Origin of the sequence: Pantoea pleuroti, from assembly GCF_014156615.1 — a bacterium.
Lineage (GTDB): Bacteria > Pseudomonadota > Gammaproteobacteria > Enterobacterales > Enterobacteriaceae > Pantoea > Pantoea agglomerans.
In genome coordinates this window covers 170,227-285,569 of the sequence record NZ_SBFD01000006.1, presented here as the reverse complement: position 1 = coordinate 285,569, position 115,343 = coordinate 170,227, and the positions used below count along the sequence as shown (strand labels likewise).

Annotated in this window: 103 protein-coding genes, 2 tRNA genes and 1 riboswitch (1 of these 106 running past the window's edge); of the genes, 34 read left to right on the top strand and 71 right to left on the bottom strand. The window is 56.2% G+C overall.

The genetic code is table 11. From position 1 onward, the window contains the following. Window positions 1–302: 302 nt before the first annotated feature. Window positions 303–497: a hypothetical protein gene (locus EPG66_RS16005; protein ID WP_115759157.1), complete on the bottom strand. Its 195-nt coding sequence runs from the start codon at window positions 495–497 to the stop codon at window positions 303–305. 40 nt (window positions 498–537) lie between these two features. Here EPG66_RS16005 and EPG66_RS16000 point away from each other — a divergent pair, with 40 nt between their 5' ends. Continuing rightward, window positions 538–720 (top strand): hypothetical protein, encoded by a 183-nt coding sequence (locus EPG66_RS16000; protein WP_031594221.1) that lies wholly within the window; start codon window positions 538–540, stop codon window positions 718–720. Between the two features lie 333 nt (window positions 721–1,053). Here the strand turns inward: EPG66_RS16000 and EPG66_RS15995 are convergent, their stop codons facing one another. From EPG66_RS15995 to EPG66_RS15975, 5 genes are all read right to left on the bottom strand, one after another. Continuing rightward, window positions 1,054–1,923, bottom strand: coding sequence for a helix-turn-helix domain-containing protein (locus EPG66_RS15995; protein ID WP_083070064.1), 870 nt, complete (start codon window positions 1,921–1,923; stop codon window positions 1,054–1,056). Window positions 1,924–2,141: 218 nt separating this feature from the next. Further along, complete coding sequence (locus EPG66_RS15990; protein WP_064689978.1) at window positions 2,142–2,315, bottom strand: DUF2474 domain-containing protein; 174 nt, start codon at window positions 2,313–2,315, stop codon at window positions 2,142–2,144. 1 nt (window position 2,316) lies between these two features. Next, a complete protein-coding gene (cydB, locus tag EPG66_RS15985; protein WP_010248926.1) occupies window positions 2,317–3,321 on the bottom strand; it encodes a cytochrome d ubiquinol oxidase subunit II in 1,005 nt (334 codons plus the stop codon). 1 nt (window position 3,322) lies between these two features. Then, a complete protein-coding gene (locus EPG66_RS15980; RefSeq protein WP_031594219.1) occupies window positions 3,323–4,735 on the bottom strand; it encodes a cytochrome ubiquinol oxidase subunit I in 1,413 nt (470 codons plus the stop codon). A gap of 781 nt (window positions 4,736–5,516) precedes the next feature. Next, window positions 5,517–5,897 (bottom strand): winged helix-turn-helix transcriptional regulator, encoded by a 381-nt coding sequence (locus EPG66_RS15975; RefSeq protein ID WP_010248931.1) that lies wholly within the window; start codon window positions 5,895–5,897, stop codon window positions 5,517–5,519. A gap of 98 nt (window positions 5,898–5,995) precedes the next feature. Between EPG66_RS15975 and EPG66_RS15970 the strand changes: the two genes are divergently transcribed. Together EPG66_RS15970 and treF are read left to right on the top strand one after the other, a co-directional pair. Further along, window positions 5,996–6,853 (top strand): SDR family oxidoreductase, encoded by an 858-nt coding sequence (locus tag EPG66_RS15970; RefSeq protein WP_182687513.1) that lies wholly within the window; start codon window positions 5,996–5,998, stop codon window positions 6,851–6,853. A 351-nt stretch (window positions 6,854–7,204) separates the two neighbouring features. Further along, window positions 7,205–8,863 (top strand): alpha,alpha-trehalase TreF, encoded by a 1,659-nt coding sequence (gene treF / locus EPG66_RS15965; RefSeq protein ID WP_069025366.1) that lies wholly within the window; start codon window positions 7,205–7,207, stop codon window positions 8,861–8,863. 80 nt (window positions 8,864–8,943) lie between these two features. Here the strand turns inward: treF and EPG66_RS15960 are convergent, their stop codons facing one another. From EPG66_RS15960 to EPG66_RS15940, 5 genes are all read right to left on the bottom strand, one after another. Beyond that, window positions 8,944–9,450 carry a ferritin-like domain-containing protein gene (locus EPG66_RS15960; protein ID WP_031594042.1) on the bottom strand — a complete coding sequence of 169 codons (507 nt, stop codon included), beginning with the start codon at window positions 9,448–9,450 and terminating at the stop codon, window positions 8,944–8,946. A 10-nt stretch (window positions 9,451–9,460) separates the two neighbouring features. Beyond that, a complete protein-coding gene (locus tag EPG66_RS15955; RefSeq protein WP_182687511.1) occupies window positions 9,461–9,943 on the bottom strand; it encodes a YciE/YciF ferroxidase family protein in 483 nt (160 codons plus the stop codon). A 503-nt stretch (window positions 9,944–10,446) separates the two neighbouring features. Continuing rightward, window positions 10,447–10,611 carry a con-10 family general stress protein gene (locus EPG66_RS15950; protein WP_004571242.1) on the bottom strand — a complete coding sequence of 55 codons (165 nt, stop codon included), beginning with the start codon at window positions 10,609–10,611 and terminating at the stop codon, window positions 10,447–10,449. A 742-nt stretch (window positions 10,612–11,353) separates the two neighbouring features. Further along, a complete protein-coding gene (locus tag EPG66_RS15945) occupies window positions 11,354–12,319 on the bottom strand; it encodes a sensor domain-containing diguanylate cyclase (protein WP_182687509.1) in 966 nt (321 codons plus the stop codon). 459 nt (window positions 12,320–12,778) lie between these two features. Then, a tRNA-Phe gene (locus EPG66_RS15940) sits at window positions 12,779–12,854 on the bottom strand. Window positions 12,855–13,077: 223 nt separating this feature from the next. On the opposite strand from EPG66_RS15940, the gene EPG66_RS15935 reads away from it, so the two are divergent. Next, window positions 13,078–14,397, top strand: a complete 1,320-nt coding sequence (locus EPG66_RS15935; RefSeq protein WP_083070079.1) for a methyl-accepting chemotaxis protein — start codon at window positions 13,078–13,080, stop codon at window positions 14,395–14,397. A 26-nt stretch (window positions 14,398–14,423) separates the two neighbouring features. Here EPG66_RS15935 and mrdA read toward each other — a convergent pair whose 3' ends face one another. The 13 genes from mrdA to EPG66_RS15870 form a co-directional block, all read right to left on the bottom strand. Beyond that, complete coding sequence (gene mrdA / locus EPG66_RS15930; RefSeq protein ID WP_083070082.1) at window positions 14,424–16,295, bottom strand: penicillin-binding protein 2; 1,872 nt, start codon at window positions 16,293–16,295, stop codon at window positions 14,424–14,426. 219 nt (window positions 16,296–16,514) lie between these two features. Then, window positions 16,515–17,228 carry a purine-nucleoside phosphorylase gene (deoD, locus tag EPG66_RS15925; RefSeq protein WP_010248951.1) on the bottom strand — a complete coding sequence of 238 codons (714 nt, stop codon included), beginning with the start codon at window positions 17,226–17,228 and terminating at the stop codon, window positions 16,515–16,517. A gap of 26 nt (window positions 17,229–17,254) precedes the next feature. Continuing rightward, a complete protein-coding gene (gene deoB / locus EPG66_RS15920) occupies window positions 17,255–18,478 on the bottom strand; it encodes a phosphopentomutase (protein ID WP_010671093.1) in 1,224 nt (407 codons plus the stop codon). 95 nt (window positions 18,479–18,573) lie between these two features. Continuing rightward, entirely contained in the window at window positions 18,574–19,902 is a 1,329-nt protein-coding gene (gene deoA / locus EPG66_RS15915; protein WP_115759137.1) for a thymidine phosphorylase, read from the bottom strand. A gap of 62 nt (window positions 19,903–19,964) precedes the next feature. After that, a complete protein-coding gene (gene deoC / locus EPG66_RS15910; protein ID WP_182687507.1) occupies window positions 19,965–20,744 on the bottom strand; it encodes a deoxyribose-phosphate aldolase in 780 nt (259 codons plus the stop codon). Between the two features lie 248 nt (window positions 20,745–20,992). Continuing rightward, complete coding sequence (locus EPG66_RS15905) at window positions 20,993–21,790, bottom strand: TatD family hydrolase (RefSeq protein ID WP_069025370.1); 798 nt, start codon at window positions 21,788–21,790, stop codon at window positions 20,993–20,995. Then, window positions 21,787–22,839 carry a patatin-like phospholipase family protein gene (locus EPG66_RS15900; protein ID WP_033769872.1) on the bottom strand — a complete coding sequence of 351 codons (1,053 nt, stop codon included), beginning with the start codon at window positions 22,837–22,839 and terminating at the stop codon, window positions 21,787–21,789. The genes EPG66_RS15905 and EPG66_RS15900 overlap by 4 nt, the downstream gene beginning before the upstream one ends. A 220-nt stretch (window positions 22,840–23,059) precedes the next feature. Further along, window positions 23,060–23,221 (bottom strand): DUF1328 domain-containing protein, encoded by a 162-nt coding sequence (locus EPG66_RS15895; RefSeq protein WP_003848537.1) that lies wholly within the window; start codon window positions 23,219–23,221, stop codon window positions 23,060–23,062. A 112-nt stretch (window positions 23,222–23,333) separates the two neighbouring features. Further along, window positions 23,334–23,948: a molecular chaperone OsmY gene (osmY, locus tag EPG66_RS15890; RefSeq protein WP_069025371.1), complete on the bottom strand. Its 615-nt coding sequence runs from the start codon at window positions 23,946–23,948 to the stop codon at window positions 23,334–23,336. Window positions 23,949–24,206: 258 nt separating this feature from the next. Then, entirely contained in the window at window positions 24,207–25,793 is a 1,587-nt protein-coding gene (gene prfC / locus EPG66_RS15885; RefSeq protein WP_010671098.1) for a peptide chain release factor 3, read from the bottom strand. Between the two features lie 293 nt (window positions 25,794–26,086). Beyond that, window positions 26,087–27,190 carry an amidohydrolase gene (locus EPG66_RS15880; protein WP_182687505.1) on the bottom strand — a complete coding sequence of 368 codons (1,104 nt, stop codon included), beginning with the start codon at window positions 27,188–27,190 and terminating at the stop codon, window positions 26,087–26,089. A gap of 4 nt (window positions 27,191–27,194) precedes the next feature. Then, window positions 27,195–27,668 carry a YjiG family protein gene (locus tag EPG66_RS15875; protein ID WP_010248980.1) on the bottom strand — a complete coding sequence of 158 codons (474 nt, stop codon included), beginning with the start codon at window positions 27,666–27,668 and terminating at the stop codon, window positions 27,195–27,197. Then, on the bottom strand, window positions 27,658–28,326 hold the full coding sequence (locus EPG66_RS15870; protein WP_010248983.1) for a nucleoside recognition domain-containing protein: 669 nt from the start codon (window positions 28,324–28,326) through the stop codon (window positions 27,658–27,660). Before EPG66_RS15870 ends, EPG66_RS15875 begins: the two co-directional genes overlap by 11 nt. Before the next feature lie 488 nt (window positions 28,327–28,814). Here EPG66_RS15870 and ftnA point away from each other — a divergent pair, with 488 nt between their 5' ends. Next, the gene (ftnA, locus tag EPG66_RS15865) at window positions 28,815–29,321 is read left to right on the top strand and encodes a non-heme ferritin (protein WP_010248984.1); all 507 of its coding nucleotides are present in this window, start codon (window positions 28,815–28,817) and stop codon (window positions 29,319–29,321) included. Window positions 29,322–29,617: 296 nt separating this feature from the next. On the opposite strand, the gene EPG66_RS15860 is transcribed toward ftnA, so the two are convergent. Next, window positions 29,618–31,981, bottom strand: a complete 2,364-nt coding sequence (locus tag EPG66_RS15860) for a glycoside hydrolase family 31 protein (protein ID WP_182687502.1) — start codon at window positions 31,979–31,981, stop codon at window positions 29,618–29,620. Window positions 31,982–31,991: 10 nt separating this feature from the next. Continuing rightward, the gene (locus tag EPG66_RS15855) at window positions 31,992–33,302 is read right to left on the bottom strand and encodes an MFS transporter (RefSeq protein ID WP_031593879.1); all 1,311 of its coding nucleotides are present in this window, start codon (window positions 33,300–33,302) and stop codon (window positions 31,992–31,994) included. On the opposite strand from EPG66_RS15855, the gene EPG66_RS15850 reads away from it, so the two are divergent. Both EPG66_RS15850 and EPG66_RS15845 read left to right on the top strand, forming a co-directional pair. Continuing rightward, the gene (locus EPG66_RS15850; protein WP_010671102.1) at window positions 33,274–33,528 is read left to right on the top strand and encodes a hypothetical protein; all 255 of its coding nucleotides are present in this window, start codon (window positions 33,274–33,276) and stop codon (window positions 33,526–33,528) included. The two genes, EPG66_RS15855 and EPG66_RS15850, sit on opposite strands and share 29 nt — an antisense overlap. Next, window positions 33,525–34,589 (top strand): LacI family DNA-binding transcriptional regulator, encoded by a 1,065-nt coding sequence (locus EPG66_RS15845; RefSeq protein WP_010248992.1) that lies wholly within the window; start codon window positions 33,525–33,527, stop codon window positions 34,587–34,589. The genes EPG66_RS15850 and EPG66_RS15845 overlap by 4 nt, the downstream gene beginning before the upstream one ends. A 26-nt stretch (window positions 34,590–34,615) precedes the next feature. Here EPG66_RS15845 and EPG66_RS15840 read toward each other — a convergent pair whose 3' ends face one another. The 6 genes from EPG66_RS15840 to EPG66_RS15815 form a co-directional block, all read right to left on the bottom strand. Further along, window positions 34,616–37,465: a sensor domain-containing protein gene (locus EPG66_RS15840; RefSeq protein WP_182687500.1), complete on the bottom strand. Its 2,850-nt coding sequence runs from the start codon at window positions 37,463–37,465 to the stop codon at window positions 34,616–34,618. A 178-nt stretch (window positions 37,466–37,643) separates the two neighbouring features. After that, window positions 37,644–38,732 carry an MBL fold metallo-hydrolase gene (locus EPG66_RS15835; RefSeq protein WP_182687498.1) on the bottom strand — a complete coding sequence of 363 codons (1,089 nt, stop codon included), beginning with the start codon at window positions 38,730–38,732 and terminating at the stop codon, window positions 37,644–37,646. Continuing rightward, window positions 38,720–40,459, bottom strand: a complete 1,740-nt coding sequence (locus tag EPG66_RS15830) for an ABC transporter permease (RefSeq protein ID WP_182687496.1) — start codon at window positions 40,457–40,459, stop codon at window positions 38,720–38,722. The genes EPG66_RS15835 and EPG66_RS15830 overlap by 13 nt, the downstream gene beginning before the upstream one ends. Window positions 40,460–40,461: 2 nt before the next feature. Further along, window positions 40,462–41,463, bottom strand: a complete 1,002-nt coding sequence (locus EPG66_RS15825) for an ABC transporter substrate-binding protein (RefSeq protein ID WP_182687494.1) — start codon at window positions 41,461–41,463, stop codon at window positions 40,462–40,464. A 15-nt stretch (window positions 41,464–41,478) separates the two neighbouring features. Further along, window positions 41,479–42,546, bottom strand: coding sequence for an ABC transporter ATP-binding protein (locus tag EPG66_RS15820; RefSeq protein ID WP_069025379.1), 1,068 nt, complete (start codon window positions 42,544–42,546; stop codon window positions 41,479–41,481). Window positions 42,547–42,670: 124 nt separating this feature from the next. Then, on the bottom strand, window positions 42,671–43,270 hold the full coding sequence (locus EPG66_RS15815; protein WP_031593886.1) for a cupin domain-containing protein: 600 nt from the start codon (window positions 43,268–43,270) through the stop codon (window positions 42,671–42,673). Between the two features lie 330 nt (window positions 43,271–43,600). On the opposite strand from EPG66_RS15815, the gene EPG66_RS15810 reads away from it, so the two are divergent. Continuing rightward, the gene (locus tag EPG66_RS15810; protein ID WP_010249002.1) at window positions 43,601–44,083 is read left to right on the top strand and encodes a YlaC family protein; all 483 of its coding nucleotides are present in this window, start codon (window positions 43,601–43,603) and stop codon (window positions 44,081–44,083) included. Here EPG66_RS15810 and EPG66_RS15805 read toward each other — a convergent pair. The 3 genes from EPG66_RS15805 to EPG66_RS15795 all read right to left on the bottom strand — a co-directional run bounded on the left by EPG66_RS15805 (window position 44,080) and on the right by EPG66_RS15795 (window position 50,000). After that, window positions 44,080–45,483, bottom strand: coding sequence for an aminotransferase-like domain-containing protein (locus tag EPG66_RS15805; RefSeq protein ID WP_039388141.1), 1,404 nt, complete (start codon window positions 45,481–45,483; stop codon window positions 44,080–44,082). The genes EPG66_RS15810 and EPG66_RS15805 overlap by 4 nt on opposite strands. 125 nt (window positions 45,484–45,608) lie before the next feature. Continuing rightward, the gene (locus EPG66_RS15800) at window positions 45,609–47,765 is read right to left on the bottom strand and encodes a putative bifunctional diguanylate cyclase/phosphodiesterase (RefSeq protein ID WP_143789748.1); all 2,157 of its coding nucleotides are present in this window, start codon (window positions 47,763–47,765) and stop codon (window positions 45,609–45,611) included. Window positions 47,766–47,918: 153 nt separating this feature from the next. Next, window positions 47,919–50,000: a putative bifunctional diguanylate cyclase/phosphodiesterase gene (locus tag EPG66_RS15795; protein ID WP_069025382.1), complete on the bottom strand. Its 2,082-nt coding sequence runs from the start codon at window positions 49,998–50,000 to the stop codon at window positions 47,919–47,921. Window positions 50,001–50,543: 543 nt separating this feature from the next. On the opposite strand from EPG66_RS15795, the gene EPG66_RS15790 reads away from it, so the two are divergent. The 5 genes from EPG66_RS15790 to EPG66_RS15770 are packed head-to-tail and all read left to right on the top strand — an operon-like array spanning window position 50,544 to window position 55,804. Beyond that, complete coding sequence (locus EPG66_RS15790; RefSeq protein ID WP_010249006.1) at window positions 50,544–51,113, top strand: spore coat protein U domain-containing protein; 570 nt, start codon at window positions 50,544–50,546, stop codon at window positions 51,111–51,113. 22 nt (window positions 51,114–51,135) lie between these two features. Beyond that, entirely contained in the window at window positions 51,136–51,651 is a 516-nt protein-coding gene (locus tag EPG66_RS15785) for a Csu type fimbrial protein (RefSeq protein WP_069025383.1), read from the top strand. A gap of 25 nt (window positions 51,652–51,676) precedes the next feature. Next, on the top strand, window positions 51,677–52,375 hold the full coding sequence (locus EPG66_RS15780) for a fimbrial biogenesis chaperone (RefSeq protein ID WP_010249009.1): 699 nt from the start codon (window positions 51,677–51,679) through the stop codon (window positions 52,373–52,375). 7 nt (window positions 52,376–52,382) lie between these two features. Next, on the top strand, window positions 52,383–54,830 hold the full coding sequence (locus EPG66_RS15775; protein WP_182687492.1) for a fimbria/pilus outer membrane usher protein: 2,448 nt from the start codon (window positions 52,383–52,385) through the stop codon (window positions 54,828–54,830). Continuing rightward, window positions 54,827–55,804, top strand: coding sequence for a Csu type fimbrial protein (locus EPG66_RS15770; RefSeq protein WP_039388128.1), 978 nt, complete (start codon window positions 54,827–54,829; stop codon window positions 55,802–55,804). The genes EPG66_RS15775 and EPG66_RS15770 overlap by 4 nt, the downstream gene beginning before the upstream one ends. Here EPG66_RS15770 and tcuC read toward each other — a convergent pair. The 3 genes from tcuC to exbB form a co-directional block, all read right to left on the bottom strand. Beyond that, window positions 55,801–57,123, bottom strand: coding sequence for an MFS transporter (tcuC, locus tag EPG66_RS15765; protein WP_031594444.1), 1,323 nt, complete (start codon window positions 57,121–57,123; stop codon window positions 55,801–55,803). The genes EPG66_RS15770 and tcuC overlap by 4 nt on opposite strands. 235 nt (window positions 57,124–57,358) lie before the next feature. Next, entirely contained in the window at window positions 57,359–57,781 is a 423-nt protein-coding gene (gene exbD / locus EPG66_RS15760) for a TonB system transport protein ExbD (RefSeq protein WP_010249013.1), read from the bottom strand. Window positions 57,782–57,787: 6 nt separating this feature from the next. Further along, window positions 57,788–58,510, bottom strand: a complete 723-nt coding sequence (exbB, locus tag EPG66_RS15755; RefSeq protein ID WP_022623877.1) for a tol-pal system-associated acyl-CoA thioesterase — start codon at window positions 58,508–58,510, stop codon at window positions 57,788–57,790. Window positions 58,511–58,862: 352 nt separating this feature from the next. Between exbB and EPG66_RS15750 the strand changes: the two genes are divergently transcribed. The 5 genes from EPG66_RS15750 to EPG66_RS15730 all read left to right on the top strand — a co-directional run bounded on the left by EPG66_RS15750 (window position 58,863) and on the right by EPG66_RS15730 (window position 63,888). Beyond that, window positions 58,863–59,834 carry a TRAP transporter substrate-binding protein gene (locus EPG66_RS15750; RefSeq protein ID WP_031594445.1) on the top strand — a complete coding sequence of 324 codons (972 nt, stop codon included), beginning with the start codon at window positions 58,863–58,865 and terminating at the stop codon, window positions 59,832–59,834. A gap of 48 nt (window positions 59,835–59,882) precedes the next feature. Beyond that, complete coding sequence (locus EPG66_RS15745) at window positions 59,883–60,389, top strand: TRAP transporter small permease (protein WP_039388122.1); 507 nt, start codon at window positions 59,883–59,885, stop codon at window positions 60,387–60,389. A 13-nt stretch (window positions 60,390–60,402) separates the two neighbouring features. Then, complete coding sequence (locus EPG66_RS15740; RefSeq protein ID WP_039388120.1) at window positions 60,403–61,689, top strand: TRAP transporter large permease; 1,287 nt, start codon at window positions 60,403–60,405, stop codon at window positions 61,687–61,689. Window positions 61,690–61,824: 135 nt separating this feature from the next. Continuing rightward, window positions 61,825–63,015 carry a cystathionine beta-lyase gene (gene metC, locus EPG66_RS15735; protein ID WP_010671119.1) on the top strand — a complete coding sequence of 397 codons (1,191 nt, stop codon included), beginning with the start codon at window positions 61,825–61,827 and terminating at the stop codon, window positions 63,013–63,015. Window positions 63,016–63,225: 210 nt separating this feature from the next. After that, window positions 63,226–63,888 (top strand): DedA family protein, encoded by a 663-nt coding sequence (locus EPG66_RS15730; RefSeq protein ID WP_010249020.1) that lies wholly within the window; start codon window positions 63,226–63,228, stop codon window positions 63,886–63,888. 32 nt (window positions 63,889–63,920) lie between these two features. Here the strand turns inward: EPG66_RS15730 and EPG66_RS15725 are convergent, their stop codons facing one another. After that, on the bottom strand, window positions 63,921–64,829 hold the full coding sequence (locus tag EPG66_RS15725; RefSeq protein ID WP_039390680.1) for an AraC family transcriptional regulator: 909 nt from the start codon (window positions 64,827–64,829) through the stop codon (window positions 63,921–63,923). Window positions 64,830–65,033: 204 nt separating this feature from the next. Between EPG66_RS15725 and dkgA the strand changes: the two genes are divergently transcribed. Further along, the gene (gene dkgA / locus EPG66_RS15720) at window positions 65,034–65,858 is read left to right on the top strand and encodes a 2,5-didehydrogluconate reductase DkgA (RefSeq protein WP_010249022.1); all 825 of its coding nucleotides are present in this window, start codon (window positions 65,034–65,036) and stop codon (window positions 65,856–65,858) included. A 98-nt stretch (window positions 65,859–65,956) separates the two neighbouring features. Here the strand turns inward: dkgA and ftsP are convergent, their stop codons facing one another. From ftsP to EPG66_RS15700, 4 genes are all read right to left on the bottom strand, one after another. Further along, entirely contained in the window at window positions 65,957–67,387 is a 1,431-nt protein-coding gene (gene ftsP / locus EPG66_RS15715; protein WP_010249023.1) for a cell division protein FtsP, read from the bottom strand. A gap of 141 nt (window positions 67,388–67,528) precedes the next feature. Continuing rightward, complete coding sequence (locus EPG66_RS15710; RefSeq protein ID WP_010671121.1) at window positions 67,529–68,266, bottom strand: 1-acylglycerol-3-phosphate O-acyltransferase; 738 nt, start codon at window positions 68,264–68,266, stop codon at window positions 67,529–67,531. Window positions 68,267–68,311: 45 nt separating this feature from the next. Further along, on the bottom strand, window positions 68,312–70,585 hold the full coding sequence (gene parC / locus EPG66_RS15705; protein ID WP_010671122.1) for a DNA topoisomerase IV subunit A: 2,274 nt from the start codon (window positions 70,583–70,585) through the stop codon (window positions 68,312–68,314). 192 nt (window positions 70,586–70,777) lie between these two features. Continuing rightward, a complete protein-coding gene (locus tag EPG66_RS15700) occupies window positions 70,778–71,596 on the bottom strand; it encodes a transporter substrate-binding domain-containing protein (RefSeq protein WP_182687534.1) in 819 nt (272 codons plus the stop codon). A 114-nt stretch (window positions 71,597–71,710) separates the two neighbouring features. Here EPG66_RS15700 and EPG66_RS15695 point away from each other — a divergent pair, with 114 nt between their 5' ends. Continuing rightward, entirely contained in the window at window positions 71,711–72,292 is a 582-nt protein-coding gene (locus EPG66_RS15695) for an NAD(P)H-dependent oxidoreductase (RefSeq protein WP_182687489.1), read from the top strand. Between the two features lie 48 nt (window positions 72,293–72,340). After that, window positions 72,341–72,649 (top strand): putative quinol monooxygenase, encoded by a 309-nt coding sequence (locus tag EPG66_RS15690; protein WP_031590861.1) that lies wholly within the window; start codon window positions 72,341–72,343, stop codon window positions 72,647–72,649. Window positions 72,650–72,944: 295 nt separating this feature from the next. Here EPG66_RS15690 and EPG66_RS15685 read toward each other — a convergent pair whose 3' ends face one another. The 6 genes from EPG66_RS15685 to nudF form a co-directional block, all read right to left on the bottom strand. After that, window positions 72,945–73,844, bottom strand: coding sequence for a LysR substrate-binding domain-containing protein (locus EPG66_RS15685; protein WP_182687487.1), 900 nt, complete (start codon window positions 73,842–73,844; stop codon window positions 72,945–72,947). Window positions 73,845–73,938: 94 nt separating this feature from the next. After that, on the bottom strand, window positions 73,939–75,834 hold the full coding sequence (gene parE / locus EPG66_RS15680; protein WP_010249031.1) for a DNA topoisomerase IV subunit B: 1,896 nt from the start codon (window positions 75,832–75,834) through the stop codon (window positions 73,939–73,941). Window positions 75,835–75,883: 49 nt separating this feature from the next. Further along, window positions 75,884–76,465 carry an esterase YqiA gene (gene yqiA / locus EPG66_RS15675; RefSeq protein ID WP_010249032.1) on the bottom strand — a complete coding sequence of 194 codons (582 nt, stop codon included), beginning with the start codon at window positions 76,463–76,465 and terminating at the stop codon, window positions 75,884–75,886. Between the two features lie 3 nt (window positions 76,466–76,468). Next, the gene (gene cpdA, locus EPG66_RS15670) at window positions 76,469–77,296 is read right to left on the bottom strand and encodes a 3',5'-cyclic-AMP phosphodiesterase (RefSeq protein WP_022623882.1); all 828 of its coding nucleotides are present in this window, start codon (window positions 77,294–77,296) and stop codon (window positions 76,469–76,471) included. A gap of 42 nt (window positions 77,297–77,338) precedes the next feature. Continuing rightward, window positions 77,339–77,764: a DUF1249 family protein gene (locus tag EPG66_RS15665; protein WP_008925735.1), complete on the bottom strand. Its 426-nt coding sequence runs from the start codon at window positions 77,762–77,764 to the stop codon at window positions 77,339–77,341. After that, window positions 77,761–78,396, bottom strand: a complete 636-nt coding sequence (gene nudF, locus EPG66_RS15660) for an ADP-ribose diphosphatase (RefSeq protein ID WP_031590867.1) — start codon at window positions 78,394–78,396, stop codon at window positions 77,761–77,763. The genes EPG66_RS15665 and nudF overlap by 4 nt, the downstream gene beginning before the upstream one ends. A gap of 213 nt (window positions 78,397–78,609) precedes the next feature. Here nudF and tolC point away from each other — a divergent pair, with 213 nt between their 5' ends. From tolC to EPG66_RS15645, 3 genes are all read left to right on the top strand, one after another. Beyond that, complete coding sequence (gene tolC, locus EPG66_RS15655; RefSeq protein WP_039390667.1) at window positions 78,610–80,076, top strand: outer membrane channel protein TolC; 1,467 nt, start codon at window positions 78,610–78,612, stop codon at window positions 80,074–80,076. A gap of 142 nt (window positions 80,077–80,218) precedes the next feature. Beyond that, complete coding sequence (locus EPG66_RS15650; protein WP_010249037.1) at window positions 80,219–80,890, top strand: DUF1190 family protein; 672 nt, start codon at window positions 80,219–80,221, stop codon at window positions 80,888–80,890. A gap of 7 nt (window positions 80,891–80,897) precedes the next feature. After that, entirely contained in the window at window positions 80,898–82,058 is a 1,161-nt protein-coding gene (locus tag EPG66_RS15645; RefSeq protein ID WP_039390665.1) for a glutathionylspermidine synthase family protein, read from the top strand. A 189-nt stretch (window positions 82,059–82,247) separates the two neighbouring features. On the opposite strand, the gene ygiD is transcribed toward EPG66_RS15645, so the two are convergent. Next, a complete protein-coding gene (gene ygiD, locus EPG66_RS15640) occupies window positions 82,248–83,033 on the bottom strand; it encodes a 4,5-DOPA-extradiol-dioxygenase (protein WP_069025389.1) in 786 nt (261 codons plus the stop codon). A 235-nt stretch (window positions 83,034–83,268) separates the two neighbouring features. Next, complete coding sequence (gene ribB / locus EPG66_RS15635; RefSeq protein WP_083070120.1) at window positions 83,269–83,925, bottom strand: 3,4-dihydroxy-2-butanone-4-phosphate synthase; 657 nt, start codon at window positions 83,923–83,925, stop codon at window positions 83,269–83,271. 110 nt (window positions 83,926–84,035) lie between these two features. Next, window positions 84,036–84,193, bottom strand: a riboswitch (FMN riboswitch). Between the two features lie 171 nt (window positions 84,194–84,364). Between ribB and ubiK the strand changes: the two genes are divergently transcribed. Continuing rightward, window positions 84,365–84,754, top strand: a complete 390-nt coding sequence (ubiK, locus tag EPG66_RS15630) for a ubiquinone biosynthesis accessory factor UbiK (protein ID WP_031590881.1) — start codon at window positions 84,365–84,367, stop codon at window positions 84,752–84,754. 39 nt (window positions 84,755–84,793) lie between these two features. Here the strand turns inward: ubiK and hldE are convergent, their stop codons facing one another. The 3 genes from hldE to EPG66_RS15615 all read right to left on the bottom strand — a co-directional run bounded on the left by hldE (window position 84,794) and on the right by EPG66_RS15615 (window position 90,485). Continuing rightward, window positions 84,794–86,218 (bottom strand): bifunctional D-glycero-beta-D-manno-heptose-7-phosphate kinase/D-glycero-beta-D-manno-heptose 1-phosphate adenylyltransferase HldE, encoded by a 1,425-nt coding sequence (gene hldE, locus EPG66_RS15625; RefSeq protein WP_031590883.1) that lies wholly within the window; start codon window positions 86,216–86,218, stop codon window positions 84,794–84,796. A 70-nt stretch (window positions 86,219–86,288) separates the two neighbouring features. Then, window positions 86,289–89,141: a bifunctional [glutamate--ammonia ligase]-adenylyl-L-tyrosine phosphorylase/[glutamate--ammonia-ligase] adenylyltransferase gene (glnE, locus tag EPG66_RS15620; RefSeq protein ID WP_182687485.1), complete on the bottom strand. Its 2,853-nt coding sequence runs from the start codon at window positions 89,139–89,141 to the stop codon at window positions 86,289–86,291. 33 nt (window positions 89,142–89,174) lie between these two features. Beyond that, window positions 89,175–90,485, bottom strand: a complete 1,311-nt coding sequence (locus EPG66_RS15615) for a CYTH domain-containing protein (protein ID WP_182687483.1) — start codon at window positions 90,483–90,485, stop codon at window positions 89,175–89,177. A gap of 272 nt (window positions 90,486–90,757) precedes the next feature. Between EPG66_RS15615 and EPG66_RS15610 the strand changes: the two genes are divergently transcribed. Both EPG66_RS15610 and EPG66_RS15605 read left to right on the top strand, forming a co-directional pair. Next, window positions 90,758–91,378 carry a TIGR04211 family SH3 domain-containing protein gene (locus EPG66_RS15610; RefSeq protein WP_008925741.1) on the top strand — a complete coding sequence of 207 codons (621 nt, stop codon included), beginning with the start codon at window positions 90,758–90,760 and terminating at the stop codon, window positions 91,376–91,378. Between the two features lie 158 nt (window positions 91,379–91,536). Further along, window positions 91,537–92,769 (top strand): multifunctional CCA addition/repair protein, encoded by a 1,233-nt coding sequence (locus tag EPG66_RS15605; RefSeq protein WP_031590887.1) that lies wholly within the window; start codon window positions 91,537–91,539, stop codon window positions 92,767–92,769. 15 nt (window positions 92,770–92,784) lie between these two features. Here the strand turns inward: EPG66_RS15605 and bacA are convergent, their stop codons facing one another. Both bacA and folB read right to left on the bottom strand, forming a co-directional pair. Next, window positions 92,785–93,603: an undecaprenyl-diphosphate phosphatase gene (gene bacA, locus EPG66_RS15600; RefSeq protein WP_086906458.1), complete on the bottom strand. Its 819-nt coding sequence runs from the start codon at window positions 93,601–93,603 to the stop codon at window positions 92,785–92,787. A gap of 191 nt (window positions 93,604–93,794) precedes the next feature. Then, window positions 93,795–94,154 carry a bifunctional dihydroneopterin aldolase/7,8-dihydroneopterin epimerase gene (gene folB / locus EPG66_RS15595; protein ID WP_010249061.1) on the bottom strand — a complete coding sequence of 120 codons (360 nt, stop codon included), beginning with the start codon at window positions 94,152–94,154 and terminating at the stop codon, window positions 93,795–93,797. 108 nt (window positions 94,155–94,262) lie between these two features. Here folB and plsY point away from each other — a divergent pair, with 108 nt between their 5' ends. Further along, entirely contained in the window at window positions 94,263–94,868 is a 606-nt protein-coding gene (gene plsY, locus EPG66_RS15590) for a glycerol-3-phosphate 1-O-acyltransferase PlsY (RefSeq protein WP_182687481.1), read from the top strand. A gap of 29 nt (window positions 94,869–94,897) precedes the next feature. Here plsY and tsaD read toward each other — a convergent pair whose 3' ends face one another. Further along, on the bottom strand, window positions 94,898–95,911 hold the full coding sequence (tsaD, locus tag EPG66_RS15585; protein WP_010249066.1) for a tRNA (adenosine(37)-N6)-threonylcarbamoyltransferase complex transferase subunit TsaD: 1,014 nt from the start codon (window positions 95,909–95,911) through the stop codon (window positions 94,898–94,900). Window positions 95,912–96,189: 278 nt separating this feature from the next. Here tsaD and rpsU point away from each other — a divergent pair, with 278 nt between their 5' ends. The 3 genes from rpsU (at window position 96,190) to rpoD (ending at window position 100,647) form a co-directional block, all read left to right on the top strand. Then, the gene (gene rpsU, locus EPG66_RS15580; protein ID WP_001144069.1) at window positions 96,190–96,405 is read left to right on the top strand and encodes a 30S ribosomal protein S21; all 216 of its coding nucleotides are present in this window, start codon (window positions 96,190–96,192) and stop codon (window positions 96,403–96,405) included. Window positions 96,406–96,523: 118 nt separating this feature from the next. Then, the gene (dnaG, locus tag EPG66_RS15575; protein WP_010699748.1) at window positions 96,524–98,269 is read left to right on the top strand and encodes a DNA primase; all 1,746 of its coding nucleotides are present in this window, start codon (window positions 96,524–96,526) and stop codon (window positions 98,267–98,269) included. Between the two features lie 536 nt (window positions 98,270–98,805). Further along, the gene (rpoD, locus tag EPG66_RS15570; protein WP_182687479.1) at window positions 98,806–100,647 is read left to right on the top strand and encodes an RNA polymerase sigma factor RpoD; all 1,842 of its coding nucleotides are present in this window, start codon (window positions 98,806–98,808) and stop codon (window positions 100,645–100,647) included. A gap of 74 nt (window positions 100,648–100,721) precedes the next feature. Here the strand turns inward: rpoD and mug are convergent, their stop codons facing one another. Continuing rightward, entirely contained in the window at window positions 100,722–101,240 is a 519-nt protein-coding gene (gene mug, locus EPG66_RS15565) for a G/U mismatch-specific DNA glycosylase (protein WP_069025394.1), read from the bottom strand. Further along, on the bottom strand, window positions 101,237–101,821 hold the full coding sequence (locus tag EPG66_RS15560; protein WP_182687477.1) for a TetR/AcrR family transcriptional regulator: 585 nt from the start codon (window positions 101,819–101,821) through the stop codon (window positions 101,237–101,239). Before EPG66_RS15560 ends, mug begins: the two co-directional genes overlap by 4 nt. Window positions 101,822–101,959: 138 nt before the next feature. Between EPG66_RS15560 and EPG66_RS15555 the strand changes: the two genes are divergently transcribed. From EPG66_RS15555 to EPG66_RS15545, 3 genes are all read left to right on the top strand, one after another. Beyond that, window positions 101,960–102,751, top strand: coding sequence for an SDR family NAD(P)-dependent oxidoreductase (locus tag EPG66_RS15555; RefSeq protein WP_182687475.1), 792 nt, complete (start codon window positions 101,960–101,962; stop codon window positions 102,749–102,751). A gap of 202 nt (window positions 102,752–102,953) precedes the next feature. Continuing rightward, window positions 102,954–103,029: transfer RNA gene (locus EPG66_RS15550), tRNA-Ile, on the top strand. 435 nt (window positions 103,030–103,464) lie between these two features. After that, window positions 103,465–103,707, top strand: a complete 243-nt coding sequence (locus EPG66_RS15545; protein WP_182687473.1) for a hypothetical protein — start codon at window positions 103,465–103,467, stop codon at window positions 103,705–103,707. Between the two features lie 120 nt (window positions 103,708–103,827). On the opposite strand, the gene EPG66_RS15540 is transcribed toward EPG66_RS15545, so the two are convergent. The 12 genes from EPG66_RS15540 to EPG66_RS15490 form a co-directional block, all read right to left on the bottom strand. Then, window positions 103,828–104,946, bottom strand: a complete 1,119-nt coding sequence (locus EPG66_RS15540; protein WP_182687471.1) for a PIN domain-containing protein — start codon at window positions 104,944–104,946, stop codon at window positions 103,828–103,830. Window positions 104,947–105,628: 682 nt separating this feature from the next. Next, on the bottom strand, window positions 105,629–107,308 hold the full coding sequence (locus EPG66_RS15535; RefSeq protein WP_182687470.1) for a hypothetical protein: 1,680 nt from the start codon (window positions 107,306–107,308) through the stop codon (window positions 105,629–105,631). A 2-nt stretch (window positions 107,309–107,310) separates the two neighbouring features. Then, on the bottom strand, window positions 107,311–107,850 hold the full coding sequence (locus tag EPG66_RS15530; RefSeq protein ID WP_182687468.1) for a baseplate complex protein: 540 nt from the start codon (window positions 107,848–107,850) through the stop codon (window positions 107,311–107,313). Beyond that, entirely contained in the window at window positions 107,822–108,547 is a 726-nt protein-coding gene (locus tag EPG66_RS15525) for a hypothetical protein (protein WP_182687466.1), read from the bottom strand. Before EPG66_RS15525 ends, EPG66_RS15530 begins: the two co-directional genes overlap by 29 nt. Then, window positions 108,537–109,067, bottom strand: coding sequence for a tail fiber assembly protein (locus EPG66_RS15520; protein WP_182687464.1), 531 nt, complete (start codon window positions 109,065–109,067; stop codon window positions 108,537–108,539). Before EPG66_RS15520 ends, EPG66_RS15525 begins: the two co-directional genes overlap by 11 nt. After that, a complete protein-coding gene (locus EPG66_RS15515) occupies window positions 109,064–110,971 on the bottom strand; it encodes a phage tail-collar fiber domain-containing protein (RefSeq protein WP_182687462.1) in 1,908 nt (635 codons plus the stop codon). The genes EPG66_RS15520 and EPG66_RS15515 overlap by 4 nt, the downstream gene beginning before the upstream one ends. A 9-nt stretch (window positions 110,972–110,980) precedes the next feature. Beyond that, complete coding sequence (locus tag EPG66_RS15510; RefSeq protein WP_182687460.1) at window positions 110,981–111,568, bottom strand: phage tail protein; 588 nt, start codon at window positions 111,566–111,568, stop codon at window positions 110,981–110,983. After that, window positions 111,561–112,745: a baseplate J/gp47 family protein gene (locus EPG66_RS15505; protein WP_182687459.1), complete on the bottom strand. Its 1,185-nt coding sequence runs from the start codon at window positions 112,743–112,745 to the stop codon at window positions 111,561–111,563. Before EPG66_RS15505 ends, EPG66_RS15510 begins: the two co-directional genes overlap by 8 nt. Next, window positions 112,742–113,071, bottom strand: coding sequence for a DUF2590 family protein (locus EPG66_RS15500; protein WP_182687457.1), 330 nt, complete (start codon window positions 113,069–113,071; stop codon window positions 112,742–112,744). The genes EPG66_RS15505 and EPG66_RS15500 overlap by 4 nt, the downstream gene beginning before the upstream one ends. Then, a complete protein-coding gene (locus EPG66_RS15495) occupies window positions 113,068–115,041 on the bottom strand; it encodes a phage tail tape measure protein (protein ID WP_182687455.1) in 1,974 nt (657 codons plus the stop codon). Before EPG66_RS15495 ends, EPG66_RS15500 begins: the two co-directional genes overlap by 4 nt. Beyond that, a complete protein-coding gene (locus tag EPG66_RS23275) occupies window positions 115,038–115,181 on the bottom strand; it encodes a DUF6890 family protein (RefSeq protein ID WP_425010201.1) in 144 nt (47 codons plus the stop codon). The genes EPG66_RS15495 and EPG66_RS23275 overlap by 4 nt, the downstream gene beginning before the upstream one ends. 47 nt (window positions 115,182–115,228) lie before the next feature. Beyond that, window positions 115,229–115,343, bottom strand: the 3' end of a protein-coding gene (locus EPG66_RS15490) for a putative phage tail assembly chaperone (RefSeq protein WP_182687453.1). Its footprint extends 149 nt past the window's final position; only the last 115 of its 264 coding nucleotides appear in the window; its start codon lies off the right edge, out of view — the gene reads right to left on this strand; the stop codon is at window positions 115,229–115,231.

Below are 115,343 nucleotides of genomic sequence, written 5' to 3'. Positions count from 1 at the left end.
CCGTGACTCAAGGCATGCTGATAATCATGAAATAACAATCATTCTCATCTGAAGTACCAAGATTAGCTATGATATATCTTCACTACAAGAACGAAAAATGCGATCCAGCGGCTTAAGATATATTTTATGCCTGTACGGGTGTGCACAGTGCAGGCGAAGAGCGGCCCTGATAAGAGCGTTCAGAGAGAGGTAAGCAGCAGGTGCGGCGTGTTTACGGGGGCAGGCAGAGAAGGCGGAAACTGTCCGGCTCCTGACGAGCCGGGCATGATGTTGCGCCACACATTATGGCAGCGCATGACCACTTACAGTGTGTCGTTGAATCCGGAGAGGGAAGGATTGCTGCTGGTGTGTTCCGGCAGCTCACCATCACCCAGAATTTCATGCTGGGTGGCCTGAGAGTGCGGATGCAGTCCGGCAGGAGGTGAAAAAGGTTCAGCCTGTTGTGCCATCGCCATGAGAGGCAATGCCAGGATCAGTGAAATCATTAAGCGTCGCATAGTTGTCTTCGTTTGTTTTTTTGACCAGAAAAGGCCTGAAATGCAGGTAAATATTCCAGCCCTGGCACAGATGCTCGATGATTCAGGCATGGCAGGGTTTCGGGAGAGGATTTTACGCCAGAACGGCGAGTTATTTTATAAAATCGTGCGGTTTGTCACGGTTTACCGCACGAATTATGCATTAACAGGGTCGGGAGTCACTCGTCCTGCCCTGCTGGCGTAATGCTGATCAGTTAAGATTAGATTTATAAAAGCTGTCACGGTCAAACGTGGCAGCCTTTTTTTCCGGGCGAGCGAGCCGCAGTGCGGGCCAGAGCAGGCTGGTGCCGGGCAGGGGCAGGCAATCCGCAGCGCTGAACAGAATGAGTCTGCCAGGAGAGCCCGCAGGACGCGGGCGAAAGGCGGGGCGGCACAGGATGTGCCATCCCCGGCGGTCCGTCAGGCAGAGGAATGACGTGAAGGAACCGCATAGCGGCGCGAGGACCGCCAGCCCCTGCCCGGCACCAGACTGCGTTATCACCTGTCGCTTAACTGACTGGCATTATGCCCCTGCTGGCTACGCCTGCATCACCGGAATAGAAAAAACGCCGCTCAGCCAGTCGGGCTTACAGTGCGCAAAATCGAGACGCAGCAGATCTTTACCGGGACGACGTGACACACCCAGTGCCGGCAGATGCTGATAGTAGATATCCTCGATAAAGCGTGTCAGCTGCTCCGGGCTGCCGCTCCAGCGGATCGACGCATAGAGTCCACGAACCTCGCTCCAGCTGGCGGTGTCGTCACCCAGCAACCCGGCATGTTGCGGCTCCAGCGCCTGAAACAGGCTGATATTTTGCTGATCAGCAGAGCTATGGCCGGGGCCATACTGAAAGCCTAACCAGCCCTGCGACACGCGGCTGCCCGCCAGCGTCACCAGTTGACGCGCCTGTTCGGCCACCCGGTGATCGCGATCGGCAATGTAATCGCCAAACTTACACTCCCACTCCAGCGTTTCTCCGCACAGATGCAGCTCTTCCTCGCGCTCCACCAGCGTCGCACGCTCTGCCAGCGATCGCACCAGAATGCGGCCATGGAAGTTTTTAACCGGCAAATGGGGGATACGGCGAAACGCGCCAGGCGTCAGCGAAAAGTGACCTTTGAATACCCGGGTAAAATTTTGTTGGTTATCAAAACCAAAACGTACGGCGATATCGATCAGCGTCATGCGCGTCAGACGCAGCGCCATAGCAGCCATCGTCAGACGCCGTTTACGGGTGTAAGCCGCCAGGGTCTGTCCGGTCATCTCCTTAAACATACGCTGCATGTGCCATTTGGAATAACCTGACTTGAGGGTAATCTGATCGATATTTAGATCGTCGGTGAGATTGGCTTCAATCCACTCGACCAGATCGTTGATGTGCTGTTTTTTAATGGCCTGACTGAGCATGATGGCGATTTACGACGCGGGTTAGGACTAGGATTTCAGTTACAAAAGGATAACAAAAATCGCAAATCGGTGTAAGGAAAGGGTAAGCATTGCGCGCCCGTTCAGGGCGTTTCCGCATTAATTGCTTAGGTTACTAACTAAAAAAGGCTGACTGTCGTCAGCCTTCTGATTATTGATAAAAACTGCGCCGGATAGCTGTAAGACGGAGCTTGCGACAACTAATGACTGCGCATTCCGGCCGCTGTCATCATCATGCGGAACAGCGAGGCGACAACGCCCAGCGCCAGCACGCTGGCGGCATAGATAAACACCAGCCACATCACACGCTTCCACCATGGTGCTTTCGTTTCTTGATTGTGATTGTGGTCTTTCATGCTGCTGAGGCTTTTCATATCAATGATATCCTGCGTCTGCTTTGATTTTTCCACGGAACACGTAGTAGCTCCAGAAGGTGTAGCCCAGGATCATCGGGATAATCAACAGGCTACCCACCAGCATAAAGGCCTGGCTCTGCGGCGGTGAGGCGGCAGCCCAGATGGTCACTGATGGCGGAATAATGTTTGGCCAGATACTGATGCCCAGCCCGGAGAAGCCCAGGAAGATCAGCGCCAGCGTCAGCAGAAACGGTGAATAGTGCGCCTCGCGCTTAATGGCGCGCACAATGCCCCACGAACAGAGCAGCACCAATACCGGAACCGGCAGGAACAGGAACAGGTTGGGTTTGCTGAACCAGCGATGCGCGATATCGGCATGCGCAAACGGTGTCCACAGGCTGATGATGCCGATAATCACTAACAGCGCAATCACCAGCGGCGTAGCCAGCGCAGACATTTTACGGTGCAGCTCGTTCTCGGTCTTCATGATAAGCCATGTGCAGCCCAGCAACGCGTAGGCAACAACCAGACCCACGCCGCAGAACAGCGGGAACGGTGCCAGCCAGTCCATTGCGGAACCGGCAAAACGACGTCCCTCAACCGGAATACCATCCAGCAACGCACCCACGGCCACACCCTGACTGAAGGTGGCGATGACAGAACCGGCAATAAACGACTTGTCCCAGAACGCCCGATGGCCTTCTACCGCCTTGAAGCGGAACTCAAAGGCGACACCACGAAAAATCAGGCCAATCAGCATAGCGGTCAGCGGAATCGACAGCGCATCGGCAATCACTGCATAGGCCAGCGGGAACGCGCCAAACAGGCCAGCGCCACCCAGAACCAGCCAGGTTTCATTTCCGTCCCAGACCGGCGCGACGGTGTTAACCATCATGTCGCGCTCGCCAGCATCTTTATTGAACGGAAACAGCAGACCAATACCCAGGTCGAAGCCATCCATCACGATATACATCAGGGTTGCGAAAACGATAATCGCAAACCAGATAACGGAATAATCGATCATCTTAGTGGTCTCCATCCTTAAAGGTGGCAGCGGAAAGTGGACGCGCCGGGGTTTTCTTCTGGCCAGGACCACCCTCTTCGGTGATATGGCCTTCGCCGGTAACCGGTCCCTGCTTAATCAGACGCATCATGTAGTGATACCCCACGCCGAACACCGAGCTGTAGACCAGAATAAAGGCCAGCAGGCTGATGCTCATGTGCATGTCCCCATGTGCCGAGACCGCATCAATCGTGCGCTGCACGCCATAGACCACCCACGGCTGACGACCGATTTCAGTGGTAAACCAGCCTGCCAGAATCGCAATCAGACCCGACGGCCCCATCAATAGCGCAAACCACAGGAAAGGACGCGACTCATAGAGACGCCCTTTGAAACGCAGCCACAGGCTGACCACGCCCAGCGTAATCATCAGCAGGCCCAGCGCCACCATCACGCGGAAGGACCAGAAGATGACCGTTGAATTAGGCCGGTCCTCTTTCGGGAAGGACTTCAGCGCCGGAACCTGCTTGTCCAGGCTATGCGTCAGAATCAGGCTGCCAAGATAAGGCACCTCCAGCGCATACTTGGTACGTTCCTGCTCCATGTCGGGGATCCCGAACAGGATCAGCGGTGTGGCTTCCCCCGGTGGGTTTTCCCAGTGCCCTTCAATCGCCGCGATTTTGGCAGGCTGATGTTCCAGCGTATTCAGACCATGAGCATCACCAATCATCGCCTGAATCGGCGCGACAATCAGCGCCATCCACAACGCCATTGAGAACATCTTGCGGATAGCGGGATTGTTATTCCCCTTCAGCAGATGCCAGGCCGCCGACGATCCCACAAAGAAAGCACTCGCCAGGAACGCCGCTACGGACATATGGAACAGGCGATAAGGGAATGAGGGGTTAAAGACGATTTTGAACCAGTCCTGCGGAACCACGATGCCATTCTGAATGATGTAGCCCTGAGGCGTATGCATCCAGCTGTTAGAGGCCAGGATCCAGAAGGTGGAAATCAGCGTGCCGAGGGCGACCATGCAGGTGGCAAAGAAGTGCAGCCCGGGACCCACGCGATTCCAGCCAAACAGCATTACGCCCAGGAAGCCCGCTTCCAGGAAGAACGCTGTCAGTACTTCATAGGTCAGCAGCGGACCGGTGATACTGCCAGCAAACTCCGAGAAGCCGCTCCAGTTCGTCCCGAACTGATAAGCCATGACCAGTCCTGATACCACACCCATGCCGAAGTTAACGGCAAAGATTTTCGACCAGAAGTGGTAGAGATCGCGATAGGTTTGATCGCGGGTTTTGAGCCACATACCTTCGAGCACGGCCAGAAAACTGGCGAGACCGATGGTGATGGCGGGAAAGATAATATGGAAGGAAACAGTAAATGCGAACTGAATCCTGGCCAGATGAAAGGCATCTAATCCGAACATTGCTTACCTCTTTGCCACATAGAACACCATGTATTTACTTATAATTAACAACTTAAGCCTGATGCGCCTGGTTCTCTGCGCTTATTGAAATTCCCGCCGCAAATTTAAAACTATTCGCGGCGAGGAAATAGAAACAGTGGGGTTAATGAAAACTATAACAGTCTTTATTGATTCTGATCATTGTTTTTGACGGGAATTATTTATTTAAAAATAAGGCCTAAAGGTTAATCAGAGCGTGTTTATGTGTCGTTAATGTTACGGTAATTTGTACTTTAAAAATCGATCGCGCTAAAGCGAATCTTGGCTGGAAAATTCCTTCAACAGGCTGTTTTCAGGCACTATTTTGTTATAAACCCTGATTGAGAAAAGGTCAAACTTTAGAGACAACAAATTTAATCCCCTTATTTTTTAACAGGTTAAAAGAGTAAATGGTTACCTCTGCCGCTTTGTTTGCTTTTTTGGTTTTGCCTGGCTAATGCAGCTTTAACTTCTGACAGAAAAAACGCAGAACGGCGCTTTTAAGCGCCATAAGAGATGTTAATAAAATGAGTCAAAAAGAAGGTATGAATTAACAGCGCGCTACGGGCAGTTGATTATTCCGGGCCAGAGATTCCTGAAACGATTTAATAACCAGCAACCGTGCGAAAAGAGCGCGGGGATTATTTGCGCTGCCGTTACGTTATTACGGTTTCAGGAAGTCATATGACAGACAAAGGGAGTCAGAAATTTTGCAGCGAGTATCCCCACGCCGTCACGTTATGACGGCTGATACAGGGTGATTTTACTCTGCCGCAGATTTTTCGCGCTGTGCCAGAATCCGGCTCAGGTTCAGCTCCAGCCAGTCAGCCAGTCCCACAACCTGTTCACCGACTTCGCGTCCAAGCGGGGTTAAGCGATATTCCACGTGCGGTGGCACCACATCGTAGGCGATACGCTGCACGAAGCCATCTTCTTCCAGGTAGCGCAGATTCTGCGCCAGCATCCGCTCGCTGACGCCACCGACCGTCCGGCGCAACGCACTGAAGCGCAGCGTCTGGTCCTGCAGGGCCAGCAGAATTAATACGCTCCAGCGGCTGGTCACGCGTTTCAGCACGTCACGTGACGGGCAGTTAACGTTGAGCAATTCGCCGCGGATAAATTTTTCACTCATTTTTTCAGACATTTAACTTACCCATCTCAAACTAACAATTCTGTAAGTACTTACTAAAAATTAGTTTATACACTAGTCTGAATTTCACCAACAGCCACGGGAGTAATAACATGATTGCAGTAACAGGTGCCACCGGCCAGCTTGGCCGTATCGTTATCGATGCATTACTGAAAAAAGTCCCGGCGGGAGAAATTATTGCCGCCGTCCGTACGCCTGCCAAAGCGGCCGATCTTGCGGCGCTGGGCGTCATTGTCCGCCAGGCCGATTATGGCCAGCCAGAGACGCTGGAGGCCGCTTTTGCAGGCGTGGATAAGCTGCTACTGATCTCCGGTAGTGAAGTGGGCCAGCGTGAAGCGCAGCATAAAGCCGTCATCGAGGCTGCTCGTGCGGCGGGCGTGGGCTTTATCGCCTACACCAGCCTGTTGCATGCAGATACCTCGCCGCTGGGCCTGGGCGTTGAACACCGTGCAACAGAAGCGCTGCTGAAAGCCTCTGGTATCCCGTTCGCCCTGCTGCGTAACGGCTGGTACAGCGAGAACTACGCCGCGAGCATCCCACCGGCGCTGGCGCATCATGCGTTTATTGGCGCAGCAGGTGAAGGTCGTATCGCCTCGGCAGCGCGTCAGGATTATGCTGAAGCGACGGCAGAAGTGATGACCCGAGAGGATCAGGCGGGCAAAGTGTATGAACTGGCAGGCGACGACAGCTACACGCTGGCGCAGTTTGCTGCGGAGATTGCCGCACAGAGCGGTGAGAAGGTCGATTACGTCAATCTCTCTCAGAGTGAGTTTGCGGCGGCGCTGAAAAATGCAGGCCTGCCAGAAGGTCTGGCGGAAATGCTGGCAGATTCCGATGCCGGTGCAGAGAAAGGCGGTTTGTTCGATGACTCCCGTCAGCTGAGCCAGCTCATCGGTCGCCCCACCACCACCTGGCAGGCTGTCATTCGCGCGGCGCTGGCGAACCGTTAATTCTGTCGTTCATGAGCGGGCAATCGGGTCCGCTCACCTCACTCTCCTGGCCGAATTCCCGTTGGGTATGCCACTTTCTGCACTCTTTGCGGCTGCGGTTTCTTTTACAAAATGTGAATAAACGCCAGTTTTCTTCAGGTTAAATTTTTTTATTCAGGTCGCTAAGAGATTCATCTGAAATGCGTTTTTTGTGAACATCACTATATTTGGTTGAATTGTCTGGAATTTATCTAAAAACCTCGATTAATCGACAATATTTATTACGTTCATAGATATTCTGCATTGTTGTTCCGCGGGATGAGAGGTCTATAATTTGTCCTTTGTGCAACCACGACCGCTCAGGAGGCCGTTATTAATACCCATCGCCAGCAACAAAATGCACTTGAAGAGGTTCGTGCCGGGGCGGAAGTTGAGTATCAATACGATCCCCATGAACTGAAGCTGGATCGCATGCAGGATTCTGAACCGGAGCCGGAGCTGATTGAAGGCTTGCCGGCGCCGGATGCGCTGACCCCTGCCGATCGTTATCTGGAACTGTTTGAACATGTTCAGATGTCGCGGATTTTCGAGGACAGCAAAACCTTCCCCGACTGTTCGCCCAAGTACGATCCGCTGGATGTACTGATGCGCTATCGTCGACAGAAACGCAGCAGTGATTTTGACCTGTCGCGTTTTGTCGCCGATCACTTTTATCTGCCTGGCGTAAATGAAAGCTTTTATGTCTCCAACCCGGATAAAACGCTCAATGAGCATATCGACGACCTGTGGCCGGTTCTGACCAAAATGCCGCAGCAGCATATGCCGCACTCATCGCTGCTGCCGTTACCCAAACCCTATGTGGTGCCGGGCGGACGTTTTGGCGAAACCTACTACTGGGATTCTTACTTCACCATGCTCGGCCTGGCAGAATCGGGCCGCGACGATCTGCTGCGTCACATGGCGGATAACTTTGCCTGGCTGATCGATAACTACGGTCATGTGCCAAACGGCAACCGTACCTATTATCTCAGCCGCTCGCAGCCGCCGGTGTTTGCCCTGATGGTTGAGCTGTTCGAAGAAGATGGCGTGCGCGGTGCTAAGCGCTATCAGGAACAGCTGATGAAGGAGTATCAGTTCTGGATGGATGGTGCCGGTTCGCTGATGCCGAACCAGGCTTATCGCCACGTGGTGCGGATGCCAAACGGCTCACTGCTGAACCGCTACTGGGATGACCGTGATACGCCGCGTGATGAGTCGTGGATCGAAGATGTGGAAACTGCCCGCGAATCGAAACGTCCGGCCAGCGAAGTGTATCGTGACCTGCGTGCCGGAGCGGAATCGGGCTGGGATTACTCCTCGCGCTGGCTGCGTAACCCGAAACGGCTGTCGAGCATCCGTACCACGCAGTTTATTCCTATCGATCTGAACTCGTTCCTGTACAAGCTGGAGCTGATGATCGCTACTCTGTCGCACGCAAAAGGCGAAGAGCTGACCGCGCTGGCCTGGCAGAAAAAAGCCGAAGCGCGTAAGCGTGCGATTACCCGTTATCTCTGGGACAGCACCGCCGGTGTGTTCCGTGACTACGACTGGCGTCGGGAGCGTTTCGGTGCCTTTACCGTCGCCTCCGTGGTTCCGCTGTTTGTCGGTCTTGCAACGCCGCATCAGGCGCACCTGCAGGCGATCTCGTTGCGTCATCTGCTGCTGAGCAACGGCGGTCTGCTGACCTCCATGGTCGAAAGCGGTGAGCAGTGGGATCGACCTAACGGCTGGGCACCGATGCAGTGGATGGCTATTGTTGGCCTGAATAACTACGGTGAAGAGACGCTGGCAACGGAAGTGGCGGTGAACTGGCTCAATACGGTCAGTAACTTCTATCAGTTGCACCACAAGCTGGTAGAGAAGTATGACATCAGCGGCGAGCGCGCCCGTCCTGGTGGCGGTGGTGAGTATCCGTTACAGGATGGATTCGGCTGGACTAACGGCGTTACACGTAAGCTGATGACGATGTATGGGCATTTAATGGCTGACTGAGTATCGCAGCCTGTAAACCTTTAAAACGCAAAAAGCCGGGCTATCCCGGCTTTTTCATGTTTCATACAGGCTATTCAGCGCTACTTCTTCGCTTCAGTGCCTGGTTGTGACGCACGTTGCAGGAACTGCTGTGTCACTTCAGGCAGATGCTGCAGCAGCCACTCCGCCATCGCCACTTCCTGATCGCGGATCTCACTCAGTATGCGTACGCCCTGCGCATCACCGACCTGCTCAGCCGCGGCGATCAGGCTGGTGTAGCTGGCGATCTCGGCATTTTCGAATACATAGCCACTGATGGCACCCTTCACCACTTCATCTGAGTTAAACATGCCGCCCACGGCCTGGCCGGTGGCTGCCATTTTGCCCATCGCATCTTTCATTACAGAGTGATCGATACCGTGGCTGTCGAGCAGCTGTTCCAGCAGAGTCAGCTGATGTTTAGTTTCATCCAGATGTTGCGCCAGACGCTGTTCCAGCGCCGGATAGTGTTCAAGACGACCTGACATCTTGCTCAGCATGCTTTCTGCTTGTTTTTCCATCGCATGCGCATCGCGCAGCCAGTCGTGATAATGTTCAATCGCAGTCATGTGTTGCTCCTTAAGAGACGGTAATAGAGTCGGCTACCGAGGTGAGCTTCTCATCCGTTTGCTTCTCTTCATTCAGGGTTTCTTCCAGCAGCTGCGCGGCTTTGGTGTAACCCAGCTTCAGCGCCAGCGCATGCAGCGTACCGTAGGTGGCAATCTCATAATGCTCAACTTTCTGCGCTGCACCGATCAGCCCCTGATCGCGAACCTCGCCCTTTTCGACCGAGTCGATAATTTCCTGCGCTTCTTCAACCAGACCTTCCAGCGCATGGCATTTCATTCGTTTGATTTTGACTTCAGGTGTTACTTCCACCAGTTCGTCGAGTCGTTCAATCTGAACACGGGTCTCTTCCAGATGCTGATTAAACGCAGCGATAAGATTTTCGTCACTGGCTGCACGCGCCATTTTAGGCAATGCACGGGTTATCTGCTTCTCAGCGCTGTATACATCGGATAAGTCATGGATGAACAGATCGTTTAACGTTTTCACTGTCATAAGATAGCCTCATTGATTAAAAAGCTGCGTCTGTAATAACGCAGCGCCAGTCATATCGTTGACACCTGAAAAGTCTAGTGGAGATTCTTAATATCGCACGCAGCATCAGTATGAATTTAAGACAAAAGTGGCATATAAAATGCATTTTCCTTTTTACAGCAAAGATTTAGCTGAATAATGTTTTTATCGTTGCCGCTTCGTTAGCTGCGCTGGATTTTGTACAAAGTAATAAATCGTTGTATACATTTTTTAAGATTAACTGCATAAAAAAGTACCAGTCAAAAACTTACCTGTACAAAGTTGTATTTAACCGTATAGCTTTAATCGATCGGAAATAAAAAACCGGAAGGGTAAACCCTTCCGGTTCAATTAACAGCTCCCGCCACTGCCAATGATGGAGCAATGACATAATTCAGGGTGTAATTATCTTCACGAGGAACTAAACAGATTCAAAATGCCCGGCTAACAGAGTAACCCTGCCGTTACAGCAGTGTTAAAGACGTTCAGCTCCGGCGGCTAACCTTACCTCCCTTGCGCCCCGCTTCAATGGCACGTTCAGGATCGTTTTTGAAGTTACCGCCGCTTTTCTGGCCTCCTTTGCGCCCTGCTTCAGCAGCACGCTCTTTGTCGGCCGCAAAATTCCCGGCCCCACCGCGATATTGAGTCATATGCGTCCTCTTTGAATTTTAAAAATTGGAATTTGCACAGTTAACGCTTCATCAGGCCGATTCAGCAACATAAATGTAGACAGAAAATCGGACCGATCAAGTCAGAGAAATAAAAAACCCGTCACAGTTCTGTTTTATTGGCCGTCCTACCCTCAACCGGATTGATAACGGATTTCAACCATCGCTCTTTTCTATTCATAAAAGAGCCGCAGCATGAAAAATATTTATAACGAAAATCGCCGCGCCCTATTAATCGATCATTTTCAAAAAAAGTCCAATTGAAAAAATATAAGCGAAGCGGCAAAGAGATAATTTCATCAATATCAGGTAGTGAAGATGATCAACAAACGATCAAATTCCCCAAGCGAAGCGCTAATTAGAAATCTGAAACCCTGCTTTTACGTTAAAAATAAGCGAAGCGTGACGCATTGATAGCACCAGTTAAAAATAGCCTGAATCGATCAATAAACGATCAATTATGCTGGTTAGATGAAAATTTTTATTAAAAAGAGAGGTCAGATTTAGCACTGATATCTGAATATAACCGAAGCGGCAAGATTCAGGTATTTGGTGGCAAAAAGCGGGTTTTCGGAATAGTACTAAAAAGTCCTTTCTGCGGGCATACGCATAAATTTTGCATGCCTGCGAAAAGGGGAACTCAACATTATGAGTAAGATCGAGCAAAGCCATGAGGGAGATTGTGCGTTATTGACTTGCAAAACATATGCCCTGTTCAGCAGAGTCAGAGGGAGTCGGGAAAAGTGGAATCAAAAGCGACACCGCGCTTGCCATTTTTCTTGATACGGTACATCGCTTCATCAGCACGCTGCAGTGCAGTATCAAAGTCATCTTTGTCCTGCGCCTGAGACACACCGACAGACGCCCCAATGAGGGCATGCCCGTTTGCCATATCAAAAGGTGCCATTACCGCGTCAAGACAGGCGTGCGCCAGTGTCTTTACCCGCGGATGGTTCAGCGCCCAGGGTATTAACAACACAAACTCGTCGCCGCCCAGTCGGCCAATGATCACTTCTGCCGGAGAGAGTTCCGTAAACCGCTGACTTAACTGGATGAGGACTTCATCTCCGCTGCGGTGCCCCAGGGTGTCGTTGACGTGTTTGAAGTTATCCAGGTCAATAAAGACCACGCAGAGCGGTCCCTGAGCTTTCATTTCACCGAAATAATTCTGCAGAGCATGGCGATTGTTGAGCAGCGTAAGGGGATCGTGCAGCGCCAGCAGGGCAAGCTGCTCTTCATATTGCTTCTCTTTGGTCATATCGATGTGAGTGCCGATCACTTTAACCGGCTCTCCGTGCGCATTCCATTCGCTGACCCGGCCCCGATCCAGCACCCACGTAATGCTGCCATTTTTGGCGATCATGCGATGCAGAGCCTCGTAATAAGGCGCTTTCCCGGCGATGTGGTCGTTGAATGCCTGTAAAACGTCGGCGGCATCATCGGGATGCAGGCTCTCTTTCCAGGATTCAAAGTTGGCGTCGGTCTCTTTCGGCTGGAAGCCCAGCATCGCCCCCCAGCGCCGGTTGAAAATCACCAGTTTGCCGCTGGGAATATCCAGCTGCCACAGGAACAGCCCGGTACCATCCAGCGCCGCATTGAGTTTTGTGCGGGCGTCATGCGCTATACGCTTCAGACGCGCATTGTGCTTTTTGAGGTTCTGTATCTGCAGACGCAGCGCTTCTTCTGACATAACCGTGTGAGAGGAGGAAAAAGGGGTATTGTGCCTGTCAGGCTGATTCTGTAAAGGGTGGCTTATAAAACACGATTAGTCGCGGTCAATTGCAGGCTGGACAGGATATCAGGCGGTGCCAGTCTGGCAATGCAGCACAGAGGCAAACCTGCCAATTGGTTTCGCCATGAAATCTGTTTGTGTTGCTACAGGGTTAAGAAGTGGAATGGGCGCGGAAGAGGCGAAATTCGGAATGTTCGGGGAGGTGGCGAATCGGGTGGCCTTAAAAAAGCAAAAACCCGCCAGAGGCGGGTTCTTTAAAGATGGTGCCCGAACCCGAAAATGCCGGGAGCATTTTTGCATCGCGCGGCTTCGCGCGACCCAGAGGGCGAGCCACAGGGATGTGGCGAGTGAATCGAACCTTCGATAACGGGTTCGCTCCAGAACGCAAAAACCCGCCAGAGGCGGGTTCTTTAAAGATGGTGCCCGAACCCGGAATCGAACCAGGGACACGGGGATTTTCAATCCCCTGCTCTACCGACTGAGCTATTCGGGCAACGGGGCGCATTAAACCAAAGCGGCCCGGCAGCGTCAAACGCTTTTCACCAAAATCAAATCGACTGACCGCTTTTCCATCAACCCAAAGAGTGGGTCTGACCTGCCGCCATAAAGCTCTCTGTTGGCCGGATATATTTTAGTCAGAAAGCAGGCAGAGTCTGCATTGTGACGCGAAATTGCCGATATAGCATGCGAGACCAACACTAATAATAAGGATCGCCATGTTTTCCACCATTACATCAGGTATCGCTTCCCGTCACAGCTGGCAGAAGCGTTCACACTCAGCGGCAACGCTGAGCTCTCTCAACGGCTCCATCGCCATGATTGAATTCTCCCCCGATGGCACTATTCTCAGCGCGAATGCGCTGTTTCTGGCGCGCATGGGCTACACGCTGGCGGAGATCGAAGACCAGCACCACAGCCTGTTTTGTACCGCAGAGCAGCTTGAGTCGCGGGAGTACAAGGATTTCTGGCTGCGACTGAACCGGGGCGAAAGCTTCAGCGATAAGTTCCTGCGCGTGGCGAAAAACGGCCGACCGGTATGGCTCGAAGCCAACTATGTGCCGGTGCAGAACCGCCATGGCCGGGTGATTAAAATCGTCAAACTGGCAACCGACATCACCGATCATATCAACGATGCGCAGGAGCAGCGCGCCATCACCACCGCCATAGAACGGTCGATGGCGGTGATCGCTTTTAACCTCAAAGGTGAAGTGCTGAAAGCCAATGACAACTTCCTGAAAACCATGGGCTACCGTCGTGAGGAGGTAGAAGGTGTCCACCACCGTCGCTTCTGCTCGCAGGCGCTGCGCGACAGCCGCGAATATAGCGAGTTCTGGCAGCAGCTGAACCGCGGCGAATTTGTCTCAGGTCAGTTTCCCCGGGTCAATAAACGGGGCGAGACTATCTGGCTGCGCGCCACCTACAATCCGGTGTTTGACGAACAGGGCAGGCTCTACAAAATCGTGAAATTCGCCACCGATGTGACCGCGCAGGTGGAAAAGAATCAGCAGGAACATGATGCGGCACAGCGGGCTTATCACACCGCGCTGCAAACGGATGAAAGCACAAAGCTGGGTGCCGATGTTATCGCCAGCAGCGTGCAGACCATGAACGCCCTGGCGGGTGAACTGCAGGGGATCTCCGGTGATATTACCGGCCTGAGTGAATCCTCAGAGCGTATCGGTGCGATTGTGGAAGGCATACGCCAGATAGCCGATCAGACTAACCTGCTGGCGTTAAATGCCGCTATTGAAGCGGCGCGGGCCGGAACCCATGGCCGCAGCTTTGCGGTAGTGGCTAATGAAGTTCGCACGCTGGCAGCAAACATCAACCGCGCCACCACCGACATCGAAAATCGGATACAGCAAAACCATCTGCTGGCAAGCCGGGCACTGAAAGGGATTGAATCCAACCTGAAGCGCGCCGATCAGGGCGTACAGCTGGCCCAGGAGGCGGGCGGCGTGATTGCGGAAATCCGTGAAGGCGCAACCGATGTAGTACGCGCCATCGGTCAGGTGACCAAAACGCTTAAAGTCTGACGCGCTGCGGGGGCAACCGCCCCCTTTTAAGGTGTTGCCTGAACCGGCGCTTCTGGCGTCGGCGGAATAAAGATGTGATCCAGAACCGCCCGCATCACGGGTGCCGCAGTAATCCCTTCGTTGCCACCATTCTCCAGTATCAACGCCACCGCCACTTTCGGGTCATTAAAGGGCGCAAAGGCGGTGTAGAAGATATGGTCACGTAGCCGTACCGGTATCATCTTCGCGTTATAGGTCTGGTTCTGGCGCAGGCTGAATACCTGCGACGTCCCGCTCTTCGCGGCGATGCCATAAGGTGCCGTGTGGAAATATTTATAACCGGTGCCGTTGGGTGCATTAGCCATGCCAAACATCGCATGGCGTACCAGCGACCAGTAGGGTGAATGAGGATCGCCAATCTGCGCTTCATGCAGCCTGGGATGGTAGTTCTCCACCAGGGTGCCGCGCTGGGTTTTCTCCAGCAGATGGGGGGCAATAACCCGACCGTTATTAATCAGCGCCACCATCGCTTTCACCATCTGAATGGGTGTCGCAACCCAGTAGCCCTGTCCGATACCAACGGACACCGTATCGCCCTGATACCAGGTCTTTTTATGCACCTTCTGCTTCCACTCCCGGCTCGGCAGTAAGCCGCTGTACTCTTCATTCAGGTCAATGCCGGTCGATTTGCCATAGCCAAACTGGCTGAGCATAGTGTGAATGCGATCAATGCCCATCATGAACGCCACCTGGTAGAAGAAGGTGTCGGCGGACTCTTCGATTGCCCGGGTCACATCCAGCATGCCGTGCCCGCTCTTTTTCCAGTCGCGATAGCGCCGGTCCGTGCCTGGCAGCGTCCAGGTGGGTGCGCCAAAGAATTGCGACTGCGGCGTAATCACATGAGTCAGCAGCGCCGACATCGCCATGTAAGGCTTCACCGTGGAGGCGGGCGGATAGAGTCCCTGCGTGACGCGGTTAATCAGCGGCAGATCTTTGTCCTGTAGCAGCTTTTTGTAGGCCTGATAGCTGATGCCTTTTACAAACGGATTGGGATCGTAGCTTGGGCTGGATACCATCGCCAGCACGGAGCCGTCGTGCGGATCTTCAATCAGCAGCGCCGCACGCTGCCCCGCCAGCAGGCTTTCCACATACTGTTGCAGGTGCAGATCCAGCGTCAGCGTCAGGTTTTTACCCGCGACCGGCGGCACCTCCTTCAGCACCCGCACAATGCGGCCATGATTATCCACTTCCACTTCCTGATAACCCGGCTTGCCGTGCAGCAGCGCTTCATAATAGCCCTCAATCCCCTGCTTACCTATGTTATGGTCAGCCGCATAGTTTTCGGCGATGCCTTCAGCATTCAGCCGTTTATAGTCGTTATCGTTGATTTTCGACACATAGCCGATCACATGCGCCAGATCCGCGCCATAGGGATATTCACGATCCTGGTAGGTCTCAATGCTGGCGCCGGTGAAGTGAAACTGATTGACCGCAAAGCGGGCGACCTGCTCTTCGGTCAGCTCCTCTTTCAGCACCACCGGCTTGTAACGGCTGGTCTGCTTCAGCGCATGGCGGAAGGTGTCGATTTCGTCCGGCGTCAGATTAACGATCGGCGTGAGTGCCCGCAGCGTGGCGTCCATGTCGCTGATTTTGTAGGGCGTCAGCGTAATGGCGTACCAGCTGACGTTTCGCACCAGCGGAATGCCATTGCGGTCATAAATCAGCCCACGCGTTGGCGCAATGGGGATCATTTTGATGTCGTTCTGGTTAGAGCGCGTCTGGTAATAGCCATGGTCGCGCACCTGTAAGCGAAAAAGGTTTACGCCAAGAATGGTGAAACAGAGACAGACCAGAGCAAAGGCTATTGCAGCGCGGCGGGCAAACAGCTTCTCTTCAGCTTCGAAGTTACGAAAGTTCATCAGGGGGCATTATCAGGCGATTAATTATTATCTGTTATTGCGCACCATGATAAAGCGCGATCGCGGGCGTGCCAGCGCGAAGATGCACAAGCCTGAGCAAAAGTGTGTCATTTGATGTGAATGTTACCGGGACGGCGAGGCGGGAAAATGCAGATCCCCAGGTTAAGGGGGATCTGCACAGGGGAATCGGGCAGCAGGCATCAATGCCTGCCAAGCTGATTAATCACCCAGCAGAACAGACTCCAGCGCAATCTTGATCATGTCGTTGAAGGTGGTCTGACGCTCAGCAGCGGTGGTCTGCTCATGCGTACGGATGTGGTCTGATACGGTGCAGATGGTCAGCGCTTTAGCACCGAACTCTGCGGCCACACCGTAGATACCTGCAGCTTCCATCTCAACGCCGAGGATGCCATATTTCTCCATCACGTCGAACATCTGCGGATCCGGAGTGTAGAAGAGATCGGCAGAGAAGATGTTACCTACGCGCGCTTCAACACCCAGGTTTTTCGCCGCATCAACCGCGTTACGCACCATGTCGAAGTCAGCAATCGCAGCAAAATCGTGATCTTTGAAACGCATACGGTTCACTTTGGAATCGGTGCAGGCACCCATACCAATCACGATGTCACGCAGTTTTACATCGGCACGCACGGCACCACAGGAGCCCACACGGATGATCTTTTTCACGCCGAAGTCGGTGATCAGCTCTTTGGTGTAGATGGAGCAGGAAGGAATACCCATTCCATGGCCCATTACAGAGACTTTGCGGCCTTTATAGGTGCCGGTGTAGCCCAGCATCCCGCGCACGTTGTTCACTTCTACCGGATTTTCCAGGAAGGTTTCAGCAATGTGCTTTGCACGCAGCGGATCGCCAGGCATCAGCACGACGTCTGCGAAATCGCCCATTTCAGCATTAATATGAGGGGTTGCCATTGTTTAATCCTTATTAAATTGCTGATTTACAGCATGTTCTTGCCATAGTCCATCTCGGACAGGCCAAAATAGTGTGCAATTGTCTGACCAATATCGGCGAAAGTTTCGCGGTAACCGAGTGAACCCGGCTCGACTTTCGGTCCGTAGATAAGAATCGGAATGTGCTCACGCGTGTGTTCAGTGCCTTCCCACGTTGGGTCACAGCCGTGGTCAGCGGTCAGGATCAGAATGTCATCTTCTCCGACTAACTCCATCAGCTCAGGCAGACGACGGTCAAACAGCTCCAGCCCGCCCGCATAACCGGCAACATCACGACGATGTCCCCAGGTTGAGTCGAAATCAACGAAGTTAGTGAAAACAATCGCCTGATCCGGCGCAGTTTTCATCTCCTGAATCGTCGCGTCAAACAGCGCATCCAGACCGGTCGCTTTGACCTTTTTGGTAATGCCCTGCTCAGCATAGATATCGGCGATTTTACCCACGGAGATCACGTGACCGCCCTTCTCATCCACCAGCTTCTTCAGCATGGTGGCGGATGGTGGCTCGACTGCCAGGTCGTGACGATTGCCGGTGCGCTCGAACTGACCCGCTTTGTCGCCCACAAACGGACGGGCGATAACCCGGCCAATGTTGTAGCCACCTTCGGTTAGCTCTTCACGGGCGATTTCGCACAGCGCATAGAGACGATCCAGACCAAAGGTCTCTTCATGACAGGCGATCTGGAACACCGAGTCCGCAGAGGTATAGAAAATCGGCTTGCCGGTTTTCATGTGCTCTTCGCCCAGCTGGTCGAGGATCACCGTACCTGAAGAGTGGCAGTTCCCGAGATAGCCCGGCAGATCTGCACGCTCAACCAGTTTGTCCAGCAACTCCTGTGGGAAGCTGTTCTCTTTGTCGCTGAAGTAGCCCCAGTCAAACAGCACCGGCACACCGGCGATCTCCCAGTGGCCTGACGGCGTATCTTTACCTGACGAAAGCTCGCTGGCGTAAGCGTACGCGCCGGTGATTTTCGCCTCAGGATCCAGACCTGCCGGGAAGCGGCCGGTCGACAGCTCTGCGGCTTTGCCCAGACCCAGCGCGGTAAGATTAGGCAGATGCAATGGGCCTTTACGTCCCTTGTCTGCTTCACCCCTGAAACAGGCTTCGGCGATGTGACCTAAAGTATCCGAACCTGCGTCGCCGAATTTATCGGCATCTTTACTGGAGCCAATTCCAAAGGAATCGAGAACCATAATAAAAGCACGTTTCATGCAAGTCTCCTGCGCATTGGCGCGTGACAAGTCAAAAAAAAGCGATCAGATCAGTATACCCGAATGCATCGCAGCTGGCACCGGTTACCGGTCAGTTAGCTGATATCGCTCACACGGCGATAGACAACCGGCGTCTCAGCCGGGACGGAATTGCCGAGCACCAGCGCGGCTTTGACCGCGGCGGCGGCCTGCTGCCATTTGTCTTCGCTGCTGGCGTGAATAATCGCCAGTGGACGCTGCGCATCGGCGCGTTCGCCCAGGGTGATCATGTCGCTTAAGCCGACGCTGTAATCAATACTGTCGCTGGCACGCTGACGTCCACCGCCCATTGCCACCACCGCCAGACCCAGAGCACGGGTATCCATGCTGCTGACGATGCCTGGCTGGTCGGCATACACCGGCTTGCTCAGCATTGGCGCGGGCAGATAAGCGTCGTAGCGTTCCACGAAATCGGCAGGCCCCTGCTGGGCAGCCACCATGCGACCAAATACCTCGGCTGCTTTGCCGTTATCCAGCACCGTCATCAGTTTCTGACGCGCTTCGGTGTCGCTGGCGGCCAGTTTGCCGGAGACCAGCATTTCGCTGCAGAGCGCCAGCGTCACTTCCAGCAGGCGCGGATTCCGCTCTTCGCCGGTCAGGAAGCGAACCGCTTCACGCACTTCCAGCGCGTTACCGGCTGAGGAGGCGAGAACCTGGTTCATATCCGTCAGCAGTGCGGTGGTCTGGCAACCTGCGCCATTGGCGACGCCAACAATCGACTGCGCCAGACTTTCTGACGCCTCATAGGTTGGCATAAACGCGCCGGAACCCACTTTGACATCCATCACCAGTGCATCCAGCCCTTCTGCCAGCTTCTTCGCCAGAATCGAGGCGGTAATCAGCGGGATCGAATCGACGGTGGCGGTGATGTCACGCGTGGCGTAGAAACGCTTATCTGCCGGTGCCAGCGAGCTGGTCTGGCCGATAATCGCCACACCGACCTGCTTAATGATCTCGCGGAAGCGGTCATCGCTCGGAAAGATATCGAAGCCCGGAATCGCTTCCAGTTTATCCAGCGTGCCGCCGGTATGGCCAAGGCCACGACCCGAGATCATCGGAACATATCCGCCGCAGGCCGCGACCATCGGCCCTAACATCAGCGACGTCACATCGCCGACGCCGCCGGTCGAGTGCTTATCCACCACCGGGCCATTGAGATTAAGCGATTTCCAGTTCAGTACCGTACCGGAATCACGCATCGCCATAGTCAGCGCGACCCGCTCAGGCAGCGTCATGTCGTGGAAATAGATAGTCATCGCCAGCGCGGCAATCTGACCTTCCGAGACGGTGTTATCACGCACGCCATTGATGAAGAAGCGAATCTCCTCTTCAGTCAGCGCATGGCCGTCACGTTTTTTGCGAATTATTTCTTGTGGCAGGAACAAGGTAACCCCCTGGCTCAGGGAAATCAGGATGGGGAACAGGCGGTCAGCGACCGCCTGAAGGATCAGTAACCCGCTTTGCTGGTGTCGCTGTCATGACCCAGGGTGTTGAGCAGGCTCGCCAGCAGGCTTGATGCGCCAAAGCGGAAATGACGCGCATCGGCCCAGTCCGCACCCAGCGTCTCTTCCGCCATTTTCAGATAGATAGCGGCATCTTCAGCGGTGCGCACGCCACCAGCGGGCTTAAAGCCAACCTGCTGGCTGACGCCTTTATCGCGGATCACGTTGATCATGATCTGCGCCACTTCAGGCGTGGCGTTAACCGGTACTTTACCGGTCGAGGTTTTGATGAAATCGGCACCGGCATCAATTGCAATCTCAGAGGCCTGACGGATCAGCGCTTCCTGCTTCAGTTCACCGGTTTCGATGATCACTTTCAGCAGCACATCTGCTTCGGCACAGGCGGTTTTACAGGCTTTCACCAGATCGAAACCGACCTGACTGTTACCGGCGATCAGCGCACGATACGGGAACACCACATCCACTTCATCGGCACCGTAGGCGATAGCGGCGCGGGTTTCTGCCAGCGCAATATCAATGTCGTCATTGCCGTGCGGGAAGTTAGTCACCGTGGCGATGCGGATCTCCGGAGTTCCCTGCTCGCGCAGCGTTTTACGGGCAATCGGAATAAAACGCGGATAGATACAGATTGCGGCGGTGTTGCCTGCCGGGGATTTGGCCTGATGACACAGGGCGATCACTTTTGCGTCGGTGTCGTCGTCATTCAGGGTGGTTAAATCCATCAGTTTCAGGGCGCGCAGGGCAAGGTCTTTGATATCGGTCATGAGGCTCTCCAAAGGATCGGGGTGCAACCCACCGGCTCGCCGGCGGAATGTTATAATAATAACACTCTGATGCGGCCTGATATGTGCCAGGAGTCACATAGGAATAAGAAATTAATGCAACATTGCCACGTTTACTGTGACTAACATTACAGATAACGGGGTTTGATGGTTATTATACGCCAACGGGTGCAATGTTACTATTATCACATTTAAGCGCGAAAGCTGCAGGTCGGGCGAGACACGGGCGGTCAGTTGCGCAGCGCCGGGAAAGCGGGATCGAGCTGAAATAGCTGCTGACTGTTGTGCCACAGCGCATCGGCAATCTCCTCCGGTGACTCTTCTCGCAGGCTGCAGAGCACCTCCCACACCTGACGCGCCCGCTCCGGACGATTAGGCTGGCCCTGAAAGCCCTGCAGCGGCATATCGGGTGCATCGGTTTCCAGCAGCAGCGAAGAGAGCGGCAGCTGCGCCACAGTCTGGCGGGTTTTGCTGGCGCGTTCATAGGTAATGGTCCCGCCGATGCCAATCGCATAACCCAGCTTAATAAAGGCCTGCGCCTGCTGCAGACTGCCCGCAAAACCATGTACCACGCCACGGCGCGGCAGATCGTAACGACGCAGAATCTGCGCCAGCTTGTCATGAGTGCGGCGCGAATGCAGGATCACCGGCAGCTGATATGCTTTCGCCAGCTTAAGCTGCGCCTCAAGAAAGCGTTGCTGCTTATCAAACTGCGGATCGTCGCGATAGAGATCCAGCCCGATCTCGCCGATCGCCACCAGCTTACGCGGCCGCTGTTGCAGTAAGGTTTCCAGCTGGTCGAGATGGGTCTCCTGATGATTTTCGATGACGATCGGATGCAGGCCCAGCGCGGCATAGAGCGGCGGATGCGCCGCGGCTAACGCGCAGACCCGCTCAAAGCGGCTGGCATCGATCGCCGGAACGATAATCTTTTCCACGCCCGCTTCTGCAGCACGTGCCAGGCTGCCAGAGATATCCCCTTCAAACGGCGGGAAATCGAAGTGGCAGTGCGTATCAATAAACTTCATGCCAGCGATCCTTTGTCGTAATCAGCATCATTATCCGCCAGCGGCGGTGTGATGATGAGGCGGGTATCGGGTGCATTGGCTGCCGGAGCAGGCGGCGTTACGATACGCGCCGTGGTCATCGGTTCCGCATCGCTCAGCCACTGGCCCAGCGTGGCGAGGAAATAGCGACCGCAACGCCGTCCCAGATGATAATCCTGATTCAGTGAAGCGATGCGGCTGCCCAGCGCACTGCTGGCCAGCGCATGCGGCGGAAAGATTTCGATAATGCGCAAATCATCGGGCGGATTCTCAATGAACTGCTGAATTTCCCGATAGCTCTGCTCATGCTTATTCAGCACGTTGATCATCGGCTGCAGTGCGCCGGTGCTGAGCCAGCGTTCCATCCGCTTAAACCATTTCGGGGTGTAGAACATCTGCGAGGGCACGGTGCGGATCACCACAATGGTATCAGCGCCACGGCGGGCGGCTTCACGCACCGGAATCGCATCGCTGATGCCGCCATCGAGATAGCTGATCCCTTCCAGACTGACCCCCAGCCGGTAAAAACCGGGAATGGCACTGGAGGCTTTGATCAGATCCAGCCAGTTATCGGCGGTCGGGTTGAAGTAGCCAGGCGTGTAGTCGTCACTGCGGCAGGCGCACATATAAAACTCGCGGCCGCTGGAGAACAGCTGTTCCGCGCTGCTCATCGCCAGCGGAAATTCACTGCGGGTAATATCTATCAGCCAGTCGAGGTCGATCAGATTGCCACCACGCACAAAGCGCAGCGGATCAAAGAAGAGTTTACTGGTGGTATAGCGGGTAATCACACGCCGGGCATAGCCGGGCTGACCACAGACAAAGGCAGAAAGATTTTGTGCACCGGCAGAGGTGCCGAGCATCAGTTGAAAGGGGTTGAATCGGGCACGCTGAAATTCATCTAATACGCCTGCGGTGAAAATGCCGCGTTGACCGCCGCCTTCACAAACCAGCGCAATTTTCTGAGATTTAAACGGAGTCAGGGCCAGAGGTTCAATGGCGCCGAGCGTGACAGGAATGCGTATACCCACTGTACGAACCTCAAAAAGGGGTTCCGGGTCTGCTGGAGGATCGATCCGTTAATGACGGCAGCATTCCGGAGAACCAGTCATGTGTTCCTTTAACCGGCAGGCCAGCTGGGCTGGCTTACCTTGCAGCGATGTGAAGGTGTCCCTCTCTTCACGTCATTCGCTACAGATGACTGGTCTCCGCTCTATGCTTTGCGTTGCATTACACTGCAGGACTCATCGGCTAAAGCTTTTTACGGCCGGTAAACAGGCTGATGAGGAACAGGATAATACCAACGACGAAGACAACTTTAGCTGCCCATGCTGCTGTGCCCGCTAAACCGCCAAAACCTAACGCTGCAGCGATCAGTGCGATCACCAGAAAAATAATGCCCCAACGAAACATAAGCCTCTCCTTACCCTATTTAAAAATCGAATATTTTAAAATCGATCTGCTTATTTCATCCCCGGATGGGTATCTTTTATTCGTACGGCCACAGAAGTGGCCGTACGCAAGCTTAAGATTTAACCGTCAGGTCATTCTTAACGCTTTTCACGCCTTCAATGGCTTTAGCAATGCTTTCTGCACGCTCTGACTGTGCCTGATTAGCAACCTGCCCTGAAAGCTGAACAACGCCGTCGGTGGTCTCAACTTTTACGTTGCGCGACGGAACAATGTCATCCGCTAATAGCTTAGCTTTAATTTCGCTGGTCGTAGCGGCATCGCCCGCATAACCTTTCATTGATGATGCTTTGCTGTCTCTGACGTGTAGTTTGTCGCTGACGGATTTAACACCTTCGATTTTCTGCACCACAGCCACAGCTTTCTCAGCCTGATCCTGTGAGGTGACGAAACCGCTTAAGGTCACGACGCCGCTATGCGTTTTTACCGAGATATCCGTGCTTTTAATTGCGTCATCATCTACCAGTGCCGCTTTGGCTTTGGCGGTGATGCCGCTGTCATCCATATAACCATCGACTTTTTTCATAGAACTATCGATTTTTGAACCCGCGCTGTCGGCTGTCTGTGACGCTTTCTGCGACATTGATTCGTCAGCCAGTGCGCTGCCGCTGATCAGTGCTGAGCCAATCATGGCGGCCATCAGGGTTTTAGCAATCTTAGTCTTGTTCATCGATATCTTCCTTCTATCAGTTAACTCACCCAAAAACTGTGGGCGCAACAGAGGCACAGGTGCCGCTGCGTTACAGGACGTAAGGACAAGAGAAGTCTCTTCCGCCGTCCGATAGAGTAATCATAGACGGCATTTTGCAATTTGCCTGGCTAACTGGTTGATCACACGTCAAAACAGAAGAAAAACGGGGTTTTTAGGAGGAGTCTGGAAGGAGGAAAACAGGGCCACTCCCAGCTGGAATGGCCCGGAAACAGGCGATTAGTGCTCGCGCGTTTTGCGGAAACGGACGTCAGGGTAACGTTCCTGCGTAATATTAAGATTAACCATGGTTGGCGCGATATAAGTCAAATTATTACCACCATCGAGCGCCAGGTTAACTTCGTTTTTACGCTGGAAGTCCTCAAACTTTTTCGCGTCGCTGCATTCAACCCAGCGCGCCGTAGAGACGTTGATCGCTTCGTAGATCGCTTCGACGTTATATTCGCTTTTCAGACGGGCGACCACCACATCGAACTGCAGCACCCCGACCGCACCCACGATCAGATCGTTGTTATGCACCGGACGGAACACCTGTACTGCACCCTCTTCCGACAGCTGAACCAGCCCTTTAAGCAGCTGTTTCTGCTTCAGCGGATCGCGCAGACGAATACGGCGGAACAGCTCTGGCGCGAAGTTCGGAATACCGGTGAACTTCATGTTTTCACCCTGAGTAAAGGTGTCGCCAATCTGAATGGTGCCGTGGTTGTGCAGGCCGATGATATCGCCAGGATACGCTTCTTCAACGTGCGAACGGTCGCCCGCCATAAAGGTCAGGGCGTCGGAGATCACCACATCTTTGCCGGTGCGCACCTGACGCAGCTTCATCCCTTTTTCATATTTACCTGACACCACACGCATAAAGGCCACGCGGTCGCGGTGTTTCGGGTCCATGTTGGCCTGGATCTTAAACACGAAGCCGGTGAACTTCTCTTCTTTCGCTTCTACCGTACGGGTGTCGGTGTCACGCGGCATCGGACGCGGTGCCCATGCCACCAGGCCATCCAGCATATGGTCAACGCCAAAGTTACCCAGCGCGGTGCCGAAGAAGACCGGCGACAGTTTGCCGCTCAGGAAGGCTTCCTGCTCAAACTCGTGCGATGCGCCCTGTACCAGCTCCAGCTCTTCACGCAGCTGTGCCGCCAGATCGTCACCGACTGCGGTGTCGAGGTCCGGGTTGTTCAGCCCCTTCACGATGCGGACATCCTGAATGGTGTGGCCTTTACCGGTCTGGTAGAGATAGGTCTCATCTTTGTAGAGGTGATAAACCCCTTTGAACAGCTTGCCGCAGCCGATAGGCCAGGTGATCGGTGCGCAGGCAATTTTCAGCTCGCTTTCCACCTCATCCAGCACTTCCATCGGGTCGCGGATGTCACGGTCAAGTTTGTTCATAAAGGTCAGGATCGGCGTATCGCGCAGACGGGTAACTTCCATCAGCTTACGGGTACGATCCTCAACGCCTTTAGCGGCATCAATCACCATCAGACAGCAGTCAACCGCGGTCAGCGTACGGTAGGTATCTTCCGAGAAATCTTCGTGACCTGGGGTATCCAGCAGGTTCACCAGGCTATCGCGATAGGGGAACTGCATCACCGAGGTGGTAATGGAGATACCACGCTGTTTCTCCATCTCCATCCAGTCCGACTTAGCGTGCTGGTTAGAGCCACGGCCTTTTACCGTACCGGCGGTCTGGATAGCCTGTCCGAACAGCAACACTTTTTCGGTAATGGTGGTTTTACCGGCATCCGGGTGCGAAATGATCGCGAAGGTGCGGCGGCGTGCCACCTCTTCTAAAAAGGGATTAGACATGGAATTCTTCTCAATAGGCAGCGCAACTTACTGGCGCTGCTGATAAATCACGGTGGCCGGCAGAACCTTACCGGCGGGTAAACGGTGCCAAAAACGATCTTTCATCGTTGGCGGGTCAGCGCGAAGTTACATTGGCGTGAATTCCGGTTACCTGGTCAGCTTTAAGGCGGCATAGCATACAATATTTTGCGCGCGCGGCCTACAGGGAGAGGGGCAGGATTTCAGGGGCGGGGAATCGGGGAACGGTGGATGCCACAACAAAGCGGGACGGGTCTGCACCCGCCCCGCCTACCTTATCCCAGCACCTTTCTGACGCAGGCTTTGAAGATCTTCACACCAATCTCCAGCGAGTCGAGATCAAAATGCATGTCGGGATGATGCAATCCTGGCGTCAGGTTGGTGCCCAGTCCCCAGAAGCCCGCTTTTACACCCGGACGCTTCACCGGATAGTAGAAAAAGTCCTCGCTGCCTGGCGTGGTCCGGGTTGACAGCGCGCCCTCTTCTCCCAGCACCTCGACGATCGCGGCGCGGATCACCGCCGTCGCCTCATCATCAATCTCGGCGGCGGGCATCTCTTTTAATACGCGTACCTCGGCGCTGGCACCCAGTGCCGCCACGCTGTGAGTAATGGCGCGCGTGACCTGCTCTTTCAGCAGCGTCATCGGCCCGTTCTCCTGCGAACGCAGATCCCATACTACGCGGGCTTCATCCGGCACCGAGTTGGTGACACCGGCATCGCACAGGAAGCGGGTTGCTTTGACGCTCCAGGTCAGCCCGGGCGAGAGATGGATGGCGTTGACCGCCTGAACCGCCTGTACGGCAGCATCCAGCGCATTCACCCCAAGGTGCGGACGCGCCGAATGGGCGGGCTGGCCTTTGATGGTCGCTTCCAGCGTGCTGCAGGCTGAGTAGAGCACCGCAGGCACCGCCTGGCCGACCACACACTCCTCCAGCGGACGCAGATGGAACCCCAGAATCATCTCCACATCATCCAGTGCGCCGCCTTCGATCATTGAGAGCGCACCGGCACCGAGCTCCTCGGCGGGCTGGAACAGGATCTTCAGCCGGCCACGTTTCACCGCGCCCTCCTGCAGCAGAGCCGTCGCCGCCGTCAACACGACCGAAGAGTGACCGTCGTGACCGCAGGTGTGGCGCGCACACGGCACGCCATCAATGATGTGCCCCAGCGCATCCATATCCGCGCGCAGCGCCAGCACCGGGCCCGGTACACCGCTGTCGATCTCGGCCACAATGCCGGTGGTGTTATTGATATTGCGCGTCACCTTCAGACCCGCTTTCTCCAGCTGATCGGCGATGTAGGCCGAGGTTTTCACCTCCTGAAAACCCAGCTCCGGAATTTCGTGCAAATAGTGGTAATGCTCTAATACCTCAGACACAGCGTTACTCCTGAATAAACAGACGCATAACAGACATTGCGATCAGCGCGTTGATGATGCTCACCAGCATCAGCAGCGGCCAGTATTTTTTTGGCACATCGGCCACGCCCAGCAGCCGTCCCATATATTGCAGCTGCGATCCCATCAGGAAAATCGCCGGGGCCAGAATCGTGATATCCGCGCCGGTCAGCAGCCCTTTGGTCAGCAGACTCACCGCTACGCCGGTGCCCGCCGACGACGAGAGCCAGGCGGTGAGCAGCACCGTAATTGCCTCGCCCGGCAGGCCGAACAGCCCCATCACTGGCGCAAAAACGTGCCCGAGAAACTGCATGATGCCGAGCAGATTGAGCACTTCTGCCAGCACATAGGCCATCACCACATTTGGCATCAGGTTGTGAATGGCGATGTGAAAGCCTTTACGCGCGCCGGTCACAAACACATCAAAGGGATTACTGCTTGTCGTGATTTTATTTTCCATCGGCGAAATCCTTCTTATAAACACTGTTTAACACAGCGCGCGTTATCGCCGCACCGACAAATTTCAGCACGAACATTAATAACAGCGGAATAATAATCGGCAGCGTCATTGAGGCGAACAACGCGGAGCCGATGGCAAAGTAATTATTGATTAAGCCAGCACCGGAATATTGCCAGGCGCTCATCACCACCACCTCTTTTTTACCGATCTGTTTCTGGTCAGCCATCTCTTTGGTTAAAGCCGCGCCCGCGTCGGTACTTTGCAGGTCGGTGATTAACGCCAGACCGCAATGGCCCGGCAGCCCCATCAGCGGCTTAAGCAGCGGCGTCAGCAACCGATGCGCCGCGCGAATCGCGCCGTAGTGGGTGAAAATTTCCAGCACGCCCAGCGCCAGCATCACCGTGGGCGTCAGCGACAGCGCAAACAGGAAACCCGCTTTGGCACTGAGCCCGCCTGCGCCAAGAAAGGTGTTGCTGGCGGGATCTTTCATGGTGCCAAAGCTGCCGCCCAGCGTGGTGAAGTCAAAGGCGCCCAGCCATGAAAGACCCTCGACGTTATAAAACAACCCTGAGAAAAACAGGATGGCAAAAATTAACGCGACATAACTGCCTTTGGTCGCCGTCATTTTTACAGGGCTAACCACACTCTCATCTGACATTATTTTCTCCTGATAACCTGGCTTGCCGCCTGTTCCCTGCCATAGCAAGTTTCAATATATGGAACTGAGTTCTAAGCATGATTTATGCCAGAGCCGATCGGCGCGCGATGATTAATGGCCCTGCTGTCACCACCGGGCGTTTAATCCACGCCATACCTGTTATGGCTCATCGAAATATCTTTTCTGACGACAACGTGATATTTCCGGCGCGTCATCAGATGACCGCTATTTCTCCAGCTTCAGCGGCGATTGCACCAGCAGGATAGCGACCGGGCGCACTATCATGGTGCTGAAATCGTGATTTTGTTGCCCGATAAGGAGTGATGCAGAATGAGAATCGCTCGCATTCAATTTGTGAAATAATTCTATTTAAATCAATCAGATAAATTGGCTGTTTTTGCGGAAAAGCCTTCGCTTTACTAACATATTTGATGCATAATTCACCGACTATACCTGTTTATTTAACATCTTCTTAAAAGGACTCGGCCATGCTGACTGCTGAAATGACTGGGCGTTTAAACGACCAGCTGAACCTGGAATTTTTCTCTGCCAATCTTTATCTGCAAATGAGTGCCTGGTGCAGCGACAAAGGCTTTGAGGGTGCCGCTTCCTTCCTGAAGATGCATTCACGCGAAGAGATGCAGCATATGCAGCGTCTGTTTGATTACCTGAGCGATACCGGCGGCATGCCGGTGCTGGGTACCATCGCTGCGCCGCCAGTTTCTTTCACCTCGCTGAATGAAATTCTGCAGCAGGCGCTGGAGCATGAGCAGCTGATCACCAGCAAAATCAATGAACTGGCCCATGCCGCCATGACCTCACAGGATTACTCTACCTTCAACTTCCTGCAGTGGTATGTTGCCGAGCAGCATGAAGAAGAGAAGCTGTTCAAAACCGTGCTGGATAAACTGGCGCTGGTCAGCAACAGCGGCAACGGTCTGTTCCTGGTCGATAAAGATCTGGGCCGCATGAGCACCGAGAACCACGCAGAGTAATTTCTGTTGGGGCCACTGAGGTAGAAGGCCTGGTCGCTGTGAGATCGTGCCTTCACAGGGAACAGGGTCAGATCGGAAAGACGCAAAAGCCTCCATCCCTGGCACGCTCGGCCCGCGCTATTACGCACCTCATCCATGAGGTGCGCCCGTAAACGGGCCAACGCTTTGCGTTGTTCAAAAGTGCTCCCGGCGCTTTTGCCCCTGCTGCGGGACGCTTTCCTCCTCTGCCCCTGCTAACTGAACTTAAGCGTTGCTGCCCAAAACATGATTGATTAGGCTTTGCCACCACGGCACCGCTATTCCAGCCGGTAACTCGCGGCTTTCTTGCCATTCACCCACAGTTCACGGCTTTCACCCGCAGGCAGTAACAGCGCGATCTCCCGCCAGGCTGGCTGGTAATCTCCACGTTTTTCCACCGTCAGATCGATACGCGTGGCGCTGCTACAGAGCGTCCAGCGAAGCCATAGCGCATTACCCTGTTGCCAGCCGTGGCTCTCGCCATCGTCATCAAACATTTCGCCTTGTGTCTGCACGCCTTCGGGGGCAGGCCATAGCTGCCATTGCCGCACCGTATCGCGCCGCGCATCGGTAGTGCTTTCGCACTCGCCCAGCGGGATCACCGCACCGGCCCGCACCAGCAGCGGCAACCGATCCAGCGGCGCATCCAGCGTGATGGTCTCACCACCCGCAAATGCCTTGCCGCTGTGCCAGTCATACCAGCCGCCGCGGTTACGGGGCAGATAGACTTCACGACTGCGCGCGCCCTGCTCTACTACGCTGGCGACCAGCAGATCGCGCCCCAGCATAAAGTCATCACACTCCTGATAGGTCAGCGGATCCTGCTCGTGATCGAGGAAGGTCGGGCGCAGCATCGGCTCATCTTCCACGCTGGCCTGCCACGCCAGGTTATAGAGGTAGGGCATCAGGCGATAGCGCAGCCGGATCGCCTCGCGGATCATCGGTGTGACTTCCGGGTACATCCAGGGCTCGTTTACCGTGTGATCGTCATTCCAGGAGTGGATAGTAAAGCGCGGGTGCATAACGCCGTTCTGAACCCAGCGCACAAACAGCTCGGCATCCGGCTTATCGCCAGAGAAGCCACCGACATCGTGCCCGACGTTAAACAGCCCGGAGAGGCTCATCCCCAGTCCCATACGGATGTTGTAGCGCAGGGTTTGCCAGCTGGTGCGGTTATCGCCGCTCCAGGTCTGTACATAGCGCTGCATCCCGGCGCAGCCGGAACGGGAGATCAGATAAGGGCGTTTGTCCGGTGCAAACTGCTGCTGGGCTTCCATTGAGGCGCGCATCATCAGCAACGGCATTACCGGCCGGATATGCTTGATGGCGATCGGCTGACCAAAACCGTGACAGCGCGCTTCGCCATCCCACACCTCATATTCGTTGTTGTCATTCCAGGTAGAATCGATGCCCTTTTCCAGCAGCTGCCGGGTGACATTCTCCTGCCACCAGCGCACCGCCTGCGGATGAGTGAAGTCGAGGTGCGATCCCTCATCGTCCCAGAACACCGAACGCTCAGGACGATCCTGCTCAGAGTCACGAATAAATAGCCCCTGCGCGGCCACTTCCTGATAGCGCGGATGATCCTGCAGCAGGCAGGGCTTGATGTTGGCCGCCAGCTTCATTCCGGCAGTATGAAACGCGTCGCTCAGCGCATTGGGATTCGGGACTTTGTCGTAGTTCCAGTTGAAGACGTAGCGCTTGTTGTTAATCGAGGTGTAACCCGAAGAGAGCTGGAACGAGTCGCAGGGAATTTCATGCTCGCGACACAGACGGATAAAGGATTGCAGCTGCTGTTGTGCGTCGGGCGCGTCGGTGTAGTGCATGGTGGACCCGCTGTAACCCAGGCTCCACTTCGGCTGAAACAGGGTGCGACCGGTCAGACGCACAAAGGCTTTGGTGACGTCGAGCAGCGTCGGGCCCAGCATCATGTAGTAATCAAGATCGCCCGCTTCGGCGCGGTAGCGACGATAAGGGAGATGGTAGTTATCCAGCTCATTCCCCAGATCGAGCCAGCTGCTGCTCAGGTTGTCATAGAACAGGCCAAAACTGACGCCATCGCGCTGCGTCAGGGTAAACGGAATATGTTTATAAAGCGGATCGGTGCTGGCGGCGTTGTAGCCCATGGCATCCAGATTACGCATCTCAAAACGGCGGTTAACGCGGTTCAGGTCGCCACTCTTCTCGCCCAGGCCATAAACCCGATCCTGCGGCTGGCGACGCTGATAGTGCTCGACCCCGTCGCCGTGCGCATTGAGCAGATAGGCACCGGTGTGACGGTCGGCGGCCAGCGGCTGCCAGCTCTCACCCTCAAACTGTTCCCAGCTCAGGCAGAGCGGCTGATGCACCGTGACACGCAGCCGTTGCGTGCTGATGCGCAGCTGCTGCGCATCGTGTTCAACCTTAAATGCCGGCAGCGTAAAGCCATCCAGCGCCTCACGATCCCGCCCCTGCCAGGGCACGTCGCTGACAGGCGCAATGCTCCAGGTGCGGTTCAGCGCCAGCTCACCGTCGCGCTTCAGCAGCACGCGCATCAGCTTATCCTCCAGCACGTAAAGCCGCAGGAAGTGACGATCTTCGACCTTGAGTTCAACAAAGTGATCGGCCTGCTGATGCAGCGTCCAGTTCTTCAGGGTTTTCATCGCGATATCCTTATGGGTTAGCAGGGCGCTGGCGGCGTTCGGCGACCAGCATCACCAGGAAAACGGCACCAATCAGGTCAAAGAAGCCCATCGCCACAAACAGCGGATTGAAGCCGATGGTATCGGCGGTGACACCGATAATCAGCGAGAAGATAAAGCTGGCGATCCAGGCGCAGGAGCCGCGCATGCCGTTGACTGTGGCCATCTGGCGGCGATCAAAACGCTCCACCACCAGCGCGCTCAGCATGCAGGAAATCACCTGATGGCCGAAGCCACCGACGGAGATCAGGGCGATCGCCAGCCAGGGATCTTTTACCAGCGTCATCAGCGCCAGTGAGACCATCAGCAGTGCGCCGGTCACCGAACTGGCGACAATCGAATTGACGCGGGTGAGACCAAACCAGCGCACATAGATTTTGGTCAGATAGCCGCTGGCGACGCTGCCGAGGTCGGCGGCCAGAAACGGCAGCCAGGCAAACATCACGATCTGCTTGAGATCCATGCCGCGCTCATTGGCCAGATAGAGCGGCACCCAGAAGCTCAGTACCGCCCAGGCTGGTTCGGCCAGAAAAGCCGGGATGGCGATGCCGTAGAATTTCTTCTCTTTACCAATCACTTTCAGCGCGGTGAAGAACGGCAGTTTTTCCCCGATCGCTTCGTTGTCCTGATTAATAAAGGCCCGCTCCTCATCAGAGAGACGAGGATGGCTCTCAGGCGAGTGATAGCCCCACCACCAGAGTCCAACCCACAGCAGGCCCAGCCCGCCGGTCAGCAGAAAGGCGCCCTGCCAGCCAAACGTTATGTGTGCGACATAGATAATCGGTGGCGCCAGCATGGCACCAATCGAAAAGCCGACGCCCGCCCAGCCCGCCGCGACCGGGCGCTCTTTTTTCGGAAACCAGTCACCGATCGCTTTGGCGTTAGCGGGCGTTGCCGCCGCCTCAGAGGCGCCCATGACAAAGCGCAGCAATGCCAGATGCAGCCAGCTTCCCGCACCGGCGTGCAGCAGACAGGTCACCGACCAGATCAGCGCGCAGATCAGGAAGCCCATCTTCAGTCCGATCACATCGATCAGCCAGCCGCAGATTGGCTGAAACAGGGTATAGGCCAGCTGAAACGCCGCCACCACCCAGGAATACTGTTCGGTCGTCATGTGCAGACTGTTTTTAAGTTCCGGTGCCAGAATGCCGAGCGAGTTGCGGGTGATGTAGTTGACGGTTACACCCAGCAGGAACATTCCCAGCATCCACCAGCGTAAATTTTTAATCACGCGCACCGTGCGGGATGCACTGATGGGTTTGGTTGTTGATTCGAGGCTCATTGTGCCACTCCTGATTGCCATTGATGACGCACACCGCCTGCTGGCGTACCGCGTGTCCTGTAACGAACTTAGAAAAGTGCGAAACGTGGGTACAGACACTTTTTTGCAACGCTTTTCATGGCAGGCTGAATCCCGGCAGAAAATGGCACTGAAACGCTTATCTGACGCGATTCAGCAGGTTATGAAAAATTTTTCATCAGCGGATTTGAAGGCGATCACAGAATGAAACAAAGGCTGAAAGTAAGCGAAATTGCGGCACTCAGCGGCGTCTCCATCAGTACGGTGTCACGGGTGCTGGCGGGTAAAGCCAATACCCGGCCCGCCACCCGAGACAAAGTGCTGGCCGTGGCGCAGCAACAGGGCGTACTTAACAACCTGCACAGTGGTCGCCTGCTGTTGAATAACCTGATGGTCTTTGCCCCGCCTCGCGCCTTTGATGTACGCAGTGACATCTTCTACTACAAAGTCATTCAGGGGATCAGCCAGGCGGTGGAGCCGCATGAGGTGCGGCTGCGCTACTGCCCGCTGGAGGAGGTGGAAAGTGATGCCGCGCTGTTTATCGACAAGATGCAGCAGACCGAAGCGGCACTGCTGATCGGCATTGATGATGAGCATATTCATCAGCTGGCGGCGGAGATGAACAAACCCTGCGTGCTGATTAACGCCCGCGATCGCCGAATGCGCCTGCCTTCGGTCTCGCCCCATCATCAGCTGATTGGTGAATTCTCAGCGCGCTATCTGTTTGAGCAGGGACACCGGCAGATCCTGTCGCTGCATTGCTTACGCCGCTACACCATGGAGCAGCGATTGCAGGGAGTGCGCGACGCCTGGCATGCCATGAACCTGCGGTTTGACAGCCGCCAGCATCTGCTGACCCTGAACAGCTTCAGCAGCAATGAAGCGGCGGAACGGCTGAGTGAATATCTGCGCCACTGCCCTGATGCGCTGCGCCCGACCGCAATTCTCGCCAGCGGTGATTACATTGCTGCGGGCGCCGTCACTGCGCTGGAGCAGGCTGGCCTGCGGGTGCCGCAGGATATTTCGGTGATGAGTATGGATGGCTTTAACCTGGCCGCTATCCACGATATTCCGCTGACCTCGGTGCAGGTGCCGCGTGATGAGCTGGGCGCAGCGGCAGTGAGAATGTTGCAGGAGATGCGACTGAATCCCGGCACGCCCACCGGCAGCCTGCTGCTGAATGGCAGGCTGGTGGTGCGCGAGTCGGTGCGGCGCATTCGCGATAATCTCAGCCATGCACCGGTCCAGCAGCATGGCCTCTATGATTAACACGGTATGGATTAACCCGGCGCGGATTAACCCAGCGTTTTCAGCCGCAGTTCCGACGGCTGAGGCCGTCCGAACAGGAAGCCCTGGAACAGGGTACAGCCCTCATCGCGCAGCTTAGCGAACTGCTCATCGCTCTCCACCCCTTCGGCGGTAATCTGGATATCCAGACTGCGACTCATGCCGGTGATGGCGCGGATAATCGCCAGCGCCTCGCGGCTGTCACCCATATCATTGATAAAGGATTTGTCGATTTTGATTTTGTCGAACGGGAAAGATCGCAGATAGCTCAGCGACGAATAGCCGGTGCCGAAATCATCCAGCGCAATCTGCACGCCCAGCGCCTTGAGGTTTTGCAGGGTACGGATATTACCCAGCGAATCATCCAGCAGCACCGATTCGGTGATCTCAACCTCCAGCCGCGCCGGATCGAGACCCGACTCTTTCAGCGCGCCTTCCACCACCGGCACCAGCGAGCTGTTTTTAAACTGCAACGGTGAGAGGTTGACCGAGACCGACTGCTCCCCTTCCCAGCTCGCCGCTTCGCGACAGGCTTCATAGAGTGCAAACGCCCCCAGCATATGGATCAGCCCGGTCTCTTCAGCGATCGGGATGAAGTCGTTGGGCATGATCAGCCCACGAATCGGATGATGCCAGCGCATCAGCGCCTCATAGCCAATGATGGTACGGTTATCACCGTTGGTGATGGGCTGATAGTAGAGCCGCAGATGCCCGCCGCTAATCGCATCGCGCAGATCGTTTTCAATCAGGCGTCGACTGCGCGCCACATCGTCCATCTCCAGCGTGAAATGCTCATAGCGGTTGCGGCCGTTGCGTTTGGCTTCATACAGCGCCATGTCAGCACAGCGCAGCAGCTGCTCCGGCGTATTGGTGATGGCGGTGCTGAGCGCAATCCCCACGCTGAGCCCGACCGACAGATTATGGCCTTCAACGTTGACCGGCGGCCGAATCGCCTCAATCAGACGCTGCGCCACAATGCTCGCCTCTTCATTACTGGCCACCGAAGGCAGCACGATGGCGAACTCATCGCCTCCGATACGCGCCAGGGTATCCTGATCGCGCAGCGCGTTACGCAGACGCTTAGCCACACTGCGCAGCAACTCGTCGCCAATCTGGTGGCCCAGCGCATCATTCACATTTTTAAAGTTATCGAGATCAAGGCAGAGCGCGGCGGTCTGGCGCTGTATCTGACCGGCTGTGCGCAGGGCTTCACTCAGACGCTGGCGGAACAGAATGCGGTTCGGCAGGCTGGTGAGGTTATCGTGATGCGCCATATGGTGAATACGGGCATCAGCAGCGCGCTGGTCAGTAACATCTTCCACCAGCAGCATCAGGTAGTTACGTCGCGCATCCTGACCATTAATCGCGGTGGCGCGGGTATGCAGAATGCGTTCGCCGCTGGCGGTCATCAGCAACTGCTCACGTTCATGCATGCCTTCACTGCGTAGCGCAACATCCGCCAGATTATTAAAGTAATCGCTGAGTTCGGGCGACATACATTCGTGCGGGCGCTTGTTGACGATCAGCGCTTTCGACAGGCCAAACAGCTGCTGAGTGCGGTCGTTAACCAGCAGGATCTCGCGGGTGATCGCATCTTCCACAATCACACAGGAGGGAATGTTGGCGATAATGTTATCCAGAAATTTAGAGAGCGCGGTTTTCTGGGTGCTCTGGGCTTCAGCCAGATCCCTGGCGCGCAGCACCTGCTGCTCCTGCTCACGGCGTTCCGTGCGGTCGCGGGTGATCTTAGCGAAGCCGACCAGCTTACCGTCATCATCGTGGATCGCGTCGATGACCACATGCGCCCAGAAGGCGCTGCCATCTTTGCGGTAGCGCCAGCCCTCATCTTCAAAACGGCCGGTCTTAAACGCGATACCGAGATTCGCTTCCGGGATGCGGTTCAGCCGCTCCTGGGAACTGTAAAACAGCGAGAAGTGCTGCCCCACCACTTCATCCGCTTTGTACCCTTTGGCACGCTGCGCACCGGCATTCCAGTTCACCACCACGCCGTCGACATCGAGCATATAGATGGCGTAATCGGTGACCCCTTCAACCAGCAGACGGAAACGCTGCTCCTGCTCCCGTTGCTGGCTGCGGACGCGCTGCTGTTCGGTGCAGTCGCGGGTGATTTTAGCGTAGCCCAGCAGCTTGCCCTGATCGTCGCGGATCGTGTCGATCACCACATGCGCCCAGAAGGCGCTGCCATCTTTGCGGTAGCGCCAGCCCTCATCTTCAAAACGGCCGGTGCGATAAGCGGTTTGCAGGTTCTGCTCCGGGACACGGTTCAGGCGATCCTGGGCGCTGTAGAAGCGGGAAAAATGCTGGCCGACAATCTCTTCCGCCACATAGCCTTTGGCGCGCTGTGCGCCAGCATTCCAGTTCACCACGTTGCCGTCATGATCGAGCATATAGATGGCATAATCGGTAACGCCCTCCACCAGCAGGCGGAAGCGCATCTCCTGCTCCCGCTCCTTGCGCTGTTGCTCCTGCTGCTGAGTGCAGTCGCGGGTAATACAGGCGTATCCCACCAGCAGACCGGCGTCATTGCGTATCGGATCGATCGTCTCATGCGCCCAGAAAGCACTGCCATCTTTGCGATAGCGCCAGCCTTCGCTTTCATGGTGTCCGGCTGTGGCAGCCATATCCAGTCCACGCTGCGGCAGGCCCCGGCGGCGATCTTCTTCGCTATACAACAGGGCGAAGCTGCAGCCAATAATCTCGTCTGGCGTATAGCCTATCTTGCGCTGAGCACCCTGATTCCAGCTGCCGATGATACCGTCAGGTTTTAGCATAGTGATGGCGTAATCATTCACGCTTTGTACCAGCATGCGATAGATGACATCAGAGTTATTATCCATTGTGATTAGCCTGCTGCTCTGTAGCCGGATGACGGCTTAGGAATGTTCTCAATAGCGTGCGCAGACTACAGCCGAAAAGAGCTGAGATGACAAGCGCATTAAGAAGATTAATCGGTGTTTATAGGGGGTTTATCGGCAGCGGCGAGTAAATGTTCAATGACTCCGTCGTGGCGGCGCGTCAGACGACCCGCTCCCAGCGCGAGGAGAGCGAATAACGGAGCTGCCAGCAGAGCATTGCCGGACTTTGGCTCATCAGCTGCTGGCACTCTTGCGGCGCGACAAACGCCGGGATCACTTTCTGGGCCGCCGTCTGTCTGATCAGCGCCAGCTGATCGTCGAGCGGCGGATGCACATTCCACGGCAGCCAGCGCGCCATGCCGGATTGCAGCATCTCAAAGGCACGGGTGCCGCGGGAAACGTGGCTGCTGAAGATCAGACGAAAGTCGGGCTGATGGCTGAGCTGCGCCGCCAGGCCGCTGTCAGCCACCGCATCCGCCGCGACAATTACCGTATCCGGTCGCCAGCGGTCGGGTGTTGCGACGCGTAGTAACCGGGCTAGCGCCAGCATCGCTGCGGCGGGCAGGCTGTTGAGCGCCAGCAACTGCGCCACCTCTTCGCGCACCTGGGGACACATCACCACCGGCAGCCCGCGAGCGCTGAGCTGCAGCGCCATCTCAGGGCCGCGACCGTGCAGCGGCGCGGTGACCACGGCCCCCCCTTGTGCCGCCAGGGCCAGCGCGTCGATCTGCTGCGCCAGTCGCTGACTCCGGTCGCCATAGGAACCATCGGTAATCAACAGCCGTGCGCGTGGCGGGCAATCAAACGGCAACAGCAGCGATTCGCGACTCCAGTCGCCCATATAGGTGATGCCACCCGCAATCGGCAGATGGAACCAGATCGATCCCGGCGAATGCCCGCTGCGACCGGTAAAGAGATTCAGCGGCCCCAGCGCGCACTGGCCGCGCAATGGCAGGATGCGTCGTGCCTGAGCCGGCACGCCAGCCTCGCCCAGCTGCTGCCAGGTGATCTCACTGGCATAGACCGGCGGTGAACCGATGTCGGCCCAGCTATCCAGCGCCGCCGCGTGATCCACATGGGAATGGGTCAGGCAGAGCGCATCGACCTGGCCGATGGAGGCCACTGCGGGCCGGACGCCCGGCTCCGGCCCGGCACCTAAATCCCATAACAGACGGTACCCCTCTATCTCCAGCAGGAAAGCGGCCGGCAGTTTTCCGCCGACGCCGCTTATCACCGTCAGGCTTGCCATGGCAGGACTCCCTGCGGCAGACGACGCGTCAGCCGTGAGGCCAGCAGCATTAAGCCCAGCACGATCCCAATCATCAGGCATCCGACCGCCGCCGCCAGCGGCGCCGATCCGCCTTCGTCCAGGAAAATAATGGTCGGACCAAGCGTCTGGGTTTGCGCGGTAACCAGCAGCACTGAAACCTGTATTTCATTCAGCGCGGTGAGGAACACCAGCAGCGCACCGGCCAGCACAGAAGGCGCCGCCAGCGGCAGCAGGATGTCAGTCATCCGCCGCATCAGACCTGCACCGCATAAGCGCGCCGCCTCATCCAGTGACGGTTCGATTTGCGCGAACCCGGCCAGCGTCGGCCTTAAGACCAGCGCCAGGAAATTGGCCAGATAGGCCGCGAGAATAATCCACACCGTTCCGTAAAGAGAAAATCCCAGCAGCGGCAGCGGCCGCAGGAAAAACAGCATCGCCGCTACACCAGTGACAATGCCGGGCAGCGCATAGGTCAGCTCGCTGGCGAATCCCAGCCCCCGCACCAGCCGGGTACGATGCCAGCTGAGAAAGAAAGCCAGGAACAGTGCCATGACGCTGAGCAGCAGCGCCGTCAGGCCGGTGAGCCACAGGCTGGTAAAGAACGCCTGCCGTATCGCCGGATAGCCCCACAGCGCCTGCTGAAAATTCTCCAGCGTCAGGGTTTGCCAGTTCAGAGCCTGACCGAAACCGCGGGTTAAGGCGGTGGTCAGCAAGGCGCTGAGCGGCAACAGCAAGGTCATCACCATCCACAGCCAGGCGATGATTTCGCCCGGCAGTCGCGCGCGCCGCAGCGGCTGGTGCCAGGGTCGTGGCGATCCGCTGACCCGGACATCGCGTCGTCCGCCCAGCCAGCCGCTAATCAGCATCCCGGCGAGGGTGATCAGCGCAATCAGCATCGAGTAGACGGCGGTATTGGGCAGCGCACCGGGGCCGAGGGTATTGAGCTGCTGATAAACCAGCGTAATCAGCGTTGGCACCCGCGCCGGAATACCCAGCATCGCCTGGATACCGAAATTCCCGACCGCAGCGACAAACGCCAGTGCCGCCCCGGCGAAGATCGCGGGGCGCGCCAGCGGCAGGATCACCGTGAACAGAATCTGCCGGGGTGATGCGCCGCTGATACGGGCCGCCTCCACCAGTTCGGCGGGGAGTCGACGCAGGCCAGCCCGCACCGTGAGGAACACCAGCGGCGCATTGTGCAGACCCAGCAGCAGCACCATGCCGGTCGCGGAATAGAGCGGTTGCTGACCGGGTGCCAGCCACGTCCCGCCCAGCGCACTCACCGCAGTGGCCAGCAGACTGCCCGGTGCCAGCGCCTGTATCCAGGCCAGCGCAGTCACCTGCGGCGGGATCATCAGCGGCAGGATAAAGGCGAATACCCAGGCCGCTTTGGCACGCAAATCGGTGAGCGCCACCAGCCAGGCGGCCACCGTTCCCAGCAGCAGTGACATCAGCGTTGCGCTGATGCCGATCGCCAGGGTATTCAGCGTGGCGCTGAGCACCCGGCGGCTGGTCAGCAATCTCAGCAGGCGATCGCTATCCAGTATGCCATCCGGTGCCAGCGCGGTTCCCATCAGCCGGGCAAAGGGTGCCACCGACAGCAGGCCGATCACCAGCACCAGTACGCCCAGCACCAGCGGTTCCGCCCGCCATCTGCGATGCCTGGCAGCCTGGCCTCTTCGGCATTCGTTGCCCAGCACGCTCACGATCAGCCGCCAAACAGTTCAGTAAAGGTTTCGCGGACCTGAGCATCCTCGGCCACCGCCTGGGCCACGTCCGGCGTCAGCAGCGTGATTTGCTCAATCGGCGCAAAGCCACCGGGTGCCGCCACGCGGGCATCGACCGGCCGGTTGCCCTGCTTCGCCACCAGTTGCTGCCCCACTTCCGACAGCATGAAATCAACAAAGGCTTTGGCGGCCGGCAGATTATGCGCAGACTTCATGATCGCCACCGGCTCGGTCACATAGGAGACGCCCTCCTGCGGATAGACCAGATCGATGGGCGATCCCTGCTTTTTGGCGCGGATAATATCGGCATCCGTGATCACGCCATACTTATCCATGCCGCTGGCAACCGCTTTCAGCGCCGGTCCATTGCCGCCCTGTGGCGCAATGCCGATGGCGGCCAGTTGCTGATAGAACGCCCAGCCAATCGACGGGGTATGGATATCGGTATGCAGCTTATAGAGCGCCGCACCGGAATAGAGGGGACTGGGGACCGCAATCTGGCCTCTGTTTTCTTCTACTGCCAGCGCTTTCCAGCTACTGACCGGCTTCGCACGCTGGGTGTTATAGGCGATCACCGTGGCGATAATTTTGGTACCAAAAAAGGTTTTATCCGCATCGTAATAGGCAGGCTTCAGGTGGCTGACCGGGGCGGCCGGGTAAGCATAGAGCTGCCCCTCTTTCTTGAGCGCGCCCAGATTGATCGCGTCGGCCACCAGCAGCACATCGGGTTTGACCTGGCCGCTCATCATCTCCGTGTGCAGCACGTTCATCAGTTGAGTGGTGCCGTTGCGGGTCCACTCCACCTCCACCGCCGGATACGCGGCCTTAAACGCATCGATGGTCTGTTGCGCAATTTCAGGTGCCTGCGACGTGTAAACCACCAGCTTGCCGCCGGGCGCGTCGGCCGCCTGCAGCAGGGTTGAGGCCGCGAGGCCCGATAGCAACAACAGCGCGTGAAGCGGAGTACGAAATGCCGTTTTCATGGTTTCTGAAACCCTTTATGCAGGAAGAATCCAGCCGTCATCGACGGCGACGCCGACGGTGTCATCCACCGCCAGTAATGCAGCATCATTAAGCGTCAGCGACAGGCTGACATCCGGTTGATTAAGCGGTCGAAGGTTGATCTGATGGTAGCCACCGCGAAAGATGATGCGCTCAACGCGGGCGGCAAACTGCCGCTCTCCCTCAGCGGCGAGGTGAAAACTGACGCTGTGGAAGCTGGCTTTGCCGTATGGCAGCGGGCGCTGGTGAGGCGAGCAGCGCAGCAAAACCCGCAGCCCGCAGAGCGTGGCGGTCGCCTGACCCGGATCGAGTGGCTCAATGTCGCTGACCGGCAGCACCCGCCCCTCATCAATAAAGGTCGCCACCATCTCATTAGCCGGTTCGCGCCACAGGGTCTGCGGGCTGGCGAACTGCATCACTCTGCCGTGTTCGAGCACCACGATGCGGTCGGCCAGTGCCATCGCTTCGCGTTGATCGTGGGTGATATAGAGTAAGGTGGCGCCACTGTGACGATGGAAGCGGCGGAACTCCTCTTCCATGGTAGCGCGCAGATGGACATCGAGGTTAGCCAGCGGCTCATCCAGCAGCACCAGCGTAGGCCGTGCCACCAGGCAGCGAGCCAGCGCCACGCGCTGGCGCTGGCCGCCGGAGAGATCGGCGGGTCGGCGGTCGGCGAAGCGATCCAGCCCGACCAGCGTCAGGGCCTGGGTGGTGCGCAGTTCGCGTTCTGCGCGCGCCACACCGTTCACCTTCAGGCTGTAGGCGACGTTCTCCGCGACCGTCATATGCGGCCACAAAGCGTAGTTCTGGAACACCACGCCGAGCTCGCGGGCTTCCGGCGGCAGGTGCAGCCCGTCTGCGGCAACCTGACGATCACCGATGCGGATTTCACCGCTGTCGAGCGTTTCAAAGCCGGCCAGCAGGCGCAGCAGGGTGGTTTTGCCGCAGCCAGAAGGCCCAAGAACGGCGACAAACTCGCCCTGGTTAATCTGTAACGAAATCGCGTCCAGTACCGGCTGCGCGCCGAACGCTTTGCTCAGTCCGGTTAACGATATTGCCGCCATCTTACTCTGCCTTTGCCGTTAACATGCTGGGCAAAACGCTACGACAGTTTGATGACAGCCCGGTGACAGCCCGGCTTACGGGACGCGAAAGCCGGGCTGCATCGGGGCGTGCTCGCCCCGTGGCTTACTGCTGGGCGGTGAGCGCCGCAATCGGCTGCCAGATCTCGGTTAATGCGCCCTCTTTGCCGGTAAAGGGGTCCTGTGTCGGGAACGGCACTTTTTTCACCTGCTCCTGGGCCATTTTCAGCTTCGCGGGCTCATCGCGCAGCGTCTCCGGCGACATTCCGTGCGGATAGGCGCCAATCACCATAAAATCTTCGCTGGCGCTGACCTGCCGGTGGCCGACACCGGCCGGAATCAGGACTGCATCGCCTGCGCGCAGGGTCACCATCCGGCCACTGTCGCCGCCAAACAGCACTTCCGCCCAGCCTTCAGCGACGCCCAGCAGCTCATGGGTATTAGGATGATAATGGGTGTATGGGAAGATCGGATAGCGCCAGGCGGGTGGCCAGCCGTTCTCCTCGAAGGTTTTCTCAAACCACGCAGCGATCTCCTCCTCTTCCGGCACCACGCGCGGCCAGATAATCAGAGGTAACGGGTTATTGGGCACGCCGCCCGACGGGCTGGCGAGCATCAGATGCTGAGGATTGTCAGAAGCCCCGGCCGAGAAGGTGCCAGCGGCAAAGGACATCATTAATAGCAGACTGGAGGATGAGGCACGCATACAGGTTCTCCGATGTTTTTCTAAGTGTGGCAAACCCGCGACACAATGCAATGTGCGCCAGACGACACAATTGAGATAATTGACTGATATTGCTGACTAAAGCCAAATGTGTCGTTAACTATAGGGCCGGAGTGTGCCTGTGCGACAGAGGGTAGCGGTTCTTACTGCGGCAAAGTGTTGCAAAATGTCAGGCGGCAAGTCTAAAGGCGCAGCAGCCCGACGCCCCGGTTACTGTTGTATAAACTGTTATATAAAAAAAGCACAGATCTGTTTCTGATATGCTTGACTGTTATCTGTTGTAATAGCTAACAGATGACAGTGAGGTAACAAATGGACGCTATTAAACAAATCCTGATTGACGAGATCGCCCTGCTTAACCGCGAAGAACGTCGCGACAATTTGCCGCGTTTCAGCCTCTCGTTTCTGAAGAACCACCCCGGTCTCTGGGCAGTAATGTATCTCTGCTACGGCCTGTGCGTGGCGCTGATTTTCACTACCGAGATGCTCGGCTGGCCCGCCTTCTGGTTCGCCACCGTGTTTGTGCTGGTGATGAGTGTGCTGATGCTGCTGGATATCAACCCGAAATATCGCTTTGAAGATATCGATGCACTCGACCTGCGCGTTTGCTACAACGGCGAGTGGTATTACATTCAGCCGGTGCGCGAACAGGCAATCTCACGCATTCTGTCGCTGCCTGAGACACCAGAACGCGTGAAGAGCGGTATCCAGCGTCTGCTGACGCAAAAAGGGGAAGTGGACTTCTATGATGTCTACTACCTGACCTGGGGCCATCAGGAAGCGGCGCGGGTCTAATCCGCCAGTCCTTCCGCCATCAGCTGACCCAGCTTCACGATTGCCGCCTCGGCCCGACTATCCCACGGCCAGGCGGTATTTAACCTGAAGCAATGCCTGAACTGCTCACCTGCCGAAAATAGCTGTCCCGGTGCAATACTGATCCCCTGAGCCAGCGCCCGCTGATAGAGCCGGGTCGTGTTGATGCTTTCCGGCAGCGTCACCCAGAGAAAATAGCCGCCGCGCGCTTCGCTGACCGTGGCCTGCGGCGGCAGCACCTTCATTAACGCCTGGCGCACCATCTGCTGTCGCTTCGCCAGAATCTGTCGCAGCCGCTTCAGATGGGTGTCGTAACGCCGCGTGGCAAGAAAATCGGCCAGCGCCAGCTGCATCGGCGCACTGGTTGAGAGCGTGCTCATCAGTTGCAGCCGCTGAATACGCTGCGCATGCTGCCCCGCCGCGACCCAGCCGACGCGGAATCCTGCCACCAGCGACTTTGAAAATGAGCCGCAGTGCAGCACGTTCCCCTGGCGATCCCAGGCTTTCGCCGGCAGCGGCGGCGCATCACCCGCCCAGAGTTCGGCATAGACATCATCTTCAATCATCGGCACCTGATAACGCGCCAGCAGTGCGACCAGCTGCTGTTTGCGTTCCGGCGTTAAGGTTACGCTCAGCGGATTCTGCAGGGTGGTCATCAGCCAGCAGGCTTTCACCGGCCAGCGCTGCAGTGCCTCCTCCAGCTGGACGAGGTCGATGCCATTTCTGGCATCGACCGGAATCGCCAGCGCCTTGAGCTTAAGCCGCTCTATCGCCTGCAGCGCGCCATAAAAACTCGGCTGTTCAATCACCACATAATCGCCCGGCTCGGTCAGGGATTGCAGACTGAGGTTCAGCGCCTCCAGCGCCCCGCTGGTGATGACTATTTCATCCGGCGACAGGGTGATGCCCTGACGCGCATAGCGCTGCGCCAGCAGCTGTCGCAGCGTAGCGTTGCCGGGCGGCAGATTGTGCAGCGCATCGGTTGGGGTCAGATGATGAGAGACGTTAGCCAGCGAGCGCATCAGCTGGCGCTGCGGAAAGAGTGCGGGATCGGGAAAGGCGGAGCCAAACGGCACGATGGCCGGATCGCGCGTGGCCTGCAGCACATCAAACACAAAGTCGTTGATATCGACCTGTTCACTGATCGCCACGCTCAGCGGTGCGGGTGCTAAGGCACGCGGTGCAACGTAGTAACCCGACTGTGGACGGGAGACGATCCAGCCCTGACTCTCCAGCAATTCATAGGCATGCAGCACCGTCATCAGGCTGACGCCCTGCTGCGCGACCTGCTGACGCAACGACGGCAGACGGGTGCCCGGCAGCCAGATACCGGCCTCTATCTGCTGCTGAATCTCATCCATCAATCGCTGGTATTTCGCCACGGGTGACCTCTCCTTGTTATACCGTGAATAGTCTGACCGCGAGACTTTACCACGCACGGCGACCAATGACAGGCGGCGCGAATCGCTTTATCCGATTGCGCTGATTCTTCACGGCTTCAGGCAGGTCAGATCACAGCGACCTGCGGCGTCAGCGGCTGCCCGGCTTCGGCTTCGGCTTCGGCATTCAGACTCACTTCCGCAACCGCCTCTTTAATTTCCGCCACCACATAATCAGCCAGTTCCGGCACCCGCTCCGGGGGAACCGGCTTGCCCAGCAGATAACCCTGCAGCGTATTACAGCCCAGGCTGGTCAGGAAGGCCTGCTGCTCAGCGGTTTCAACGCCTTCGGCCACCACTTTCAATTGCAGCGACTGCGCCAGCGCCACTATCGCCGACACGATGGTGGCATCTTCTGTGTGATGCTGCAGTTCGTTCACAAAGGCCCGATCAATCTTGAGTTCACTGGCCGGTAGCCGTTTCAGATAGAGCAGGCTGGAGTAGCCAGTGCCAAAGTCATCAATTGAAGCTTTCACCCCGAGCTGAGTCAGCTCAGTCAGAATACGCACGCTCTCATCGGGATCGCGCATCGCGGTGGTTTCCGTCACCTCCAGCGTCAGCAGTTCGGCCGGAATCTGATGTTTTTCCAGCGCATCCACCACCGTCTTCACCAGATTCGATTGCTCAAACTGCAACGCCGACAGGTTCACCGCCACCGACCAGTCCGGATGGCCCTTCAGATGCCACTGGCGCAGCTGGCGACAGGCTTCATGGATGACCCAGTTACCGATATTGACAATCATTCCGGTCTTTTCTGCCATTGGCAGAAATTTATCCGGCGACAGCAGGCCGCGCTGCGGATGCTGCCAGCGCAGCAGCGCCTCAAAACCGAGAATCGGACCGCTCGGCGCGCAATATTTTGGCTGATAGAACAGGCGCAGTTCATCATGATCCAGCGCCTGCCAAAGATCGTTATTCAGCTGAAGCTGGCTCTGCGCCTGAATGTTCATTGAAGGCTGAAAGAAGGTGTAGCCGTTGCGGCCATTATTTTTGGTGTGGTACATCGCCGCATCGGCGTTGAACATCAGTTCGCGCTCATCCACGCCATCGCCGGGATAGACCGCAATGCCAAGACTCAGCGATACCACCAGCTCATAGCGTGAGATATCAAACGGACGATCTACCGCTTTGACCAGCTTATCGGCGATGGCCGCCGCATCATTGGGATCGTCGATCTCCACCAGCAGCACAAACTCATCACCGCCAAGCCGCGCCAGCGTGAAGTAGCCGGTCATCTGCTCGCTCATGCGCTCGGTCACGCCAATCAGCAGGCTGTCGCCAATGTGGTGCCCGAACGCGTCGTTGACCGCCTTAAACCCATCGAGATCCATAAACATCAGAGCAAACTGCCTCTGCTCACGGTTCGCTTTGTTGATCGCCTGTTCCAGCCGATCCTCCAGCAGGATGCGGTTGGGCAGCCGCGTCAGGTTGTCGTGCAGCGCCAGCTGTGCCAGCTCGCGATTGGCTTCAGCCAGCGAACTGGCGAGAATCGAGGTACGCGCCTGCATCCGCGCATCCAGCATCGACACCAGCAGAGTAATGCCCAGAATCGAAATAGTGACCACCGTGACCAGGATCGCCAGCCAGTTGCTGTTGACGCCCTGCCCGACCGGATGGCTGTGGACGGGAAACTCTGCCGCCATCATGCCGGTATAGTGCATGCCGGCAATCGCACAGCCCATTACCACCGATGCGCCAATGCGCAGCAGGGTGACCCGGCTGGTCTGTCCTTCCCGCAGGTTAAACGCCAGCCACAGCGCGGTGCCAGAGGCGGCCAGGGCGATCGCCACCGACAGCGCCACCCAGCCCCATTTCCAGACGATACCGGGAGAGAACATCAGCGCCGCCATGCCGGTGTAGTGCATCGCGACTACGCCGCTGCCGAGGATCAGCGCGCCACCCGCCAGGCGCGGCAAAGGCAGATCGCCACTGCAGACCAGCCACAACGCAAATATCGACGCACAGACCGCGATGGCCGCAGAGAAGGCGGTGAGCCCGGCGTTGTAGCTCATGACCATCTCCATGTTCATCGACAGCATGCCGATAAAGTGCATCGCCCAGATGCCGATGCCCATGGAAAAACCGCCGCCGAACAGCCAGACCAGCGCAACTTTGCCGGTTGAATGCACCACCCGTCCCGCCATATCTAAGGCGGTAAACGAAGCCAGCATCGCGACAAGAACGGAGACGATGACGATAAAAGAGTCGTATGAGGTCGCTAACATAGTGCATTCCCGCGAAAGCAGAGCTTGTGGTTGGGCAGAGGATTTTAAAATTATTCTCTTAGTTATCGGCACAGCCCGGCAGTTAATGAGCCGCGAACCCTGCATCCTTCCACTCATTCTGAGTGATGAAATCTATCGTTGCTGTCAACACAGTCAGCCGGGCAGTGACGCCACCGGCTGTCGCAGTGAGGGAAAACTCAGCGCCTCAACCCGGTCCGCTGGCGTCGGCTTACCCAGCAGATAGCCCTGCAACGCATCAAAGCCTAAGCTGGTGAGCAAATGCTGCTGCTCTTCAGTCTCCACCCCTTCCGCCACCATACGCAGATTGAGGCTCTGTGCCAGGGTGAGCATGGCACTGACCACGGTCGCATCTTCACTGCCGGGCCGCAGGCAGTTAATAAAGCTGCGATCAATTTTGAGTTCACTGGCATCCAGATCTTTGAGATGCAGCAGGTTGGCATAGCCGATGCCGAAGTTATCAATCGCGACGCTTACACCCGCCTGCTGCAATTCACGAATGCGCTGCTGGCTGAAAGCGGGATCGCGCATGGCAATCGCTTCAGTGATCTCCAGCATCAGCGCGCTGCCTGGCAGCTGATAACGCGCCAGGGTCTGCGTCAGGATAGTCAGCAAATCACGCTGGTGAAACTGCAACGCGGAGAGATTCACCGATACCGTCCAGTCATTGTGGCCCTGGTTGTGCCATATCCTGAGCTGACGGCAGGCCTCCCCGATCACCCAGTTACCCAGCGCAATAATCTGACCGGTTTTTTCGGCACGCGGCAGAAACAGCTCTGGCGTCAGTAAACCGCGCTGCGGATGCTGCCAGCGCAACAACGCTTCGAATCCCATTAACCTGGTGCCGCCGGAACAGAATTTGGGCTGATAAAACAGCCGCATCTGCTCGCGCTCTATCGCCTCCCACAGATCGTTCGCCAGCTCCAGCTGATGCTGCGTCGCGGCGCTCATGGCCGGTTCAAACAGGCACCAGCCGTTTCGTCCGCTGTGTTTGGTGTGATACATCGCCGCATCAGCATTAAACAATAGCTCCTGCCGGTTGCGACCGTGCAATGGAAAGATCGCAATGCCCGCACTGAGTGAAACGTGCAGCACATAGCGGTCAAGTTCAAACGGCGAACTGATAACTTTAACCAGTTTTTGCGCCAGCTGGCGGGCTGCGCTGATATCGCACTCAGCCATCAGCACAAATTCATCGCCCCCCAGACGCACCAGCAGCATCGTGTTGCTGAGCTGGCTACGCAGCCGTTCCGCCACCGCCACCAGCAACCGGTCACCGACGTGATGTCCCCATGTGTCATTGACCGCTTTGAAGCCATCGAGATCCATATAGATCACGGCAAAGCGATGCTCATTAATCATCGCCTGTTTAATGGCGAGATCGAGCTGCTGCTCCAGCATCACACGATTGGGCAACGTGGTCAGGTTGTCATGCATCGCCAGCTGACGCAATTCCTGGTTAGCGCGATTGAGGCGGGTCGCCAGACGCGCGGCGCGCAGTTGCGCATCCAGCATCGAACTCAGCAGAGTGATACCCAGAATAGTCAGGGTAATCAGCGTTACCCACACCGCCAGGCCCGCATTACTGACGCCGTGCGGCTGCATCATACTGCTGTGGCTGAACTCTGCTGCCGCCATACCCACATAGTGCATACCGGCGATGGCGATACCCATGACCAGAGATGCCAGCCCACGCATCAGCATCAGATGATGATCGCCCTGGCGCAGATGAAAGGCCAGCCACAGCGCCAGGCCAGAGGCCGCAAACGCAATCAGCACAGAGAGCGCCACCAGCAGCGCATTCCACTCCGGTTGCGGTTCAATCAGCAGGGCATACATACCAAGATAGTGCATTATCGCTACACCCGCGCCCAGGATCAGCGTGCCGCGCAGCAGCCGCTGGCGGGTGAGATGCAGGCCTCCTACTGTCTGGCCAAAAGCCAGCACAGACGCCAGGATCGCCACCAGCAGCGAGAGGATCGTCAGCCGCGTGTCATAGCGCATCATCATCGGCAACATCATCGCCAGCATCCCGATAAAGTGCATTGCCCAGACGCCAATCCCCATTGCGATACCGCCCACCAACAGCCAGAACCGGGCGCTCCAGCCACGGGTTACCGCCACCCGTCCAGCGGTATCCAGGGCTGTAAAAGAGGCAATGAACACCACGATCAGCGAAACGCAGATCAGGACGCTATCCCAGGTGACAGGCAACATGTGCAACTCCTCACCACCCGCAGAGAAACGGATGCTGTGTACAGTCTGAAAAGTGATCTGAAAACACCCGATGGGTGAAAGTAATTAAATTTCGGTATTTTCTGGTCCTGACGGCCAGGCAAAACGCGCCCGCCGACGCTGGCCATTTATAACCTGCATCTTATTAACCGCCCGCAGAGCAAGCCGGTAAACCGTTATTATGTCTGATTGGTACAGGAACATATCACCGAAGCAGAAAGCTTGCCAGAGCCCGAAAAAACTAAGAATTTTGTTTTATCGCCTCGTCTTCGCGCCTTGCTGTTACTGGGTTATCGGCCGGGGAGACGTTTTGATTAGTCAAAAATAAATAGCAAGGCTTCGCGTAACGCTTTAACTGATCTATAGTAAGTAAAACTGATATAAATCAGTATTCTTAAGTCTAAGATTTTTCTTAAGATAGCGGCACTGCCTGCCTTGTTATTTTTATTTCCTTATTCTGGATTGAATCGTTAATAAACACCGGGTGAAAAAGCACTGACTCTGGATAATCCGTAAGGAAATATTATGAAACTCAAGCTTTTTCTGTTTGCCGCTGCAGGATTAACTGTCGCTATTCCGTCATTAACCCAGGCGGCGACGACCTCGGGAACCATCAATGCCACGTTAACTCTGACCACCGGTTGTCTGGTGAACGGTCAGTCGGCTACGGCGGGCGTTAACTTCGGTACCCTGAACTTTGGTAGCAGCGCCGCCACTTTCGATACCCTGAACGCCACACTGGTCGGTGCGGCTGGTAACGGTATTTTTGTGCGCTGCACCACCGGTCAGGACTACAACGTGGTGGTCACCAGCAGCAATACTGCACCGGCGACCATCTATGGCACCGCCTCTGCATCGCCGCGTTATCTGGTGCTGGGATCGGATAATGCACAGGGCATTGCCTATACCCTCTACAGTGACGCCTCCTTTACCACGGCGATCGCCAACAATACGCCTATCGCCGCCAGCGGTACCACCGATCCGACGCTGGGAACCAACTACGCCATCTATGGCCGGGTAGTCGGCGGCGGCTTTAACCCCCTGATCCCTGCCGGAACCTATACCGACACGATTAACGTTGCCGTGAACTATTAACTGCTGTCGCAGGTAAATACGGGTGGTTCTCTGGCGATCCTGCCTGACGATCGCATGCGGTCTGCCCCTGCTGACAGGGAGTATCAGCGCCTGGAGTCTGCCAACCAGCACCTTCCAGGTTACCGCGTCGATTGTGGCAGGCTGCGTGATATCCGGTACCAATACCGGCGTCTTTGGCACGCTTAATTTCGGTACGCAGGCTGGCGTGGCGGCGAATTCCGTCAACGCCAGCTTTCTGCAGAGCACCTCGATTAATCTCGCCTGTACGCCGGGCACCACGCTGAGCATGAGCATTAATCAGGGCAACAATTTCACAACGACCCGTAACCTGAAGCTGCCCAATTTCAGCAATACCGTTCCCTATACGCTCTTTAGCAACGCCAGCCGCACTACGGTGATCCCGGTGAACCAGGCGGTGCCGCTGAGTTATAGCAATGCCAATAACATTACGCTGCCGATCTACGGTCAGCTACAACTGCCCGGCACTGCGCGCGCCGGCGTTTATACCGACACGCTGACCGTCACCCTGAGCTGGTGAGGTGATAGAAAACAAGGATATGATCATGAAGCCACTGCGCGCCCTGTTGCTGCTGCTAAGTTCCACCCTGCTCTCCCCGGCCTTCGCCGCGAATTCGGTCATGATCTGGCCCATCGATCCCGCCATTAATCCCGAAGAGAAAGCCAGCGAACTCTGGCTGGAGAATCGCGGTAACAGCACTACCATGATGCAGATCCGCGTCTTCAGCTGGCAGCAGAACAATGGCCAGGAGCAGTATCAGACTCAGCAGCAGGTGGTCGCCAGCCCGCCAATGGTGCGGATGGAGCCAGGCCAGAAACAGCTGGTCAGGCTGATTAAACAGACGCCGCCTGCGGCCGGTAAAGAGCTGGCCTATCGGGTGGTGCTGGACGAGATCCCCACCCCGCGTAACCCCGGCGAGAATCAGGCCGGGCTGACCTTCCAGATGCGCTATTCGGTGCCGCTGTTTGTTTATGGCACCGGGCTGAACACAGACAGCGCTCGCCCGGCTCTGCGCTGGCAACAGATCAGCGAGGGCGGCAGGCGCTGGCTCCAGTTAACCAACAGCGGCAGCGGTCACGCCCGGCTGAGCAATGTGGCGATTGGCGGTCGCAAACTGGGCGAAGGCTTATACGGCTATGTGCTGGCTGACAGCTATCACCGCTGGCCGCTTACCTCGCCAGTGAGCGGCGAACTCACCGCAGAGGTTAACAAGAGCCAGTGGCGCAGCGCTGCCCAGAAGTAAGCGCTGAATGAGACCGTTTTCCCTGCATCCCTGCGCGCTGGCCGTGGCCAGCGTCATTTACACTTTTACGCCGGATCCTGTGCTGGCGGAGACTTACTCATCCCTGCCCCCGCCGCCCAGCCTGCAGACCAACAGCAACGGTCAGCAATATATGCTGGAGCTGGTGATTAACCAGCAGGAGAACGGCAATATTGTGCCGGCAGAGCAGCGCGATGGTCATTTCTGGATTCGCAGTGGCGATCTGCAACGTGCCGGCCTGCCAGCGGATAAGCTGGGCCAGCAGCCGCAGGTCGATGTCAGCAGCCTGCAACCCATCAAAGTAGAGTATGACGCTGCGCGACAGCGTCTGCTGCTGACCGTACCGCCTGAGTGGCTGCCCGGTCAGGTAATTGGCGAGGCGAAGAACGGACCGCGCTATCCGGGCCGTACCAGCAGCGGCGCGCTGATTAATTATGATCTTTACGCCAGCCGCACGGATAACAGTGGCTCCCGCCTGTCCGCCTGGAACGAACTGCGGCTGTTTGGTGATGCCGGTCATTTCTCTACTAATGGCGTCTGGCAACAGCAGCTGGAAGGCAGTACCACTTATCAGGATGATGGCTATATCCGCTACGACACCTGGTGGAGCAATGAAGATGAGAATGCGGCGGTGAGCTGGCGGGTCGGCGATCTGGTTACCGACTCGCTGGCCTGGAGCAGCAGCGTGCGGCTCGGTGGCATCCGCGTCGGTCGCGACTTCAGCGTCCGCCCCGATCTGGTGACCTATCCGCTGCCCGCCTTTTCCGGTCAGGCCGCCGTGCCTTCCACAGTTGATCTCTTTATCAACGGCTATCGCTCCAGCCAGGCGAACGTGCAGCCTGGCCCCTGGTCGATGACCAATGTGCCATTCGTTAACGGCGCGGGTGACGCCGTGATCACCACCACCGATGCGGTTGGCCGCCGCGTCACCACCACCATGCCGTTTTATGTCTCCAGTAACCTGCTGAAATCGGGGCTGTCGGACTACGCCTTCTCTGCCGGGGCAATCCGCGAAAACTACGGCATAAAGAACTTCGATTATGGTGAGGCAGCGGCCAGCGGCTCTTATCGTTACGGTATGACCGACTGGCTGACGCTGGAGAGCCACGCCGAAGGCAGCGAAACGCTGGCGATGGGCGGGCTGGGTGGTCAGCTGCGCGTCGGCAGCTGGGGCGTGGTCAACGGCGCGGTGGCGCAAAGTCAGCTCGATGGCGAGAGCGGCAGGCAATATAGCTGGGGATATCAGTACAACAACCGCTGGTTCAACATCGGCACTCAACAGACCCAGCGCAGCAGCGACTTCGGCAATCTGGCGCTGGTCGGCAGCCGTGCCGGTAGCCAGGCGGATAGCCGCTACGCACTCTCACGCCGCAGTGCTCAGTACAGCGCCAGCGTCTCGCTGAACCGCTTTGGCAGCGTCGGTGCCGCCTTCATCGACATCACCGACGGTCAGGGCGATCGCACCCGGCTGTGGAACCTCTCATGGAGTAAAAACCTGTGGGGTAACAGCAGCCTCTATGTCTCGGCCAGCCGCGATCAGCAGGAGAAAAGCTGGACCGGGGCGATCTCGCTGGTGATCCCGTTTGGTGAACAGGGCAGCGTGGCCCTCAGCACCGAACGCGATCAGCGTGGCCGCGACAGTCAGCGCGTTTATGCCTCACGCGCCATGCCCAGCGACGGCGGGTTCGCCTGGGATGCCTCCTGGGCGAATCAGAGCGGAGACAGCGGCGATTATCGTCAGGGCAGTCTGCGCTATCGCAATAACCAGATCGACACCTCGGCGGGCTTCTATGGCGACGATGACAACCTTACCCAGTGGGCCGATCTCTCGGGTGCGCTGGTGTTAATGGACAACAGCGTCTTTGCCGCTAACGAGATCAACGACGCCTTTGTACTGGTGAAGACCAGCTATCCCGACGTAAACGTGCGCTACGAGAATCAGTCGATGGGACGCACCAATCAACAGGGCTATCTGCTGGTGCCCGCCATCAGCAGCTACTACCCGGCCAAATATGATATCGACACCCTCGACCTGCCGGCAGATATGACCACGCCACGGGTTGAGCAGCGCTTTGCGGTGAAACGCCAGAGCGGCTATCTGCTCAACTTCCCGGTGGAGAAACTGCGCTCCGCCAGCGTAATCCTGGTCGATGCGCAGGGCCAGCCGCTGCCGGTATCAAGCCTGGTACAGCGTCCCGATCATCCCACCGGGTATGTCGGCTGGGATGGCATCGTCTGGATGGAAGATCTCACCGCCAGTAACCCGATGCAGGTGGTGACGCCCGATGGCCGCCACTGCGAAGCCGAACTGCGCATCGCCAGCGGTCAGCCGCAGGCGCTGAAAACTTACGGCCCCCTGACCTGTGCGCTGCCCGCTCCTGCCGCAGGCAGCGCCCCCTCTCCCGCTGAATCTTTTACGTCCGGAAACCGACCATGATGAAATCTGTAATACTGGCTGGCCTGCTGCTGTTACTGCCGTCGCTGGGCTACGCCGCCTGCGCCCTGCCCGCATCGACCGCCAGTTTCGGTTCAGTTACGACCTTTGTGGCGAACACCACCGTCAGTTCCACCACCACGAATGCCAACGTCAACTGTGGCGCGGGTGCCGGGCTGTCGCTGCTGGGCAATAACCAGATCACCTTTCAGCTGACAGGCGCGACCAATAGCAACGGCACGCGCGGTACGCTGAAACGCAGCGGTGATACCGGCAGCGATAATGTGCCGGTGCGGCTCTGCACCGACACGGCCTGCGCGACTGAACTGACGATTGGCGGCACACCGTTTGTCTATGGTTCGCAGACCCTGATCAACCTGGCGGGCTTGCTGGGCAGCCTTAACTTCGCTATCCCGGTCTATCTGCGCACCGTTCCCGGTCAGGTGGTCGCCGCCGGGACGTACCAGCTGACGCTGAATATGGCCGTGACTTATCGCATCTGCACCAGCATTGCGATTGGCAATATCTGTTTAAGCGAGCAGAACGGCAGCGGTGTCATCCCGATTAATATCACCGCCATTCTTACCAATGACTGCACCACCATTACCGCGCCGAATATCAGCTTTGGCAGCGCGCCGCTGGTCGGCAGCTTCTCCGCCGTATCACAGACCATCAACGTGTTGTGCAGCAAAGGCAGCACCTATACCGTCGGGCTGAGCAACGGCAGTTATCCGGTGGGTGGCGTCAGGAATATGGCGAGCGGCGCGAATCGGCTGAGCTATGAAATTTATAAAAGCACCACCAGCAATCGCTGGGGATCGGCAGGCACTGAACGCTGGAGCAGCACCACCTCGACGGCGGTATCCACGGATGGACTGACGCGCGGTTTTAACTACACCGCGCGCATCCTGACCACGCAGAACACGCCGCCAGCCGGGAACTACAGCGACAGCGTGGTGGTCGATTTGTCGTTTTAGAGTGAAGCACTGACCGGCGTGCCGCTGTGACGGATCTGATACTGCTTCACCATCCGGCCAATCAGCAACGTGCCGATCAGCCCACAGACTGCGGCAAAGGTCAGCCAGACGCCCGGCATCGCTTTGTCACCGGTGGCATGGATCAGGTAGCTGGAGATGGCAGGCGTAAAGCCGCCAAACAGCGCCGTCGCAAGACTGTAAGCCATAGAGAAACCGGCGGCGCGCACCTCAGCAGGCATGATCTCCGCCAGATAGACCACCATCGCACCGTTATAGCTGGCATAGAGAAACGACAGCCACAGTTCCGCTTCCAGCAGGTGGGCGAAGCTGGCCGATCCCACCAGCCAGTGCAGCACCGGCCAGGTGGTGACAATCATCAGCAGGGTAAAAATGATCAGCAGCGGACGGCGTCCGACGCGGTCCGACAGCGCCCCCATCAGCGGCAGCCAGAAGAGGTTTGAGACACCAACACAGAGCGTCACCAGGAACGCCTGCTTGTCACTCATCATCAACACCGTTTTACCAAAGGTCGGAGTAAAGGCGGTGATCATGTAGAACATCACCGTGGTGGTGACCACCATCAGCATCCCCGCCAGCACCAGCGCCCAGTTGCTGGCGACCGACCGCATGATTTCCGTCATGCTGGGATGATGTTTACGTTTGCTGAACGCTTCTGTCTCTTCCAGCATCCGGCGGATATAGAACAGGAATGGCACAATCAGACAACCGACCACAAACGGGATACGCCAGCCCCACTCCGTCACCGCCTCTTTCGCCAGCAGATGATTCAGCATCAGACCCAGCAGAGCAGCAAAGATCACCGCAATCTGCTGGCTGCCTGACTGCCAGCTGACGAAAAAGCCTTTGCGTCCTTTGGGTGCTACTTCGGCCAGATAGACCGATACGCCACCCAGCTCAACGCCCGCCGAGAAGCCCTGCAACAGCCGTCCCAGCAGGATCAGAATCGGCGCTGCCACGCCCAGGGTGGCGTAGCCCGGCACCAGCGCGATGGTCAGGGTGCCCATCGCCATTAAGCCCAGCGTCAGCAGCAGCCCTTTGCGACGACCATGATGGTCGATGTAGGCACCGAGGATGATCGCCCCCAGCGGGCGCATCAGGAAGCCGGCACCAAAGGTCATCAGGGTCAGCATCAGGGAAGCAAACGGGTCATCACCGGGAAAGAAGGTTTTTGAAATGGCGGTGGCGTAGTAGCCAAACACCATAAAATCGTACATCTCCAGGAAGTTACCACTGGTGACGGTGAAGATGGTTCGGGCGGCACTTTTCGGCGGCTTTTGTAAAGACGGGGTGTGACTCATAACGGCTTCCTGTTGTTTTTTAGCCGTTTTAGCCTGCCTGAGTCGGGATTAATGTGACCTGGCTCACCATTGCACTTTACAAATCTATGTACATAAGTAACAACCAATTAACAATTCAGCTCAGGCAGCATAAGTGATTAGCCTGGCCCTGATTTGCCTGATTTTATAGGGCTGGAGAGCAGCCATAAAAAAAGGCGACCTGAACAGTCGCCTTTTTCCTGAACCGGATAAACCGCTATTTCTTCACGGTTTCCATGCCCATCAGACCAATTTTCAGATAGCCCGCCGTGCGCAGCTTATCCATCACGCTCATCAGCGTTTCATAATCGACCGACTTATCCGCCTGGAAGAAAATGGTGGTCTCTTTGTTGCCCTGGGTCTGGTTAGTCAGCACGTTAACCAGCGACTCCGGCGTGACCTGATCGTTACCGACGTAAAGCTGCTTATCCGCTTTAATCGACAGGTAAACCGGCTTTTCCGGGCGCGGCTGCGGCGCGCTGGTTGAGGCGGGCAGATTGACGCGTACGTCGACCGTGGCCAGCGGCGCGGCCACCATAAAGATGATCAGCAGAACCAGCATGACGTCGATAAACGGCGTCACGTTGATCTCATGCATTTCACCATCGGTTTCCAGATCGTCGTTTAATCGCATTGCCATAAGAACTTACCCTAAGCGCAGTTTCTGAGCCGTCGCAGGACGCGGAACATCAGTAGCGACGGTGCCCAGATCGATATCACGGCTCTGCAGCAGCATCACCTGAGCGGCGACATCACCCAGCGAGGCTTTATAGTTGGCGATCATGCGGGCAAAGACGTTGTAGATCACCACCGCCGGAATCGCAGCGATCAGGCCAATCGCGGTTGCCAGCAGCGCTTCGGCGATACCCGGTGCAACAACCGCAAGGTTCGTGGTCTGGGTTTTAGCGATGCCGATAAAGCTGTTCATGATGCCCCATACGGTGCCGAACAGGCCGATAAACGGCGCAACCGAACCGATGGTCGCCAGGAATCCATTGCCCCGGCCGGCATGGCGGCTGAACGCAGCGACGCGGCGCTCAAGGCGGAAACTGGTGCGATCTTTAATCCCGTTGGTATCTTCCACGCCAGCCGACAGTTCGAGTTCATTCTGCGCATCATTCAGCAGCACCACACTGTGGCTGTGACCGGTAAACGACTGGGCAATGCGGGCGGCGTCGTTCAGATTGCGGGCTTCGCCCAGCGCCAGGTGCTCGCGCTTCAGGCGGCGCTTAGCGGCGCTGAGTTCGGCATATTTGCCGAAGAAGATCGCCCAGGTCACCACTGAGGCCAATAACAGGCCAATCATGACCACCTTTACCACGATATCGGCATGTTGATACATGCCCCAAACGGAGAGGTCCGTTTGCATCAAATCACTGGCTACCACGCTGCTTCTCCAACTTCTGATTCAGGGATGCGAGACAAGCGCGAATAATAGCAAAATGACGGCGAATTGATAGTAGTTCTCATTAGTATTTACAAAGCTGATCGCCGCCATTTACCCGCAATTGACCAGGTTTAAACACTTTTAAGAAGGATGTTTCGAAAATGTGAAGTTGCATGAAAATTTATTAAAACATCGTTTCAAAATGTGATGGCATTCATTCAATCAGCATTGCCGTATTTTACTGGCGCGCGTTTTCACTATGCTGGCTCCACACGGTTCTCTCCGGTTAGCCCCCGACGCCGGACGCCGTCCTACCTCAGCGGGAGACAAAATAATGAGAATGACGAAAACATGCCTGGCCAGTGCCCTGGCGGCGATGATGATGAGCGCCACCGCCACGGCACAGGTGATCAAAGTGGCTGAAGTCCAGCCTGCCGGTTATCCGACCGTGGTCGCGCTGCAGCACATGGGCGATAAACTCAAACAGGCCACCGATGGACGGCTGGAGATGAAGCTCTATGCCGGTGGCGTGCTGGGGGACGAAGACCAGACGCTGCAACAGGTGCAGCTGGGCGCAATCGACATGATCCGTGTGTCGCTGGCGCCGGTCACCTCGATCGCCCCGGAAACCAGCGTGCTGACCCTGCCCTACATTTTCCGCGACATTGACCACATGCACAAAGTGCTGGATGGCGAGATAGGCCGCGAAATTGCCGACAAGTTCGATAAAGATCCCAACGCCCGCATGGTGTTTCTGGGCTGGACTGATGCTGGTGAGCGCAACATGATCACCAAGAAGCCGCTGGCAAAACCGGAAGATCTGAAAGGCATGAAGATCCGGGTGCAGAACAGCGCCATCTCGCTGGCGACCCTGAAAGCGATGGGCGCGAATCCGGTGGCGATGGGCGTCAGTGAAGTGTTCAGTGCGATGCAGACCGGTGTGGTCGATGGCACCGAGAATAACCCGCCTACTTTTGTCGCCCATAACTATATGCCGGTGGCGAAGTACTACACCCTCAGCGGCCACTTTATCCAGCCAGAGATGATCCTGTTTTCAAAACGCGCCTGGGATCGCCTGAAACCTGAGGATCAGGCGCTGCTGAAGAAGCTCGGCAAAGAGGCGCAGGATGAGGAGCGTCAGCTCTGGGCGACCTATACCGAGCAGTCGATCGCCAAAATGAAGGCAGGCGGCGTCACCTTCCAGCAGACCGACCGCGACTACTTCGTCAAAGCGACCCAGCCGGTGCGCGATCAGTTTGGCGGCAAATATCAGGATCTGATGACCCGGATCGCTGAGGTGAAATAACCCTTCCGCGCCACACTGCCGTGTGGCGTGCTTAATCAGGTATCAATTATGGCTGCTTATACACGTCTGATGGATGGGCTCTATCTGCTGTGCATGCTGATTGCCGCCGTGGCACTGATGATTATGGTGACGGTGATCCCGATTGGGATCTTCGCCCGCTACGTGATGAACGGTGCACTCTCCTGGCCGGAACCGGTAGCCATTATCTGCATGATTATTTTTACGTTTATTGGTGCACCGGTCGGACTGCGGGCCGGAACGCATATCTGCGTTTCCATGATGACCGATCGCCTGTCGCCGGTACGGCAACGGTTGCTGCTGCTGGTCTGCGATGTGCTGATGATACTCACCTGCCTGGTGATCTTTCAGGCCAGCTACAGCCTGTGTGAAGCGATGTGGGTCCAGACCCTGGCCTCGCTGCCCGCCGTTACCTATGGCGAGATGTACCTGCCGATCCCGATTGGCGCGATCTTTACCCTGCTGTTTGTTATTGAGCGATTGCTGACAGGCGATCAGAGCCAGCGGCCGATTGTCACACTGGGTGGCACCCACTAATCCGGAGCAGAAGATGGATGCATTGATTTTGTTAGGCAGTTTGCTGGTACTGCTGCTGGTGGGGTTTCCGGTGGCATTTGCGGTCGGCCTGAGCGCATTTATTGGTGCATGGTGGATCGATCTGCCGCTGGAAGCCGTGGTGATTCAGATTACCAACGGCATTAACAAATTTTCGCTACTGACTATCCCGTTCTTTATTCTCGCCGGGGCGATCATGGCGGAGGGCGGCATTGCTCGCCGGCTGGTCAACTTCGCCTATATCTTTGTTGGTTTTATCCGCGGTGGCCTGTCGCTGGTGAACATTGTCGCCTCGACCTTCTTCGGCGCGATTTCTGGCTCATCGGTGGCGGATACCGCCTCGATTGGCTCGGTGATGATTCCGCAGATGGAGGAGAAAGGCTATCCGCGTGATTTCGCTGCCGCAGTAACGGCGAGCGGCTCAGTGCAGGCGGTACTGACGCCACCCAGCCACAACTCGGTGATCTATTCGCTGGCGACCGGTGGGCTGGTAACTATCTCTTCCCTGTTCGTGGCGGGTATCCTGCCTGGCCTGATGCTGGGTGGCTGCCTGATGGTAATGTGCCTCGGCTTTGCCCATAAACGCGGCTATCCCAAAGGGGAGCGTATTCCGTTTCGTCAGGCGCTGAAAATCTTCTTCGACGCGTTCTGGGGACTGTTTACCGTAGTGATTATTATGGGTGGCATCCTCTCCGGCATCTTTACCGCCTCGGAGTCCGCCGCGATTGCCTGTATCTGGGCCTTTTTCGTCACCATGTTTATTTATCGCGACTTTAAATGGAACCAGCTGCATATCCTGCTGTTCCGCACCATTAAAACCGTCACCATCGTGATGGTGCTGATCGCCTTCGCGGCCGGATTCGGCGCGGTGATGACCTTCATGCAACTGCCAACGATTATCACTGAGGCGTTTACCAGCCTCTCCGATAACAAATATGTGATCCTGATGTGTATCAACATCCTGCTGCTGGTGGTGGGGACGCTGATGGATATGGCGCCGCTGATCCTGATCCTGACGCCGGTGCTGTTGCCGGTCGCCACCGCGCTTGGCGTCGATCCGGTTCACTTCGGCATGATCATGCTGACCAACCTCGGTATCGGCCTGATCACCCCGCCGGTCGGTACGGTACTGTTTGTCGCCAGTGCGGTCAGTAAGCAGAAAATCGAGCAGGTGGTGAGTGCCATGCTGCCGTTTTACGGCATGCTGTTTATCGTGCTGATGCTGATTACCTATATTCCGGCTATCTCCCTCTGGTTACCGCGCCTGATGGGCGTAATGTAGCGTCGGCAAAATCGGGTCCGGTAGCGGACCCGATTTTCATCCTGCGACGCACTCTGATAATCACCATTGAGTCTCAACCCTGCTGGTCGTTTCGTGGTAACGTGAGGGCTTAGTCAGAAGCGGCAAAGGCGACTCATGACCACCAGAAAAATTGATACCACGCTCGTCAGTGCAGGACGCAGCAAGCGTTATACCCAGGGCTCGGTGAACAGTGTAATTCAACGGGCCTCCTCGCTGGTTTTTGATACGGTCGCGGAGAAGAAACGCGCCACCGCCGGTCGGGCAAAAGGCGAACTCTTTTATGGCCGTCGTGGCACCCTGACGCACTTTGCGCTGCAGGATGCGATGACGGAGCTGGAAGGCGGCGCAGGCTGTGTGCTCTATCCCTGCGGCGCGGCTGCCGTGGCGAACGCGATTCTGGCGTTTGTCGAGGCGGGCGACCACGTGCTGATGAGTGGCGCAGTCTATGAACCGACCCAGGATTTCTGTACTAAAATCCTGACTAAGCTGCAGGTTTCAACGGGCTGGTTCGATCACTGCATCGGCAGTGAAATCGGTGAGCTGGTGCAGCCCAATACCCGGGTCGTTTTCCTGGAATCGCCTGCCTCTATCACGATGGAAGTTCAGGATATTCCGGCGATTGTGGCGGCGGTTCGCGCTAAAGCGCCCGAGGCGATCATCATGATCGACAACACCTGGGCGGCCGGTATCTTATTTGATGCGCTGGCGCACGGCATCGATATTTCGATTCAGGCGGGCACCAAATATCTGATTGGGCACAGCGATGCTATGATCGGCACGGCGGTCGCCAATGCGCGCTGTATCGATCAGCTGCGCGAGAACTCCTATCTGATGGGTCAGATGGTCGATGCCGATACCGCCTACATGGCGAGTCGGGGTCTCCGCACGCTGGGCACCCGTCTGCGTCAGCATGAAGAGAGCGCGATTCAGGTGGCAGAGTGGCTGGCCGCGCGTCCCGAAGTGGCGCGGGTTAATCACCCGGCGCTGGCGCAGAGCAAAGGTCATCAATTCTGGCAGCGTGATTTTAACGGCAGCAGCGGCCTGTTCTCTTTTATCCTGCAGGAAAAACTCAGCGCGCCCCAGCTAGCGGAATATCTCGATCACTTCCATCATTTCAGCATGGCCTACTCCTGGGGCGGCTATGAATCGCTGATCCTGGCGAATCAGCCGGAAGAGCTGGCCGCGATTCGTCCGGCGGGTGGAGTCGATTTCACCGGTACGCTGGTGCGACTGCATATTGGTCTGGAGCACGTTGACGATCTGCTGGCTGACCTGGACGCCGGTTTTGCGCGCCTGACGCGTTAATAAACTCAGGTAAAAGATAAACAGACGTTAAACAGAAGATGAACCGGGTAGCGGCCACCCGCAGAGTTTGCCGGGCTGCTGCTCATTTATTGTTAAAATTTATCCCAGACCGTTCAGGTCATCAGTGAGGTCGCTGCATTTATTGCGCAGCGCCGCGACCGATTGCCTGAATGCAGACGGATAGTTCCTTGTGACGTGATGGAATAGCAAATGGGTGTTTTACACGAGATTGTCCACGCGCTCTGGCATCAGGATTTTGCCGCGCTGGCAAATCCGGATGTGGTGTGGGTGGTGTACGGCGTGATGTTCCTGACGCTGTTTCTGGAAAATGGGCTGTTACCCGCCTCTTTCCTGCCGGGCGACAGCCTGCTGCTGCTGGCGGGTGCGATGGTGGCTAAAGGGGTAATGGATTTTGTGCCGACGATGGTGATCCTCACCACCGCCGCCAGCCTGGGCTGCTGGCTGAGCTATCTGCAGGGTCGCTGGCTGGGGAATACCCGGCTGGTGAAGAGCTGGCTGATGCATCTTCCGGCGCAGTATCACCAGCGCGCCTGGAATATGTTTAACCGCCACGGCCTGATGGCGCTGCTGGTCGGCCGTTTTCTGGCCTTCATCCGGACGATTCTGCCGACCATGGCGGGCATTGCGGGCTTGCAGAATGGTCGCTTTCAGCTCTTCAACTGGCTCAGCGGCGTGCTGTGGGTTGGCATCGTCGTGACGTTTGGCTATGGCATCAGCCAGGTGCCGTTCATCAAGCGTCATGAAGATCAGGTGATGGCGATCCTGATGATACTGCCGATGGTGTTGCTGTTTCTCGGGCTGTTTGGCAGCATTCTGGTTATCTGGAAAAAGCGTCGGCAGAAACAGGCCTGACGTCAGCGCGTAGCATCAGGATCCGCCGCCACTCAGGCGGACGGATCCGCTACCGTCTGCCGCACACGATTCACCTCTTCTCCTGGCGTCACGCCAAAATAGCGCTTAAATTCCCGCGAAAACTGTGAGGGACTTTCATAGCCAACCCGCACCGCCGCCGCACTCGCTTTCAGTCCATCGTGCAGCATCAGCAATCGCGCCTGATGCAGGCGATATCGCTTGAGATATTGCAGAGGCGACGTCTGCGTAACCGCTTTAAAGTTATGGTGAAAGGCTGAAACGCTCATGTTCACTTCCGCCGCCAGCGCATCGACGCTGAGGTTTTTCGCATAGTGATTCTCAATCCGTCGCAGGGCACGCGCGATCAGGCTGAATTGCGTCTGTCGGCTCACCAGTGAGAGCAGCGCACCACCAATCGGGCCAGTCAGCACATAGTAGATAATCTCCCGCACGATGTGCGGCCCCAGCACCCGCGCATCGCGCGGCTGGGTCATCACATCAAGCAGCCGCTCAGCAGCACACAGCATCGGTTCCGTCAGCCAGGCCGAGTGGATCCCCGAGGTCTGCGGCTGCGGCTGAAACTGATCGTCATCGCCGATTTCAATCAGCAGATCCTGCAGGCTGGCGGTATCGACATTAAGACACAGCCCGGCAATCGGCACCTCTGGCGAGGCCCAGGTTTCGCACTCCACCGGCAGCGGCACGGTGATCATCAGGTACTTGCTGGCATCATACTGAAACACGGTGCTGCCGAGATAGCCGGTTTTGCTGCCCTGAAACAGGATCACAATGCCGGGCTGATACATCATCGGCGTACGGGGACGATATTGATTAGCGTAAATCAGCGACACATTTTCGACCGGGCAAAGACGGTCGTGACCGTGGGTCATTAACGTGACGACCTGCTGCGCCAGCCGGTGACACAGGGCATCGTGCGCCATAGCGACTCCTTTTACGGGCAAAAAGCCAGTGTGCCGTGCGAATGCCTGAATCACCAGCAGCCTGGAGAATCAGGCAAGAAATTTACCGAATCGGGCATGGCGGCAGAACCGCTGTTGTTGCCTCAGCTAAGCAGGCTGAGAATTGTTGGCTAGACTTAAGCACAGTGAAATCTCACGGATTAACCGCAACGGAAAGGAGCAACTATGGCAGACCAACCCATTATCAAACTGCGCGATGGCAATATGATGCCGCAACTCGGACTCGGCGTGTGGCAGGCCAGCATTGAAGATGCACGTCATGCGGTGCTGAAAGCGCTGGAGGTCGGCTATCGCTCAATCGATACCGCCGCCGCCTATAAGAATGAAGAGGCGATTGGCCAGGCACTGCAGGAAACTGACGTGCCGCGTGAAGAGATTTTCGTGACCACCAAACTCTGGAACGACGATCAGCAGAACGTTCAGCAGGCGATGGAAACCAGCCTGGAGAAACTGAAACTGGAGCAGGTCGATCTCTATCTGATGCACTGGCCGTGCCCGGAAAAAGACAATTATGTCGATGCCTGGAAGAAGATGATTGAACTGCAGCAGCAGGGGCTGACCAAAAGCATTGGCGTCTGTAACTTCCATGAGGCGCATCTGAAGCGACTGCTGGATGAAACCGGTGTCACGCCGGTGGTGAACCAGATTGAGCTGCACCCGATGCTACAGCAGCGCACGCTGCATGCGTGGAATGCACTGCATCAGATCCAGACCGAATCCTGGAGTCCGCTGGCGCAGGGCGGCAAAGGGGTCTTCGATCAGGAGATCATCAAGTCGCTGGCGAAGAAATATGGCAAGACGCCGGCACAGATCGTGATCCGCTGGCATCTGGATAGCGGCCTGGTGGTGATTCCGAAGTCGGTGACACCAGCCCGCATCGAAGAGAACTTTAAGGTGTTCGATTTCCGTCTGGACAAGCATGAAGTGAGCGATATTGCCAAGCTGGACAGCGGCAATCGTCTGGGGCCGGATCCGGAAACCTTTAACTAAGGCCTGGCGTCACCAGGTGACCACACCTTATCTGCCCTGCGGCTGGGGCAGATAACGATTAACGCGGTCAGGCGGGCTCTCCCTGCCTGACCGCGCTGTTATGCGCTGGGCTGCACCACCAGCTGACCGGCAGTACCGCGGTCGGCCAGTTCAAGCGTCTGACTGTAGTAGACGAACGGGAAGTGATCTGACGAACTTTGCGGGAAAGTGACCATCAGTTCCACGCTGCCATCGACCCACACCGTATCTTTCCAGCCACGATCTTCGCCCATCGGCTGCGCACCATTCACACTTTTAATCAGGAACATCACGCCCTGGATATGCAGCGACTGTGGCCGATCAGCATGCAGGATCCAGCGCTCAAAGGTGCCCTGCTGTGCCGTGGTGTCAATGCGGCTCATATCCCAGATCGCGCCGTTAATGCCCGGCATGCTGTCACCGATGCGGAATTCACGGGTGCGAACCGCCACGCCATCCAGAATCTGATCGGCCAGCAGCCGCATCGGCAGATTATCCGTCACCAGCGGCAGCAAGCCGGTTGGCCGCAGCGTCAGGATCAGGGTTGACGTCAGAATGGAGGATGGCTCAAAGAAGCCGCGCAGCCGATCCATAATGCCCGCCGCCGTACCTGCGGTAATCGACACTTCATCGCCCTGCGACATATCCACCAGCACCTCGCGGCGTTCGCCCGGCGCCAGTGACAGGCGCTGCACCGCCACCGGCGCAGGCAGATAGCCCTGATCGCTGGCGATGACCATAAACGGGCGATTGTCGCTGAGCACCATCTCATAGCGGCGCGCATTCGACGCGTTCAGCAGACGCAGACGCACCCAGCCGCGTGATACCTCCACAAACGGATTGCGTACGCCATTCACCAGCAGCGTGTCGCCCAGGAAACCACCATCCTGCGGCGGGTCATAGACCGGCGTGGCAAAGTTATCGAGCCGCTTGTCCTGAATGATAATCGGGAAGTCATCGACGCCGTAATGCTTCGGCAACGGCAACTGCCTGCCAATATCATCTTCCACCAGCCACATCCCCGCCAGTCCGTTGTAGATGTGCGGAGCCATGCGGTTCGGCGTGTTGGCGTGATACCAGCAGGTCGAGGCCGCCTGACGAATCGGCAGCACCGGCGACCAGTCAACACCGGCTGACATCATACGCGGCGCGCCACCCATCAGCGCGCCCGGCAACTGCAGGCCGCTGATAGTCATGGAGACCGGCTCGTTCAGACGGTTGCTGTAGATCAGCTTAACGTCATCGCCGCTGTAAACCCGGACGGTCGGGCCAAGATAGAGGCCATTAATGCCCCACACCGGCACTTTGTTGTTGTCGCCATTAAAAGACCAGTGGCTGCGCTGCATTGTCAGGAACAGCGGCTGGCCGCGACGGGATTCCAGCAACGGCGGAACCGGAAGTGGCGTGTCGCCATTAGCTGAAGAAGCGGCACGCGCCGCATGAGGTAGTACACTGGCGCTAAGCGCCGCTCCGGCAGAAAGCTGGATGAACTGACGTCTGCTGAAAGACATAAAACTTCTGACCCTTTACGCGTGGCGCTAAGCGCCGACCCTGTTTTTATTGATCTGTTTTTGCTGTGCTGCGTTCACGGCGGGCGGACGTGCCCCGCCGTGCGGCATCCCTGCAGGATAGTTCGGCGAATGGTTCGCCGGTCAGATATTTCCGTTTTTTTCGCGTTCTGCGACTTCGGCGTTCAGCTCTTCCAGCTTTGCCGCCATCAGTTCGCGACAGTGGGTCGCCAGCTTACGCACCGACGACGACTCGAAAGCCTTTACATCAATCGGGGGCAGCATCTCAACGATCACCAGCCCGTTTTTCCAGCGATTGAGGTTGATCTTGCCATGCGTGTTGGAGACCACAATCGGAATGATCGGCACACCCGCCGCCACAGCGGCGTGAAAGGCACCGGTTTTAAACGGTAGCAGGCCACGGCCACGGCTGCGCGTCCCTTCCGGGAACATCCAGATGGAGATGCGCTTACTGTTAAACTCATCCACCAGCTGACCGATCGTGCCGCGTGCTTTTGCACGGTCATCGCGATCGATCAACAGGTTACCGGTCAGCCAGTAGAGCAGGCCAAAAAACGGCACCCACAACAGGCTCTTCTTGCCCACCGTCACCGTGCAGGGCTGCACCATTTTAGCCGCAGTGACCATGTCGTAGTTGTTCTGATGGTTCGCGATGTAGATCGCATTACCATAATTCTCAGCACCTTCCGGTCTGCGCAGTTCTACTTTGAGGCCAAACACTGTCGACAGTTTGCCGAACAGATGGCCAAATGTGGCGACGTGACGCGGATTGCGCGGTGAAAACAGACACCAGATACAGCCAGATATACAGACTAAGATCGAATAGATGACCACAATAATGGCACGCAGAATCAGTAACATAGTTCCCTCATTGAGCCACGGCTGACGCGGTGTCAGCCGGGTAGTTTACGCTTCGCTATCCGGGCTCGCCGGACGCGCAGGCGCATCCAGTTCAACACGATCAATTTTTTGCAGGCCGCGCGGTAACAGCGTGCCGCGACGTCCACGATCGGCGCGGAATTTTTGTAGCTCTTCACTGCGCAGCAGCATTTTACGCTTGCCCACGTGCAGCGTGATAGCGCTGCCCGGCGGCAAAATCATCAGCCAGGCCAGTTTGTCCTGACCGGCGGCCGCTTCCGCGGATGGAATCGAGATGATTTTGTTGCCCTTGCCTTTCGACATCTGCGGCAGCTCCCCGACCGGGAACATCAGCATCCGTCCCGCCTGGGTAATCGCCAGCAGCATGTCATCTTCATGATGGACGGCCATCGGCGTCATCACACGGGCGTTTTCCGGCAGCGTCAGCAGCGCTTTACCGGCGCGGTTGCGCGACACCAGATCGCTGAAGGTACAGATAAAGCCATAACCCGCATCAGAGGCCATCAGCAGGCGCTGGTCATCCGGCTCCATCAGCACCTGTTCAACTACCGCACCCGGCGGTGGCGTCAGCTTGCCGGTCAGCGGCTCGCCCTGACCGCGCGCTGAAGGCAGCGACGTCGGATCCAGAGTGTAGCTGCGACCGGTGGAGTCGATAAAGGCCACCGGCTGATTGCTCTTGCCGCGTGCTGCAGCCAGATAGCTGTCGCCCGCTTTGTAGCTGAGTCCGGCAGGATCAATATCGTGGCCTTTGGCGCTGCGCACCCAGCCCATCTGCGACAGCACAATGGTCACCGGTTCAGACGGCACCAGCTCGGTTTCGCTCAGGGCTTTGGCTTCTTCACGCTCACGCAGCGGCGAGCGACGATCGTCGCCGTAGCTGGCGCTGTCAGCCTGTAACTCTTTTTTCAGCAGGGTGTTCATCTTGCGTTCAGAGGCCAGCGTGGCCTGCAGCTGATCGCGCTCTTTTTCCAGCTCCGCCTGCTCGCCACGGATCTTCATCTCTTCCAGTTTTGCCAGGTGGCGCAACTTCAGTTCAAGGATCGATTCGGCCTGGGTTTCGCTGATGCCAAAGCGTGACATCAGGACCGGCTTAGGCTCATCCTCAGTACGGATGATCTCGATCACTTCATCGATGTTCAGGAACGCAACCAGCAAACCTTCCAGGATATGCAGGCGGCGCAGCACGCGATCCAGGCGGTGATTCAGACGACGTTTGACCGTATCGCGGCGGAACACCAGCCATTCGGTCAGGATCTCATGCAGATTTTTCACCGCCGGGCGGTTATCCAGCCCGATCATGTTGAGGTTAACGCGGTAGCTCTTTTCCAGATCGGTGGTGGCGAACAGATGGTTCATCACCTGATCGAGATCGACGCGGTTGGAGCGCGGAACGATCACCAGGCGGGTCGGGTTCTCGTGATCCGATTCATCACGCAGATCCTCCACCATCGGCAGTTTTTTATTGCGCATCTGGTTCGCAATCTGCTCCAGCACGCGCGCGCCCGACACCTGATGCGGCAGCGCGGTAATCACCGCCTCGCCCTCTTCCTTCTTCCAGACTGCACGCTGGCGAATCGAGCCGCGACCGGTCTGATAGATTTTGCGGATTTCGTCACGCGGCGTGATGATCTCCGCCTCTGTAGGATAATCAGGCCCCTGGACAATATCCAGCAGCTGTTCCAGCGTGGTTTTCGGCGAGTCGATCAGCGCGATGGCGGCCTGAGCCACTTCGCGCAGGTTGTGCGGCGGAATATCGGTCGCCATACCGACGGCAATCCCGGTGGTGCCGTTCAGCAGAATATTGGGCAGGCGCGCCGGTAACATCTTCGGCTCCTGCAGCGTGCCATCAAAGTTCGGCTGATAATCGACCGTCCCCTGACCCAGCTCACCCAGCAGCAGCTCGGCATATTTTGACAGGCGGGATTCGGTGTAACGCATCGCCGCGAATGACTTGGGATCATCCGGTGCACCCCAGTTACCCTGGCCATCGACCAGCGGATAACGGTAGGAGAACGGCTGCGCCATCAGCACCATCGCTTCATAGCAGGCGCTGTCGCCGTGCGGATGGTATTTACCCAGCACGTCACCTACGGTACGCGCCGATTTTTTGAATTTTGCGCTGGCGCTAAGTCCCAGTTCGGACATGGCGTAGACGATACGTCGCTGAACCGGCTTTAATCCGTCGCCAATGTAAGGCAGGGCGCGGTCCATGATGACGTACATCGAATAGTTTAAGTACGCATTCTCGGTGAATGTGTGCAGGGCAAGACGCTCTGCACCATCCTGAGTCAGTTCACTCATTAATTTCTCATCCTCACATCGTGGCCCACAACGGCGGGACACCCGGCGGTGGTTTGGCGAGGATAGTACCTTATTCGCTGGTGTTAGTCACAGGGGAAGCGCGGGAGAGCAGGCGTCCCGCCGCGCAATTTTATGTGTCAGAGACACGCCGGATTCAGACCGGCAAGTGTCTGACCTGTCTGCGGAAGTGGATCAGGGCTTTGCGCCCATCCACTGGCGGGCAATGTCACGATATTCGCCGGTGGCGGTGCTGAGATGCAGCCACTGATCGACATAGAGCTTCCAGCTGATATCGTCACGCGGAATCATGTAAGCCTTCTCGCCATACTGCAGCGGTTTGTCGGGATTGATCGCACAGAGCGTCGGGTAATGCTGCTGCTGAAAACGCGCTTCAGAGGCATCGGTGATCATCACATCCGCCTTGTTGTCCACGAGTTGCCGGAAGATGGTGACGTTATCGTGGAACAGCGTCAGTGAGGCCTGTGGCAGGTGGCTGTGCACAAAGGCTTCGTTGGTGCCGCCAGCCGGTTCAATCAGCCGCACGTCAGGCCGGTTGAGCTGTTCGATGGTCTGGAAGCGCTCTTTATCGCTGCAGCGCACCAGCGGGATTTTGCCATCCACATCCAGCGGCCGGGCAAACCAGGCGGTCTGCTGGCGTTTCAGCGTGACGGAGACGCCGCCGACGGCGATATCACACTGCTTTGCCAGAAAATCGGGCATCAGGTTTTTCCAGCTGGTTGGCACCCACTCCACTTTCGCGCCGAGCGAGGTAGCCAGCGCGTTCGCCATGCTGATATCCAGCCCTTCATACTGACCATCGGGTCGCAGGTAGCTGTAAGGCTTGTAATCGCCGGTGGTGCAGACCTTAAGCATTTTAGAACTGAGGATGGTGTCGAGATGAGATTGTGCCTGGACAGCACCGGTGGCCAGCAGCAAAGAGAGGACAATTTTTTTCATTTTGCGTTTTTCTATAATTGTTTTCACAGTGAGTTTGCCTGCCGATGGTGCCATAAACCGGCGCATTGTTGCTTCCACAGCAAAAGTGTTGTGATCAACCTCCCATTTTTCTGCGACCGCAGCGCGCGTAAGCTAAGCGCCATATTCAGGAAATGAGGCAAACGATTCATGAGCAAGATTTTAATTATCGATGGCGGCAAAACCTTTGCCCACTCTAAAGGTGAGCTGAACCACACGCTGAGCGACGTTGCGGCCAGCCAGCTGCGTGACATGGGGCATGAGGTGTCTGTGACCCTGGCTGACAGCGACTACGTGGTCGCCGATGAAGTGCAGAAATATGTCGATAGCGATGTGGTGATTTATCAGATGCCTGGCTGGTGGATGGGCGAGCCGTGGACGGTGAAGCGTTACATCGATGAAGTCTTTACCGAAGGCCACGGCTCACTCTACGCCAGCGATGGCCGTACCCGTTCTGATGCGGCGAAGAAATATGGTTCCGGCGGTCTGCTGCAGGGCAAAAAATATATGCTGTCGCTGACATGGAATGCGCCACTGCAGGCCTTTACCGATCCGGAGCAGTTCTTTGAAGGCGTCGGCGTCGACGGTCTTTATCTGCACTTCCACAAAGCCAACCAGTTCCTGGGCATGGAAGCGCTGCCGACCTTTATCTGCAACGATGTGATTAAAGCGCCGGACGTGCCACGCGATATTGCCGCTTATCGGACCCATCTTAGTCGCGTTTTTGCGTAAGATGGCTGGGGGATACCCCCTATTTTCCCACGAAAGAGGAATTCGCGAATGTTAACAGTCGTTGCTGAAATTTGTGTCAAACCCGGTCGCCGTCAGGCCGTGCTGGATGCGGTGAAAAAACTGATCCCGCTGGTTTTAGAAGAAGATGGCTGCCATCAGTATGACGCGCTGCTGGACCATCAGGCGCAGGTGCCGTGGAAACAGAACTCCCCAGACTCCATTTTTATGCTGGAACAGTGGGAAACGCTGCGTCATCTGGAGCAGCATCAGCAGATGCCGCATATGGATGCGCATCGCGCCATCATTAAAGATGATGTGGTGGATGTGAAGATTCTGGTGCTGGAACCCAGCGCCTGATTCATGCTGAAGGCTTAACCCCTTTTCGGTAAAAGGGGTCAGGCTGCTGACAACCTCAAACCTGAGTGCCTCTGGCAGCAATGAATTAGCTCAACGCGAAGGGAACACGGTCAGAAGAGGAAAGCGTCCCGCGCCAGGGATGGCGCGGGTAGAGCGACCAGGGACTGGCTTGAGCGTCTTTCCGATCTGACCGTGTTCCCTGTGCAAGCACAATCTCACAGCGAATCCGGCCAGACTTGCCAGCATCTCCAAACCCCTGCCCTATGACAGGGGTTTTTTATTATGCCAGGAGAGATCACAGCAGCTGACGCTGATCAATCTCGGTGCGGAGAAAATCCAGAAAGCAGCCGATGCGCGAAGAGAGCGTGGTGTTACGGTAATAGACCGCATGCACCGGCAACCGCAGCTCGCGGGTTTCAGTGGGGAGAACCGGCACCAGCCGGCCTGCCGCGCAATCTTCCCGGCTGACAAAGTCGGAGAGGCGTGCGATCCCCTGTCCTGCCAGCGCCAGCTGCCGGATGGTTTCGCCGCTGGAGGCAGAGATTGTGGGCTTAATGCGCATGAAATCGCCATCAGGCTGCAGGACCGGCCAGACGTTGAGGGATTCAGGATGGCTGAAGCCGATGATTTGATGCTGCGCGAGATCGGCCACGCTCTGCGGGGTGCCCGCTTTCGCCAGATAGGCCGGACTGGCCATCAGCCGGATCGCACTGCTGCCAAGCATCCGGGCGCGCAGCGTAGAGTCGCGCAGTTCGCCGATGCGAATGGCAATGTCCGTTTGCTGCTCCAGCAGATCGATCAGGATATCGTCGGTATTCAGTTCAAGCTGGATCAGGGGATAGCGGGCGCGGAAATCGTCCACCAGCGGCACAATCACATGCAGCATAAAAGGGGTGGCGGCGTTTACCCGCAGCCGTCCTGACGGCATCTCGCGCCGCAGGGCTATCTGCTCTTCGGCCTGCTCAACCGAGGCCAGGATCTGGCGCGCATGCTCCAGAAAAACCTGTCCCTCTTCGGTCAGCGCCAGCCGTCGGGTGGTGCGATGCAGCAGGGTGGTCTGCAGCTTGCTCTCCAGCCGGGACAACGCCCGGCTGATGCCCGAACTGGTCTGCGCCAGCTGGGATGCCGCCGCGGTAATAGAACCGCTGTCCACCACCGCCACCCAGGCACGTAACTCTTCCAGGGTAATTTTCACAAGGATTACTGTCTCTGCTCTGAATCTGCCGGGTTCTCTGGGAATGTGCTGGCTGAAGCACAAAGAGAACAGGACGCTTTCGCGTCCTGTTTTTTTACACTTCGATATCGGCCTTGTCGCCTTTTTCCTGCAACCAGTTACGCCGGTCTTCGGAACGTTTCTTCGCCAGCAGCATATCCATCATGCGCAGCGTCTGATCGATATCCTCTTCACTGATGGTCAGCTGTACCAGACGGCGGGTATTCGGATCCAGCGTCGTTTCGCGCAGCTGCAAGGGGTTCATCTCGCCCAGCCCTTTAAAACGCTGAACGTTAGGTTTACCCTTTTTGCGTTTCAGCTGCTCCAGCACGCCCTCTTTCTCATCTTCATCCAGCGCGTAGTAGACCTCTTTTCCGAGATCGATACGGTAGAGCGGCGGCATGGCAACGTAGACGTGTCCGTTTCTGACCAGTGAACGGAAATGTTTCACGAACAGGGCACACAGCAGCGTGGCGATGTGCAGACCATCGGAGTCCGCATCCGCCAGAATGCAGATCTTACCGTAGCGCAGCTGTGAAAGATCTTCGCTATCGGGATCGATGCCGATCGCCACAGAAATATCATGCACTTCCTGCGACGCCAGCACCTCATCGGAAGAGACTTCCCAGGTGTTCAGGATCTTGCCCTTAAGCGGCATGATCGCCTGATATTCACGATCGCGCGCCTGCTTGGCCGAGCCGCCTGCCGAGTCCCCTTCGACCAGGAACAGTTCTGTTTTATTCAGATCCTGCGCAGTGCAGTCCGCCAGTTTGCCCGGCAGCGCCGGACCGCTGGTGAGCTTTTTACGCACCACTTTTTTGGCTGCCCGCATACGTCGCTGGGCGCTGGAGATCGCCAGCTCAGCCAGCTGCTCTGCGATCTGGATATTCTGGTTCAGCCACAGGCTGAAGGCATCTTTTACCACGCCAGAGACAAAGGCTGCGCACTGACGTGAAGAGAGGCGCTCTTTGGTCTGCCCGGCGAACTGCGGATCCTGCATCTTCACCGACAGCACATAGGCGCAGCGATCCCAGATATCTTCAGCGGAGAGCTTCACGCCACGCGGCAGAATGTTGCGGTATTCGCAGAACTCGCGCATCGCATCCAGCAGCCCCTGACGCAGGCCGTTGACGTGAGTCCCGCCCTGCATGGTCGGGATCAGGTTAACGTAGCTTTCAGTTAACAGTTCACCGCCTTCCGGCAGCCACAACAGCGCCCAGTCAACCGCTTCCACATCGCCAGCAAAGCTGCCGACAAACGGTTTTTCCGGCAGCGTCGGTAAGCCATTCACCGCTTCGCACAGGTAGTCAGTCAGGCCATCTTCGTAGCACCAGGTCTGTTCGGTATTGTTCAGCTTGTCTTTAAAGACAATCTCAACGCCAGGACAGAGCACCGCTTTGGCTTTCAGCAGATGTGATAAGCGTGACACCGAAAAACGTGGGCTGTCGAAAAAGCTTTCATCGGGCCAGAAATGGACGCGCGTGCCGGTGTTGCGTTTAGCCACCGTGCCGGTGACCGTGAGATCCTGGACTTTGTCGCCATTCTCAAACGCCATGTCATAGATTTCACCATTACGGCGCACCGTGACTTCGACGCGTTTTGACAGAGCGTTCACCACCGAGATGCCAACGCCGTGCAGGCCGCCCGAGAACTGATAGTTTTTATTGGAGAACTTGCCGCCCGCGTGTAGACGACACAGGATCAGCTCGACGGCAGGCACGCCCTCTTCCGGGTGAATATCCACCGGCATGCCACGACCATCATCAATAACTTCCAGCGACTGGTCAGCGTGCAGAATCACTTCAACCCGCTTCGCGTGGCCGCCCAGCGCCTCATCGACGCTGTTATCAATCACTTCCTGACCCAAATGGTTGGGCCGCGTCGTATCGGTGTACATCCCCGGGCGACGGCGAACAGGCTCAAGGCCAGTCAGGACCTCAATGGCATCCGCGTTATAGTTAGATTGACTCATCGTAAATGTCTGATTAGAAGGGTGAAATGGGGTGCGATTTCCGCATTACTCAGGGATGATTCAGACCGAGAAAGTCCAGAATCTGCGGGAAATGGCGCTCGAATCCAGTAAATGCATGATTTCCGCCCTCTTCTACCGTGTGACGGCACGCGCTGTAATAGTCGAGCGCCTGACGGTAATCGAGAACTTCATCGCCGGTCTGTTGCAGCAGCCAGAGTAAATCGGGCGCTTCCAGCGGTTCAATCTGCATTACTTTCAGATCGTAAATGTGGCGTGACTCTAACACATATTGCTGGCCGGTGTAGGGATTCTGATTTTCGCCCAGGAAATCCGCCAGCAGCTCAAAAGGCCGTACCGCGGGATTGACGACCACAGCAGGCAGCATAAAGCATTGCGACAGCCAGGTAGCGTAATAACCGCCCAGCGAAGAGCCCACCAGCCCCAGCGTTTCGCCGCTGCGGCTCAGTACCAGATCTTCCAGCATTGCGGCTGCATCGGCCGGAAACGTCGGCAGCTGGGGCACGATCATTTCGATCTCCGGATGCTGCGCCTCTAACCATTGCCGGAACTGCGTCGCCTTTGCCGACTGCGGCGAGCTGTTAAAACCGTGCAGATAGAGTAATGCCGCCACGCGTCAGTATCCTTCTGAGTCTAAATCGGGACGAAAAGCGTCGGTGTCGAGCCGGTTAACCTCGGTCTCAAGGCCGCCATCCGGATACAGCGTGAACCAACGCCAGCCTGGTGCCACGGTATCGATCGTAAAGCTGGTGCAGTGCGGTTTGAACTGAACGCAGGTTGAAGGGGTGGCCAGCACACGACGACCGTGCCACTCAAGGTCCAGCTCCTGGTGAATATGACCACAGACCAGCGTCCGGGCTAACGGGTAATGCTGTAACACCGCATCAAGCTGATGTGAGTTGCGCAGGCTGTGCTGATCGAGCCAGGTGCAGCCAGAAGCCAGCGGATGGTGGTGCAGCAGGACCAGCGTATGACGTTGCGGATAGCGGGCCAGCGCGTTATCGAGCCACTCCAGCTGATAATCGCTCAGCATCCCGTGCGGCACACCCGAGACCTGGCTGTCCAGCAACACAATCTGCCACTGCTCACCCACCAGCACCTGCTTGTGGGCATTGATATGAGCGGCTGCCAGCGTGTCGAACATCGCAGGCTGAAAATCGTGATTACCGGGCAGCCAGACGCAGGGCCGGGGCAAACGTGAGATGCCCTCAGCAAAATGCTGATAGGCTTCGATAGAGTGATCCTGGGCGAGATCGCCGGTGGCGATAATCAGGTCGTAGTCACGATGTTGCGCAATAATCGCATCCAGCACCGCTTTATAGCTCGACCAGGTGTTCACCCCAAGCAGCGATTCATGTTTTCCCGCGAACAGGTGGGTATCCGTGATTTGCAAAATCCTGATTTCGGAACCGTTCGCTGCAGGAAGAGTTAGCAGGCTATCCAAAGCGTTTCCTTCGTCTCCACGCCATTTACTGCATTATACGCATCAGCAGACCGGAACTGCCATCGCACCATGTGCCAGGCAGTAGCGCAGCCAGTCTGCGAGAAACTGGTTTATCTGATGTTTTTCATCGCGCTGGTGCAATTTTTTATTAGGATAATCATAGCGCGCTTTGAAACGATAGATCTGTTGAGTTGAACACACTTCGGCGACCATCGCATCGTGATAGAGCCTTACCGACATCGAGGGCAGACTCCAGTAACTCACGGCAGGCGCGACCTGGCGGATCTCCACCAGCGTGGTGTAGCGTGTCGACTCCTGAATCGTCAGCTGATAACGGGCGCCACTCACCTGATAGATCACCGATTCTCCCGCCTCATCGTTACGCGGCAGCAGGCGGCGTAACTGGGCGAAATTGGTTTCGCAGAGCCGCATCATTTCGGGAAAGTCAGGGGTATAGCGCTGTTTCATTTTTGTATCCACTCTTCGCGTAGTTTCTCATGGTGCAACGCCAGCCATTGCAGGGCGATGACAGACGCCGCATTGTCAATTATCCCCTCTTCCACCCAGCGGTAAGCCTGTTCGCGGCTCACCACATGGACAAGAATATCCTCATTCTCTTCCTCCAGACCATGGCATCCCTCTGCCTGGCTGGCATCCACTTCCCCAATCAGCACCGACAGACGTTCGCTGGTGCCGCCAGGGCTGGCCAGATAGTTAAGCAGGGGCTTAATCCGGCCGACCTCTAATCCTGCTTCTTCAACGGCTTCACGGCGCACGACCTGCTCGACAGATTCACCGGGCTCAATAATGCCGGCGACCATCTCCAGCAACCAGGGCGAAACACTGCTGTCATAAGCCGGGATGCGGATCTGTTCAATCAGCACCACTTCATCGCGTAAGGGATCATAAGGTAGCAGCACGGCGGCATGTCCGCGCTCAAAAACTTCGCGCTGTACTTCTCCACTCATTTCGCCGTTAAACTGGCGGTGGCGGAAGCGATAACGTACGACGGAAAAAAAACCATCATAGACGGTTTCGCGTGCAATAATTTCTACATCGTTTTTTGTGAAAGTCACAGGGGATTTTTTTTCTTCCGGCATCATCGGGTTCCTTATGCAGATTGAGGTGGAGCGAAAAAAGCCTGTAACCGTGCTCCATGTAAGTGGTTCTTTCTGAATTATTTACGTAAATTAGGGGGAGAAGGCACGTTCAGCCAACTTATCTCACAGTTGCCCTCTGCTAGAATCGGCGATAATTTTTTGGCTTACCCGGCAGCGCACCCACTGCAATTTGCTGCAACAAAAGGAATGCAAATGAAAAAACTGCTCCCATTTTTTATTGGGCTGAGCCTGGGCGGTTTCAGCTTCGCCAGCCAGGCCGAAGACCTGCTTCAGGTTTATCAACAAGCACGTCTGAGCAACCCGGATCTGCGCAGCGCCGCTGCCGATCGCGATTCTGCCTTTGAGAAAATCAACGAAGCGCGTAGCCCATTATTACCCCAGCTCGGCCTGGGTGCAGACTACACCTATAACGGCGGCTATCGCGACAGTAGCGGTCTCCATTCCAACACGACCAGCGGCTCGCTGCAATTAACCCAGACTATTTTCGACATGTCGAAATGGCGCGCGCTGACCCTGCAGGAAAAAGCTGCCGGTATCCAGGATGTGACCTATCAGGTGGCGCAGCAGGATCTGATTCTGAACACCGCGACCGCCTACTTCAACGTGCTGAAAGCGATTGATACCCTTTCTTACACCGAAGCGCAGAAACAGTCGATCTATCGCGAACTGGATCAAACCACTCAACGCTTTAACGTTGGCCTGGTTGCCATCACTGACGTACAGAACGCCCGTGCGCAATATGACAGCGTGCTGGCTAACGAAGTGACCGCGCGTAATAACCTCGATAACAACGTGGAAACGCTGCGTCAGATTACCGGCATGGACTACATGTCGCTGGCTTCGCTGAGCATTGATCGCTTCAGAACCGATAAGCCCGAACCGGTCAGCGCGCTGCTTAAGCAGGCAGAAAGCCGTAATCTGTCGCTGCTCTCTGCGCGTCTGAACCAGGATTTAGCCCGTGAGCAGATCCGTCAGATGGAAGCGGGTCATATGCCCACTATTGGTCTGACAGCCTCTACCGGCATGTCGAACAGTAAATATGGCGGCAGCCGTGCGAACCAGAGCCAGGGCTCTACTGACTCCATTAGCGGTACTAACCAGGTGGGTCTGAGCTTCTCACTGCCACTCTATAGCGGCGGCAGCGTCACCTCTCAGGTGAAACAGGCACAGTACAGCTTCGTCAGCGCCAGTGAATCGCTGGAAAGCGCGCACCGCTCTGCGGTTCAGACAGTCCGCTCATCGTTTAACAACGTGAATGCTTCTATCAGCAGCATCAACGCTTATAAACAGGCCGTGGTCTCTGCGCAAAGCTCTCTGGATGCGTCAGAAGCGGGCTATCAGGTTGGTACGCGTACTATCGTTGATGTGCTGGATGCAACCACCGTGCTCTACAACGCTAAGCAGCAGCTCTCCGATGCGCGCTATAGCTATCTGATTAACCAGCTGAATATCAGCTATGCGCTGGGTACGCTCAATGAGCAGAGCCTGCAGAAACTGAACAGCCAGCTGGGTAAAGAGATCCCGACCTCACCGGAAACGGTGGCACCGGAAAATGCACAGCAGACCGCGCGCGTGGATAGCGGTCCGGCGGCAACCGGCTCTTCTGAGGCAGCGCGTCCTGCGGCTCGCCACAGCAGCGGTAATCCTTTCGGTAATTAATGAGCGGACGGGCTGCTTTGCGGCCCGTCTCTCTGTTGAACGTATAACTAAGTAAAGATCCCTGTTGTATCAGGCCTCCAGCTTCAATTTTACCCCCCCATCCCCTATTCTATGCGCTACCTTTGGGCACAGGATAATCATAATGAAACGCACAAAATCTATTCGCTATGCCGCTTTTCGCAAAAGCTGGCAGGCACGCCATTTAACGCCCGTTGCTATCGCCGTTTCGGCGGTATTTATGCTGGCTGGCTGTGAACAGAACGACGAAACAGTTTCGATGTACCAGAACGCTGATGACTGTTCAAAAGCCAATCCGGGCCAGAGTGCGCAATGTACTACCGCATTCAATGAGGCTAAAAAAGAGGCGGAACGCACCGCGCCAAAATATGCCACGCGTGAAGATTGTGTCGCTGAATTTGGTGAAAACCAGTGTCAGCAGACACCGGCTCAGGCGGGCGTGGGCACCACTAATGCCGAATCGCAGCAGAGTGGCGGCAGCTTCTGGATGCCACTGATGGCAGGTTACATGATGGGCCGCATGATGGGCGGTGGTTCGGGCTTTGCACAGCAACCGCTCTTCTCTCCGAAAAATGCCCGCAGCCCGGCCAATGGTCAGTTTGTTGATGCATCAGGCCGTAATTATGGTGCAGCAACATCCGGCAAAAGCATGACCGTGCCGAAAACGGCGCTGGCACCAAAACCGGCTACCACCTCCACCATTACCCGTGGTGGCTTTGGTGAAACTGTCGCGAAGCAGAACAGCATGCAGCGTAGCAGCGCCAGCGGCACTTCCAGCCGCTCAATGGGAGGCTAACGCCCCGATGGAACGCATTGCCATTTCAGAGCGCCCAGGCTGGCGCGAAAAAGCCACCGAGTTCGGTTTTCGTTTTCACACCATGCATGGTGAACCCTACTGGTGTGAAGATGCTTATTACCAGTTCACGCTGGCGCAAATCGAGCATCTGGAAGATGTGACCGCTGAATTACATCAAATGTGCCTGCAGGTGGTGGAAAAAGTGGTTAACAGCGAAGCGCTGCTGACTAAATTCCGCATCCCCAAACACACCTGGGACTTCGTGCGCGATTCATGGCATCAGCGTCAGCCTTCGCTTTACTCTCGTCTGGATCTCGCCTGGGATGGCAAAGGCGATGTAAAGCTGCTGGAGAACAATGCCGATACGCCGACCTCGCTGTATGAAGCGGCGTTTTTCCAGTGGTTGTGGCTGGAGGACCAGCTTAACGCCGGTCAGCTCCCCGCAGGCAGCGATCAGTTTAATAGCCTGCAGGAAAAGCTGATTGAACGCTTTGCCGCGTTACATCAGCAGCACGGCTTCAACTGGCTGCACTTCGCCTGCTGCCGTGATACCGACGAAGATCGCGGCACCGTGCAATATCTTCAGGATTGCGCCACCGAAGCGGGACTGCCGAGTGAGTTTCTCTACATGGATGAAATTGGACTGGGCGAAAAAGGGGAATTTACCGACGCCCAGGATCAGGTGATTAGCAACCTGTTCAAGCTCTATCCGTGGGAGTTCATGCTGCGTGAGATGTTCTCCACCAAGCTGGGCGATGCTGGCGTGCGCTGGCTGGAACCGGCCTGGAAAAGCATTATCTCGAATAAAGCCTTGCTGCCGTTGCTGTGGGAGATGTTCCCGAATCACCCTAACCTGCTGCCCGCCTGGTTCGCGGAAGATGATGTGCCGCACATGGACAAATATGTGGTGAAACCGCTGTTTTCACGTGAAGGTGCCAACATCCGCATCGTTGAAAATGGTCAGGAGATCGCCCGCGTCGATGGACCCTATGGCGAAGAGGGAATGATCGTCCAGCAGTTCCATCCGCTGCCTAAGTTTGGCGACAGCTATACGCTGATCGGCAGCTGGCTGATTGACGATCAACCGGCCGGTATCGGCCTGCGGGAAGATCGCGACCTGATCACGCAGGATCTTTCCCGTTTCTATCCGCACGCTTTTATCGGTTAATGCACCGCGATAATCTCCGTTTGGTTTAGCGGTTAGACCGAGCCTGCGCAAAGAACACGGTCAGATCGGAAAGACGCAAAAGCCGTCATCCATGACACGCTCGGCCCGCGCCGTCCCTGGCGCGGGACGCTTTCCTCTTCTGACCGTGTTCCCTGCACAATAAGCTCTTCTATGGCTGTCAGCTTCGCCCTAACCTACCTGAACCGACAACATGCTGATCGCCCCCATCTCCATGCCATCAACCGGAATGCTGATGGCGTCATCCGGCTGACGTGCGCCAAGTACATAGAGCAGCGGCAGATAGTGCTCAGGTGTCGGATTAGAAAGCGCCGCACCAGGATGATCCATAAAGTTAACCAGCGGATGAGAAGCAGCATCGCTCTGCACCGCCAGGTTATCGCGCACGAACTGTTCAAAACTGCTGGCCCATGGATAAACTTCGCTGTTGCCATCCCAGCGCACTTTACGCAGGTTATGTACCACGTTGCCGCTGGCGACAATCATCACACCCTGATCGCGCAGTGCAGCCAGTTTCTGGCCCATCTCAAAGTGCCATGCCGCGGGTTTGGTGCCATCAATGCTTAGCTGCACCACCGGAATATCAGCATCCGGATACATCTTGATCAGCACACCCCAGGAACCATGATCCAGTCCCCACTTGTGATCCAGCGTCACCGCAACGGGCGCTAACTGCTTCACCAGCTGCTGCGCCAGTTCAGGCGATCCCGGTGCCGGATAGCGCGTATCAAACAGCGCCTGCGGAAAGCCACCAAAATCATGTATGGTCTCAGGCTGTGCCATTGCCGTCACGGCGGTGCCACGCGTATACCAGTGCGCCGAAACCGCAATAATCGCGCGTGGACGTGGCAGAGTATCGCCCAGGTGACGCCATGCGGCGGTATAGCGATTCTCTTCAAGGGCATTCATCGGGCTGCCGTGACCCAAAAACAGCGCTGGCATTCGTAACTGGCTCATTCGTGATCCCCGGGATCGAGTATTTGATAGCCATTACGATACGCGCATCCGCTGCTTTATCACGCGGATAAGCATGATGGTGATCATCAGGAAATTTGAATGAAATTTAACGTGGCAGGTTTAACAGCGCTTTCGGCATGAAGGAGAGAGGGAAAGTCAGCGGTCAGGCCGCGCCATCCCGAGCGTCAGGAAGAAAAACAGGCCCGGGAGGAGCCTGTTTATCGCGGCAGCCAGATTAGCTGGCGTGGCGTGTTTCGTGCGCGCGACGCCAGGCGATCAGATCTTCGATGGTCACCACCGGCATGTTGTGCTGACGGGCGAACGCAATCGCTTCTGGCGCATGGGCCATGGTGCCATCGTCATTGGTCAGTTCGCACAGCACACCTGCGGGCTTAAAGCCGGCCAGGGTGACTAAATCAATAGTCGCTTCGGTATGCCCGCCACGGGTTAATACGCCGCCTTCGCTGGCACGCAGCGGGAAGACGTGACCAGGGCGATGCAGATCGGTGGGTCTGGCATTGTCGGCAATGGCGGCGCGGATGGTGGTGATACGATCCTGCGCGGAGACGCCCGTGGTGACGCCTTCTGCGGCCTCAATGGTCACGGTGAAGCCAGTGCCGAAAGAGCTGGTGTTGTTTTCCACCATCATTGGCAGATCGAGCTGCTGGCGACGCGCTTCGCTCAGGCAAAGGCAGACGATGCCGCTGCCGTGACGGATAGTCAGTGCCATCTGTTCAACGGTCATGGTTTCTGCGGCGAAGATCATGTCGCCTTCGTTTTCGCGATTTTCATCGTCGAGTACCATCACACCGCGTCCCTCACGCAGGGCGGCGATAGCACGTTCTACACGCTGTTCAGGCGTGCCAAATTCAGAAAGTAGCGTCTGATTCATGGTAATAAAAACCTTAAAATGTATGGGTTACCAGAATCAGGGCGTGCTTAGGAGTGACGTCAAAAAGACGTGGCAATAACGTGAAGCAGACACAATTGTCCGACAGATGTCGTTACCCTCTCCCATCCGGACTGTAACCGTCGGCCCCGGAATTACACCGGATCTGCTGACCTTTACCTCTCTTTTCATCAAGATAAAGCGCTCGCGGGCTTTCAGCCGAAGCTGATTTACCGCCGGTGGGGAATTGCGCCCCGCCCTGAGAATAAGCACTTTAACTATAACGCCGATCGTTTGAGGCGGCAATCATCAATAGCGCAATTGCTTTTGCATTTCCTGCGTTACCGATTTGAGGTTTATCCTTTTCATTTCTGGCATTACACTTAACACTTATTACGTTGGTAAACACGCTGACACAGCTCCCCGTAACCAGGAAATCATCATGATCGACACGAAAAAAATTGAACAACTTGCCCGTCAGGTTCACGAAGCGATGCCTAAAGGTGTTCGTGAGTTTGGTGATGATGTCGAAAAGAAAATTCGTCAGGTTCTTCAGGCGCAGCTGACCCGGATGGATCTGGTCAACCGTGAGGAGTTTGATGTGCAGACGCAGGTATTACTGCGTACACGTGAGAAGCTGGCGGCGCTGGAGCAGCGTCTGGCGCAGCTGGAAAGTCAGGGGTCATCAGCCGGTACGCCGCCGACGGCAACCGCACCGGTAACCCCTGTTGCCGCGACCACACCATCAGCCGCCGTAGCGACCTCACCCGCAGCCTCGCCGTCACCGGTTGCAGACGTGGTGAAACCTGTTGTGGACAACAAGCCAGAATAAGCCTTTAAGCGGGAGCGCGGCTCCCGCTTACGCTGCGTTTTAGCTGCCGCGGATGGTTTTGATAATGTTGGTAGTGGAGATACCATCTTCGAAGTTCAGCACCTGAACGTCGCCGCCATTTGCCCACACTTCTTTGCTGCCCGCGATATCTTCTGGCTTGTAATCTCCCCCTTTGACCAGCAGGTCAGGGAGAATGCCCGCAATCAGCCGCTGCGGCGTATCCTCTTCAAATACCACCACCCAGTCGACCGCTTCCAGCGCGCCCAGCACGATCATCCTGTTTTCCTGTGGGTTCACCGGACGGCTTTCGCCTTTCAGACGTTTAGTTGACGCATCGCTGTTCACCGCGACAATCAGTCGATCGCCGAGCTTGCGGGCATTTGCCAGGTAGGAGACATGACCGGCATGCAGAATGTCGAACACGCCGTTGGTCATTACCACTTTTTCGCCACGGCGGCGGGCCATCTCCACGGCGGCTTTTAACTGCGCTTCGGTCATGATGCCGAAACCCTGTTCCGGGCGGGCATGAATCGCATTTTCCAGCTCAACGGTGCTGACGGTGGACGTACCCAGTTTACCCACCACCACACCCGCAGCCGCGTTGGCCAGGAAACAGGCTTCTTCCAGCGAATCACCGGCCGCTAATGCCGCCGCCAGCACGCCAATCACCGTATCGCCCGCACCGGTCACGTCATAGACTTCCTGTGCCTGGGTGGGCAGATGCAGAGGCGCTTTGCCCGGCTGCAGCAGCGTCATGCCATTTTCTGAACGGGTCACCAGCAGCGCGGAGAGGTCAAAATCGGCGATCAGCTGGGTGCCGCGCGCCACGATCTCCTCTTCGTTTTTACATTTGCCGACCACGGCTTCAAACTCAGAGAGGTTCGGCGTCAGCAGCGTCGCGCCACGGTAGCGCGCAAAATCGGTGCCTTTCGGATCAATTAATACCGGTACGCCCGCTTCGCGCGCCAGAGTAATCATGGTCTGCACGCTGGAGAGCGCACCTTTGGCGTAATCTGACAGCACCAGCGCACCCGCGGCGGCCAGTGACTCACGCATTTTCTGGTGAATCGGCTCCGGATCGACCTGATCAAAGCCCTCTTCAAAATCGAGACGGATTAGCTGCTGATTACGGGAAAGCACGCGCAGTTTGGTAATGGTCGGATGGCTTTTGACCGCCACGAAGTCACAATGCACGTTGACGTCTTTCAGCGTGTTACTCAACACACGCGCCGCATCATCTTCGCCAGTCAGGCCAATCAGTCGCGACGCGGCACCGAGTGCTGCAATGTTCATCGCCACGTTTGCCGCGCCGCCAGGGCGCTCTTCAACCGTGTCCACTTTCACCACCGGAACCGGCGCTTCAGGGGAGATACGGCTGGTTGGGCCATACCAGTAACGATCCAACATTACATCGCCAACAACCAGCACTGAGGCTTGGCCGAACGCGGGCAGAGTCACTTTCATTCCAGACACTCCAGACTGCATTAAAAATAGTGCGCGGATGATAGCACAGTTGCGATTTGTGCTATCAGCATCACGCCAGGATAGACGCAGGCGTTATCAGCCAGCGCTGCCAGCTGCTCAGAACCGTCTGCCGCTCCGCTGCATAGGCCTCTGGCTCAACGTGACCGGGCTGTTCCTGCAGGGCACGATGGTGCAATGCGTCGCGCAGCGTCACATAAGCCTGCGTCAGCGCCTGTGCTTCATCGGCGGGCATTTTATGGTACTTCGCCATCAGCTCGAAAATGCGCACATTGTCAGACCAGCGCGTCAGTTCAGGCTGCTCAGCGGCGTAGCGTAAGACAAGATATTGGGCGATGAATTCAATATCGGTGATGCCACCCGCGTCGGCTTTAATATCCCAGCGACCTTTATGTTTGTTGCTGAGGTGAGCGCGCATCTTTTCACGCATCTCACGCACTTCAGTTTGCAGCGCTTCGGCGGCACGGGGCAGCGACAGAATCGCCTGACGAATCACGCTGAAACGTTCACCCAGTGCCGCCTCGCCAAAGACGACGCGTGCCCGGACCAGCGCCTGATGCTCCCAGGTCCAGGCTTCACTGCGCTGATACTCTTCAAAGGCCTCAAAAGTACTGACCAGCATGCCCGCCGCGCCCGAAGGACGCAGGCGCGCATCCACTTCGTAGAGAATGCCGGAGGAGGTGCGGGTACTGAAGAGATGCATGATGCGCTGGGCGAGGCGCAGATAGAACTGACGGCCATCGATGCTGCGCTCTCCTTCTGTCACCGCGTCTGCCGGGCAGTCATGCAGGAACACCAAATCGAGGTCAGAACTGTAACCCAGCTCCCAGCCCCCCAGTTTGCCGTAGCCCAGCACGGCAAAACCGCGTTCATGTTCATTACTCAGATGCGAAGGACGGCCGTAACGCTGCACCATCATATTCCACGCCTGGCGCACCACAGATTCGATAATCGCTTCAGCCAGCCAGGTGAGATGATCGCTGACTTTCATCACCGGCAGCGTTCCGGCGATGTCGGCGGCAGCAATACGCAGATGCTGTGCCTGCTTAAACTGTCGCACCGCTTCCAGCTGCTGCTCTTCGTCCTCGGTAGGGATGCGCAGCAGATACTGTCGCAGCTCATCGCGATAGGCATCGGTGGCGGTTGGCTGATAGAGCGTGGCGGGATCGAGCAGTTCATCCAGCAATAAGGGGTGACGCGCCAGCTGGCTGGCTACCATCGGTGAGGCGGCGCACAGGCGAATTAAGTGGCGCAGCGCACCGTGATATTCGGTCAGCAGCTCCAGATAGGTGCTGCGGGTCAGCACGCCGATCAGCAGCGGCGTCAGGCGGCCGAGCGTCACCGCCGCATCTTCACGCGGGCAGACTTCGCTCAGCAGTCGCGGCATCAGCTGGTCCAGCGCCTGACGGCCACGCGGGCCGATGGTGCGCCGGTTGATATCCTGCCGAAACGCCTCCAGCGTCTGGTGCAGCGTAAGCCGCTGCTCGTCACTGAGCTGCGGCACCAGCGGCGCCAGTTCGCTATCCTCCAGCTGGTCCTGCCACAGCACCTGAAACTCTGCCAGCTCACGCTGGTCGCCAATCTCAGGGGTATCTTCGCCAATCAGCTCGTCGAAGATAGCGCGCACCGCCGCCATCTGGCCATCGAGCCGGGTCATCAGAGCAGGCCAGTCGGCACAATCCATCGCCCACGCCAGCCGGGCACGATGCAGTTCATCCTCTGGCAGGGTCTGGGTCTGCTCGTCGCCCAGGCTTTGCAGCAGATTCTCCAGCCGCCGCAGGAACAGGTAGGCAACACGCAACGCATCGACCTGTTCCGCGGGCAGCAGGGCCAGGGTTTTAATCGCCTCCAGCGTCGGCAGCAGTGAACGCAGCTGTAATGAGCGCTCACGCCCGCCGCGAATCAGCTGGAATACCTGCACGATGAATTCGGTTTCACGGATGCCGCCCGCACCCAGTTTGATATTGTTCTTCAGCCCGCGTCGCCGCACTTCGCGGCTGATCATCCCTTTCATGTTACGCAGTGACTGGATCACGCTGAAGTCGATGTAGCGGCGGTAAACGAATGGTCGCAGCATCTGCTGCAGTTCAAGGCTCCAGCGATCGTGGTCATCACCCATCAGCCGCGCCTTGACCATAGCGTAACGCTCCCAGTCGCGTCCCTGCTCCTGGTAATAATCTTCCAGCGCGGCAAAGCTCATCACCAGCGGGCCGCTGTCGCCAAACGGGCGCAGCCGCATATCCACCCGATAGACAAAGCCATCCATGGTGGGTTGATCCAGCACTTTGATCAGCCGCTGCCCCATGCGGGTAAAGAACTGAGCGTTGTCGAGTTCACGCCGTCCGCCACGCGTTGTGCCGTTTTCCGGCCAGGCAAAGATCAGGTCAATATCAGAGGAGAAATTGAGTTCGCCGCCGCCCAGCTTGCCCATGCCCAGAATCAGCATCGGCTGCGCGTCGCCGTCCGCATTACAGGGCGTACCAAAATCACGACAGCAATCCTGATAAACCCAGTCACGCGCCCGGCTGATCAGTACTTCGGCTAATGCGCTGAGCTGTTGCAGGCTCTGTTCGGTTGTGGCGTGCTGCAGAGACTGCATCCAGGCGATGCGTACCAGCATACGGCGACGAAACAGCCGCAGTTCACGCATCAGGCTCGCTTCACTGTCGATGCCGCTAAGCGCCTGATTGAGCCACGCAGCATAGTGTTGCCACTCATCAGGCTGCGGCGGCTGGTCGAGCATCGCCTGCCACCAGTCGGGATGTTGTTGCAGGTTTTCCAGCACAAAATCGCTGAAAGCCAGTCCGGCAGCCTGCTCCGGGCTTAACGAAGCCAGCGGAACCCCAAGCTGTCGGGCGGCCTCTTCGGCCTGGTCGCGTAGCAACGCGGGAAGTGCTGACAACATAACTCCCTCCTTGATGGCGTGACGGAATGCCCGTTAGCGGCCAGCGCCGCTGGTGAGCCAGAACGGAGGCTGTTTCAGCGCCTGCATCGCCAGCCAGGCTAACCCGGACGTCTGTTTTTCATGAATTGCCGATAGCAGCTGTTGCCACGGGTCGAGCCAGCTGACGACCGCCTCAGACGGATAGAATCCCGCCAGCAGGTGGACGGTAAGCAATTGACGCGCCAGACGGGTAGCTTTGTCCTGATACTCGTTGGGTTGTTTTACCGTGATGAACGTTTCTCTCAGATCGGCATTGACGCGGCTCAGCATAATGTCGCTGAAGCGTTTATAGGAACCCTGCAGCTTGGCTTCCCCTTTGGCATCGATCCACTGACGCCACTGAGATTCAGCCAGCCAGTGTGTCAGCGCCAGCTGCGTCTCAACCGAAAGGGAAGATAAGCAGAAAGTGGCAGCATCCTGCTCTTCATTCACCAGCGTCTCTTCCAGCGTGGTCAGCTGCTGACGCAGCGCACTGCTGGCTTTACGCGGCACCAGCGCACCAAACAGGCTGAACGCCTGACGCAGCAGATCCAGCGCTTCGCGCACCGCATCCTGAGCCGCCGCGTTGCCGCGCAGCCAGACTTCTTCATGATATTGCCAGTGATGAAGTCCTGCTGACATCGCGGCCACCATGCCCTGCTCTACGGTGGCTTTGGCGCCCGCTTTCAGCAGCGGGAAAGACTGTATCTGGCGCGGCGGATTACCCTGCGCCAGCTGATAGCCGCGGGCGGCTTTGCTCAGGCTGCCCATACGCAGACCGCCCAGCGCCACCAGCTGCTGTGCGAAGGCCAGCAGATCCTGCCGTTCGCCACGTTTCAGCTCCAGCTCGATCTCGCACAGCGGTTCGCTGAGATCACCTGCCGTGACCTCGCCCTGATCAAACGCCACTTCAATTTCACTGTTGCCTGTGGTGATCAGCCAGATCTCGCGCTGGAAATGAGTGGTAAACAGGGGCTGCAAGCGCGGCTGCAGCGCCGCGACATCAGTGCCCTGCGGCCAGATCTCTGCTGGCAGGCGTGCAATGTCCAGAACCGGTTCGCTGAGCTCAACGTTGTATTCCGGGCGCTGATGCAGTCCGCCGAGCGTCTGCCCCGCCGCTTTCAGCGTCATTTCATAACGCTGGTCAACGCCGCGGATACGCAATCCCATATCCCAGCGTCGTAGCTGGTTGTCGTCGGTTTCAAAGTAGATGTTGGTCAGCTCGCGAGCAGCCTGATGCTGATGCGGCAGAGTGGAGAGCAGTTCAGCCAGTTTCCCGGCCGCCTGTGGAGTTGCAATGAACTTTAGTTCGATTTCGATGGTCATAATTTTTTATTCACTACGCCGCTGGCACTTAAGAGGGTGTTTCCTGCATATTTCAGGCGATTATCAGCAGGTTACTCAAGCTGTCGCCTGGAGGGCAAGGGGTTATCAGGCGAAGATTAATGCACAGAAGCCGCGCTGTCTCTGCTTTCTTTGCTCTTTCGCAGACCTTTTCGCACTCTCATGAGACCAGGATAGTTCTCATTCAGATTTATGCGAGGCCTCTCCAGACTGTGCCGGTAAATTTTTAGTCAGACTAAGCCAAACGAAATCGAATGAAAAAAATTACTCTCGCTGGACTCACTTTGCTGGCCCTTAGCACCCTTGCACCTGCCCATGCCGACGAAAAACGCTATGTTTCTGATGAACTTTCAACCTGGGTTCGTAGCGGACCGGGCGATCAGTTTCGCCTGCTCGGTAAGCTGAACGCCGGGGAAGAGGTGCAGCTGTTACAGACCAACAATGACACGCATTATGGCCAGATCCGTGATTCGGAAGGCCGCACCACCTGGATCCCGCTGTCGCAGCTCAGTGCTAATCCGAGCCTGCGCACCCGGGTGCCTCAGCTTGAGCAGCAGGTGAAAGATCTGACCGCCAAACTGGATAACATCGACAACAGCTGGAACCAGCGCACGGCTGAGATGCAGAACAAAGTCGCCAGCAGCGACGGCGTTATCAACGGGCTGAAAGGCGAGAATCAGAAGCTGAAAAATGAGCTGATCGTCGCGCAGAAGAAAGTCAGCGCCGCTAACGTTCAGCTGGATGATAAGCAGCGCACCATCATCATGCAGTGGTTTATGTATGGCGGCGGCGTGCTGGGCGTCGGCCTGCTGCTGGGCCTGTTACTGCCGCACATGCTGCCGCGCCGTAAGAAAAGCGATCGCTGGATGAACTGATACCATTTAGCCGGATTTGAGCAGGGGATCGCAGGATCCCCCTTTTGGCATGTCTGCAATCCGGGGAATCTGTGCAACAATAAAATGATATGCACCGCTGATTTCAGGCGCGGGACGCGCCCGGCGTGCAGGTCATTTCTTTTTCTCTGGAGTTTTGCGTGAAGACGTTTCTTGTTGGCGGTGCGGTGCGTGATGCGCTGCTGAATCTGCCGGTTACAGACAAAGATTGGGTGGTGACAGGTTCCACGCCCGAAGCCATGCTTGAGCAGGGCTATCACCAGGTCGGTCGCGATTTTCCCGTTTTCCTGCATCCCGTCAGTCGCGAAGAGTATGCGCTGGCACGTACCGAGCGGAAAAACGGGAAAGGCTACACCGGTTTTGTCACCTGGTCCGCGCCCGACGTGACGCTGGAGCAGGACTTACAGCGCCGCGATCTGACCATCAATGCGATTGCGCAGGATGAAAACGGCGAGCTGGTCGATCCTTATAATGGCCAGCGTGATATTGCCTTGCGCCTGCTGCGTCACGTCTCTGACGCCTTCAGTGAAGATCCGCTGCGGGTACTGCGCGTTGCACGCTTTGCGGCGCGTTTTGCCCATCTCAACTTTCGTATTGCCCCCGAAACCCAGCAGCTGATGCAGCAGATGGCCGAAAGCGGCGAGCTGTCGAATCTCACTGCTGAGCGGGTGTGGAAAGAGACGGAAAAGGCGCTGAGTTCCCGTAATCCGCAGGTCTATTTTCAGGTCCTGCGCGACTGCGGTGCGTTGCAGGTGCTGTTTCCTGAGCTGGATAATCTGTTTGGTATTCCTGCGCCGATTAAGTGGCACCCGGAGATCGACACCGGCGTCCATACGCTGATGACACTGGCGATGGCCGCCGCCCTCTCCAGTGAGATCGAGGTGCGCTTCGCCACGCTGTTCCATGACGTCGGCAAGGCGCTGACGCCGCCTGAGCTGTGGCCCAGCCACCACGGTCATGGCCTGGCGGGCGTTCCGCTGGTCGGGGCGCTGTGCCAGCGACTGCGGGTGCCAAACGCGATTCGCGATCTGGCGCTGATTGTGACCGAATTTCACGACGTGGTGCACACCATTGAACGGCAATCCGCCGCGTCACTGGTGGCACTGTTTGACCGGATCGATGCCTGGCGTAAGCCGCAGCGCGTTGAGCAGATGGCACTAACCAGTGAAGCGGATGCGCGCGGGCGAGCCGGACTGGAGAGCATGCCTTATCCGCAGGGCGACTATCTGCGTCGTGCTTTTGCGCTGGCGCAGGCGGTGCCGACCAAAGCGGTGGTCGAAGCGGGATTTAAAGGTGCAGAAGTGCGGGAAGAGTTGACGCGACGACGGATTGACGCCGTCGCTCAGGGTCTGGCGATTACGCAGCCTGACTAGCAGGCTGCGTGGGCTTTACATGAAGACCATGTAAACCGCGGCTGCCACAATAAAGCGGTAGATCGCGAACGAAACAAACGAGATGCGTTTGATCAGCTGAAGGAAGGCTTTAATCGCAATCAGCGCCACGATAAACGCCGTGACAAAGCCCACTGCGAACATCGGGAAATCCGCCATCGTCAGGAAGCCGATGCTCTTGTACATATCCAGTACGGTCGCACCCATCATCATTGGCACCGCCAGGATGAAGGAGAACTCAGACGCGGCATAGCGGCTCACTCCCATCAGCATGCCACCGGAGATGGTTGCACCGGAACGTGAGAAGCCCGGCCACAGCGCTAAGCACTGGAAACAGCCAATCATCAACGCCTGACGATAGGTAATATCATCGACGCCCACCGCTTTCGGCTGTTTTGGCTTAAGGAACTCTGCTGCCAGCAGCAGCACACCACCTACCACCAGGGCGTACATCACGTTGATCGGATTAAACAGCGTTTTAATCTGATCGTGCAGCACCAGACCCACGACCACCGCCGGTACCATACCCAGCAGGATATGGATCAGCGACAGACGGCCAGTACCGACGCCTTCATGTTTGACTTCGCCAAAGTGGATGCCGATCAGGCCAAACAGACGGCGCCAGAACATCACTACTACAGCCAGAATCGATCCTAACTGGATCACAACTTCAAAGGTCTCGGCTTTTTCACCCTCAAAGCCCAGCAGGTGACCCACTATAATCATGTGCCCTGTGGAAGAGACCGGTAAAAATTCGGTCAGTCCTTCCACAACGCCCAGGATTGCAGCTACCCAAAGCTGATGAATATCTGCCATCAAATGTTTCCTCTATCCGTTTCAAAACCATTAAAAAGGCGGTAGCGCGTCGCTATCGCCTGAAATCATGCCGCTATCAGCCTGAATTAAACCTTAAGGTCTACACCATTTCGCCTGCTGTAACGAAACGGTACACGCTATGACAGACAGTAATTTGGTTTGGTTTCATTGTGATGGCAATCACATCGTATTTATTTAGGAATAGTCCCGCGCTCAATTCGCACGCCAACCTGTGCTGCCTGGGCTACAGCCCCCGGTTTGCTTACCTTTATGCGGACACCAGGCGAATTGAAACGGTTCATCAACAGATCCGCGATTTCTTCAGCAACCCGTTCAACCAGCGCAAAACGACTGCCGGTAAGATGCGTCAGAATCGCCGAGGAGACATCCGCATAGCTGAGACAATCTTTCACATCGTCGCTGCTGGCCGCCAGACGGTTATCCCAGGCCATTTCGACATCGAGCACCAGCTTCTGTTGTATGCCCTGTTCCCAGTCGTAAACGCCAATGGTGGTGAAAACCGTGAGTTGTTCTATAAATACGATATCCATGATGAGAGTCTCTGTTTTTGGCTAAGCCGGATACCACTTCCGGCTGATTATGCGTATTATCCACGGTTAAAGAGATCAAAACGACCCTAAAGGGAACGGTACGGTGTTATGAGTGCTTTCGCGCTTGGTATGATTATTTTCGCGTATCTTTGCGGTTCGATTTCCAGTGCGATTCTGGTTTGCAAACTCGCTGGCCTGCCCGATCCGCGCACATACGGTTCCGGCAATCCGGGTGCCACCAACGTCCTGCGTCTGGGCGGTAAAACCGCAGCAGCCAGCGTATTAGTGTTTGATGTGCTGAAAGGGATGGTGCCGGTCTGGCTGGCCTATCTGATGCATGTGACTCCGCTCTATCTGGGCCTGACCGCCATCGCCGCCTGTCTGGGTCATATCTATCCGGTATTCTTTCACTTTCGCGGTGGCAAGGGTGTGGCGACGGCATTTGGCGCGATTGCGCCGATTGGCTGGGACTTAACCGGGCTGGTCACCGGCACCTGGCTGTTAACGGTCTTACTCAGCGGCTATTCCTCGCTGGGTGCCATCGTCAGCGCGCTGATCGCGCCTTTTTATGTGTGGTGGTTCAAACCGCAGTTCACCTTCCCGGTTTCTATGCTCTCCTGTCTGATCCTGCTGCGTCATCACGATAATATTCAGCGACTGTGGCGGGGTCAGGAAGGCAAAATCTGGAAGCGCAAAAAGAAATCTCAGCCATAAAAAAAGCCGGCAAGCCGGCTTTTTTCACATCAGATGGCGGGCAGTTCCGCCAGCGGCCAGCGCGGTCGCACGCTGACGCTTAACTCTCCCCGCGTTCCGCCTTTTAACCGCACCATGCCCGCATACGCGATCATCGCACCGTTATCGGTACAGAACTCCGGGCGGGCGTAGAACACTTCGCCGCCGCGCTTTTGCATCATGATCGCCATCTGCTCGCGCAGTGTGCGGTTAGCGCTGACGCCACCGGCAATCACCAGACGCTTAAAGCCGGTCTGATCCAGCGCACGCTTACATTTGATCGACAGCGTATCCACCACCGCATCTTCAAAGGCGCGGGCGATGTCAGCACGGGTCTGAGCATCATCATCATTGGCGCGGATGGTATTCGCGGCAAAGGTTTTCAGGCCGGAGAAGCTGAAATCCAGGCCCGGACGATCGGTCATCGGACGCGGGAAGGTAAAACGTCCCGCCGTGCCCTGCTGCGCCATCTTCGACAGCATTGGCCCGCCCGGATAATCCAGCCCAAGCAGCTTGGCCGTTTTGTCGAACGCTTCACCCGCGGCATCATCGATCGATTCACCCAGCAGCGCGTATTCACCAATGCCGGTGACGCTAATCAGCTGCGTATGTCCGCCCGACACCAGGAGTGCGACAAACGGAAATTCCGGCGGATTCTCTTCCAGCATCGGCGCCAGCAGGTGGCCTTCCATATGGTGGACCGGCACGGCCGGGACTTTCCAGGCAAACGCCAGGGCGCGGCCAATGGTGGCACCGACCAGCAGCGCACCGACCAGTCCAGGGCCTGCTGTGTAAGCCACCGCGTCGATCTGCTGCGGCTCCAGACCGGCCTCTTTCAGCGCAGCCTGAATCAACGGCACGGTTTTACGCACGTGATCACGTGAGGCCAGTTCCGGCACCACACCGCCATAATCGGCGTGCAGTTTTACCTGGCTGTAGAGTTGGTTAGCCAGTAATCCGGCCTCGTCATCATAGATTGCGATGCCGGTTTCATCGCACGACGTTTCAATACCCAGAATTCGCATTGCATCACCTCATTCTTGCGGCGCGCAGTTTATCACAGCAATTGGATGTGCAGCGCGGGCATCCACCGTAAAAAGTCATTTTCTGTCGGCTAAAGAGTGCGCTATACTCCCGCCCCTGGAAAAACCGGCAGCCGCACAGGCAAACGCTCCTGTTGGTTTCAAATTATCCATGGTGCTTTACAAACCAACTTGAGTTGGAGTAAAATGCTGCACCATTTTGAAATGTGCTGGCGCCGCAGTCAGCAGCAAAAACCGAATTTTATCGAGGTGAGAGTTACATGCCGGTAATTAAAGTACGTGAAAACGAGCCATTTGACGTAGCACTGCGTCGCTTCAAGCGTTCATGCGAGAAAGCAGGCGTTCTGGCTGAAGTTCGTCGTCGTGAGTTCTATGAAAAACCGACTACCGAACGTAAGCGCGCTAAAGCGTCAGCAGTTAAGCGTCACGCCAAGAAACTGGCTCGCGAAAACGCACGCCGCACTCGTCTGTACTAAGTCGTTCCGGAGGTCCGCCTCCACCGCGTGATTCACGCAGACAGAGTCAAGTAAAAGGCCGTGCTTTCCGAAAGGAAGCGCGGCTTGTTGCCGTTTATGAGCTGAAAATCTGGGGCGTATGGCTGGACGAATTCCACGCGTATTTATCAACGATTTACTTGCCCGCACGGATATCGTGGATCTTATCGATGCCCGCGTTAAGCTGAAAAAGCAGGGTAAGAATTTCCATGCGTGCTGTCCTTTCCATAATGAAAAAACGCCCTCTTTCACCGTAAACGGCGAAAAGCAGTTCTATCACTGTTTCGGCTGTGGTGCACACGGCAACGCTATCGACTTTTTAATGAACTTTGATCGTCTGGAGTTTGTGGAAAGTATTGAAGAGTTAGCCACTTCCCACGGTTTAGACGTGCCTTACGAAGCAGGCAGCGGGCCCAGCCAGATGGAACGCCATCAGCGCCAGAGCCTGTATCAGCTGATGGAGAACCTGAACGGTTTTTATCAGCAGGGTCTGCAGCAATCCAGTGCGCAGCCAGCACGCGACTATCTTGATCGTCGTGGTCTGAGCGCCGAAATCATCAATCACTTCGCCATAGGTTACGCGCCAGCAGGCTGGGATAACGTTCTCAAGCGTTTTGGTAAGCAATCGGAAGATCGCGAGTCATTGATGGAAGCGGGCATGCTGGTCAGCAATGACAAAGGCCGTACTTATGACCGGTTTCGCGACCGCGTCATGTTTCCGATTCGCGATAAGCGTGGACGCGTCATAGGTTTTGGCGGACGCGTGCTGGGTAACGATACGCCGAAGTATCTGAACTCGCCGGAAACACCTATTTTCCATAAAGGCCGCCAGCTCTATGGCCTCTATGAAGCCGTTAAGAACCATCCTGAACCCGCCCGCCTGTTAGTGGTTGAGGGATACATGGACGTGGTTGCGCTGGCGCAGTACGGAATAGATTATGCCGTCGCGTCATTAGGCACCTCCACCACTGCTGAACACATTCAGTTGCTGTTTCGCAGTACCGACACCGTGATCTGCTGTTACGACGGCGACAGGGCGGGTCGTGAAGCGGCATGGCGTGCGCTTGAAACCGCATTGCCTTACATGAATGATGGTCGTCAGCTACGCTTTATGTTTTTACCCGATGGTGAAGACCCGGATACGCTGGTACGCAAAGAGGGTAAAGACGCCTTCGAAGCGAGGATGGAGCAGGCGATGCCGCTCTCTTCGTTTTTATTTGATAGCCTGCTGCCGCAGGTGGATCTGAGCTCACGCGACGGAAAGGCGCGCCTGAGCACGCTGGCTTTACCGCTGATTACACAGATCCCTGGTGAGACCTTACGAATTTATATGCGTCAGGAACTGGGGAATAAACTGGGTATTCTTGACGACAATCAGCTTGAAAAGCTGATGCCGAAGCTGGCCGCAAGCGGAACGACGCCGGTAGCGCCACCGCTCAAGCGTACCACTATGCGCGTGCTGATCGCGTTGCTGATTCAGAGTCCGCAGCTGGCCACCCTGGTGCCTTCGCTTGATGGGCTGTCTGAGTCAAAAATGCCGGGTTTACCGCTATTTATTGAATTAGTGGGCCGTTGTAATGAGAATCCTGGATTGACCACCGGTCAGCTACTAGAGTTATATCGCGGAACAAATTTTAGTCAGACGCTTGAAACACTGGCGATCTGGAACCACATGATAGTAGATGAGGAAGCCGAAGCGGTGTTTCAGGACTCGCTGGCCAGCATCTACGACTCTGCTCTTGAAGAGCGCCTGGAGTTTTTGATTGCGCGTGAACGCACCCAGGGACTGAGCGCCGATGAGCGCCGGGAACTCTGGACTCTCAGTCAGGCGTTTGCCAGAAAGTAACTGTTTTCAGCACGCTGCCCGTTCTGACAGATGAAAGGGCAGATTGCCTGTTTTAGTGCCGCTGACACCCGTTTCGCTACCGTGAGTGATGCCGGTACCGAAATAGTCCGCAGTACCACAAGTTAAAGGCCGCAGGCGTCGAAGTCAGTCTGGTCACCGCCAGCGCACAGCTTCCGGAGCGTACTGAAGTACGTGAGGAAAGCGAGCACTGCCGGGGAGCAGAATGGCAAGTAAGCCAGGCCAGCAGCACAAAATTTAAAGGCCGCAGGCGTCGAAGTCAGTCTGGTCACCGCCAGCGCACAGCTTCCGGAGCGTACTGAAGTACGTGAGGAAAGCGAGCACTGCCGGGGAGCAGAATGACGAGTAAGCCAGGCCATTAGCACAGAGTTTATACAAGCGGCTTAAGTGCCGAATACTGATGGGCAAAGCCCACGCCGCGACGAAGGCAGCGGCAAGAATTAAATGCCTTTACTGCTATTGTTGGCTCGCTGCCGACCGACACCAATCTAATTTAACAGAAGTGTGGATACCGTCTTATGGAGCAAAACCCGCAGTCACAGCTCAAGCTTCTTGTCACCCGTGGTAAGGAGCAAGGCTATCTGACCTATGCTGAGGTCAATGACCATCTGCCGGAAGATATCGTCGACTCAGATCAGATCGAAGACATCATCCAGATGATTAACGACATGGGTATTCAGGTGGTTGAAGAAGCCCCGGATGCCGACGATCTGATGCTGAACGAAAACAGCTCCGATACTGACGAAGATGCCGCGGAAGCTGCCGCTCAGGTGTTATCCAGCGTTGAATCTGAAATCGGGCGTACTACTGACCCGGTCCGCATGTATATGCGTGAAATGGGTACCGTTGAACTGCTGACGCGCGAAGGCGAAATTGACATCGCTAAGCGTATTGAAGACGGTATCAACCAGGTTCAGTGTTCTGTAGCCGAATACCCTGAAGCGATTACGTATCTTCTGGATCAGTACGACAAAGTTGAAGCAGGCGAATCACGCCTCTCCGATCTGATCACCGGTTTCGTCGATCCTAACGCAGAAGAAGATATCGCCCCAACGGCAACGCACGTGGGCTCTGAACTTTCTGAAGCCGATCGTAAAGACGATGGAGAAGAAGATGAGGAGGATGATGACAGCTCCGACGACGATAACTCAATCGATCCGGAACTGGCGCGCGAGAAGTTTTCTGACCTGCGTAAGCAATATGAAACTACCCGCGCAGTGATTAAAAGCAAAGGTCGCAGTCATGCTGCCGCCGTTGCTGAAATCCAGAACCTCTCTGATGTCTTCAAGCAGTTCCGCCTGGTACCGAAGCAGTTCGATTACCTGGTAGGCAGCATGCGCACCATGATGGAACGCGTCCGTACGCAGGAACGTCTGATCATGAAGCTCTGTATTGAGCTATGCAAAATGCCGAAGAAAAACTTCATCACGCTGTTTACCGGCAACGAAACCAATGAAACCTGGTTCAAAGCCGCACTGGCCATGAACAAGCCGTGGTCTGAAAAGCTGCTGGAAGTGCAGGATGACGTGACACGTTCCCTGCAGAAACTGGCGCAGGTTGAAGAAGAAACCGGTCTGACCATTGAACAGGTCAAAGACATTAACCGTCGCATGTCGATCGGTGAAGCCAAAGCACGTCGCGCCAAGAAAGAGATGGTGGAAGCTAACCTGCGTCTGGTTATTTCGATTGCCAAGAAATATACCAACCGCGGTCTGCAGTTCCTTGACCTGATTCAGGAAGGTAATATCGGCCTGATGAAAGCGGTAGATAAGTTTGAATATCGCCGTGGTTACAAGTTCTCGACTTATGCGACCTGGTGGATTCGTCAGGCTATCACCCGCTCTATCGCCGACCAGGCGCGTACCATCCGTATTCCGGTGCATATGATTGAGACCATCAACAAGCTCAACCGTATTTCACGCCAGATGCTGCAGGAGATGGGCCGCGAACCCACGCCGGAAGAGCTGGCTGAACGTATGCTGATGCCAGAAGATAAAATCCGCAAGGTGCTGAAAATCGCTAAAGAGCCGATCTCTATGGAGACGCCGATTGGTGATGATGAAGATTCACATCTGGGCGATTTTATCGAAGACACCACGCTGGAGCTGCCGCTGGATTCTGCTACCTCAGAGAGCCTGCGTTCTGCTACCCATGACGTGCTGGCTGGCCTGACCGCGCGCGAAGCGAAAGTGCTGCGCATGCGTTTCGGTATCGATATGAACACTGACCATACGCTGGAAGAAGTGGGCAAACAGTTCGACGTTACGCGTGAGCGTATTCGTCAGATTGAAGCCAAAGCTCTGCGTAAACTGCGCCATCCGAGCCGTTCGGAAGTGCTGCGTAGCTTCCTCGACGATTAAGTCAGACAAAAACCCCGGTTCGCCGGGGTTTTTTATGCCTGCCTGTTACTGCCTCTCCCCTGCCCTGCGCAGATTCATTCGTTCCCCGCATGCAGTTCCACATAGAGCTGACGATAAGCCTCTACCATCTCGTCCAGAGATGCGCGATTAAGGCCGCTGGGATTCGGCAACACCCACACCTGCGTTTTCCCCATACATATCGGCTGTTTGCCCCATTCGACTTTGCTCTGCTTAAAAGCACGACGAAACGCATCCTTACCCAGAATCGCCAGCGCTGCTGGCTGGTAATCCAGCACCTTTTCCATCAGCCGTTTACCGCCATCGCGCAGCTCATCAGGCGCTAACTCACTCGCCTGCACCGTGGGCCGCTCAACCAGCATGGTGATGCCGCAGCCGGTTTCCGTTAAGCGCTGCTCCTCTTCCGGTTTCAGCTGCTGCTGGGTGAATCCCGCCAGATGGATGACTTTCCAGAACCGGTTGCCGGGATGCGCAAAATGAAACCCCTGATGGGCGGTGGACTGTCCCGGGTTAATGCCACAGAACAGCACATCAAGACCGGAACTGATGATGTCGCGGATAGCGTGTTCACTCATGCCGCCACCTCCAGCGTACGCTGCTTCAGCGCATCGCGGCTGCGTTGCAGCATCTGGCTGGCCTGCTCTGCATCCGGACAGGCGCGCGCCAGCGCCAGCGCGCCAACCATCTCTGCGAGCATGCTGGAGGCCAGCGCTTCCGCATCGGGCAGCCTCAGCCCAAGCAATATCTGCGCCAGACCGGCCTGCATCGCGTTAAAGCCCTGTGCGAAGATCTGCCGTGTCGGCTGTGGAAGATGAGCCACTTCACTCACCAGAGCGGCTAATGGACAGCCCTGCGCCGGCGCATTGCGATGCGCCTCGGAAAGATAGCTATCAATAAAATCTGCCAGCTGCTGTGCTGGCTCTGTCACGGACTCCGCAGGCTTGAAGGTATCGGCTTCAGCAAACATATGCTTCAGCACCTCCTCAACCAGCTCCTCGCGTGAGGTAAAATGCGCATAAAAACCGCCGTGTGTCAGACCGACCCGCTTCATCAGCGCCGCTACACCAATTCCTTCGGTGCCGGTTTCACGCATCACGCGCGCCGCCTCATCAAGGATACGCCACCGCGTATGCGCTTTGCTGCTCTGCTTCTCCATCTCATCTCCTGCGGTATCTGCTACGTAGCGTCTGGCTATTATAGTAATTATTACGGTCATCATATTCCAGCTTGACGACAGATATGATGATCGTCATATTGATAGCTATTATGACGATCATCATACGAGGAAAAAGAGATGTCACAATCAGGCACAGCTTTAATTACCGGCGCATCCAGCGGTATCGGCGCGACCTATGCAAAACGACTGGCAGCACGCGGTTATGATTTGATTCTGGTCGCGCGCGATCAGGGCCGGCTCACCACCCTGGCTGACGCACTGGCAAAGCAGCACGATATTCAGGTGACGGTTATGGCGGCTGACTTAACGCACGAGCAGGATCTGCAACGCGTGGAGTCGGAGCTCGCGAACAACGCACAGATTACGCTGCTGCTGAACAACGCGGGCATGGGTGTTGAGGGTGAGTTTCTTGAGGCGGACATCACACGCATTAACAGCATGCTGGCGTTAAATATTCTGGCACCCACCCGTCTGGCACAGGCGGCTGGCCGGGCTTTCAAAGCGCGCGGTAATGGCATCATTATCAATATCGCATCGGTGCTGTCGCTGGTGCATGAGATGTTCAACGGCGCTTATAACGCCACTAAGTCTTACGTACTGACTCTGACGCGTGCGATGCAGCGTGAACTTGCAGAGAGCGGCGTGCAGGTACAGGCGGTGTTGCCCGGTGCGACCCGTACGGAGATTTTCGACCGCGCAGGCCAGTCTATTAATGACATTCCGGCTGAAATGCTGATGGACGTTGATGAGATGGTGGACGCCGCGCTTGCCGGACTCGACAGCAAGGAGACGGTAACCATTCCGGCGCTGGAAGATCTGCAAATGTGGCACGACTACGATCAGGCACGCGGCACAATGGTTCCCCACCTTTCACGGAATCAATCAGCATCCCGTTATCGTCAGCGCTGAGTCAGCCATCAGCCATAACGACTGCAGTCCGGTTTCACTAAAGGCACGGAGAAGCATTATCCGTGCCTGTTTGCGACTTCGGGATCGCGGTTCGCCAGATTTGTTATAGAAATCAGCAGGTAAATCACTGCTGCTTATTTCAGCAACCGGTGGCTGAGTGCTGGATTGCCCTGAAGAGATACTTTATAATCCCCGCTCCGCTGGCCCCTTAGCTCAGTGGTTAGAGCAGGCGACTCATAATCGCTTGGTCGCTGGTTCAAACCCAGCAGGGGCCACCAAATTTTAGCTTTAAAATCATGTAATTAGGCCACTCTATTGAGTGGCTTTTTTGTTGCCCTGCTTGTGAGTGTCGCAAAAGTGTCGCATGAGAAAACAGGCTGGGGCTGATAGCATCCGGATTAGCGTCTGATTCTGATAAGAAGATAGCGGACAAAATAGGCCCAGAGTTTGGCCGCTATCCTTATGGTGAGATGTATTGCAAAACAACTTAACCAACAAAAATTTAATAATAATATCATTATCTTATGTTATGAATATTTTTTTATGGCGGCAAAATGGCGGCAAAGCTTCTGCTAGTATTATTTTGGTATTGCACTCATAACCGTCTAGTTTCTAGCTCGAAAATAACTATCTAAACAATGACTTATCTAAAAAACTATCATTGTTTCACCTATACCTATTTTAAACCTACCTAGTTAAAGGATTTAATGTAGATGGCCACAAAATATCAAACTGAACTGGCGTTAAAAGCTTTGCTCCTAGAGATGCACCGCACTGGCCAAGACCTTTACGCCATCGCTGATGGAGCAATCTTGCGAATGCACCAAGACAAACTTTTTGTCAAAGAAGATAGTCTTCGAGAAAGAGGCGGCGCAGAGGATGCTCTCCTTGTTTCCATTAAAGAAATTGCAGGAAGCAAACAAGATGTAGAACTAGGATCTATTGAAGACTTTTAATACACTCTGAACCCATCTATTTAGCAAACAGATGGGTTTGGTTTATTTTAATAATTATATTCAATAGTTTAGATTAAATCTCTCATGAAACTGGCGATTGAGATAGCGCCTATTTTTAAGTTATAAGTCTTCCTCGTCAGGCTCATACTCCAGTTCAAGCTCTCCAAAATCCATCGACGTTGGGCGTTCGATCACTTCGACATCTTCTATGGTCAAATCATCAATAGGACCGGATAAATCTCCAGAGATTGTAATAAGTATTCTGGAGGTATATGTTTCCTCAGCTCGTTTAGTAACTCTCCCTATGTAGACGTGGTCTTTGTCGAATGAATCGTAAACTGATAAGGAGAAATCTCCTTCTGCATAAACAGAAATGTCTGCATCTGCTTCTAAAACAACCCAGTTTTCATCCTTGTCAATGACAGTGAAGTGATTATCTGAGAAATCAAAATCTTCAAATCCACCTGAACACCCTTCAGACTCCCAATATAAATATGAATCAGCCTCTTGTTCTGGTGAAAAACCATCAAAGTTTGACTCAAGGTGTACAGCAACATCATGCAGGAACTTATTGGCTTGTCCTTGCTCAAGCGCTTTCTGTAGATTATCAATTAGCTCATAGGGTGCAGTCTCTTCGTTGAAGTGTGCTAATGCTCTTGATAAGTCTGGTTCGAAGTGCAAGTTATCAGCGTCGACACAAAATCGCTGCCAATCATCATCTCTTGCTACAGCAAGAACATTTTCACCATTCTCTTTAGCCCAAGCTTGGACGGCCATGAGTGTTATTGCATCTGGAAACTCATTTTTTTTCTTACCAGTATCTGCAAAGGGGGCTTCGGAAGAGAAATAGCGTTTGAGTAGCTCAGGTACAGAAACATAATCACCTGTAGTTAAAACCTCTGCATCTGTTACTGCTACAAATCTGTCTAACCTGCTCTTACCTAATCCTTCCACCTCTCTGCTTTCAATCAACGTTTTTTTTGCATCATTTAGTTCACTTCCATCAAAAAAAAGATGATCGCCTGCTTCTTCCAGAGCTTTTTCAAGCGAGCCACGTGAAGTCTTTATTTTTCTTTCAAGATGATTTTTGACCTCATTGTAAATTACATCCGGAATCAAAAATGTCGTCGAAGTTCTGCTGAATTGGGAAAGCTTACCCAGAAGCCCTTTTTCAAGCTTTAACCCGTACTGATCGTAAATACTAGTATCTAGCAAAATCGCGGTAAATTTTTCAGTCATATCGAATGCCTTGATGTAAGCTCAAAAAATTAAGTCAATTATTCCTCAAAAAACTCGCACAGCTAAAAATCAACTATTAATGTGGCAAAGATTTTCTTAAATTCCAACATTAAAATTAAGTTTTATGCAGCTGTGAGAACACTACATTCTGCCTGCGACATGTGTGCAACTTTTCAGTTTGATCTTGCCTTCTTATTTGTAGCTGCGCCGCGCCTGCTCTGGCTTCAGCTTTGCCATAGTGAACTCAACACGAAAATGAAAACACTCTTCATAAGTCACAAAAATCCTAAATTTCCCTTATTTATCTTATTGTTACGTAAATTATTTCATCTAACTTAGATCGATAATAGTGAAAAACACTGAAATTCTTTTCATTCTTTTCAGTTGGCAGACTCTGGCGGGACTTCAGCACCGGCGCGGTCTGGCCATGCCTTTTGTAAAAAAATAGAACTGAAAAATTTTTATGATGCAAAACCTGCAGGCGGGTGCGGTGTAGCGCCGATTTTGTCTGCCGGACGATTATTTTGCCGTACTGACGCGCAGCCAGTGCCGCGCTGTGCGGATGATCTGTTTATGGTTGTCGTGCATGATAGGCGCGCCTTTGCGTGGCGCATTGTGCGTCTGAGGCGTTCTGGTGACGGGCAATAAAAAACCCGCTGCGATAGCGGGTTAGTGTGCTGGCTTACTTGCCTATGACGGGTGAATATTTCGTACTGAGCGCGGCGGCCTGCTGGCTGCTCTTTGCGATATCGCTGCTGTTCGTGGGCTGGCCGGTTGACGGGTGCGTATGGCTGGCCAGCTGGTCAGCCAGCTGCTGCACTAGCGCCACGGTATCGAGCATCAGCTGGGCCACGTTAATCTTCTCTGAACCAATCCATACAACCGGCGCGATAATTTCCTGACGCGTCCCTGCAATGCTCTGGCGCAGCTGGCCAATTTTTTCAGTCAGTGCCTGACCGACTTTAATCGCCGCGCTGCCGGTGACGTCCGTTTCCGCATTACCGCCCACTGTAATCAGCTGGCTCTGCTGCGTGGCCACGCTGTAATTGCCTGTTGTCACGTGCTGAATTGCTCCGGCCATCAGTGACGCCGTTCCGATCACAGTGGTCCTGTCCGTAGCTTTGACTGTCGTTTCCCTGCTGACCAGATCACGCGTTTCCGTATCGGCTTTAACTTCCCGGCTCATGGACGTTTCACGAATGGCCTGATCTGTCTGGCGCTCCCAGTCTCCCGCCTGCGTTACCCGCTGTGATACTTCCGCGCGCTGCTGCTGCAGCTGTTCGCCCGGCTTCACGTCCGGCAGGCTGGTCCCGTCTGGCATGGTCTGGCGCACAAACGGCTTGTCCGGGCGTCCGCCGGTAAAACCGACCTCAACGAGCGTACCCTCTGGCGGAAACTGAAACATGCCGGAATCATTACCGGCCATCGGAACGGGCAGCGGCACGGCAGGATAAACCGGCGTGTTGCCGTCCGGATTGCCGTCAGCATCCAGCAGCTGCAGATCAACGGCATAGCGCGGCCTGAAGGGGTCAGCAAAGTTTCCGCTTTTTACTGCCTCAGTCGGCGCAACAACGCGCGCCATTTTGGGCAGGTGCAGGCCGCTGGCCAGCTCCGGGTAATGGCTTTCAACCTGCCGCTGTACCGGTGTTTTTTGTAGCGGCTGGCCGGTGATACGGTTTCGCGGCGTCCAGGTAATTGTCATGGTGTCGCCGCTCAGCTGCACCTTTGTCACGCGCTGGCCGTTTACCTCCACGCCCGGACGCAGTGACTGGATCACAGGTACGGTCATCGTATTGCCACCGGCAATGGACTGGCTGAACTCCGGCGGAATATCCACCGGCTTACCGGCAAACAACGCCTTTTCAGCGCCGCCCAGATACATGCTGCCATCAGGCAGCTGATACCAGAGATAATCGGCAATCCCGAAGGCGCGCCCCAGACTGGCCAGCAGCTGAAATCCTGTACCGCTGTGCGTGAAGTGCGGGATCGGCCTGTCGCTGTAAGCTGCCTGCGGCACGGTAACGGTCAGGCCGCTGTGTTCTTCCAGCCAGGCAGCAATCTGGCGAAGCGTCGGGTGCTGAAATGCGCACGGCCATGCGCGATCAAATACGCCGCACAGCTCCCGGATGAAAAGACGCTGATAGCCGGTTTCCGAAGGCTGCGAGCGCTCCACGTATCCGGTAAACCAGCGCAGCAGCCGGTCAGGGTAGCCGGTATCAATGCGGACCATTTTGCCGGTGTAATCAGTGCTGGTCTTTGCCGTGATGAAGCCACGGCCACAGCTGCTAAGCTCCAGCACCAGAGCGGCATCTGTCAGATGCACTTCATCAGTTGACAGGTAAAGTCGGGTTACAGGTTTCATCGCTATTCCAGTGCGTCGTTTACCGGCTTAAGCACTTTGCGCTCAAACCACGTCATTTGTTCGTCGCTCTCGCCTGCGGCCTGCGGTCCGCCTTTGCCGCCGCCGGTCTGTTTGGTGGCCGTGGTTTTGCCGGTTGCGCGCGCTTCGCGCTTTTCCTGAACGCTTACATGCTCTGTCAGGGTGAATGTTATCAGCCAGGCCATTTTTCCTTCCTGCTGCGGGGCGTCCACATTGCCGGTGAACGTCGCCTCGCGAAAACTTACCGCGCGCGCCACCTCATGCGCCACGCGATATTTTTGCCGCTGGCCGCTGGCGTCGGTTGCTGAAGCCAGCTCAAAAATGCGCTTCAGCAGGGCAGCATCACTGAAACCGATTTCGCCGCTGATCCTCAGCTCTTTTCCCTTAATGCCCTGCTCTGCCTTAGCCGTTGAACTGGTCTGCCCGGACTGGTCTTTGTCCTGAAAAGCCATTGATACGGTAACCCGCATATTTTTAAGCGGGATGCCCTCACCGTTAAGCGCCAGCGTCGGGTTTGTACTCATGGATCATGCCTCTTATTCCTTCAAGATTGTCACCGACCAGCATCACGGCCGCCGAATACACAGCGGACGGCTGCGGAATATCTTTTTCCAGCTGCGTGAGCGTGGTCACCACGTCGCCGCCGCCGGTAAACACCCATGCCCGTGCGCTTTTGCCCTGCAGATCGCTCAGCCCGGCGGCAATTTCTGTCAGCATGGCATCACGTTTCTGGCCAAACGCAGCCAGCTGCGCTTTCAGCCCGTCAAGCCCGGCTGCTGCGCCTGCTTCACTCTGCGCCTGCTTCACGGCGGCGGCTGCAAACGCGGCGCGGCTGGATGGCACGGACAGCGGCACAGATGGCGGCAGAATCGTGCTCATCCGTGCAGGCAGCTGCATCTTTTCCGTGGTCAGGGTGGCGGCAGACTGCGCCAGACGCTTCACCTGAACAAACGCCGGTGCCGGGAAAACCTCAGCCAGCTGGTTCAGTGATGAAATAAAATTGTCATGCGTCTGGCTGGCCACCATCAGAATAACCACGTCAGCTTTTCCGCCAATGCCTGCCAGCTTTTGCGCCAGATAGGCAGTGGCATTCACCGGACTCAGGTATGCACCGTTATCCGTTTGCTGCCCCAGCCCGTAAATCCACGGATGCACCGGAACCACGCTGCAGCTCAGCGCGGTCACCGCGTCAGTCAGCGCCAGTCGTGCTTCACGCCACATCGTGCAGCTCCGGCCATACAATGTTATCCGGGTCTGAAACATCAAGCTCAATCAGATCAAGGCGGTAATTTTTCAGCGCTGTCAGCCGGGCTGACTGCTCAGCGGTAGCCCTGCTCAGCTCAACCGCATCCAGTAGCGGGGACATTTCAGCAACCGCATCAGCAATAAGTGACAGGCGTTTTTTATCTGCCAGCTCAACCCGTTCAGCATGGGTGTATATGCGGGGCACAATTGCGGAACCGTCAAACATCCATGAACCATCAATCGAGATACTTTCTGGAACCGCTTCTTTTTCAACTTCAGCAACGGAATATCCGCCAGGGTAAAGGCGTGATGCGTCAAACCCAAAAGAACGGATCACGCCCTCGCTGTCGTAGCAGACTTTCAGCGTGTCATCACTGAAGCGCATGCGGTGAAAATACCAGTCCTCACCCTTTTCACTTTGAAAATAAAGCGCAGGGATCATTAAATCCGCATATTCCGGAACGTACTGCGTGAAATTTTTAAGAATTAACATCATGCCGTATGCCCTACATTTACCCATCCCATTGACGGGATATATTTCTGAATGGGACGGTAAAACACCGTATCCCCGCCTGGGTTATCGCCTTCATAATTCCAGCCGGTCATCACGCAACCACCGGGAACGCGCTGCTGGCCATTTTTAACAATAAGAAATGCGCCTTCACCACCCAGGGCAACATCTGCAACCCTGTTAACCTGCGCATCCTGCGCTTTATTCCACGCATCGTTTGCTGTGCCTCTTACGCCGTTGAGGGCGTTATTTACCTCACCGATTTTGCCGACAATCCAGTTATTCAGATATCCGCCCCATACACCGCCGTAAATGTTGCCATCGACTGCAATAAATGCGCCTCCTGCGTGTAGCTGACCAGGTGCTCTGAAACTGCCGTCATTGCGGAATGCAAATGAACTGACGCCCCCGTAGCCATCTACCAGAATCTCAGCAAACGCGTAATTGCTGATAACCTCAACCATACGGAAACATGCCGACGCGCCATCTTTGAAATCCATGTCACCGCCACGGTTTTTAATGCAGGAGCGAAACATGGGCGCATAAATAGACTGCCCGGCGCTACCATTTTTAGTAGCAGAAATTACGGTGACGCTGGCCTCTTCATTCAGGCTGCCACCCCACATCGGATAGGAATTGGTCTGTGCGGGCGTAGGCGGATTGTGAGTAGTGAACATCTCACCAATGTAGGAAGCGTCAACCGTTAAATGTGGTTTCGCGTCAGTACCCCAGTCAATAAACATCTGGTGATTACCGGATGAACGCTGACCGCCATTGGCCTGCACCGCCATCCAGTTACCGACCTTGTCGAGTTTCAGCACTTCCCTAGCTTTATTGATATCAGTAAGGTCTGACAGGTTTGCTGACGCCTTCAGACGCGTATTGGCATTATCGTTTGCCGCTTTTACTGCTTTAGGCGTTGCCGCTGCCGTTTCGCTGGCGCTGTCTGTTGCACTGCTCAGCTGCACGAAGCCTTTTTCTTTCAGTGTCGCATCGGGGTGATTACGTGATTGTTCATGTTTTTTCAGCGCATCACTGGCCTGCTGATTGTCCAGCGACCCTTTAGGACGCAGGTCCGTGATGTTCCCGGCAGCGTCAATACCCGCCAGCGCTGACACATAATGCTTCACACCGTCCTGCTCATAGTCAGCAAGATCAGCCGCTACTGTGATTTTGCTCTGCACGCCCCAGACGCTGGCCAGCGTCCCGGTAAAGCACACGTCCAGCCACACTTTTACCGGCTTCACACCGACCTTAATATTCTGGTCCACGTCCAGCTGCGCACGCAGGCCGCCCACGTATCCCGCGCCATGTGTGACGTAATACTGCGTGCCGCTTTTACCGACCAGCCAGCCATCACCAAAAAACGCAGCCGGGCCATAAATATCGGTGTTTTCCAGCCGCTGGCGCTCATCCATTGCGCCCATGCGCGCGGTGAAATCAATCTGCCACGTTTCCGCTGGCGTACTGATACCCGTTTCCTGCTGTGCGCCGCTGTACTCCATCAGGAATGAACGTGTCAGCACGTTACCCTGCTGGCCCTCGCGGGTTTTCAGCTTCTGCTGTGCCGGGGCATGTACGATCATGGCCAGCGTGCCGGTTGCGCTGTTTGTCAGTCCGATCCAGTTAAACGTAAAATCGCCCGTGTCCGCGCCCAGTACCACTGAATGCACCACCGCATTCTGATTAACCACGCCCTTGCGCGTGACCGCCTGACGGTGAACTATCTGTGCCTCTGACGGGATGCCCTCGCTGCGGTCTACCGGCTTAGCCGGATCGAGGCCCGGCACGTTTGCAAAAATAAATTCATCCAGTAATACCGGCTCGCCGGTTTCCGCCTGGCGCGCTTTCCACTGCTCAAATGCTGTCGTGATAACTGTCTGTGACATAATTTTCCCTTAAATTCCTGCGCTGAACGTCGCGCTGGTCACGTCCGCCCCGGCGATGTGCGCCGGGTAAACCACATATTCACCCTGGTCCCAGCCTGCACGGATGGCGAACGGCTGCGAGGTGATCACCTCAAACTGATAACGGCGGCACGTCCTGCCGTACTGCTGGATTATCTGAAGCAGCAGCTGCGCGTTGTCCGCAATCTGGCTGTCTGAAACGCGCACCTGGATTACGTCCCAGTCAATGCCGGGCTGGCGCTCAACCAGCTCCACATACCCGATACCCAGCCGCTCGAAAATACTGATAAACCCTGCCACTGACCCGGCATCACGCGCGTTAATAAACGCAAACGCTACGCGCCTGCGGAACAGTGAAAGCGGCTCACCGTTGAAGCGGGTAATATCCCGGTCATACGCCAGCAGATTCAGCAGCGGTTCAGAACAGGTCAGCGGATCAAACTGGCTGACCGGCCACGTAACCCAGCCGTACACCTGCGCCCAGAACTTACGCGAGGCTTTGAGAAGTTTGTCCGGCTCCCCTTTGCGCATCCACGTTGGCAGGCGCAGCCCGGCCAGCTTTTTATCAAAATCAGTCATGTTCAATACTCACCGTCAGGCTGTTAAGGCGTGGCACACTTAAATCACTGACGATATCGCCCAGTGAAAAGGTGACTGAATCCACCTCCGGAAACTCTCTGTGCAGCTCACGCCCGAGGTTCGAAAATGAAAAGCGTGCGTATGGCCACGTCTTTTTAACGTCATAGTCAGCATTTTCACGGAATGCGCTGCGGATAAGGTTTCCGGCATTTTTAATCAGCAGCGCCTGATTTTCGGCGGTCATGTTATCCGGGTTCTGCAGATACATTTTCACGCTCAGATCGTGCCGGGTTTCCGGCATTCCAAAGCACTGCATGTCGTCACCGTGGCCGTGATGGCCCTGCGTGTTGATGTAGTCATTTACCGCGGTGATAAACGGATCTGACAGTACGCCGGAATCCAGCAGCAGATAGGCGTTTGCCGTTCCCGGCCCGCGCGGCGCATCGTGCAGGAAATAAATCCGGTCAATACTCAGTCCAACCACACCGGCGATCATTGAGCGGTAAACCGCGTCTGTGTGGTAGTTACCCACCAGGTTAAACTGATTGCGGCAGCGCTCGCGCAGCTCGTCATCACTCTCTTCATCTGCGCCCGGCACGGTCAGCCAGTCTTCCTCACTTTCCGCCTGCGTGATGCCGGTGACGGCCACCGGCAGGATGCGGTAATAGCCCGGCGCAAGGTTCCACGCAGCCCCTACATCTGACGCGCGCACCGGGATCAGCGCGCTGGCTTCCCCTGCCGGAATGGTGAAGTCAGCAACGGTCACCAGCTCGTAAATCACGCCGTTAATACGCTCAGTCTGGATACGCGTACCGGCCTGCACGGTCACGTCAGCCCCGGCATTCTCCTTTGTGAAACGGATAACGCCTTCAGCCCGGCTTGCCGGTTTTGGCGTGACGTTGACCGCCCATGCCAGCAGGCGCAGCATCTGACCGCCTGCCGTGGCCACGAACATATTCACCAGTACCGTATTGATCATGACATCCGCCAGCCATAGCACCGGCGCGGTGATAATGGCCGTGACCAGCCGCCAGAACGGTGACATGCGTGACGTGTTGGTGATCAGCCCTTCCTCTGCGGCTATGTCCGTAAAGCGTGCTTTCAGCTCCGCTTCCGTCACCGGCATCCCGCTGGCTTTCACCACCTCCGTAAAATCCACCTGCGGTTTGTCCGTCATATATCCACCCCGTAAGACAGTGCGCCGAAGTCGTATGTGCTGGCCGTCACCCAGAGGCGTGACAGGCTTTCTTCTGTCAGTTCAATGGTGCCAGGGATAATCCGCTCATCGTCTTCAATCAGTAATTCAAGCCGCGTCAGAATATCAGCGCGTAATGTCGGACTTCTTTCTGCAATCATTTCGGTCATCAGGCCGGATTCAATGATTGCGTGCGCAATATCCTGCTGAATACTTTTACGGTTATTACACGTGACCGGCTCTTTTCCCGTATTTAAAACAAAGTCGCCGTTTTCAATCAGCAAGTCGATATACAGTAATTCACTCATCCCGCCAGCTCCTGCCACTCCATCAGCTGCTGCGGCGTCATGCCGCCACCTGTATTAATTTCCACTTTTTCGATGCGTTTGCTGTTATCCGTTACGCTCCGGCTGTTGCTGGAAATAGTTTTATTAATTCCGCCTGCTTCAATGCCTTTTAACTGGCCGCTGGTTGTCAGATTATTTTCGACACGTGGCGGCGGCGCTGCAGGCTCACCAAATTCCGCAATATCGACGCCGGGGATTTTGTTGATTTTGGCAATAATCCAGTTAAGTGAACTCAGCGCCGTTTTTTTAATGTTGTCCCACAGGTTCGCAAAGAGATTCATTATCCCGCTGGCCATATTCCCCAGCGTTTGCGTTACAGAAAAACCGGACAGCAGCGCCACGAAACTCAGCCAGCCCTCACTGATAAACGCCCAGGCTTTACCAAATACACCGGCTACAGCTGCCACCGCGCCGGATACAACCTGAAAGGCTTCGGTGTTCATCACGGCGGCTTTGATTGCATCCCAGTGCGCGATCAGCAGATAACAGCCTGCGGCCAGCAGCGCGATTGCGCCGATGATCAGCAAAATCGGCCAGCTCATGAAGTTAATGGCCGCGCCGGTCAGCACTGAAGCGATACGCACGGCCAGCAGTACGCCGCGCAGTGTGCGCATGATCATGGCATAAGCCTTCACCGCTGCCCCGGCCAGCCACAGCGCCCCGGTATACAGGCGCGTGACCAGCAGAACCCCCATCAGGATGCCGCGCAGCCCGGTCATGACAAACGTAGTCATGCCGATCACGATATTAGCCACCGCACCCGCACCGGCGAAACTCAGCACGGCCAGCGCCACATACCCGACCACGCGCGCGATGTTCGGAAACATCTGCATCCAGCGCGCGAACGTCTGCCCCATATCCGCCAGGCGGATCAGCAGCGGATAAATCACCGGTATCAGCGTCAGGCCGATCACGCGCCGGATGGCTTCCAGAATCTGAATAAACCGGTCCCACGGCTTAACCATCTTCGCGGCCATTTCCTGTGTGCGCTTAAGCCCGTCATTGCCGCCCAGCTCGGTGATGTTTCGCTGCAGTGCTGTCACGTTGCCCCACAGCTGTTTAACCACCGCTGAACTGTCACCAAACGCATCATCCAGCGCCTTCTGCGCCTCCACGTTACCGGTGATACTGGCGCCGTATTTTGCCTGCAGCTTGATCAGGATTTCCGGCATGGACAGCATCTGACCCGCTTCATTTTTGAAGCTCATGCCCAGCTTTTTAGCGCCTTCCTCAGCACCGGTCAGGAATCCTTCATACGAACCGGACGCCTCAGTACCCAGCGTGCGCTGCAGCTCGCCCATCACGGCAAGCTGCTCATTGAGGCCGATGCCGTAGTTAGTGCCGACGCCGCGCGCACCCTCCATTAAATCCTTAATTGCGCCCATTTCCACGCCGAAGCGCTGACGCATAAACGCCACTTTTCCCGAAAGCTGCTCAGCAAACTGCACATTGCCCAGGCGCTCCGCATCCTCGCGGAAGTTGCCAAACATCTGCCCCATGAACTCCGCCGACTCCGCTGCCGTGCTGCCCAGCGCAGCGGCGGTAAGGTTGGCAATGCGAGTAACCTTCGGCAGCTCGTCACCGGTCAGGCCGCTTATTGCGGCGTTAATGCTGGCCGTCGACTGCACAAACTCCACGGCGCTTTTGCCGTAGGTCATTGAAAAAATGTTCGCATCCTTCTCAACCTGCTTAAGCGCAGTGCTGTCGATGCCACGCGCGGTCTGCTCCTGCAGCGCGTCATACATTTCAATTGCCGGACCCAGCGCGCCCTTAATGGCCTGCCCCACGCCCCATAGCCCCGCGCCGCCGACGGCCACGCGCTGAAAGGATGCGCGGGACTTGTCTGCAAATTCCGTGACGCCTGCCTGGGCCTGCCGAAGCGGCCGCGTGACCTTATCGATCAGCGATAGCGTGAATTCCAGCTGTTTCATTCGCTTCCCTTAAACGCCAGCGCAATGCCATTAGCTACGGCAACGCGCTGGTTTTCCCAGTGCCGGTTATCAAGCCACAGCGCGGCGGCAAGGTTCTCCGCGCTGTCATTCTCACCAGGCAGCCAGTGACGGCGTAAGATCAGATACTGTTCGAGTCCGTTGGCGTCGATATTACGGACCCGATCGCTTAGTTTTTTACGGTGATTTCCAGCTCTGGCGTATATTCTTCCAGCACTTTGCCCACAATCTGTAATGCCGCGCCCGGCAGCGCCAGTAATTCCTGCAACGCTTCTTTTGTTTCC

What these genes read in the sequence shown, in the direction of transcription:
- EPG66_RS16005 (WP_115759157.1), bottom strand. Translation starts at nt 497, where the DNA reads ATGCGACGCTTAATGATTTCACTGATCCTGGCATTGCCTCTCATGGCG.
- EPG66_RS16000 (WP_031594221.1), top strand. Translation starts at nt 538, where the DNA reads ATGCAGGTAAATATTCCAGCCCTGGCACAGATGCTCGATGATTCAGGC.
- EPG66_RS15995 (WP_083070064.1), bottom strand. Translation starts at nt 1,923, where the DNA reads ATGCTCAGTCAGGCCATTAAAAAACAGCACATCAACGATCTGGTCGAG.
- EPG66_RS15990 (WP_064689978.1), bottom strand. Translation starts at nt 2,315, where the DNA reads ATGAAAAGCCTCAGCAGCATGAAAGACCACAATCACAATCAAGAAACG.
- cydB (WP_010248926.1), bottom strand. Translation starts at nt 3,321, where the DNA reads ATGATCGATTATTCCGTTATCTGGTTTGCGATTATCGTTTTCGCAACC.
- EPG66_RS15980 (WP_031594219.1), bottom strand. Translation starts at nt 4,735, where the DNA reads ATGTTCGGATTAGATGCCTTTCATCTGGCCAGGATTCAGTTCGCATTT.
- EPG66_RS15975 (WP_010248931.1), bottom strand. Translation starts at nt 5,897, where the DNA reads ATGTCTGAAAAAATGAGTGAAAAATTTATCCGCGGCGAATTGCTCAAC.
- EPG66_RS15970 (WP_182687513.1), top strand. Translation starts at nt 5,996, where the DNA reads ATGATTGCAGTAACAGGTGCCACCGGCCAGCTTGGCCGTATCGTTATC.
- EPG66_RS15960 (WP_031594042.1), bottom strand. Translation starts at nt 9,450, where the DNA reads ATGACTGCGATTGAACATTATCACGACTGGCTGCGCGATGCGCATGCG.
- EPG66_RS15955 (WP_182687511.1), bottom strand. Translation starts at nt 9,943, where the DNA reads ATGACAGTGAAAACGTTAAACGATCTGTTCATCCATGACTTATCCGAT.
- EPG66_RS15950 (WP_004571242.1), bottom strand. Translation starts at nt 10,611, where the DNA reads ATGACTCAATATCGCGGTGGGGCCGGGAATTTTGCGGCCGACAAAGAG.
- EPG66_RS15945 (WP_182687509.1), bottom strand. Translation starts at nt 12,319, where the DNA reads ATGTCAGAAGAAGCGCTGCGTCTGCAGATACAGAACCTCAAAAAGCAC.
- EPG66_RS15935 (WP_083070079.1), top strand. Translation starts at nt 13,078, where the DNA reads ATGTTTTCCACCATTACATCAGGTATCGCTTCCCGTCACAGCTGGCAG.
- mrdA (WP_083070082.1), bottom strand. Translation starts at nt 16,295, where the DNA reads ATGAACTTTCGTAACTTCGAAGCTGAAGAGAAGCTGTTTGCCCGCCGC.
- deoD (WP_010248951.1), bottom strand. Translation starts at nt 17,228, where the DNA reads ATGGCAACCCCTCATATTAATGCTGAAATGGGCGATTTCGCAGACGTC.
- deoB (WP_010671093.1), bottom strand. Translation starts at nt 18,478, where the DNA reads ATGAAACGTGCTTTTATTATGGTTCTCGATTCCTTTGGAATTGGCTCC.
- deoC (WP_182687507.1), bottom strand. Translation starts at nt 20,744, where the DNA reads ATGACCGATATCAAAGACCTTGCCCTGCGCGCCCTGAAACTGATGGAT.
- EPG66_RS15905 (WP_069025370.1), bottom strand. Translation starts at nt 21,790, where the DNA reads ATGAAGTTTATTGATACGCACTGCCACTTCGATTTCCCGCCGTTTGAA.
- EPG66_RS15895 (WP_003848537.1), bottom strand. Translation starts at nt 23,221, where the DNA reads ATGTTTCGTTGGGGCATTATTTTTCTGGTGATCGCACTGATCGCTGCA.
- osmY (WP_069025371.1), bottom strand. Translation starts at nt 23,948, where the DNA reads ATGAACAAGACTAAGATTGCTAAAACCCTGATGGCCGCCATGATTGGC.
- prfC (WP_010671098.1), bottom strand. Translation starts at nt 25,793, where the DNA reads ATGTCTAATCCCTTTTTAGAAGAGGTGGCACGCCGCCGCACCTTCGCG.
- EPG66_RS15875 (WP_010248980.1), bottom strand. Translation starts at nt 27,668, where the DNA reads ATGGAAAATAAAATCACGACAAGCAGTAATCCCTTTGATGTGTTTGTG.
- EPG66_RS15870 (WP_010248983.1), bottom strand. Translation starts at nt 28,326, where the DNA reads ATGTCAGATGAGAGTGTGGTTAGCCCTGTAAAAATGACGGCGACCAAA.
- ftnA (WP_010248984.1), top strand. Translation starts at nt 28,815, where the DNA reads ATGCTGACTGCTGAAATGACTGGGCGTTTAAACGACCAGCTGAACCTG.
- EPG66_RS15860 (WP_182687502.1), bottom strand. Translation starts at nt 31,981, where the DNA reads ATGAAAACCCTGAAGAACTGGACGCTGCATCAGCAGGCCGATCACTTT.
- EPG66_RS15850 (WP_010671102.1), top strand. Translation starts at nt 33,274, where the DNA reads ATGGGTTTGGTTGTTGATTCGAGGCTCATTGTGCCACTCCTGATTGCC.
- EPG66_RS15855 (WP_031593879.1), bottom strand. Translation starts at nt 33,302, where the DNA reads ATGAGCCTCGAATCAACAACCAAACCCATCAGTGCATCCCGCACGGTG.
- EPG66_RS15845 (WP_010248992.1), top strand. Translation starts at nt 33,525, where the DNA reads ATGAAACAAAGGCTGAAAGTAAGCGAAATTGCGGCACTCAGCGGCGTC.
- EPG66_RS15840 (WP_182687500.1), bottom strand. Translation starts at nt 37,465, where the DNA reads ATGGATAATAACTCTGATGTCATCTATCGCATGCTGGTACAAAGCGTG.
- EPG66_RS15835 (WP_182687498.1), bottom strand. Translation starts at nt 38,732, where the DNA reads ATGGCAAGCCTGACGGTGATAAGCGGCGTCGGCGGAAAACTGCCGGCC.
- EPG66_RS15825 (WP_182687494.1), bottom strand. Translation starts at nt 41,463, where the DNA reads ATGAAAACGGCATTTCGTACTCCGCTTCACGCGCTGTTGTTGCTATCG.
- EPG66_RS15820 (WP_069025379.1), bottom strand. Translation starts at nt 42,546, where the DNA reads ATGGCGGCAATATCGTTAACCGGACTGAGCAAAGCGTTCGGCGCGCAG.
- EPG66_RS15815 (WP_031593886.1), bottom strand. Translation starts at nt 43,270, where the DNA reads ATGCGTGCCTCATCCTCCAGTCTGCTATTAATGATGTCCTTTGCCGCT.
- EPG66_RS15810 (WP_010249002.1), top strand. Translation starts at nt 43,601, where the DNA reads ATGGACGCTATTAAACAAATCCTGATTGACGAGATCGCCCTGCTTAAC.
- EPG66_RS15800 (WP_143789748.1), bottom strand. Translation starts at nt 47,765, where the DNA reads ATGTTAGCGACCTCATACGACTCTTTTATCGTCATCGTCTCCGTTCTT.
- EPG66_RS15795 (WP_069025382.1), bottom strand. Translation starts at nt 50,000, where the DNA reads ATGTTGCCTGTCACCTGGGATAGCGTCCTGATCTGCGTTTCGCTGATC.
- EPG66_RS15790 (WP_010249006.1), top strand. Translation starts at nt 50,544, where the DNA reads ATGAAACTCAAGCTTTTTCTGTTTGCCGCTGCAGGATTAACTGTCGCT.
- EPG66_RS15780 (WP_010249009.1), top strand. Translation starts at nt 51,677, where the DNA reads ATGAAGCCACTGCGCGCCCTGTTGCTGCTGCTAAGTTCCACCCTGCTC.
- EPG66_RS15775 (WP_182687492.1), top strand. Translation starts at nt 52,383, where the DNA reads ATGAGACCGTTTTCCCTGCATCCCTGCGCGCTGGCCGTGGCCAGCGTC.
- EPG66_RS15770 (WP_039388128.1), top strand. Translation starts at nt 54,827, where the DNA reads ATGATGAAATCTGTAATACTGGCTGGCCTGCTGCTGTTACTGCCGTCG.
- tcuC (WP_031594444.1), bottom strand. Translation starts at nt 57,123, where the DNA reads ATGAGTCACACCCCGTCTTTACAAAAGCCGCCGAAAAGTGCCGCCCGA.
- exbD (WP_010249013.1), bottom strand. Translation starts at nt 57,781, where the DNA reads ATGGCAATGCGATTAAACGACGATCTGGAAACCGATGGTGAAATGCAT.
- exbB (WP_022623877.1), bottom strand. Translation starts at nt 58,510, where the DNA reads ATGCAAACGGACCTCTCCGTTTGGGGCATGTATCAACATGCCGATATC.
- EPG66_RS15750 (WP_031594445.1), top strand. Translation starts at nt 58,863, where the DNA reads ATGAGAATGACGAAAACATGCCTGGCCAGTGCCCTGGCGGCGATGATG.
- EPG66_RS15745 (WP_039388122.1), top strand. Translation starts at nt 59,883, where the DNA reads ATGGCTGCTTATACACGTCTGATGGATGGGCTCTATCTGCTGTGCATG.
- EPG66_RS15740 (WP_039388120.1), top strand. Translation starts at nt 60,403, where the DNA reads ATGGATGCATTGATTTTGTTAGGCAGTTTGCTGGTACTGCTGCTGGTG.
- metC (WP_010671119.1), top strand. Translation starts at nt 61,825, where the DNA reads ATGACCACCAGAAAAATTGATACCACGCTCGTCAGTGCAGGACGCAGC.
- EPG66_RS15730 (WP_010249020.1), top strand. Translation starts at nt 63,226, where the DNA reads ATGGGTGTTTTACACGAGATTGTCCACGCGCTCTGGCATCAGGATTTT.
- EPG66_RS15725 (WP_039390680.1), bottom strand. Translation starts at nt 64,829, where the DNA reads ATGGCGCACGATGCCCTGTGTCACCGGCTGGCGCAGCAGGTCGTCACG.
- dkgA (WP_010249022.1), top strand. Translation starts at nt 65,034, where the DNA reads ATGGCAGACCAACCCATTATCAAACTGCGCGATGGCAATATGATGCCG.
- ftsP (WP_010249023.1), bottom strand. Translation starts at nt 67,387, where the DNA reads ATGTCTTTCAGCAGACGTCAGTTCATCCAGCTTTCTGCCGGAGCGGCG.
- EPG66_RS15710 (WP_010671121.1), bottom strand. Translation starts at nt 68,266, where the DNA reads ATGTTACTGATTCTGCGTGCCATTATTGTGGTCATCTATTCGATCTTA.
- parC (WP_010671122.1), bottom strand. Translation starts at nt 70,585, where the DNA reads ATGAGTGAACTGACTCAGGATGGTGCAGAGCGTCTTGCCCTGCACACA.
- EPG66_RS15700 (WP_182687534.1), bottom strand. Translation starts at nt 71,596, where the DNA reads ATGGCACCATCGGCAGGCAAACTCACTGTGAAAACAATTATAGAAAAA.
- EPG66_RS15695 (WP_182687489.1), top strand. Translation starts at nt 71,711, where the DNA reads ATGAGCAAGATTTTAATTATCGATGGCGGCAAAACCTTTGCCCACTCT.
- EPG66_RS15690 (WP_031590861.1), top strand. Translation starts at nt 72,341, where the DNA reads ATGTTAACAGTCGTTGCTGAAATTTGTGTCAAACCCGGTCGCCGTCAG.
- parE (WP_010249031.1), bottom strand. Translation starts at nt 75,834, where the DNA reads ATGAGTCAATCTAACTATAACGCGGATGCCATTGAGGTCCTGACTGGC.
- EPG66_RS15665 (WP_008925735.1), bottom strand. Translation starts at nt 77,764, where the DNA reads ATGAAACAGCGCTATACCCCTGACTTTCCCGAAATGATGCGGCTCTGC.
- nudF (WP_031590867.1), bottom strand. Translation starts at nt 78,396, where the DNA reads ATGCCGGAAGAAAAAAAATCCCCTGTGACTTTCACAAAAAACGATGTA.
- tolC (WP_039390667.1), top strand. Translation starts at nt 78,610, where the DNA reads ATGAAAAAACTGCTCCCATTTTTTATTGGGCTGAGCCTGGGCGGTTTC.
- EPG66_RS15650 (WP_010249037.1), top strand. Translation starts at nt 80,219, where the DNA reads ATGAAACGCACAAAATCTATTCGCTATGCCGCTTTTCGCAAAAGCTGG.
- EPG66_RS15645 (WP_039390665.1), top strand. Translation starts at nt 80,898, where the DNA reads ATGGAACGCATTGCCATTTCAGAGCGCCCAGGCTGGCGCGAAAAAGCC.
- ygiD (WP_069025389.1), bottom strand. Translation starts at nt 83,033, where the DNA reads ATGAGCCAGTTACGAATGCCAGCGCTGTTTTTGGGTCACGGCAGCCCG.
- ribB (WP_083070120.1), bottom strand. Translation starts at nt 83,925, where the DNA reads ATGAATCAGACGCTACTTTCTGAATTTGGCACGCCTGAACAGCGTGTA.
- ubiK (WP_031590881.1), top strand. Translation starts at nt 84,365, where the DNA reads ATGATCGACACGAAAAAAATTGAACAACTTGCCCGTCAGGTTCACGAA.
- hldE (WP_031590883.1), bottom strand. Translation starts at nt 86,218, where the DNA reads ATGAAAGTGACTCTGCCCGCGTTCGGCCAAGCCTCAGTGCTGGTTGTT.
- glnE (WP_182687485.1), bottom strand. Translation starts at nt 89,141, where the DNA reads ATGTTGTCAGCACTTCCCGCGTTGCTACGCGACCAGGCCGAAGAGGCC.
- EPG66_RS15615 (WP_182687483.1), bottom strand. Translation starts at nt 90,485, where the DNA reads ATGACCATCGAAATCGAACTAAAGTTCATTGCAACTCCACAGGCGGCC.
- EPG66_RS15610 (WP_008925741.1), top strand. Translation starts at nt 90,758, where the DNA reads ATGAAAAAAATTACTCTCGCTGGACTCACTTTGCTGGCCCTTAGCACC.
- bacA (WP_086906458.1), bottom strand. Translation starts at nt 93,603, where the DNA reads ATGGCAGATATTCATCAGCTTTGGGTAGCTGCAATCCTGGGCGTTGTG.
- folB (WP_010249061.1), bottom strand. Translation starts at nt 94,154, where the DNA reads ATGGATATCGTATTTATAGAACAACTCACGGTTTTCACCACCATTGGC.
- plsY (WP_182687481.1), top strand. Translation starts at nt 94,263, where the DNA reads ATGAGTGCTTTCGCGCTTGGTATGATTATTTTCGCGTATCTTTGCGGT.
- tsaD (WP_010249066.1), bottom strand. Translation starts at nt 95,911, where the DNA reads ATGCGAATTCTGGGTATTGAAACGTCGTGCGATGAAACCGGCATCGCA.
- rpsU (WP_001144069.1), top strand. Translation starts at nt 96,190, where the DNA reads ATGCCGGTAATTAAAGTACGTGAAAACGAGCCATTTGACGTAGCACTG.
- dnaG (WP_010699748.1), top strand. Translation starts at nt 96,524, where the DNA reads ATGGCTGGACGAATTCCACGCGTATTTATCAACGATTTACTTGCCCGC.
- rpoD (WP_182687479.1), top strand. Translation starts at nt 98,806, where the DNA reads ATGGAGCAAAACCCGCAGTCACAGCTCAAGCTTCTTGTCACCCGTGGT.
- mug (WP_069025394.1), bottom strand. Translation starts at nt 101,240, where the DNA reads ATGAGTGAACACGCTATCCGCGACATCATCAGTTCCGGTCTTGATGTG.
- EPG66_RS15560 (WP_182687477.1), bottom strand. Translation starts at nt 101,821, where the DNA reads ATGGAGAAGCAGAGCAGCAAAGCGCATACGCGGTGGCGTATCCTTGAT.
- EPG66_RS15555 (WP_182687475.1), top strand. Translation starts at nt 101,960, where the DNA reads ATGTCACAATCAGGCACAGCTTTAATTACCGGCGCATCCAGCGGTATC.
- EPG66_RS15545 (WP_182687473.1), top strand. Translation starts at nt 103,465, where the DNA reads ATGGCCACAAAATATCAAACTGAACTGGCGTTAAAAGCTTTGCTCCTA.
- EPG66_RS15540 (WP_182687471.1), bottom strand. Translation starts at nt 104,946, where the DNA reads ATGACTGAAAAATTTACCGCGATTTTGCTAGATACTAGTATTTACGAT.
- EPG66_RS15535 (WP_182687470.1), bottom strand. Translation starts at nt 107,308, where the DNA reads ATGAAACCTGTAACCCGACTTTACCTGTCAACTGATGAAGTGCATCTG.
- EPG66_RS15530 (WP_182687468.1), bottom strand. Translation starts at nt 107,850, where the DNA reads ATGAGTACAAACCCGACGCTGGCGCTTAACGGTGAGGGCATCCCGCTT.
- EPG66_RS15525 (WP_182687466.1), bottom strand. Translation starts at nt 108,547, where the DNA reads ATGTGGCGTGAAGCACGACTGGCGCTGACTGACGCGGTGACCGCGCTG.
- EPG66_RS15520 (WP_182687464.1), bottom strand. Translation starts at nt 109,067, where the DNA reads ATGATGTTAATTCTTAAAAATTTCACGCAGTACGTTCCGGAATATGCG.
- EPG66_RS15515 (WP_182687462.1), bottom strand. Translation starts at nt 110,971, where the DNA reads ATGTCACAGACAGTTATCACGACAGCATTTGAGCAGTGGAAAGCGCGC.
- EPG66_RS15510 (WP_182687460.1), bottom strand. Translation starts at nt 111,568, where the DNA reads ATGACTGATTTTGATAAAAAGCTGGCCGGGCTGCGCCTGCCAACGTGG.
- EPG66_RS15505 (WP_182687459.1), bottom strand. Translation starts at nt 112,745, where the DNA reads ATGACGGACAAACCGCAGGTGGATTTTACGGAGGTGGTGAAAGCCAGC.
- EPG66_RS15500 (WP_182687457.1), bottom strand. Translation starts at nt 113,071, where the DNA reads ATGAGTGAATTACTGTATATCGACTTGCTGATTGAAAACGGCGACTTT.
- EPG66_RS15495 (WP_182687455.1), bottom strand. Translation starts at nt 115,041, where the DNA reads ATGAAACAGCTGGAATTCACGCTATCGCTGATCGATAAGGTCACGCGG.